Source organism: Rhizobium sp. BK376 (assembly GCF_004341625.1).
Taxonomy (GTDB): Bacteria; Pseudomonadota; Alphaproteobacteria; order Rhizobiales; family Rhizobiaceae; genus Rhizobium.
Map to the genome: position 1 here is coordinate 172316 of NZ_SLZG01000006.1, position 115343 is coordinate 287658.

Consider the following 115343-nt stretch of genomic DNA (forward strand, 5'->3'; position numbering starts at 1 on the left):
AGTCCACCTATTCGTCGAACGATCTTGAGGATCTCGTCGCAGCCGTCGATACCTACTCGGCGCTGAAGCGCTCCGAGGATCAGGTGTTCCTGCTTCTGGATGGGAATGGAAAGAAGCTTGCCGGCAATGTCCCTGCCATCAGTGTCACGCCGGGAATATCCACCCTCCCCTCTACCGCTTTCGGGCTAGAAGGAAACGATCCGATCCGGATCATGGCAGGGGGCGTCGGCGACAACAGGCTGATTGTCGGCCAGAGCTATAAGGAAACCGACCGTATCGAGCGCATAGCCTTGATGAGCTTCGCCTGGGCGTCGGTCATCATCGTCGCGACCGTCATCGTCGGAGGCGCCGTGCTCGCGCGCCGCACCCAGCATCGGCTCCGGTCGATCGAGCAGACGATGATCGAAGTATCGGCCGGCAATCTTTCGCGTCGCATTCCGACCCGCGGCAATGGAGACGACATCGACGTCGTCTCAAGTCATATGAACGACGCGCTCGTCCGCCTCTCGGGTCTCGTGGAAGGAATGAGGCAGGTCAGCACCGACATCGCTCACGATCTGAAGACGCCGCTGAATCGGCTGCGCCTGACGATCGAACAGGCGATTTCGCGACAGGAGCGGGCCGAGGATGTCGAAGACCTTCTGCTCGACGCGAGGGACGAAAGCGACCGCATCAACGGCACGTTCGAAGCACTGCTGCGGATTTCACAAATCGAGGCCGGTGCGAGGAAGACGCGGTTCAAGGCGGTCGACCTCTGGGACGTCATGGTGTCGGTCTGCGAGATCTATGCGGATGTGGCAGAAGACAGCCTGCAGAGCCTAAAACTGGAGCCGCAACCCTCGGATCCCTGTATGATCAACGGAGATCACGAACTTCTCATCCAGCTCTTCGTCAACTTGGTGGAGAACGCCATCACGCATTGTCCGCCACAGACTGTCATTACGATGTCGTTGCGTCCCACGGAGATCGGCTTTCGCGCTGCGGTCGACGATAACGGCCCGGGAATTCCCGCCGGAGAGCGCAACCTTGTCTTCAGGCGGCTCTACCGACTGGACAAAAGCAGGACTACCCCCGGAAGCGGTCTGGGCCTCAGCCTCGTCAAGGCGATAGCGGACCTCCATTCGGCAACCATCACCTTGGAGGACAACAAGCCGGGTCTGAAGGCGTGCCTGGATTTTCGAAAGCTCTAGCGGAGCGCAGGATGGCTTCCTCAACGAGGCTGGGAGCCGGACGTCATCTCGGCCGGCCTCCCCTGGACGCGTCAGGCTTCCGCCTTCTCAGGGAGCCGAGGACTTCTTGATCGGATGGACTTTCGACGCGAGCGCAATTCCGGACTTCTGAACGGTGTACTTGACGGCGACACGTTCACCGACCTTGAATGACTGGACCTCGATATGCTCGGGCAGATTGATTGTCGTTCCGGTCGACAACGTGATCTGGTCCGCCTTGGCGTCGATGTTAGTGATCGTACCGGTTTCGTCACGAGCAAGCGCCGCTCCCGCACTCAGTACGGCGACGGAGGCGACGGCGATCATAAGCGACTTCCTGGACATTGCTCACTCCTATTGCTGATTGAGTCTGCTTGCCCTTGTGGGCAGCCGGCGATGCCGCCAGCCCCCTCAATCTAGTCGCCGATCTTGCACGCAACTTTGCCGGAACCTTACAAATCCGAAATGAGGGCAGAGCGACGGGAACAGGCGTGCGCCTCGCCTTCGCTTCAACCGGACAGTTGACATCCACGCGACAACAGGTCCGCGGGTGCATGCGAGACCGCCACGACAAAATAGAGTTCGATCTGGCGTCCGCCTGCCTGGCGATGGACAGTCTCGACGGGCGACAGTGTCTGGAAGCATTTCCTGTACTTCAGAAAACGCTCCTCCTCATTTGCGGACACGACGAGCAAGCCGATCTTTTCCAGCATCGCCGGATCCGTATGTTCGAAGAAATAGCGTTGTCGGTCGACAATCTGCCGGACAGGAACCTCGTCCTTCGCTTGAAAGGCAAGTTCTCCTGTCAGCCCATAGTCGGTCGTCGCGATCCATTCGGCCCCGGTCCGCTGGCGAATTTCGTCAAGGCTCGAATACAGGCCTCGCCAGCCAAGAACATTGTCGGCGGGCGATCGCAGGGGCATCTCGCGGCCTAGCGGCGTAGCGAAGATCGCAAGGATCAGAGAGGACAGACCGATGCCAACAGGCGTTGCCCAACGACCAAGACGCAACATGCGGGCCGAGCCAAACTCGGACGAGGTCGCCACGGCCGCGAAGATGGCAAGCGCCGGATAAAGAGGCGCCATCCAGTTTGGGTGAACGCGGTCGTGGCTGGACTGCACCAGCATGTAGAGGAAAAGCGGCGCGTTGAGCAGGATCAGAAACGTCAGCGGGCTTTGCGCAGCATATTGCCGCCGCCGGAAGTAGGTCCAAACAGCAACCGAGGCAAGGACGGCGAGAACCGGGTTGATCAAACCAAACTGTCCGCCAAGAAACTCTGCCAAATGCGAGTTTCCCGCTCCCGCTTCTCCAATTCGACCGAACTGCTTTTGAAACGATATCCAGTTATGCGCCTGGTTCCACAAAAGTACCGGAAGGAAAGTGACAAATGCCACAATCCCCCCGACGATGACCCACGGGTCCAATCTCCATCGACGAGCAGCCGGATCAAGGGCCAACCAGGCCACGATCCCCAGACCGAGAAAGAGATTGGTATATTTGGAAACGCAGCCTGCGCCGGCAAGAAGGCCGACGATCACCCATATCCACGGGCGGTCTCGCTGTCGCAGATGTGCCAGAGCGAGGACCGTAAGCGCCCAGAACATTGTCGACGGCGCGTCCGGCGTTGCAAAGATATGTTCCAACCCAATCAGGAACATCGCGTTGACCCACATCGCCGCTCTCGCGGCGATGTGTCTGTCGTCGAAAAGCTCGCGCGCAGTCAGATAGGTCGCTGCCGAGGTAACCGCGATGGAAAGGACCGGCAGGAGCCGTATCGCAAAGACGCTGTTGCCGGCGATAGTTGTCGACAGCCAGATCCACCACGCGATCATCGGCGGGTGATCGTAATAGCCGGCCGAAGGAACCTTGGACCAGAGCCAGTAATAGGCCTCGTCGGGCACCAGGCTGATATGTGAGATTGCCAGCAATCGAAACAAGGTCAGCGCGGTAACCGCAACTGCAACCGAGACGCCTCCGTAGGTCCTTAACACGGAACGCGCCGCGTTACCGAGCATGGCGCCACGTGATCATCGAATTGGTGATGTAGTTCCACGCCGAGCCGATGATCGCGCCGGCAAGCCCCGCGACCCACCAGCGGGACCGATTGCCGTAGAATAACGAGGAAACGCCGACGCCCGCGAAGATGCCGACGCTGCAAAGCAGCGAAAAGAGCACGAGTCCGCTGACGAACCGCCAGCCCCGGCGGCGCCGATCCCTGTAGGTCAGTGCGTTGTTGAGCGTATAGTTCGATACCATCGCAACCAACATCGCGCCAAGCTGGGCGACCGAGAAAGTTGCACCCTGCAAAAGCAGCAGGCGCAGAACCGCAAGGTGCAGGACAACCCCGCTCGATCCGACCAGGCCGAAGAGCACCATGCGCGCAGAAATCAGGTCCCCGGACCATTTCGAGATCAGCAGGCCGAGATAATCCATCACGACCGAAGCATCCATCTTGCTCTCGCCGTGCATTCTTGGACGGAAGATGTAGGGAATTTCCGCGATCCTCAATGGAGAAGGCGAGGATGCAATGAGATCCAGAAGGATCTTGAAACCCTGATTTGAGAGTTTGGGCGCAGCTTGTTCGACGACAGAGCGCCGGGCCATGAAGAAACCGCTCATCGGATCGGTGGTCTTGACATTGAGCAGCCGCTGGGCCGCTCGGATCGCAACGCGACTCCCAGCCTGGCGAATGGCCGTCAGCGCGCCGTCGGACGACTGTTCTTCTCCATATCTGGTCGCAACGACGAGATCGCTCTCGCCCTGGCGAATGATTTCGAGCATGCCCGCAAGCTGCGTTTCGTCATGCTGAAGGTCGGCGTCCATGACAGCGACGATTGGCGCAGAACTCGACAAGATCCCTTCGACGCAAGCGCCGGCGAGACCACGCCGGTTGACGCGCCGAATGCTGCGGATACGCCGGTCTTGCGTCGAAAGATCACGGACGACATCGAGGGTTCTGTCTGCAGAATCGTCGTCGACGAATATCACCTCCCAGGCGATCCCCCGCAGGGCGGTTCGCAGCCGTTCGATCATCGGGACGACGTTGTCGCGCTCGTTGAACGTCGGAATGATGATCGAAAGCTCAGGACCGGGTGAGAGCCCCTCGATGACTGTCAGTTTCTCCGCTCTCTGGGCGAGCGAAGCGGAATTTCGTGAACTCATTTGCGTCCCAAGTTTACTTAATAAGGAAGGGCGAGTTTGCTCGACGAGTTCGTGAAAGATTTACGCCAATGGAATTGGCTCAGCGCCCGATAGACGGATAAACGTCCGCCGATTGCTTCCGATCTTTCAACGAATCCTGTCGCGTTCTGGCTCGCCATGACGCCTGGGCGACTATCGATTCTTTTACCGTTTCATGAAACCCTGACAGGATGCTGAACGCGCGACGAAGCTCACATTTGCTGTGGATGGCCATTATTCACTGTCGGGAGTGCCACAATCGCCGTCACTGGGGGAGCATGTCCGGAGATCGTAACCGACGCGGTAATAAAAGCTCCCAATTTCCCGGCCTCTTTTTTCCACGATCTGTTTACGGATGTCGGTCAACCGTGAAAACCGGCTAGCCAGATCGGGCCGCTCCAACTCTCCCTTGCCCAAAGATACCATGAGTGCTGTCTTTCCGCTTGAAAAACTCGGAGGGAACCAGATGTCATACATCAGACTGCCGGTTCCGATTGCGCCTCGACCGATAGAATTGGTAGATGGGATTCCATCGGGCCGGACGTAAAAGGCCATCTCGCTCGCCACAAAATATTGATCCATACCGATCAGCACGACCGGCTTGTCGCTTTGGCTTTCGACTGCCTGCTCAAGGCCCGCGACGGTGCCGCCAAACTCGCTCCAGGCGACTGGCAAGGTGCGGATGTTGTGCCGGTAGCCGACGCCGGGAAAGCCCAGCGCAATATAATGGAAAATAATCGCCAATACGGCGACCGTGATCCCGACTGTCGGAGGTCCCGCCGCTCTCAGCAGACCGACGATCCGTCTCTCCTTCTCCCTCTGGTACACGAACGCTGCGGCCACGCCCGGCAGGATGGAAAGCCACAGAGGACCCGTCCAGTTCGGCTTGGTTTCATGAAACAGGCTGAAACCGACGAACACGCAAAGCGGTACGAGCGTGAAGACGAGGGAAAACAGCCGCTTGCCATCGCGCGGATAGGCCCGGGAGAAAGCGGCGATGCCGTCGGAAGTTAGCACAACGAACGCAGCCAAGAGCCCCGTGGGCGTCAATAGGACCGCAGCGTAGCCTAAAAGCTCAGGCAGCGAGAAATGGCGCACCTCCTCCAAACGATGCGAGCTTTGGAACGCAAAGGACATCCAGTCGTGGGTGGCATTCCAATAAATCACCGGAGAAAACAGCACGAGTGCGATGACCGCGGCAGCATAGGGATCAGGACGAAGCAGCCATCGCCTTGATCTGGCGTCCAGCAGAATGAAGAGCAAGGCCGCCGGTCCAAGGAGCGCGATCGTGTATTTCGACAGCAGTCCAAGTCCGAAGCAGACGCCTGCCGCAGGCCATGCCCAACGCCTGTTTCCGATCAGCGCACGCTCCAGAAAATAGAGCGTTCCGGCCCATGCCGCCGTCAGCGGAGCGTCCGGCATCATCAGGAAGCCGGAAAGAAAATAGACCGGCATCGCGGCGATCAGCACGCCGCAAACGAACGCAGCCTGCCTTCCGAAGAGGTTGCGTGTGAGAAGGGAGGCGAAACCCGCAGTGACAAGCCAGCCGAGGAAGGCGCCGATCCGGACACCGAATTCGTTGACGCCGAAGAGCCACGTTCCCGCCCAGATCAGCCAGGCCACCATTGGCGGATGGTCGAGATACCCGATGTCGAGGTGCTGCGAATAATTCCAGTAATAAGCCTCTTCCGGCAGCAGGTCGATCAGGCCGAGGTAAAGGAGCCTGAGCACGAACAGGGCCAAGATCGTCGCAACGGCGATCGGAGCCAATCGCCCCGTGCCAAAGGACCGCCTCAGGAGCAGATGAGCTTGACCGAAATAGCTGATAGTTGCCCCGGCGAGGACCGCAGGGCCGATCGCAACCCGCGGCGAAAGCCCGAGCGCGGATAGCTCCACTCCGAGCATGCCTCCTCGGATTGCGAGCGCAACCACTTGCACAAGAACGAAACCGGACCACATCATATGACGCGGCATCGTGGAAACGGTAGCGTTAGCGACCGACAGCAGGGTTCCGCCAAAGCACGCAGCACTAAAAACCGCCGAGGCCGCAAAGCCGAAGAATTGGGCGGTCAACGGATCGACATTCTGGCCCCGCAACGCCGCAAAGACCAGAAGGTCAAGCGAGGCGGCAATCAGACTGACCGCCAACAGCCTCGGCAATGAATGCGTCGAATGCAGGCCGGCATCCTCGTCAATATGGGCATCACTTAGCAAATACTGATCCAATTTTCTCGTTATCGCGAGGCGCACTATCGGGTGACGCAATACTAGGGGTACGGCAGCGTCACGTCACCCGACCATCAGGGCGAGATCGAGCGTTTTGCCCCCACCCAATCGCCTACCCGATGAGAACCTCGACTGTCTATTCCTTCGGCTTTGGCCGAAATCAGCGAACAACGGCATAGGCCGGGAGGTCCGCTTGTGCTTGCGTCTTATCGCGGGATTCCATGTCTTCCCACGTCTGATCCATTGCATATGCCGCAGAAACGACCGGTATGCCAATATGACCATAGTAGAACGACAGCTGGCCCTCGGCCTGCCGCTCGTCCATTCCGGCAATCTTGCGCATGTACAGCGCAGAAACGAGCCCGCTTCGGTCAGCGCCTGCTTGGCAATGAATAAGGATCGGCTTGGGGGCAGCTTCCATCATCGCGACAAGTTGGTCGATTTTCTGTGCCGAGACGACCTTGGAGGCAAACAACCCGAAGTCCATATGCTTGACGCCCAGGCCGCCAGCCATCGCCACTTCGTCATCGTACCACGGGGTGCCCGGATGGGCTCCCCTAAGATTGATCACGGTCTTGATCCCATGAGCGCGCACATATGCAGCAAGCTCATCAGCCGTCGGCTGCGCGGAGCGATAGAGTTGACCATCGATGACCGGATGAAAATTGCCGCTGAGCTGCAGATATCCGGCATATGCGCCGCAGCCAGCGCCGACGGACCCGATGACGGCCGCAACAGCAATCGAAAACCGACGAAAACGAAACCGTGTCATGCCTTTTCCGAGATTCCCTGATGATGTCAGCATCACTTGCCCGATAAGGCTGACAGGCACCTGAAAGCTGGCGGCACACTGGGTCGTCCGAGGAGATTTTTGCGCGAAAATGGTGCGTTTATGCACGCCGCGCTTGCGGTGGCCGCGCCAGCAGCGCCTCCAGCCGGCGGACCACCGAGTCGAGATTGAAAGGCTTTACCAGATAGTCCGATGCACCCAGCCGCTCGCCCTCAAGGCGGTCGGACAACTGATCGAAAGCCGAAAGGACAAGCGTAGGGCACCTCGGCAACCCTTGACGCAGAATGTCGAAGCCGTCGCCATCCGGGAGCCGCCGATCAAGGCAAACGAGATCGAACGTCGACCGCTTCAAGATATCAACGGCCGCCTTGAACCCGGTTGCCCATGTGACGTCCCAGCCTGAAGAGACCAGATGCTCCCTCAAGGCGTCGCCAAACAGAACGTTGTCTTCCACGAGCAGTATTCGCAACTCAATTCTCCGTTGATGCGAACACCAATACTCCTATTTGCTGACAACCATCTGAAGCACGCCGATCGCCCCCGGCGGCAGGATGCTAGTCCTTGGGGCGGGGAAAGCCGACCTGGACCAGAAAGCCGCCTTCGGCGCGATTTTGCAGCCGCAGGGACAATCCTTGCCTGACGCATATGGCGTGGACGATCGCAAGCCCGAGACCCGTCCCCTCGCCGCCCGACGAGCCACGAAAGAAGCGCTCGGTCAATCGGGGCAATTCCCCGGCCGCGACGCCAGGACCGTTGTCGGCAACGATGAGCAACGGAGATGGGCCTCCTGTGACCGTCACGTCCACGGCGCCACCATTCGGCGTGTAGCGAACAGCATTGTCGACAAGGGTCTCGCACAATGTTTGCAAGTCGTCGAGATCGACACGCACTCGGGCGTTCTCGGCGAGGCCCGAAAAGCCCAGGTCGACTTGCTTCTCTTCGGCAGATACCAGAAGTCCGGACACCACGTCCTTCACGACTTCGGAAAGGTCCAGCCACGCCGGTGTCGAGACGGGATTCTGCCCTTCGTATCGGCTGATCTTCAAGAGCTTGTCGGTCAGTGCCGATACCCGTCGCGCGCCTGCGCGAAGATCTGTCAAGCGCTCTTCGAGATCGGCGCCGCGGTGCTGGGAGAGATTGCCGATCTGCAGGGTTAGCGCCGACAACGGCGTCCGCAGCTCGTGTGCCGCATCCGACAGAAACATTTGCTGGCGGCGCAAGGCGACCCCCAGGCGTGAGATGAGCTCGTTCATGGACCGCACGAACGGCCAGACCTCTCGTGGCATTGTGCTGAGATCGAGCGGCTCGACATCGGTCGTCGCCTTGCGCGAAATCTCGTCGCCGAGGCGTTCGAGGCTCCGGAAGATCCGACCCGCCACCAAGGCCACCAGCAGCCAAGAAAGAGGAATCGCGACAAGAAACGGAACGATCGCTCTTGCGGCAGCGTCTGCCGCAAGTTCCCGACGGACAACGACCTGCTGGGCGACCTGTACCGTCCGACCGGGTGTCACCAGGGAGAACACCCGCCATTGCCCGTTTCGGTCGGAGAATTCGGAAAACCCCGTAGTTGGCTGATCGGGAATGACGACCGATGGGTCTGAGGTCTTTGCCGGGCGTCCATCGGCGTAGGTCACCTCGATGACGTAGTCGTCCTCGCTGTCATGCGGCGGCAGCGCCGCCTCGCCTGGCGCAATGAAGGTGAGATCGCCGACATAACGGCCGATCTGGCGTTGCTGCAGGTCGAGGAAATCTCCGCTCTCTCGCATCGTCGACAGATAGGACGTCGCACCGACCACGACCGCAATCGCGGTAAAGAGGATCGCCAGCGAACTGGCGGTAGCGGTTCTGAGCGAGATCATGTCTTTGGAATCATCCAGCCGGCCCCGCGCACATTGCGGATGACCTGCTTGTCGAAGCGACGCCGGATATAAAAGATCAGGACCTCCACAGCGTTGCTTTCGACTTCCTCTCCCCAGCCATAGATCTTCCCTTCGAGCTGGGACCGGGACAGGATGATGCCAGGACGCTCAAGAAGAGCCCGCATCAACGCGAACTCCCGATGCGGAAGAACCTCGGTAACCCCGCCGTACGAAAGCTCATGGGACGCCAGATCGAGAGCGATGTTCGACGTTCCGATCTTGGAGGTCGCGTGACCGGAATGGCGCCGGATCACCGCCCGCAGTCGTGCGATAATCTCGGAGGGTTCGAAAGGCTTCAGCACGAAATCGTCGGCGCCGAGATCCAGGCCATTCAGGCGCGTATCGAGATCGTCCCGAGCCGTGATGATCACCACAGGCACGCTGGCTCCTCGGGAACGGGCCTCCCGAAGCAATGTCAATCCGTCGGGAGCAGGCAGAGACAGATCCAGCAGGACCGCGGCATAGCAGTCGCTCTTCATCGCCTCTTCGGCAAGTTTGCCATCGGCAATCCAGTCCACCGACATGCCGACGTCGGAGAGCGCCCGCTGCAGCCCGATCGCCAGCATCCTGTCATCTTCCACGACGAGAATTCTCATCTGCACCAAGCTCCAGCCCGTCCGTTATCAAGCATTTTGCATCGAAAATTTAGCGCGGAATTAGAAGGACGGTAAAAACTCTAAGTCTCACCTAAGAATACCGCGCCATTGTGCGACCTGTAAGCTGTTGTCCAAAACCGCTTTCGACCGCAACGGATGAGCCCTTTGGCCTTGCTGCCCGCCAGCGCATGACGCGCTGTCGGAGACAAGGTTTTTGGGGATCGCCACCAGGGACCAGCGAGGAGTTCGCGCGTCGCGCTGTCCCCATGAAACTCGACAGAGCGTTGGCCAACGCCATGTGGCTGCGCCCTGTCGGGCATGGCTTCAGATGAAGGCCGAACTTCACGGTAGGGACGAGCGCTATCGCGCCTAGGCAATCGACTGCGCGATATCACGAGACTCCGTGGCGTCCCCATTTGCAACGGCTCGCCGGCGTTGTTCGATGAAGAGGTGACAGGCGCAGGCGAAGGCTGAGCTGACCAGCGCGAGACTCTCTCCGATCGCAAGCCGATTGTTCGAGTTGCTCAACAGGGTAAGGGCGAAAAACACAAGAACCGTAAGGTAGGCGTAGAAGGCGCAAGGCGGGATGATGCCATCGCGACACGCCATCTGCACGCTTCTTATGAAGACCGCCAGCATAAACAGGAACACGAGCGCGCCCACGCCCCCGTAGCGCACCAGGATTTCGAGATAGCCATTGTGCATCAGATCATACTTGATCGATCCATATTTGGCGTGGTGCCATTGGTTCAGCCATTCGTTTCCCCAGCCTAGGATCGGCGATGACGCAATGAGTTCCGAGGCGTTCCACCACAGTTGAAGCCGTTCATCCATCGAGATTGGAGTTGAACTCGAGGCAATAGTCGCTGCGACGTCAGCCGCCGCGCCGCCGTCATGCCCGGCGCTCCACAGCATCGTTTCGGCTGCCTGCACCGTCGGGCCCGCAAATTGGTCCAGGTTGGCGCGAACGGCATAGGTGCCCAAAAGCAGTCCCGCCAGCGCGACAGCGAAAACCAGGGTGCCCTTGCCCATCTTCAATCGGCGAAGAACAAGGATCGCAAGCAGGGGCAGCGTTAGCCCGAGCGCCAGCCAGACGCCCTTAGACTTCGCGCCGTAGATGCAGAACAGAGAGAGGGCCATCACCGGGGGAGCCACCAGGAAAGAGATGGTCGCCATTGTCCGATCCGATCGCTTCTCGGTCACATAATGAAGCAGCCAGAAGCAGGATGTCACAAAGAGGATGCCACAGCAGACCGCGCCGTGGATCTGGTTGTTCTGGATCAGAGGACGAACGGTTTCCCCTGAGGCGACCTCGCGAAACCTCGTCGTCAGAAGAAGCATGAGAAGCGCGCCGATGTGAAATGCAGCGATGATGCGCTCCATCGACTTCCAATAGATCGAAAGAGCAAAACCGAGGACGGGAAAGAATAGCGGGAAGCAGTAAAGGAACTCGGATTCGCCGATCGGATGCCCCGGCCAGAAGGCGAACATCACCAGGAATATGGCGAACGCATAGGCCGCCCATCCCATGCACAACCACCCTACCCAGCTGATCGAGGGCCTATCGGTCATGCGCAAATAGAAATAGAGCCCGGTCAGAGCAAGAATTCCGCAGGCATAGCGATAGGTGTCGCTTTCAACGACCACCGCCGAACAGGCCGCAAGCCAAAGGACAGCGCCCACGATTGGAAGCCGCAAAATCTCATCCGCCGTCCCGGCGCCCAGCAATCGACGGCTCATCCAGAGACCGACACGATGACAAGAAACCAGGTGATGGCAAGGCCGATCGCCACGGCGATCAGGACCTCCAAAAGCGGCGCTATCCGGCTGGACCATTCGACCGCCCGCGGCGCGGACCTTCGCCCGCTTCGCTTGACGACATCATGTCCATGCGACCATTCAACCGCCATACCAAACTCCTCATGAGATTTTTGGACGGAGTATGGACCGCGAAACTTAGCTGCAACTTATGAAGTGGCGGGAACATGACATTGCGGAGACTGCCGCATCTAAGTCTGTTCTAATTCTCATGGTTCATCCTGCGTCTTTCGACTGCGACCTTGTAGACGCGACGAGGTCAATGCCGCAGTCGGGCGGCCCGGTGTCAGTCCGATGGGGCGCCGGGATGCCCGCGTCGGAATGAAAGCGATGCATCGATCGATTGAGAATGAACTCCCCTTCAGCAATTCAAACCCGCCAGACGACGAAGCTCTGGGACGACAGATTGTTCTCCAGCTCATGTCAGCCCCGTCACAATGTCTCTTCCTGCGCGGAAACACTCTCACAGGATCAGGTACGTTTGCGCTGATGCGCAAGCTGGTCGACGCACGCTGCGACGAACTCAGTCTGCCCGACACGGTTCGCTCCTCGGCACGGTCCTATTCGGCATCGCTTCTCAATGAGGCCTTGGACTCCCTCTTCAAGCAAAGGCAATAAAATGGATGTGATCATCACCGGTTGGATCAACAGCTGGGCAGGATCGAGCGGCATGCTCGACAAGGTGATAATCGCCATAACCCAGTTCGGCGTTCCGCTCCTAGTGCTGTTCGTGGGGTTGCAATGGTGGTCTGTGCGTGATCGCGCGCATGTCCGACATGCATGCATCGCTGCCGGTCTGTCCTTTCTTTTGGGTCTCGGCATGAACCAGATCGTCATCTTGTTCTTCCAACGCATCAGGCCCTGCGACGCGGGCGTCACGCATCTCATCATCGACCGCAGCGTCGACGCATCCTTTCCTTCCGACCACGCAACCGCCTGTTTCGCGATAGCAACGACCCTTCTGATTCAAGGCTTGAAAAGGCGAGGTGCAATCGCTGCCGCAGCAGCGCTGGTGATCAGCCTGTCTCGGGTCTATGTCGGAACGCACTATGTCACCGATATCATCGGAGGCGCTGCCATGGCCATGACAGCGACGACCCTGGTCAATGTCCTCTACCGCGAGGGAACCCGCGTCGACCGGCTCGTCACCGCAATCCTGTAGCCGCGCCATCGCGTACTAGATACGAGCTTAAAATGGGCTCGCTGCCTCGCGTTCGGCTTTATTGATCGGCATCGGCTTCAGCCGCCACACGCCCTTCTTAACGGCCGCATGCATCGGGAAGAGGGGTGAAACTGGAACGGCCCAATCGGCTCCGTTCCTGTAAGCTTCAATTGTTCGATCTGCCCCTGAGGCCAAAGCATCCGCAAAACTCCATCCCGCTCGGTCTACAGTTCCCGCACCTGTTGACGCATCTCCTGTCGTTGGGGCGGAAATGACCATCGAATTTTCGACGCCTTCTTGATGAAACGATACGGATCGTTTATATAAGATCCAACCTTAAGATCGACCCGATCGCGGAACTTGTTATGCGAGGGAGTCATCCGGGCCTGTCGACAATGCACAGAGCATCGCCGGCGTGGTCTCGGGCATGTCTCCCAGAGCGACGCGACGACAGTTTTGAACTGGAAGCAAAATGCCTCAGATGCAATCCAAAGAAGATCAAGCCAGCGAGCCGTCCACCTCTCCACGGCCTGCCCTTGTGTCCGCCCCTTCGCCAGAGAGGGAGCCTTCGGCCGCAGCCTCGCCCTCTCTCCCCAAAAGAACGAACTCGCTGCTGTCGCTTGCTGTGCCCGTTACTGCAATCGGCGTCGCGCTTGCCGCAGTGGCCGGCGCCAGCGCGAACTGGGACTCATGGGTCGCCAGTCGGACGGTTCAGTCAACGGACGATGCCGCGGTCTACGCAGACGTTTCCTCGGTCAGCACAAGGGTCGGTGGCACCGTCGAACTGGTCACCGTCCATGATTATCAGCACGTCAAAGCCGGCGACCTGTTGTTTTCGATAGATCGCGCTCCTTATGAAGTGGCTCTCCGGGCCTCCAGGGCGAAACTCGAGGCCGCAGAGGCTCAGCTTGCAAACAACGATAGCCAACGCGTTTTTCAGCTCGCTCAGATCGATGTCGCCGTCGCCCAGAAGCAGGCTTCAGAAGCTGACGAAGTCGAAACCGACAAGGAGCTGAAACGGCAGACGCGGCTTGGTCTCGAGAGCGGAGCTAGTTCTCTTCAAAACCTGGAGAAAGCTACCGCGGCTCACGAGCGAGCTCTTGCCAACGCAAAGATGACTGAAGCAACCGTATCGGCGCAGAGATCACAATTGGATGTTCTTGCCAAGCAGCGCGACGCCCTCAAGGCCAACGTCGACAGCGCTTCCGCCGAAGTTGCCGCAAACGAACTTGAGCTGAGCTACACGGACGTTCACGCACCGATCGACGGCGTCGTCGCGCGACGCAATGTCCAGCTCGGCAACTATGTCGGCGCGGGCACCAACCTGATCTCCATCGTCCCGCTTCCTCATATCTACATCCTTGCGAACTATAAGGAAAATCAGTTGGCATGGGTGCGGGAAGGACAGCCGGTCGAGATCTCGGTCGACATGCTTCCTGGCGCGACCCTGCAGGGGACGGTGTCTAAAGTTTCTCCCGCCAGCGGCTCGACCTTCGCGCTGCTTCCCCCGGACAATGCGACCGGCAACTTCACCAAGGTGGCGCAGCGGCTGACAGTCCGCATAGAACTGGATCCCAACCAGGCAAACTTCGACCGCCTACGGCCTGGCATGTCGGTCATTACGCGCATCACGACGCGCGAGGTCAAAGATCATGTCTAGCAGAGTTTCATCCAGTGATTTGCCTCGTCAGGGATTCGTTGCCATCGCTGTGGTGATGGCGTCGATACTGACCGCCTTCGACATCCGCGCAGCCAGCATCGGTCTGCCGGACCTGCGCGGAGCGTTCGGTCTGACGGTGGATGAAGGTTCCTGGCTTGCGACCTTCGCGACCGCGCCTCAAATTCTGGTGGCCCCCTCCGTCGGCTGGCTAATTGCGGCCTTCGGCGTGAAGCGAGTGATGATCGGGCCGGCGCTCCTTTATTCTGCCATCTCCTTCACCATCCCGCTTTGTGGCGGTTTTGAACTGCTGGTCGCCCTGCACGCGCTCAGGGCTGCGTTGCTCGGCCTGTTTGTTGGCGCGACGCTGATGACCGCGTTTCGAAATCTGGATCGCAGGTTCTGGATCTTTGCGCTTGCGTTCTATGTTCTGAGAATCCCGTTCGCACAGAATCTCGGCCTATATACCGCGGGCAGCTATTCTCAGACCATCGGCTGGCAATGGCTGTATTGGCAGGGCGCCATAGTTGCCCCGGTGATCGGTGTGCTCTTTTGGTTTGGCGGCAAACCGGTCGATGTCGATCGAAAGCTCCTTGGGAGTGCGGACTGGGGTGGGATGGCGATCTTCGGCAGCGCCTTGACGACGCTTTACTTGGCGCTCGACCAGGGTAATCGGCTCGATTGGTTCAGGTCCGGGCTGATCCTGTCGCTCCTTGCCGCGGCCGCCTTTCAGGCAATCGTCTTTGTCTGGCACGAATCCCGTGTCGAAGAGCCCTGGGCGCACGTCTCCATACTGTTTTCAAGAAACATCGCCCTCGGCTTTGCCGCTATCGGCTGCTTCATGACCGCCAGCCTTGGCAGTTCGCTGTTGGAGCCAAACTTTCTGGTCGCCGTGGCGCATCTGCGTCCCGAACAGATTGGAGATTTTTCGGCACCTTATGCGATGCTTCTCCTCGCGGCTGCGACCGGCACTGCCGTCGTGCTCGTTCAGACAGTCAAGCAGCGAACAACGCTGATGATAGGATTCATTTGTTTCGCCTTGTCTGCATGGCTGGGGACGGGATTGACCAACCTATGGTCACTTCCCGAGTTCAAGCTGATCGTCGTCCTCCAGACGTTCGGAGAAGAGATCGTGTTCCTTGCGGCAGTCGCCACGTTGTTCAGCAATGTGAACCCGTCGCGCGCCATCGCTCTCACCGCCTATGTCCAAGTCATGCGCCTGATCTGCTCCGAGACGGTTGCGACGACGATGGCGACGTTTGTCCGGCAACGGGAACAGCTGCATTCATACCTGATCGGACTGCATGTGACCGGCACGACGCCAGGCTGGAGTTCCCTGCTCCTGCAACTCGGCGCCGGATCGGCTTCGGGCGGCTCCCAGGCCGAAGCCATAAAGCGCGGGCTCGGTAACTTGGCGGGCATCGTCCAAAGGGAAGCGAATGTTCAGGCCTATATCGACGGGTTTTGGATCACGTTTCTGGCCGCGATTGTTGGATTGGTCGTCGTTTCCCTAATGGCGCCCTCTCCCGCGCATCCGCTGACCGCGTCCATGACTTCGCGAGGCTAGAGCGCAGATGGAAAAGAACCTGATCCTCAAGGCCCTGGCCAACCCTACGAGGCTTGAAATCCTGGCGCGCCTTAAGAACCCGGAACGCTATTTTTCTTCGCAACAGCATCCATTGAACATGGGCGTGTGTGCGGGTGAATTCGAGCGTTTGGGTCTATCTCAATCGACTATCTCAAGTCATCTTGGCGAGTTGCTGAAGGCCGGCCTGCTTACTTCGCGACGTATCGGGCAATGGGTTCTCTACCAACGCAACGAGCAGGCCATCCGCGAATTCCTCGTCTACCTCGACAAGGAGCTTTGACATGACATTTGCTCTGGCCACCACCCGATCAAACAATCGGTCGCACCGCGATCCAAGGTCGACACCAAGGTGCAATAGGCCCGACCGATCAGCGCGCCTAGAACAGGAAGTGGCCTGGAAAATCAACGCTGGGCCAGTCCATTTGTCGACGGCATCAGGCTCGTTGTTTTCTCTTATCCTGACTAAAGGAGACTATCCGTGGAATCCCCTGACACGCTTCGTTTGAAGAAAATTCCGCTGGTGCACGGCACCGGCTCGATGCCGGCCGTCGGATTCGGCACGCTCATTCCGGACCCGGTGGCAACCAAGCAGGCCGTCAAGGCTGCGTTGGCCGCAGGATTCCGACACTTCGATTGCGCGGAACGATATCGCAATGAAGAGGTGATCGGCGACGCCTTCCGGGAGGCGTTCTCCGACGGGACGGTTCGTCGTGAGGACGTGTTCATAACAACCAAGCTTTGGAACACCAATCATCGTCCCGAGCGCGTCAAGGCTGCGTTCGAGGCAAGTCGCCGACGCCTGCAGGTGGATTTCATCGACGCCTATTTGATCCACACCCCATTCGCGTTTCAGCCTGGAGACAATCAGGATCCCCGGGATGTCGAAGGCAACGTAATTTATGACAATGGCGTCAGGTTGATCGATACCTGGCGAGCCCTCGAGCAGCTCGTCGACGAGGGTCGTTGCGGCGCCATCGGCCTCTCGGATGTCTCTTTGGATACGTTGAAAGAAATCGTCTCTGAAGCTCGCATAAAGCCAGCGGTGATTCAGGTGGAATCCCACCCGTATCTCCCCGAATGGGAGCTTCTTGAGTACTGTCACCAGCAAGGGATCGTTCTGCTTGCCTTTGCGGCCTTGGGGCACGCAATGGAGCCAAGGGTCCTGGAAGATCCGGTGATTACCTCCATAGCCGAAAGCGTTCACAAGACGCCGGCCCAGGTCGCGTTGGCATGGGCCGTACAGCGCGGCACCGCGTTCTTGACGACATCCGTTACGCCAAGCCGCATTCAAGAGAATTTTGATATTTCTGCATTGCCTGAGGAGGCGATGCGGCGGATTCGAAACGAGATCAGTACGAACGTGCGATTCAACGGCGTGGTGAGCACTGGCGTGCCCGGCTTCATTCCAAGAGTCGAAAAGTAGGCCAAAAGTCGAAAAGCAGGAAGGGCCGGTCTCCAACGCTTGATCGCGATTGATTGGAAGCATCGATTTGAGCTACGCCTTCTCAATGGTCAGCAAATCACAATCGGCGCCAGCGAAAAGGCGTACGTCCATTGGCGCACGCAGAAATCCTGAAGCGGAGACCGCAGTCCTAGCCGCTGCGAAGGAACTCATTTGGGAAAAGGGATATGTCGGCTTTTCAGTCGAGGAAGTCGCCCGCCGAGCCGGCTCAGGCAAGACCACCATTTACAGATGGTACCCCACCAAGGCGGATCTGTTTATCGCAATCTACACTGCTGAGCGGTCTGCCTTCGTCTCGGTTCCCGACACGGGCAATCTGGTCGACGATCTGACCGGCTATACGACGAGCCTGTGGCGCTTCTGGGCGTCACATCCCGCGGGAACTGCACTGCGCGGACTGATTGCGGAGGCCCAGGGCACGCCGGAAGCACTCCACGCCTTGAGAGAAAAATTCCTGCCCGACCGGACGGCTGACGTTCGCGAAATGCTTCTTGCGGCCGCCGGCCGCGGCGAATTCGGACAAGATCACATCGATGCGAAATTGGCGCTCTGGGTCGGATTTAGCTGGCTTCGCCTCCTTATTGGCGAATTGGATCGGGAAGACACGATCCCGCCGGCAATGAGGCAAATCGCAGCCAGCGGCCATCTTTGCTGACAAGCAGGAGAAGGCCCGGATTCCAGGCAGTTCTGCCTCGAGCAAAAGCAACGCAGGGGACGCCCTAGAGGAGTTCGAACACGTTGTACACCAGCCCATCTTCGAAACGGTGGCCGGCACCAATGGCCAGTATGCGGTTCAGCCAGCCGTATTTCTGGGAAGCGGTTTCAAACATTGGATTGATGCGGAAATAGTAGCTCGCAGGATCGACCGTAAGCCCCTGTTCGATCCGCGCCATGACCTCGGGCGGGCCATGGCGCAGGCCGTGATAGGTCATGCAGATCAGGGCGCCGTCGTCGGTTTCAAGTGTCAGACGAGCGTCCAATAAGGTGCAGCCGTCGGAACGGATAGTCTGCCAATCGTCGCTTCCATCCAGAACCTTTCCGGAGAGTCGATCACCCTCAAAACGGCCGCCATCGATGACACGCACTTGCCTGAACGTCGACGGGGTAGAGCCGATGATCCGGGAAGGTCTGGCATCCAATCTCATCGTGAACAGTGATCTGGTGCGAATCTCTCCAATCACTTCTTCTGCGGTGTCGAGTTCTTTTGTCAGAATTGGCATTGCGAGCGTTCCTGAGGTTAAGACCGTTCAGTCGAAAGCATTCCAATCTGGTTGATCCGGCGTCCCGGCGGTCATTCGCGGAGAACGGGCGTCAATTGTCCAAGTCCCCTTCGGTCACCAGTTCGACCAGTGCTGAACGAGAGGGCGACGGCGAGAATGGATCGGCAAAGTATTGCGTCTCCCGGACAACCAGCGCGTCGCGAAATTCCATTATGCTCACAGTGTGGCTCGGCTTCCCATCATAGGAAAGCAGAAATTCGGTCACCCAGAGATCTCTGCTTCCGGTAATGCGCCTGACCGCGAACCTCTTGCTGTTCGGCTGTGCATAACGGCTCGCCTGAATGTTGGCTCGCCCTGAAATTCGCTCTCCCGATTGAGGATAGTACAACATCGACTTGTGATCATAGATTTCGTGTTCGACTTCAAAGTCGCCCTCGTCCGACGCCTTCCAATGTCGCATCAAGAGCTGTCGATAAGCGGCTTCTTCCATATCGATCTCCCAAGGAAAGCAACTGCTTTGGCATTTAAGCCAAGCTGCCGGAGTCCTATGCTCGACGAAAGAACGTGCATTGTCCATCACACGTTCGTATCGGCTTCTCAGCTTCTGCCGGTTGAATGATCGCGAGCTTCTTCCCGCGCCGTGGCGGCCGCCGCCAGGCACCTAGCAACACTCAGATCCCGTTAAAAGCCGCCTGCCGCGATCGCCGAACCGGTAACCGCGCTCGAGTCCTTCGAAATCAGGAATGCTATGAGCTTTGCGATCGACGTTGGAGGCACCCAGTCATTCACGTCTGCATTCGGCATGGACTGTCTATTCTGGGGAGTGTCGATGGTTCCGGGAAGGATGCAGTTCGCAGTGATCCGATTGCTTCTGTTTTCGGCAGCAATAGCCTCGGTTAGCCGAATAACCGCTGCCTTCGACGCCGCGTAGGCGGCCTGATGGCGTCCTGCCTTCAGGCCCGGGGAAGCAGCCACATGCACGATCCGACCGTATTTGCGTGGCTGCATGACAGTCAGGACAGCGGCGCTTATCGCATATGCCGTGAAGGCATTCATCGACATCATGTGGTTCCATCGATCCATTCCAGATGGATCGACCGGCCCCATCGAGAACCCGCCAACCGTGTTGACCAACGCGTCTATGCGCCCAAATCGGGCGACCGCCTTTTCGACAGCACCCTGACACGAAACTACGTCCGTGAGATCAATCCGGTCGAGTCCCAAGACCTCAACGCTGGAAGGTACGCGCGCGACCACATTCGCAAGAGTTTCCGTATTTCGCTCAAGGCAAATGAGGTTCACACCCCCCTCGGAAGACAGATGCTCGACGATCGCAGTTCCAAGGTTACCACCAGCGCCAGTAATCATGACGACTTGCTGTTCCATTTCAGCGTCTCCCATTGAGCTTTCCGAGCTGCGGCGTTCCTATTCATGTGCCCACGGCGGACAGCAACCGAGCTTGCAGTTGCGGACTTTCGTACATCGTTCCGTTTGAAGATTGCCGCCTGCGTCATCGTACCCTGCTTTTGCACTCCGCGCACCGGCATACCCACACGCTCTGCTTCCGACATCACAACCCGCCCCGCCCGACGAAGCCCGTAGCGACGCAGGGCCACTCAAAAAAAGAAAGCGGACAGATAAGAAAATGGATTGACCTGATGGCAGATGTCAGACCAATTTAGGGGCAATAAGAGAGGGGCAATGCTTACACCACTTCCGTCGATTGATCGGACGCAGCAGGTTATCGATGCGCTGTCCAATTTCATCGAGACATCGAAGCTCCAGTCGGGCGACCGGCTGCCGACTGAACGCGAACTGATGGTGGCCCTCTCGGTAGGGCGCTCGACGATCCGCGAGGTCATCACGCATTTCCAGGCCCTCGGCGTCATGGAAACCCGCAAGGGAAGCGGCACTTATCTGTTGAAACCGGTTTCCAAGGCGACCATCCACATGCCGCTGTCGATGGACACACCGCATCTCCGTGATGCGCTTCTGCAGACGCTGGAAGTTCGTCGCGGCATCGAATGCGAGGCCGGAATGGTCGCCGCAAAGAAGCGTACGACCGCTGATATCGCCATCATCGAGGAAAAGCTCGACGAGATGGAGCGTGTCCATATTGCCAAGGGCGCCTCCGGCCCGGAAGACCTCGCCTTCCATCTCGCTGTCTACGACGCGACCCATAATCCGTTGTTCAAGCAGCTTCTCGAGCAGATGCGCGGCACCTTCGAGCGCTTCTGGACCCATCCCTTCGACCGGCAGGACTTCGCTCGCCGGTCCTTTCCGTTTCACCGTACGCTTTTCAACGCGATTGTCGCCCAGGACCCCGAAGCGGCTCGCGCTGAGACATTGAAAATTCTCGACGTTGTCGAGGAAGACATCAAGGAAATGTCCAAATGACTGATGGGCTTGAGCCATTCGATCTCGCTTCTCTGATTACAGCCCATGACGACGGCAACTACGCCGAAGCCGTAGTGCCGCCGATTTTTCAGACATCGCTTTTCACCTTTTCCGATTATGACGACATGATCGCTTCCTATCGCGGCGAGAAAGTGCGGCCGATCTATACGCGCGGCCTCAATCCGACCGTGCGCATGTTCGAAGAGATGCTGGCAAAGCTTGAAGGTGGCGAAGATGCGCTTGGCTTTGCGAGCGGCATGGCGGCGATTTCTTCCGCTGTGTTGAGTTTCGTCGAGCCCGGCGACCGCATCGTAGCGGTCAAGCATGTCTATCCGGACGCCTTCCGCCTGTTCGGCACGATCCTGAAGCGCATGAAGGTCGAGGTGACCTATGTCGACGGCCGCGACGAAGAGGCGGTCGCCAAGGCGCTCCCCGGCGCCAAGGTCTTCTATATGGAGAGCCCGACCAGTTGGGTGATGGAAGCTCATGACGTCGGCGCGCTTGCCGCAATTGCCAAGCAGCACGGCGCCGTTTCGATGATCGACAACAGCTGGGCGAGCCCCTATTTCCAGCGGCCTCTGACGCTTGGCGTCGATCTCGTCATCCATTCCGCGTCCAAATATCTCGGCGGCCACAGCGATGTCGTCGCCGGCGTGGTCGCAGGATCGAAGGAGATGATCGCGCGGGTAAAATCCGAGGCCTATCCCTATCTCGGCGGCAAGCTCTCGCCCTTCGACGCCTGGCTTCTGATCCGCGGCCTGCGCACCCTGCCACTGCGCATGAGGGCGCATGAGGCGGCTGCGATGACGATCGCCAAGCGGCTGCAGAACCTCGATATTGTCGAGCAGGTCTGCCATCCGGGCCTTGCCAACCGCCTGCCGGCAGGCCTCAACGGCACGTCGGGCCTGTTTTCCTTCATCCTCCGCGAAGGCATCGACATCCGAACCTTCGCAGACCACCTCAAGCTCTTCAAACTGGGAGTGAGCTGGGGTGGACATGAAAGCCTGATCGTACCGGGCGAGGTCGTCCTTCAGCAGAAGGCACAGCCGAATTCCGCGCATACCTTTGGCATCAATGCGCGGTCCGTGCGTCTCCATGTCGGTCTCGAAGGAACCGAGGCGCTGTGGAGAGATATCGAGGAGGCGATTGCCGCCGCCTCCTGAAAACCAGAACCTTCAACCCAAACAAACACCTAAGAGGGGGAACGAAGCATGAAAAGACTGATCACCGCCGCACTCTTCGCCACGATGATGGCAGGAACGGCCTTTGCCGACACGACGCTCAAGCTCGTCGAAGTCATCACCAGCCCCGAGCGCACCGAGACACTGAAGTCGATCGTCTCCAAGTTCGAAGCCGCCAATCCGGGCACCAAGGTCGACATCATCTCGCTGCCCTGGAACGAAGCCTTCCAGAAGTTCGCGACCATGGTTTCGGCCGGCGATACGCCAGACGTGATGGAAATGCCCGACACCTGGGTTTCGCTCTATGGCAACAACGGCATGCTCGAAAGCCTCGAACCCTATCTCGCCAAGTGGGATCACACCAAGGAACTGACACCGCGCGCCCTCGAACTCGGCCGTTATGTCAACAACACCGCCTATATGCTGCCTTACGGCTTCTATCTGCGCGCGATGTTCTACAATAAGAAGCTCCTGCAGCAGGCCGGTGTGTCCGAGCCGCCGAAGACGATGGATGACTTCGTCAAGGCCTCCGAAGCCGTCTCCAAGATTCCCGGTAAGTCCGGCTACTGCATGCGCGGCGGCCCTGGCGGTCTGAATGGCTGGATGATCTTCGCCGCCTCCATGGCCGGCGACAACAAATATTTCAAGGATGACGGCACCTCGACCATGAACAGCGAAGGCTGGGCAAAGGGCATCGAGTGGATGGTCGATCTCTACAAGAAGGGCCTTGCGCCCAAGGACAGCGTCAACTGGGGCTTCAATGAAGTCGTCGCCGGCTTCTATTCCGGCACCTGCGCCTTCCTCGACCAGGATCCGGACGCGCTGATCGCCGTTGCCGAGCGCATGAACAAGGACGATTTCGGCGTCGCTCCGCTGCCGAAGGGGCCTGACGGCAAGTCCTTCCCGACGATCGGCTACGGCGGCTGGTCGATGTTCTCGACAAGCCAGAACAAGGACCTGTCCTGGAAACTGATCGCGACGCTGGAAGGCCCGGAAGGCAATCTCGAATGGAACAAGAAGATCGGCGCGCTGCCGGCCTATACGTCCGCCGAGAAGGATCCCTTCTACGCCGGCGACCAGTTCAAGGGTTGGTTCGAAGAACTGGCCGACAAGAACACGGTCCCAACAGTCATGCCGACCTACCTCGAAGAATTCGCCTTCTTCAAGGATTCGCTGGCGATCAAGACCTCGCAGCAGGCCATGCTTGGCGATATCTCCGCCAAGGATCTGGCCGATCAGTGGGCTGACTATCTGACCAAGGCGCAGCAGAAGTTCATGGCCAAGAAGTAACCGGATAGCGGGGCCGCCGGGATTGCGGCCCCTCATCCGCCTGCCGGCACCTCTCCCCGCTCGGGAGAAGAGACCTGCTGCAGCGTCGCCGCTCCCCTTCTCCCCTCGGGGAGAAGGTGGCCCGAAGGGTCGATGACGGGGCCGTATGGCACTCCGTCAAGGCCTGCCGCCCAAACCCTCGGTTGGGAAACGATTATGGAAACTGCAAATCGATGACCACTCCTGCAGCAACGCTCGACATGCGTCCCGACCGCAGGTCGTGGCAGAAGCGTCTGGCCGACGCCTCAGAGCCCTATCTCTATAGCGCGCCGGCACTCATCCTCATCGCCGCGGTCATGCTGGTGCCGCTGGTGGTGGGTATTTCCTATGCCTTCCGCGACATACAGCTGCTCAACCCATTTTCCGGCGGCTTCGTGGGCCTGGAGCATTTCCGCGATCTTGCCAAGGATGCCGCCTTCTACGGCGCGTTGAAGAACACGCTGTGGTGGACGGTCGCATCCGTCCTGCTGCAATTCATCTTTGGTCTCATCCTCGCATTGTTGCTCGACAAGCCCTTCGTCGGCAGGGGCATCGTCCAGGCTCTCGTGTTCCTGCCCTGGGCGGTACCGTCGTTCCTCGCCGGTCTTACCTGGGCATGGCTCTTCAATCCGGTCATCGGGCCGATCCCGCATTGGCTCTTCGGTCTGGGACTTATGAGCGAGCCCGCCAATATCCTGTCGGATCCGCAATATGCAATGTGGGGGCCGATCGTCGCTAATGTCTGGTGGGGTATTCCCTTCTTCGCGATCACCCTGCTTGCCGCGCTGCAGGCGATCCCGCGCGATCTCTATGAGGCCGCCTCCATCGATGGTGCAGGCTGGTTCGATCGCTTCCGTTCGATCACGCTGCCGTTCCTCGCGCCGACCATTGCAATCACCGTTCTGCTGCGCACCGTCTGGATCGCCAATTTCGCCGACCTGATCGTCGTCATGACCGGCGGCGGTCCGGCCGACCGCACCCAGATCGTGTCGAGCTATATCTTCACCCAGGCCTTCAAGCGGCTGGATTTCGGCTATGCGTCGGCGATCGCGCTGGTGCTGCTGATCCTGCTGCTCGCCTATTCGATGTTGATCATCGTGCTTCGGCAAACCCTGCTGAGCAAGGATTGAGCCCATGAAACGATCCATTCTTCCAACCATTGCGCATCGGCTGGCGATCCTCTGCTACATCGTCTTCGCTCTCTTCCCACTCTTCTGGCTGCTGAAGGTTTCGGTCACACCAAACGACCTGCTCTATACGGAGGGCGTGCGGCTATGGCCCTCGCGCACGACCTGGGAGCACTATTCCTTCGTCCTGCAGCACAGCAGCTTTCCGACCTTTTTCGAAAACAGCCTGATCGTCTCGGCATCGACGGCGATTGCGGTCACGCTTTGCGCATCGCTGTCCGGCTATGCACTGTCGCGCTTCAATTTCCGTGGCAAATACTGGATCGTGGGCCTGATGCTGCTGACGCAGATGTTTCCGCTTGTCATGCTCGTCGCGCCGATCTTCAAGATCCTGACGCCGCTGCACCTGACGAACAGCCTGACCGGCCTCGTCATCGTCTATACGGCCTTCAACGTTCCCTTCGCGACCTTCCTGATGCAGTCCTTTTTCGATGGCATTCCGAAGGATCTTGAAGAGGCGGCGATGATCGACGGCGCTACCCAGTTCACGGCCTTCCGGCAGATCATCCTGCCCCTGACCTTGCCCGGCATTGCCGCAACACTCGGCTTTGTCTTCACGGCGGCGTGGAGCGAGTTGCTCTTCGCCCTGATGCTGATCAACGGCAATCAGGCGGCGACCTTTCCGGTCGGGCTTCTCACCTTCGTTTCGAAATTCTCCGTGGATTTCGGGCAGATGATGGCGGCTGGCGTCATGGCGCTTATTCCGGCCGGCCTCTTCTTCCTGCTCATCCAGCGTTATCTCGTCCAGGGCCTGACGGCCGGCGCGGTCAAGGGTTAGTCAAATGGCATCGATCGATATCCAGAACATCAAGAAAGCCTATGGCCACGTGCAGGTGCTGCACGATGTCGACCTCAGGATCAAGGACGGCGAATTCATCGTGCTCGTTGGCCCCTCGGGCTGCGGCAAGTCCACGCTTCTGCGTATGATCGCCGGCCTTGAGGATGTCACCGGCGGCGAGATCCGCATCGCCGGAAACCGTGTCAACGAGCTGCATCCGAAGGATCGCGACATTGCCATGGTGTTCCAGTCCTATGCGCTCTACCCGCATATGAATGTCGCCGGCAACATGAGCTACAGCCTCAAGCTTCGAAAGGCCGCGAAGGAAAAGATTGCGAGCGCTGTCGCGGGCGCCGCGTCGAAACTCGGCCTCGATCCGCTCTTAGAGCGTCGCCCCAAGGCGCTTTCCGGCGGCCAGCGCCAGCGCGTCGCTATGGGACGCGCCATCGTGCGCCAGCCAAAAGCCTTCCTCTTCGACGAACCCCTTTCCAACCTCGATGCTCGCCTTCGCGAACAGATGCGCGCCGAGATCAAGAAGCTGCATGGCGACCTGAAGGCGACCTCGATCTATGTGACCCACGACCAGATCGAGGCGATGACGCTGGCGGACCGGATTGTTGCTATGCATGGCGGGGTGGTTCAACAGGTCGGCAGCCCGCTCGAGCTTTACGACCGCCCCGCCAATCTCTTCGTTGCCGGCTTTATCGGTTCGCCGGGCATGAACTTTCTTGAAGCCACATACGATGCAGGCGTGATGAAGCTGAAGGACGGGACCGCGGTTCCGATCGCGTCGACGCCGAACCTGCCTGCTGGCGCGAAGGTTACCCTTGGCATCCGGCCTGAACATGTTCAGTTGACATCGGATGGCTCGGGTATCAGCGCCAATGTCGAGCTGATCGAGCCCACCGGCTTCGGCATCATCCTTCACCTTTCGCTGCACGGGCTGCCGTTCAAGATTTTCACGCTCAACCGCGAAGCGCTGAGCGCCGGGCCGAAGGTTACGGTGTCGTTCCCGGCGCAGTATGTGCATGTGTTCGACGGCGAAGGGAAGAGAGCAACCTGAGTCAACTCATGGGCAAAGGCTTCGCCTTGTGGCGAAGACTTTGGCATCAATGATCAGTACCGCAGTTGAGAATATCGTGACTGCGATGCGCGCATCGGCGGGTCCTCCGACCATGGATCAATGTCCCATTTTCCGGCAGAATGGATTCTGAAGCCCCGGTCCCTCCGCTCAGCCGAGCCGGAAATTTTCCCGAGAGCATTCGTGTATTCGCTGGCTCGAAGGAGTGAACTGCTTGCAAATAATCGTCATCGGCGCAGGGGGTGCGGGCATATCGGCCGCACGGCATCTCCTATCAAGACGTCCAGATCTCAAGGTGACAATCCTCGAAGCAGCCAATCGCCCCGGCGGGCGGGCCTGGAGCGTAAAGCCGCCTGCGCTCAACGGTCAGGCCGTTGACCTTGGATGTGGGTGGTTCCACGGTTCGCGGGACAACAGGTGGTTCGCCCTGGCGCGCGAGTTGGAATATGCGATCGATGAAACACCGGCTCCGTGGAGCGATCCGACGCGTCGTCTGGCCCTTGATGCGAATGCAGAGAAAAAGGCTCAGCAGGCTCTGGGCGATTTCTTCGACCGGCTGCACGATTATGACGCCAGCCAAGGAGATAGCAGCTGGGCAGAAGCTGTGTCCCCTGGCGAACAGTGGCGGTCCCGTTTCGAAATGTCCTCCAACATGATGAACGGCGCGAGCCTCAAGCAGTCCTCGATCGTGGACTACCAGCACTATGCCCCCGGACGCGGCCCGGATCTGCGGACGTCGAACGGATATGGCTCGCTGATATCGGCTGCGGCTGCGCCCTTGTCGATTGAATATGGCACCGTCGTTCAGACGATCGACCACCGGGATCGCAACGAGATCCGGATCGTAACAAATCGAGGAATGATGACAGCCGCCGCGGTGATCGTAACGGTGTCGACGACCATACTTGCGACTGAGGGAATAAAATTCGTTCCAGCGCTTCCCGAGAAAACGGAAGCGGCAGCCAGCCTCCCGCTCGGAAAGGTCAACAAGCTCTTCCTCGCAGTCGACAATCCAGAGGACCTCCCGGTCGACGGGCTCTATCTCGGAACCCATGGCGAAGGTGGAAGCGTCACCTATCAACTCCGACCGTTCGGCTCCTCCGCCATCGAAGTCTATTTCGGTGGGCAGCTTGCAGAAGACATGGAGAAGGCGGGACCGGAAGGTGCCCAAAACTTCGCCTCGACCGATCTCGCCAAGCTATTCGGAAGCAGCTTTCCAAAGAGACTTTCGTTCGCTGCCATGTCCGGTTGGTGCAATGATGTCAATATTGGCGGGGGCTATTCCTATGCAAAGCCGGGCGAGGCGAACCAGCGACAGGTCCTGGCCGAATCCGTCGACGATCGCCTTTTCTTTGCCGGCGAAGCATGTTCACCGCGAAAATTCTCGACCGCGCATGGTGCATTTGAGACTGGCGTTGTGGCCGCAGAAGCCATAGTAAAGAAATGCCAGAGCTCTCCTGCGTAGGCGAATTCCATCAAACTTCTGGAAAGATACGACAGTGGATTCGAAATTCGGCGACAGGATCATGATCGCGGTGCTCGCCATCGGCTTTTTCATATGCACAGCCTATGAACTGACCAGCGATCACAGGAACAAAAACAATCCGCCTGAAGTCGCTCACAGCCAGACACAGCCATAGTGGGGCAACGTCCCGGAGCGTTATGTCCGTCATCTTGACCTGGAAGTAAGCTTCAACCGCTCCCAAGCTGACTAAATACAGCCGAGGCAACTATCAATCTTTCCTATAATACTTTCTAATCATCTTAAAATTATATAGATTAGCGCAGCGGCGGCCGGGATGTTCTCGGATTCCCCCGGGTTCCTTCCATTTCATATGCCAGATGCCCGCCAACTCGGCCGGCCTGATCTTTGCGATAGACTCGATAGATCCTTTGGGAGAGGGAAAATGTGGAAATTGACGTCTTCAATGACAGCTATCGTACACCGTGAACGAAGGGTTTCGTCGGGCAGCGTGCTGTTGCATGCGTTTTTCATAACGTCTGTCCTTGCCGGCGCGGCCATTGCCCAGCAGCCGACCGAGGAGCAGCGCAGTGCGATCCGTTCGGCCTGCCGCTCGGACTTCATTGCGCAATGTTCCAGCGTGAAGCCCGGTGGCATCGAGGCACTGAATTGCCTGAAAGAGCACGACGCATCGCTGTCGCCGGCCTGCAAGCAAGCCATCTCGGCCATAGGCGCCAAGAAGTCCAGCTCTGCGGCACCGACGACGACACAGCCAGCGACAGCCGCAACATCTGCTCCGGCTGCAGGAGCCATGTCTGCGCAGGCCCCGACGCAGGCGCAAAAGAGCGCCATCAAGTCGAATTGCCGGAACGATTTTATGGCGCAATGTTCGGGCGTAACGCCTGGCGGACAGGAAGCCCTATCCTGTCTGCAGGCGCACAGCACTTCACTGTCGCCGGCATGCAAGCAGTCGGTCGCCGCATTGGGTGGAGCGGGAACTGCGGCAGGTGGCGGCGCAGTGGCGACCGCACCGGCGCAAGCCGCCCCTCCTGCGATGCATAATTTCTCTCCACGGGAAGAGCTGATCGTCATGCGCCGGTCCTGTGGCCCAGATTTCAGGGCACTGTGCCGTGCGGTTCCGCTGGGTGGCGGCCGCGGCATCGCGTGCCTGAAGGAAAACTTTGCGCGCGTCTCGCCGGGATGCCAGAAAATTCTGACCTCGGGCCTATAGACCGCCTCAGCATCCTACCGAAATGATGATGGCAAACCGCCTAATTGACATTGGCGGCCTGCTCGACCTTTACGGTCCCGGACCGCCGCCTCCGGTATTCCTCAAGGCGTTGCAGCACCACATAGAACGAGGGGACGAACAGGACCGCAAGGCAGGTCGAGGCGATCATGCCGCTGAAGACCGAAATGCCGATGGATTTGCGGGCCGAGGCGCCAGCGCCGCTAGCGAGCACGAGCGGCAGCACGCCAAGAATGAAGGCAAAGGAAGTCATCAGGATCGGCCGGAAACGCAGGCGGGCCGCCTCGACCGCGGCATCCAGGATTTCCATCCCCTCCTCCCGTTTTTCGCGCGCATATTCCACGATCAGAATGGCGTTCTTCGACGCGAGCGCAATCAGGAGAATGAGGCCGATCTGGGTATAGAGATTGTTGGCGACACCCAGCGAGGTCAATGCGCCCACCGTTCCCAGAAGGGCAAGCGGCACGGCAAGCAGGACTGCCAGGGGCAGGATCCAGCTCTCATATTGACCCGCGAGCACGAAATAGACCAGCAGCATTGCAAGGGCGAAGATAAAATAGATCTGCCCGCCGACGATCTTTTCCTGATAGGACAGCGCCGTCCATTCATAGCCCGTGCCCGGCGGAAGCGTTCGGTCGGCGATCTGCTCCATGATATCGAGCGCCTGGCCGGAGCTGAAGCCTTGAGCCGCGCCGCCGACAATGGTGGCTGTTGGATAGAGATTGTAGAGGCTGATCAGGGACGGACCTTGCTCGATCGAGACATCGAGAACGGTTCCAAGCGGCACCATCGTGCCGTCGCCGGCCTTGACCTTGTAGTTGCGGATATCATCCGGCCTGACGCGAAAATCGGATGCCGCCTGAATGTAGACCTGGAAGGTGCGCCCGAACTTGTTGAATTGGGTTACATAACTGGAGCCGACATAGCTCGACAAAGCCGAGAAAACCTGGCCGACCGTGATGCCGAGCTTTTCCGCCTTGATACGATCGACGGCTACGGAGAGTTGCGGCACGGTCGCGCGGAAGGATGTGCTCAGCCGCTGCAGCGATGATTGGGCATTGCCGCTCTTGACGATCGTATCTGCCAGGGATTGCAGCAGCGGATAATCGAAATCGCCATTCTTGATCAGGACTTGCATCGTGAAGCCATTGGCGTTGCCGATGCCCTGGATCGGTGGAGGCACGACCACAAGGGTCTTGGCGCTCAAGACAACCTGCAGCGATTGATTGAGGTGTTCATATATCGACAACAGGTCCTGCCCTTTCACCTTGCCGCGCTCGCCCCAGTCTTTGAGAACCACGTAGGCAACGCCGGCATTCTGAAGGCTGGCGTTGTTGTCGAGGATGGAGATGCCGCTGATCGTCAGCACTTGGTCGACCCCCGGCGTCGCCTGCGCGATCTTGCCGACCTGCGACATGACGGCGTCGGTCCGCTCCTTCGAGGCGCCATCCGGCAATTGGGCGGCAATCAGGACATAGCCCTGATCCTCGACCGGCAGGAAGGCAGTCGGCAGGCGCGTAAGCCCCCAAACGGCAACGCCAATCAGGGCCAGCCCAACCAGGACGATGATGGCGCTGTGATGAACCATTCCGCTGATCAGCCCGGTATAGTGCCGTTCCGCCCAGGCATAGCCCCTGTTGAAACCACGATAGAAGACGTTGCGCCTCTCCGGCGGCACCGGCGGCCTTAGCCAGAGGGCGCATTGGGTGGGTTTCAGCGTCATCGCGTTGATCGCGCTGATCAGAGCAGTCGCCGCAATCACCAGGGCGAACTGCTTATAGAGCTGACCGGTCAAGCCAGGCAGAAACGCGGCTGGAAGGAACACCGCCATCAGGACGAGCGTAATGCCGATGACAGGCCCGAAAAGCTCGTCCATCGCCTTCTCGGCCGCCTCCCTGCCGGACATGCCTTCCTCGATGTGGCGAGCGACCCCTTCGACAATCACGATCGCGTCGTCGACGACGATGCCGATGGCAAGAACGATGGCAAAGAGCGTGGAGAGGTTGACCGTGAACCCCAGCGCCGCCATGGCTGCGAAAGCGCCGATGATCGTGACGGGCACCGTTGTGGCGGGGACGAGCATTGCGCGCCAATCCTGAAGGAAGATCAGGATGACGATGAGAACAAGAACGCCGGCTTCGATCAACGTCATATAGACCTCGTTGATCGAGGCTTTGACGAATTTTGTCGTATCGAAGGGGATTTCGTAGGTAAGTCCCTGCGGAAAGCCCTTGGCGAGTTCCGCCATTTTTGTTCTGACTTCCTGGGCTACCGTGATTGCATTTGCTTCCGGCAACTGTGAAACGCCAATGCCCGTCGCCGGATTGCCATTCTGCATGAAGGACTGGCTGTAGGTCTGGGCCCCCAGCTCGACACGGCCGATGTCGCGCACCCGGGTTACGCGGCCGCCCTGCTGCGGGTCGACCTTGAGGATGATGTTCTCATAATCCGGAGCGTCGTTCAGTCGCCCGTTGATGTTCAGCGTATACTGAAAATCCTGCCCCTTCGGCACCGGCGGAGTGCCGACCTGACCGGCGGCGACTTCCTGGCTCTGCTGCTGGACGACATTGATGACATCCTGTGGGGTCAGGCCTCGCGCCTGCAGCAGGTTCGGATCCATCCAGATCCGCATCGCATATTGACCGGCACCGAAGACGGTCACATTGCCGACGCCTGGAAGGCGCGCCAGCTCGTTCTGCAGATTGATGACCGCATAATTGGAGAGAAACAGGCTGTCGTAGCGGGCGTCAGGCGAGGTCAGGGTGACGAAACCGAGGATCGCGGTCGACTTCTTCTGGGTCGTGACGCCCTGAACCTGCACCGCATCCGGCAGCGACGACATCGCAATCGCCACCCGGTTCTGGACCAGAACCTGAGCCTGATCCGGATCCGTGCCGATCGCGAAAGTGACGATCAGGGAATATGTACCGTCGCTGGCGCTTGTCGACTGCATGTAGAGCATGTTCTGCACGCCATTGACCTGCTGCTCGATTGGCAGCGCGACGGTATTGATGAGCGTCTTGGCGCTGGCGCCCGGAAAACGCGTCGTGACCTGCACCGTGGGCGGAACAACATTCGGATATTGCGCGACGGGCAGCTGGAAGAGCGCAACCGCACCGATGAGCACGAAGACCAACGCCAGAACGTTGGCGAGCACCGGCCGTTCGATGAAGAAGCGCGAAATCATACTGTTGCCTCCGGTGTTCGGATGAAGACGGTAGCGAAATCACTATTGGGAGGCGGTCGTGGCGGTAGTGCCCGATGCGTCTGCGGTGACAGAATTCATGTCTGACTTTTCAGGCGCGACCTTGCTGCCGGGGATCGCCTGCTGAATGCCATGTGTCACGACCCACTCGTCGGCATCGAGACCGGATATAATCACCCGCAGAGCACCTTCCTTCTGCCCGGTCTTCACCTGTCTCTGCTCGACCACGTCGTCCTTGCCGAGCACCAGCAGGTAATTGCCCTGCTGGTTGGTGCCGAGTGCGTCGTCCCGCACCAGAAGCGCCTTGTCATCGTGGCCAACCGGCACGCGCACCCTGACGAACATCCCCGGAAGCATGGCACGGTTCTTGTTGTCGAAGAGTGCCCGGACCTGGAGCGTGCCGGTAGATGAATCGATCTGCGGCGAGACATAATCGAGATGCCCCTTGTGCGGATAGCCGTCCTCGTTTTGCAGCCCGATTTCTGCTGGTATCTTTGGAAGATCTAGCTGCGAGAGCGTGGAATGTTGCTTGGCGAGACTGGCTTTGATCGCAAGCACCTGCGTTTCGCTGACGCTGAAATAGGCATAGAGCGGATCCATCTGAACGATGGTCGCAAGCTGCGTCGGGCCGGAGACACCGACCAGCGCGCCGACATCGACAAGATGATTGGTCATCGTCCCGTCGAAAGGCGCCACGACCTGTGTGTACCCCAAATTGATCTCTGCCAATTCGACACTCGCCTGGGCGTTGGCGATGGTGGCATTTGCCTGATCGAGCGTCGCCTTGGCGCTATCAACCGCTGTCTGGGTCGTCACGTTCTGCCTCAGCAGGTTGACCTGCCGGTCATATTCCTGCTTGGCGCCGACCTGAGATGCCTGAGAGGAAGCAAGGGTCGCCTTCGCCTGGTCCAGCTGTGCCTGATATGTATTTCTCTGGATTCCGAAAAGCTGCGTGCCCTTCGTAACCGCTGTACCATCCTGATAGTCGATGGATTCGATAAAGCCCTGGACCCGCGCCTCGATATCGACAGAGTTGATGGCAGCGGTGTTGCCGGTCAGTTCGAAATATTGCGTCACGGGCTGTTGCAGCGGCTGCGCCACCATCACTTTGGGCGGCGGCGGCGGCGCATATGTGTTGCCGCTCCCCTCGCAGGCGACGAGAAATGCGACGCTGAACAGCGCGAGAAAAACCTGCGGGCATTGACGACACGTTCCACGCATTCTGCAGCCCCCTCGACATGCCTACGTGATCCAGTCCCATGCGCACCTTGCCTCGCCATACAGCTTTAAGATCAAGGTAGCGGCAATATGAAGCGCCATTGCCGAAAATTGCAATAACCCACCGAATGCAATTCGTATGAACAATCGACCTTTTTCGCCGGCAGATTCCATCAATCGTTCGACGAACAGGATGGTCGGCGTCTCAACTCTGAAAGATAAGCAGCAGATAAGAGACGAAAAGCACGAGATGGATCGCGCCCTGCATGAGGTGAGTGCGGCCGCTGGCAAAGGTGATGATGCTGACTGCAAGAGTGAGCAAAAGCATCACCAGATCGCTGTGTTCCAGCCCCAATGTCACGGGATGCCCATAGAGATGGCTGATGGCGAGCATGGCAGGCACGGTCAGTCCAATGGTCGAAAGCACGGAGCCTAGAAAGATATTGATCGAGCGCTGCAGATGATTGGCAATGGAGGCCCGCACTGCGCTGATCGCCTCCGGCGTCGCCACCAGCACGGCCATGACGACACCCCCGAATGCGGCGGGAGCGTGCAGGGTTTCGATGACATAGTCGATCGGCAGTGCCAATTGCTCGACCAAATAGACGACAGGCAACATATAGGCGAATAGCAGCACCGCGTGCAGCCATATCGGCTCGGGCGCCGGCATGCGTTCCGGCGCGTTATGATATTCTTCCGCTTCCGTGAAATAGTCGTGTTGACGACCTGTCTGAAGCACCAGGAACGTGCAGTAAAGGCCAACGGAAATAACACCCAGCACGAATTGCCTTGGAGCGGAGGGATGCTGCCCGCCTTCGGCATAGAGAAAGCTGGGCAGAACCAGAGTTAGGGTCGCGAGCGGCACGATAACGCCAAGATAAGCGTTGGCGCCTTGGAGATTATGGTGCTGCTCAGGCCGCCGCCAAGCGCCAAGCAGCAGGGATAGGCCAACCATGCCGTTGAGAATGATCATGACGACGGCGAAAAGCGTGTCCCGTGCTAGCGTCGGATTGTTGTCGCCGTGGAGCATCACCGCGGAAATGGCCATAACCTCGATCGAGGTGACAGCGAGCGTCAGGATCAAGGTGCCATAGGGCTCACCCAGCCGCTCGGCAAGATGATCCGCATGTCGCACGACGGAAAGTGCGGAACCAAGCACGGCGCTGAAAAGCCAAAGAAAGATAAACGCAAACCAGACCGGTTGGGACAAATGCTGAAACAGCCGCCCTTCAAAGGCAAAAAAGGCCAGGCTGGTGAGGACGCTGACGCCCAGGAACCATTCCTCGCGTACAAGACGACCGATATTACCAGGGTGTATGACAGCAGTATCAGCCATCGAACCAACATCCGCCCGCAACTGCCAAAAAAGCGATGATCACCGCACGTCCCCCATCAGATGGCTTGATCTGATCTGCCTGACGCGCATGTTGCCGGAAATCAACCTGAAATGTCTAGCCTGCTCTCATCAGGTCGCCTTTTTCCGCCTCAGAAATCGGGAACATCTGGATTGCGCGCCATCAACCACATGGCGATCGCTATTCTCTCATATTTCGCCTATCCAGCGCATTCCATTCGACATCTCTTATGAACGGATGTATGCTTTTTCCAGTTCATTTCGACTTGCTGACCACGGATGAACTGGCAGCAGGGCTCAAATGAAAGAAGAAGGTCGGGCTTGCCCGGCCTTTTTCAGTTTTGGCTTCCGGGCCTTATGCCACCGCTTCCGAAATTTTTGCTTTCGGCAGGGAGCGCGCAACAGCAGTCAGAATATCCGTCTGGGAAATGAGGCCGATCACGTGGCGCTCCGCATCGACGATGATGACTGCATGCGTTCGGCCGTCCGTCAGCACCGGTAGCAATCCGAGAGCCGGGTCGTTCGCGGAGGCACTGGCGGCCGGCGAAAGATGATCACTGACACGGCCGTGACCATCGGAAAGTTCTCTAAGGCCGACGGTTCCGAGTAGCCGGCCGGTGCTATCCTTGACCGGAAGCGTTCGAATATTGTGCTTCAACAGAAGCGAGCGCGCTTCATCGCTTGGCGTCTCCTGCCCGACCGATACGATATCGCGGGACATGATATCGCTGCAAAGAATATCCCCATGAGACCGGATTGCGGCCTGTAGCTCGACCTGATGCAGCACGCGGGAGAGATCGCCGCGGTCTATGTCGAACGTCTCGTCGAGCGCGGCGAGCGCCATATCAATATCTTCTTCCCGAAAACCCACCCTCTCGGCTGATGGGGGATCCTGAGTCCGATGCGTATTGACGGCTGCAGCCAGCGCGACATGCGGATATTGCCGCCTTGCGAGTTTGTGGAACAGCAGGCCGAGGGCAACCAGAATGCAGGAGTTGAGCCCCACCGGCACCAGAGGGAAAAGTATCCCCCAACTCGCTACCGCCGGCCCTCCAAGCACTGCCGTCAGGGCAGCCGCGCCGCCTGGAGGGTGCAGGGAACGTGTAAACGTCATAGCGCCGATTGCCAATGATACGCCAACGCCAATCGCCAGGATTGGTTCATGGATGAAATACGCTGCAATGACACCCATCAGCGCAGATATCGTGTTGCCGCCGATGATGGACCATGGTTGCGCCAGCGGACTAGCCGGCACTGCGAACAGCAACACCGCGGAAGCGCCAATAGGCGCCACGATCAGCGGGAGAGCCGGCCCCTGACCGAAAAGATAGCCACAGATCGTGCCCGTCAGGGCAATGCCGATGAGCGCGCCGAGACACGCAAGCAGGCGTTCGCGCAATGTTGCGCCGGCAAGCATCGGGTGAAACAGCCGAAGATGACGGCTCGGGGCGGAAGAGGGTTCTGTGGATTTCGACATCGGGACCAAAAGCGCGGCAACAGGCCGTATTGACGATTGAAGGCTTCAGTCGAAGCCGCCTCTCCAGAGTTAAAGGCGACAGCAGGAATCCCCGGTCTTCAGTGAAGACCGATCGCTGGCTGAAGCAGATGACAGGGCACGAGATATGCGACGCTCCAACCGATATGGCAAGAACGTCGCTACCCACTTATGGCCAATTCGGCGAAATCCGTTTCAATCTTCTCCTGATGTCAGGTCACCGAGGCTCGGTGATGAAGAGATCCTTGTATTGCCGCGGCTGGGAACGAAGATATTGATTGGGCGCATGAACCTGTCCGCCCAGTTCGGCAGCGGCGTGCCACGGCCAATGCGGATCGTAGAGGATCCCTCGGGCCAGCGCGATCAGATCTGCATCCCCGGTCGAGATGATTGCTTCTGCCTGCTCGAACTCGGTGATGAGCCCGACGGCAACGATCGGGATGCTGACGGCGGCCTTGACCGCACGAGCGAGCGGCACCTGATAGCTTGGCCCGATCGGGATCTGTTGAGCAGGATGCAGCCCTCCGCTCGAAACGTGGATCGCGTCGCAGCCATGGGCTTCCAGCCGGGTAGCAAACTCGATCGTCTGCTCCGCATCCCAACCGCCTTCGACCCAATCGGTGGCCGAGACGCGCATGGTCACCGCCTTATCAGCAGGGAAAGCGGCGCGAACCGCGTCAAACACTTCCAGCGGAAAACGCATGCGGTTCTCGAGGCTGCCGCCATATTCATCGTCGCGGCGGTTCGACAGCGGCGAAAGAAACTGGTGAAGGAGATAGCCATGTGCAGCGTGAAGCTGGATGAAGCCCAGCCCAAGCCGCGCGGCGCGGACTGCAGACGCTGCGAAAGCATCCCGAACGCGCCGGAGGCCATCCAGGTTCAAATCCATCGGTGCAAAATAGCCATCCGCAAAGGGAATTCCTGATGGCGCCTCGGTCTCCCAACCATGCGGATCTTCGGGAGAATACTGCCCGCTGCCCGTCCAGGGCACCAGCGTTGAGGCCTTGCGGCCGGCGTGGCTGAGCTGAATTCCGATCGGCATATCCGACCACCGCCGAATGCTCTCAAGAACCCGACCCATCGCAGCTTCGGTCTCGTCGTTCCACAGCCCGACATCCGCATAGGTGATGCGGCCTTCCGGAAGGACGGCGGTTGCTTCGATCGTCAGCAGCGCAGCGCCCGAGAGCGCGAGCTGGCCGAGATGGATCAGATGCCAGTCCGTCATGCATCCGTTTTCGGCCGAATATTGACACATGGGCGCAATCACGATGCGGTTCGGCAGGGTGAGATTGCGAACGTTAAATGGTTTGAACAAAGCGGGCTGTGCCATGGCGAACTATCCTTATGCAGTGCAGCGAAAAGAAGCGATCCGTAAATGTCTCACGCGGCCCGGCTCGAAAAGCCAGGCATGAAGCCAACGGCAGTTTAGGACCGTGACCTTGAGAATCTCAAGTATGTCTCTCATGGCCCGAAGCAGCCGCAAACGCCAGCCACGGCCGCAGCCATTCACGAAAGCTTGCGCGCTCAATCTCGCAAATTCCGCCTTCAGAGACTTCTGACGATCCTGACGGGCACTCCCTTATATGCTGGCGTTCCGGATTTCCGGTCATAGTGCCCGAGAGAGACCACGCTGTTCATCTCCGGATAGTACCCGGCAACCGCGCCTTGGGGAATATTGTAAGCCACCGCCGTGAAGCGACGCGCAGCCTTCCGGGGCCTGTCGACATCACTTTCATAATAGGCAGCTTCGACGTCGATGACGTCGCCATCGGCGAGACCTCGGGCTGCGAGATCGTCCCTGTTCATGAAGATGACATCGCGCCTTCCGAATACCCCGCGATAGCGATCGTCCAGTCCATAGACCGTCGTATTATACTGATCATGGCTGCGGATCGTCGTCATCACGAGAACATTTGGATCCTTGATCCTTGGATCTTCATCCAAGCCCGGCGCAAGCAGGAAATTCGCCTTCCCTGTCTCAGTATTCCACCTGCGGTCAGAGGCCGCCACATCGAGCCGGAACCCGCCATGCACCCGCACGCGTTTGTTGAAATCGTGGAAGTCGGGAAACACGACTTCGATCTTTTCCCGGATCCTGTCGTAGTTTGCGATCAGTCCGTCCCAGTCGATGCCATATCGATCACCGAGCGTAGCCTTGGCAATGCCGGCGATGATGGCGGGTTCGGATTTGAGCTGGTCGCTCGGGGGCTTAAGGAAGCCGCGCGATGCGTGAACCATCGACATGGAATCTTCAACCGTAATCGCCTGCGGTCCCGATGCCTGGGTATCGAGATCGGTGCGGCCGAGAACCGGCAGGATCAGGGACGTCTTGGCAGTCAGGAGGTGAGAACGATTCAGTTTCGTTGCGAGATGGACTGCAAGATCCAGTTTGCGCATCGCCGCAAAGGTCACATCGGGATCCGACATTGCCACTGCAAGATTGCCACCAAGACAGATAAGCGCTTTCGAACGTCCCTCGCTAATAGCTTCGATGGCTTCTATCGCATTGTGTCCCTTGGTCGCCGAAGGCCGAAATCCGAAGGCGCGCTCCATGCCGTCAATCAGCGCGTCGTTGGGAATCTCGGTAATGCCGACCGTCCGGTCTCCCTGAACGTTCGAATGGCCGCGGATCGGTGCGATGCCGGCACCCTGTCTGCCGATATTGCCGCGCAGCATCAGCAAGTTCGCGACCTGCTGGACGTTCGCCGTGCCGTTGCTGTGTTGGGTAAGCCCCATGCCATAGCAGACGATGACGTTCTTCGCATTGAGATAGACGTCGACGGCGCTTTCGATCGCATCGCGCGTCAGCCCCGAAACAGCCAATATTGCAGCCCAGTCGGTGGCTTCCACATCGGCTTTGAGCGCATCGATGCCGACCGTGTGTTCTGCGATGAAATCCCGGTCGAGAACCCCCTTCCCTCCGGCCGCGATGTCTGCGGCATCACGCTCGAAGATCGACTTCATCAGGCCTTTGAGCGCCGCGAGATCACCGCCGGCTCTGACCTGATGATAGGCCGAGGCAATCGGCGTCGAGGACAGCGTCACCATTTCCACCGGATTCTGCGGCGCGGCAAACCTTTCAAGCGCGCGCTCCTTCAGCGGATTGAACACGATGATCGGGACGCCTCGCCGGGACGCCTCATGCAGCGTCGTCATCATGCGGGGGTGATTTGTTCCGGGATTGTGGCCGAAGCTGAAGATCGCGTCCGCGTGGTCGAAATCCTCAAGCGTAACGGTGCCTTTGCCCACACCGATCGACAGTGGCAGCCCGACGCTCGTGGCCTCATGGCACATGTTGGAGCAATCGGGAAAATTGTTGGTGCCATAGGCCCGTACGAAGGTCTGAAAGAGGAAAGCGGCCTCGTTGGACGCCCTGCCCGATGTGTAAAACTCTGCCATATCAGGATCAGGCAGATTGCGGAGCTGCTCCCCGATGATCTCGAAGGCCGCGCTCCATTCAATCGCCTCGTAGCGGTCGGCTTTCGCATTATAGATCAGCGGATGCGTCAGACGGCCCTGATCTTCAAGCTTGTGGTCGATCCATTGCCAGAGTTCGCTCACGGTATGTGCTTCGAAGAAATCCAGGCCGACACGCTTGGCAGTTGATTCCCATGTAATGGCCTTGGCGCCGTTTTCGCAGAACTCGAAGGAAGAGGTGTGCTTCGGGTCGGGCCACGCGCAGCCCGGACAGTCGAAGCCTTCGGGCTGGTTGGCCTTGAGAAGCGTGGCGGTTCCCTGAGCGATCACCTGCTGGTGCGCCAGCGTCTTGGCGACGGCACGCAACGCACCCCAACCGCCGGCAGGCTCGTTATAGTCTTCAATACCTTCAGGTCTCTTCACGGTCATCGCAGCTACTCCAGTTGTTGGTGATCGCCTGGTATGTTGCCAAGAAATTTTGAAAGGGTAGATGTGCAAGACACGAGCTTACTCTAATGGTCACGCAGAGGCGAGACGCGATACGCCGATCGCGATCCTGTTGGAAAGCTGCGCTGAAACGTCAGCGGAGGGTGATTTCCGCGGCAAGGCCGCCTTCGCTGCGATTGTAGAGCCTCAGAGAGCCGCCGATCGCGATTGCCAATTGTTGTGCGATCGCCAAACCCAGCCCGGTTCCGCCGGTGCCGCGATTGCGGGACTGTTCGAGCCTGTAGAACGGCTGCATCGCCGCTTCGAGCTGATCGTCGGGGATGCCAGCGCCGCTATCCAGAACGGTGATGGTGACAAGTCCCTGGCCGTCTCGCGCGACATTGATCTCTGCATCGCCGGCAAATTTCAGGGCGTTGTCGATGAGGTTCGATAGAATACGCCGAAGCGCATGCGGCCTTGTCATCAGCGTGCCGCTAATCGTCTTGGCGATGGTCACGGCCTTTCCCATATCCTGGTAATCGTAGGCAAGGCTCTCGATGAATGAGGCGATATCGATTTTAGATGATTTTTCGACGTTGCCATGAGCGCTTCTGGCGTAGGCCACCCCTTCCTGAACAAGGCGTTCGATCTCGGCCAGATCCTGCACAAGCTTGTCCTTCTCCGGCGTATCGTCCGCCATCTCCGCCCGCAGGCGCATGCGGGTGATCGGCGTCTGCAGATCATGCGAGATTGACGCAAGGATCTGGACGCGCTCTTCGAGATATCTGGCAATGCGGTCGCGCATGGAATTGAAGGCCTTTGCCGCATGGGCGACCTCGGTCGGACCGCTTTCGTCCAGCCTCGGGTCCTTCTTGTTGGGGTCGAGCGCGTCCGCTGCCGCGGCAAGTGCCGCTAAGGGACGGATCGCCTGTCGAACGGCAAACCATGTGCAAAGGATCAGGAGGATGAGCTGGACGATCAGGACATAGGGCAGCCACTGGGCGAGCGGCATGATACCCGTCGGCGTGACATCGATCGTCAGGGGACTGCCGTCGCTCAATGTCAAATGCGCCTGCAGCCGCCGCCCGTCTCCCGGGATGGATTCGACCTTGAGAGGAAAGCGATGACCGACGGCTTCCTCGATTTTCGCGGCGATCTCGGCACCTCGACCGGATACGTCAGCCACGCCGGGCAATCCTGGTCCCATGACGAAGTGATAGTTTCCGCGGCTGAGCCGATCCAGCCAATTCGCGCGTTCGTTCGCCGGCAAACGATCGAGAACGGCGATCGAAGTCGCCACGTCGCTCTCCAGCGTGCCAAGCATGATCGCCTTGGCCGACAGGTAGCGCTCGGTGACAATCACGGCAAAAGACAGGCCGGAGGCGATCGTAAGACCGGCAAGCAGGATCAGAAACAGCCTTGCCCGCAACGTCCTTGGCCAAAGCTGCAAAGGATGGAATGCCTTCGCCGCAATCATTTGCGAAACTCTGAGATTTCGACCGGTACCGACAACACGTAGCCTTCGCTGCGAACCGTCTTAATGTAGGTCGGTTCACGGGCATCATCGCCCAGCCGCTGCCGAAGACGGCTGACCAGAAGATCGATGGAGCGATCGAACAAATCCGCCTCGCGACCTTGCGTCAGGTTCAACAGCTGATCGCGATTGAGAACGCGCTGCGGGTGATCGACAAAGACGCGGAGCAGCCGATATTCAGCACCGCTGAGCGCAATCTCGGTTCCCTCGCGGTCGAGCAAATGGCGGGCAACCGTATCGAGCTTCCAATCGCCGAAGGTCAGCAGCTGGCCGACCTCGGTCACCTGCAGATTGGGGGGCAGCATGCGGGTCCGGCGCAACACGGCCTTGATGCGGGCCAGCAGTTCGCGTGCGGCAAAAGGCTTGGCAAGATAGTCGTCCGCGCCCATCTCTAGCCCGATAATCCGGTCCATCTCGTCGGTGCGGGCCGTCAGCATCAGGATCGGCGTTGCCTTGTGCTTGCCTGCCCGCAATTCCCGGCACAGAACAAGGCCGTCATCGCCCGGCATCATGACATCGAGCACGATAAGGTCGACGGTATTGGATTCGAGAAAGCTGCGCATCTGCCGGCCATCGGCAGCGACAGTCGTCCGAAGGCCGTTCTTCGTCAGATAGCTCGACACCAGTTCACGGATTTCACGATCGTCATCGACGATGAGAATGTGATCGATGTGCTCCACTTGCGGCTCCTGAATCAATTGTCGACGAAGGCAGGCCCGTCATGATCGATATTCGATCTGATATGAAGACTCTTCGATCGATGTCCGAAAAGTTCCATATCTTCAAATGTTGATATGCCGAAGCGCAAGCGCAGCCTGCCGATCATTGCGGTTCCTGTTCGCGCGCATGGCGAATAGCGGGCAATTTTTCATCGTCATCATCCGAGATACCGGCCTTGAAGCTCCGGATGCCCTTTGCAACATCACCCATCAACTCGGGGATCTTGCCTCGACCGAAGATAAGAAGGACGATCGCGAGGACGATCAACCAATGCCAGATGCTGAGTGAACCCATAGTCGGATCCTTTCGTGTACTTGGTTTGTTGGGCTGCTACCCGGACACGAGGCCCGGATAGCCAGCCGGCGGAATAAGTGTGGTCTATTGCCATCTCGATTTTCGCGGCGACGAACGCTGTGCCCGCGCCCTTCTTATCGGCAATCAATATGCGTCGACGTCGATCACGGCCTGAGCGAAGGCCTGGGGCGCTTCCTGAGGCAGGTTGTGGCCGATGCCGCCGCCGATGGTGCGATGGCTATACTTGCCGGAAAATTTGTTGGCATAGGCGGCCGGTTCAGGGTGCGGCGCACCGTTGGCATCGCCTTCCATGGTAATCGTCGGCACCGATATAACCGGAAATGCAGCGAGCTTCTTTTCCAGTTCGTCATACTGCGGCTCGCCTTCAGCAAGGCCAAGACGCCAGCGGTAATTGTGGATCACAACTGCCACGTGATCGGGATTGTCGAAGGCCGCAGCCGACCTGTCATAGGTCGCATCGTCGAAGTTCCACTTCGGAGAGGCGAGCTGCCAGATGAGCTTGTTGAAATCATGCCGGTTGGCCTCGTAGCCAAGCCGTCCGCGTTCCGTGGCGAAGTAGAACTGGTACCACCACAAGAGCTCGGCCTTGGGCGGGAGTGGCTTCTTGTTAGCCTCCTGGCTGCCGATCAGGTAGCCACTGACAGAAACCAGGGCCTTGCAGCGCTCGGGCCAGAGTGCGGCGACAATGTCGGCTGTGCGAGCGCCCCAGTCGTAACCGGCGACGACTGCCTTCTCGATTTTCAGCGCATCCATCAGCGCGATGATGTCGACAGCCACAACCGCCTGTTGGCCGTTGCGGACTGTGTCGCTGGAGAGGAACCTTGTCGTGCCATAACCACGAAGATAGGGGATGATCACCCGGTAGCCGGCCGATGCAAGCAAGGGCGCGACGTCGACAAAGCTGTAGATATCGTAGGGCCAGCCATGCAGGAGGATGACGACGGGGCCGTTGGCCGGACCTGCCTCGGCATATCCGATATTGAGGAGGCCAGCATCAATCTGCTTCAGTGGCGCGAACGAGGTATTCGTGCCCGGCTTGATGGTGGGCAATTTTTTCGGGGTCTCATTGCCTGACTGCGCATTGGCGATGCCGATCGCTCCCAGCTGAGTTGCAGCGACCGCCATCGCGGCAATACCAAAAAATCGACGGCGTTGATGGTTGATTTCGTCAGACATGGTCTTCTCTCCAGTTGAATTCGTCGTGCCGCAAGAAAACGACTCTCATGTATCCCCGTTGTGTCGCGATCCATCCTGTTTTGAATACCCATGTAGCTTTCAGCGGCCAAGATACACTTTGATACAATTGCCCGTGGTCCCCGGCTTCGAATGCAAAAGAGCGCCCCTCGTCGAAGGGCGCTCCATTCAGTCGCTATAACGGCTTTTGAAGGCTTATGCCTTGAAGAAGGCCAGCAGATCCGCGTTGATCACATCGGCATGGGTCGTGGCCATGCCATGCGGGAAGCCCTTGTAAACCTTCAAAGTGCCGTTCTTCAGCAGCTTGGAGGACAGAAGGGCGGAATCTGCGATCGGCACGATCTGGTCGTCATCGCCATGCATGACGAGCACCGGCACGTCGATCGCCTTCAGGTCGTCGGTGAAGTCGGTTTCGGAGAAGGCCTTGATGCAATCATAATGGGCCTTGGCGCCGCCCATCATGCCCTGGCGCCACCAATTGTCGATGATGCCTTCCGACACCTTGGCATCCGGACGGTTGAAGCCGTAGAACGGCCCCGCTGGTATGTCGTGGAAGAACTGTGCGCGGTTTGCAGCCAGGGCAGTACGGAAGCCATCGAACACTTCAAGCGGAAGGCCGCCCGGGTTCTTGTCGGACTTGACCATGATCGGCGGCACAGCGCCAATCAGGACAGCCTTGGACACTCGGCCGTTACCGCCATGCTTTGCGACATAGCGGGCAACTTCGCCACCGCCTGTCGAATGGCCGACATGGATCGCACCCTTCAGGCCGAGATGATCGACCAGCTCGGCCACGTCGGCGGCGTAGGTGTCCATCTCGTTTCCGGTCGCCGTCTGGCTCGAACGGCCGTGGCCGCGGCGATCATGGGCGATAACGCGGAAGCCCTTGTCGAGGAAGAACAACATCTGGGCATCCCAGTCGTCGGCGCTCAACGGCCAACCGTGGTGGAACACGATCGGCTGACCCGTTCCCCAGTCCTTGTAGTAAATCTCAGTGCCGTCTTTGGTGGTGATCGTATTGCTGCTCATCGTGTTCTTCCCTTTCGAAGGCTGCTTGGTGGAGGCTTCTGCGGATTGTGCAAGGGGCAGGACCGCCGCTGCAGCGGCAATGCCCAGACCTGCTGTCATGACGCCGCGACGGGTAGCTTGAGTGTTCGACTGGCTCATCTCGATCTTCCTTTAAATCATTATCGCAATATCTATTATCGCGATAACTTGACCATAGCGGCACTTCTCGAGCCTGTCCATAGAAAAAATATTATCGCGATATTATTTTTCGTGGTAGAAAGAGACCTGACATTTGCAGGAGACCTTATATGCCTGTCCCGCTAGACAACCAGCTTTGTTTCTCGCTCTATGCCGCGAGCCTTGCGATCAATCGCACCTACAAGCCGATGCTGGATGCTATGGGTATCACCTACCCGCAGTATCTGGTTCTGAGCGCTTTGGGAGAGGAGGACGGCATGACGATCGGCGCAATTGCCGAGCGGCTGGCACTGGAGTCGAGTACGATCACGCCGCCGGTGAAACGGATGGAGCAGGCCGGCCTCGTCGAACGCCGGCGCAGCAAGGCAGACGAACGTCAGGTTCACGTCTGGCTCACCGATGCCGGTCACGCCTTGCTTGTCCAGAGCAACTGTCTTGGTGAGACCCTGGTGGAGCGCTCGGGCATGACACCGCAGCAAATGGAAGCGCTGAACCGGCAGGTGCGCGCACTGCGCGGTGCATTGGCCGAAGAAGAGATCTGACGCTCTTACCGCGCTCCTTGCCTCTTCGGGACGTCCGCCGGTATGAAAGAGACATGTCTTCGGTCGATGCAAAAAACCTGCAGCATGTCGGCTTCATCCTGATCCCGGGATTTGCCTTGATGTCTTACGCCTCGGCGACCGAGCCGCTGCGCGCTGCGAACCTTCTCGCCGGTCGGGAGATCTATCGCATCTCTAACTTCTCGCCGGAAGGAAAGCATGCACACTCCTCCAGCGGCGTGTTGGTTCCGGCCGAGCCGCTACCCAGCCGGCGATCGGAACTCGGGACTGTCTTTGTGTGCGCCGGCGGCTCGCCGCGGGAGTGGCAATATCCGGCCCTGCTTTCCTGCCTCCGACAATTGTCCCGCGACGGCGTGCGCATCGGCGGCATCTCCGGCGGCCCCTACCTGCTGGCGCAGGCCGGCCTGCTGGCGCAGCGTGATTTCACCATTCACTGGGAATATGCACCCGCGCTGCTGGAAGCCTTTCCCGATCTTGCTCCACGCCAGGCGCGCTTCGTCATCGACAGCAACCGCATAACCTGCGGCGGCGGCATCGCATCCCTCGACATGATGCACGCCCTGATCGCTGAACGGATGGGGCAGGACTTCGCCCGCAGGGTCAGCGACTGGTATCTGCACACCGAGGTCGGCGAGCCCGCCGCGCCGCAACGCGCATCGCTGGCAGAGCGTTACGGCGTCCATCATCCGGGGCTTCTCAGCGTCCTTGAGAAAATGGAGGAGACGATCGAGATGCCGCTTGATCGCTCCGCCATGGCGCGCATTGCCGGTGTCACACCGCGTCATCTGGATCGGCTTTTTGCCACCCATCTCAGCTCAGGTTTCCTTGATCAGTACCGCCAGATCCGATTGCAGCATGCCCGGCGCCTGCTGGAGCAAAGCCCGCTTTCGATTTCGCAGATCGCGGTCGCGACGGGATTTTCCAATGGGGCGCACTTCTCTCGCGTCTTTCGGCGCGCCTATGGCATGGCACCGAGCGACGTGCGTAAGTCCTGACTTTCTTCACGGTTGAGAAAATTTCACCCTGACGATAGGGTGCGCTGCAGAAGACCTGCCGCAAGGGACCGCCAATGAGCAGCAAGCATGATAAGGCAGCGAACCAGGAACCGCCGCATGGCTCCCGGCCCGCTTTTACGCAAGATCCGCATGCGGTTCGCGAACCCAAGGAAAACAATCTCGAAATGGCGATCGGCCACGAGGTGCGTGCCTATCGCAAGAAGCTCGGCATAACAGTGACGGACCTTGCCGCCGCAACCGGGATATCGCTCGGCATGCTCTCGAAGATCGAGAACGGTAACATCTCACCGTCGCTCACCACGCTCCAGGCCCTCTCCCGCGCCCTGGGCGTACCGCTGACGGCATTCTTTCGCCGTTACGAGCAGCCCCGCAATGCCGTTTTCGTCAAGGCGGGCGAAGGCGTCGAGCTTGAACGGCGAGGGACGCGCGCCGGCCATCAGTACAATCTTCTCGGTCACATCGACAACAACTCCAGCGGCGTCATCGTCGAGCCCTATCTCATCACCCTGACTGCCGATTCCGATGTCTTCCCGACCTTCCAGCACGAAGGGATGGAGTTTCTCTATATGCTTGAGGGCGAGGTGGTCTATCGCCACGGCGACCAGCTTTTCCCGATGCAGCCGGGCGACAGCCTGTTCTTCGACGCCGATGCGCCGCACGGACCGGAGCAATTGGTCAAGCTTCCAAGCAGATACCTGTCGATCATCAGCTATCCACAGCGCGACGGGTCCGGCTGACTTGCCTTAAAAGAAAAATTTATTCTTCCAAGTTGAAATCCAGAATTGGACCTGTTACTCATTTCGCATACGCGAATGGAGGGTCTGATCATGTGCGGAATTGTGGGGCTTTTCCTGAAGGATAAAAGCCTGGAGCCCGAACTTGGCTCGCTTCTATCGTCGATGCTTGTCACGATGACCGACCGCGGACCGGATAGCGCCGGTATTGCGATCTACGGCGCAAGCAGCGGTAGCGACACCAAGATCACGATCCAGTCGGCCAAGCCGAAGAAAGACTTCGCCGACCTCGGGGCCGACCTCAGAAAGGCACTGGACGCTCCCATCTCCATCGAGATCAAGAGCACCCATGCCGTCATCACTCTACCGAGAGACATGCTTGACGAGGGACGCGCCGCGATTGCCGAGCTTCGTCCTGATGTCCGCATCATGAGCAGTGGCGATGCAATCGAGATTTACAAGGAAACCGGCTTGCCGAAGGACGTGGTCTCGCGCTTTGCGGTCAACTCCATGTCGGGCACACATGGCATCGGCCATACGCGCATGGCGACGGAATCGGCCGTGACGACGCTTGGCGCCCACCCGTTCTCGACAGGCTCCGACCAGTGCCTGGTGCACAATGGCTCGCTCTCCAACCACAATAATCTGCGCCGTGAACTGAAACGCGAGGGCATGACCTTCGAGACGGAAAATGACACCGAAGTTGCTGCCGCCTATCTCACCGCCGAGATGGCCAAGGGCAAGAACCTCGGCCAGGCACTGGAAGGCGCGGTCAACGATCTCGACGGCTTCTTCACCTTTGTGGTCGGCACGAAATCCGGCTTCGGTGTCGTGCGCGACGCGATCGCCTGCAAGCCGGCAGTCATGGCCGAAACCGATCAATATGTCGCCTTCGGCTCGGAATATCGCGCGCTCGTCAACCTGCCGGGCATCGAGGATGCACGGGTCTGGGAGCCGGAACCGGCGACCGTCTATTTCTGGGAACGCTGAAGCCGGACTTCGACTTCAACCTATCGGCTCGATTTCATTTCAGGACGATTTCATGCCCACATTCGATCTTGCGGTAACTCCGCTTCGCGACCTCAACCAGACCCTGCATGACGTGGCAACGGGCGACAACGACATCAAGTTCGATGTCGTGAACCCTCGCGGGCACCATGCGGTTGCAGCCGGCGTACATGCGCCCGTCAGCATCGATATCCACGGCAGCGTCGGCTATTACTGCGGCGGCATGAATGAAGAGGCCAGCATCACCGTACACGGATCGGCCGGCCCCGGTGTCGGAGAGAACATGATGTCCGGCCGGATCACCATCAAGGGCGACGCCAGCCAGTATGCCGGCGCCACCGGCTGCGGCGGATTGCTTGTTATCGAGGGCAATGCTTCTTCGCGTTGCGGCATTTCGATGAAGGGCATCGACATCATCGTGCGCGGCAATATCGGCCACATGTCTGCCTTCATGGCGCAGGCAGGCAATCTGGTCGTGCTTGGCGATGCCGGCGAGGCGCTCGGCGATTCCCTTTATGAAGCCCGCATCTTCGTGCGCGGCAAGGTCCAGTCCCTTGGCGCCGATTGCGTGGCCAAGGAAATGCGCCCTGAACATATCAGGCTTCTCGGTAACCTTCTCGAAAAGGCCGGCATTACCGATGTCAGGCCGGAAGAGTTCAGCCGCTACGGCTCCTCCCGCAAGCTCTACAATTTCCACGTCGACAATGCCGACGCCTATTGAGCCCAATCGAGGTTTTTAAATGAGCTATCAGAATCCGCCCACCAAGCCTCGCCCCTCGGCAACCTTCGACGAATACACGATGTCGGAAATTCGCCGCGCAGCAGCGACCGGCATCTATGATATCCGCGGCGCCGGCGCCAAGCGCAAGCTGCCGCATTTCGACGATCTTCTCTTCCTCGGCGCCTCGATTTCCCGCTATCCGCTGGAAGGCTATCGCGAGAAGTGCGGCACCAATGTCGTGCTCGGCTCACGCCATGCAAAGAAGCCGATCGAGCTGAAAATCCCAATTACGATTGCCGGCATGAGCTTCGGTTCGCTCTCGGGGCCCGCCAAGGAGGCTCTCGGCCGCGGCGCGACCATCGCCGGAACCTCGACGACGACAGGTGACGGCGGCATGACCGAAGAGGAACGCGGCCATTCCGAGATTCTGGTCTATCAATATCTGCCGTCGCGCTACGGCATGAACCCGCGAGATCTGCGCCGCGCCGATGCGATCGAAATCGTCGTCGGCCAGGGTGCCAAACCTGGCGGCGGCGGCATGCTGCTCGGGCAGAAGATTTCCGACCGTGTTGCAGAGATGCGCACGTTGCCGAAGGGCATTGACCAGCGCTCTGCCAGCCGCCATCCTGACTGGACCGGACCGGACGATCTGGAGATCAAGATCCTCGAGCTGCGCGAAATTACCAATTGGGAAAAGCCGATCTACGTCAAGGTCGGCGGCGCCAGGCCCTATTACGATACCGCTCTTGCCGTGAAAGCCGGCGCTGACGTCGTCGTGCTCGATGGCATGCAGGGCGGCACGGCCGCCACGCAGGAAGTCTTCATCGAGAATGTCGGCATGCCGACGCTTGCCTGCATCCGCCCTGCGGTCCAGGCGCTGCAGGATCTTGGCATGCATCGCAAGGTGCAGCTGATTATCTCCGGCGGCGTCAGGAATGGCGCCGACGTCGCCAAGGCGTTGGCGCTCGGGGCCGACGCGGTATCGATCGGTACGGCGGCCCTCATCGCCATCGGCGAAAATGATCCGCGCTGGGCCGCCGACTATGAGGCGCTCCATACGACCGCCACCGCCTATGACGACTGGCATGAGGGCAAGGATCCGTCAGGCATCACCACGCAGGACCCTGAATTGATGAAGCGCGTCGACCCTGTTGCCGCCGGTCGCCGTCTGGCCAATTATCTCAAGGTCATGGCGCTGGAGGCACAGACGATCGCCCGTGCCTGCGGCAAGAACCATGTCCACAATCTGGAACCTGAAGATTTGTGCGCACTGACGATCGAAGCGTCGGCCATGGCGCAGGTACCGCTCGCGGGAACGAGCTGGATACCAGGCAAGGGAGGCTACTGATTTCTGCCGGCCGAGGCAAAAATGCCCGGCCGTCTCGCATGCATAACCAAAGTGTCTCTGAGAAATCCAAAGGGGAACGAGAATGACACTGGACCTTGCTGCCTTTGCAAAAGACAAGGGCATCAAATATTTCATGATCAGCTATACGGATCTCTTCTCCGGGCAGCGTGCCAAGCTTGTGCCAGCGCAGGCGATCAAGGGCATGCAGGAAGAAGGCGCGGGCTTTGCCGGTTTCGCCACCTGGCTCGACATGACGCCTGCCCATCCCGATCTTTTTGCGGTGCCGGACGCAGATTCCGTCATCCAACTGCCCTGGAAGAGGGAAGTCGCCTGGGTTGCTGCCGATTGCATGATGGAAGGCCAGCTGGTGGCGCAGGCGCCCCGCAATGTCCTGAAGAAATTGGTTGCCCAGGCGCAATCACAGGGCAAGCGCGTCAAGACCGGAGTCGAGGCGGAATTCTTCTTGATCACCGCCGATGGCTCGAAGATCTCGGATGAATTCGATACCGCTGAAAAGCCCTGCTACGACCAGCAGGCGGTCATGCGTCGCTACGACGTCATCGCCGAGATCTGCGACTATATGCTGGAGCTCGGCTGGGGCGCCTATCAGAACGACCATGAAGACGCGAACGGCCAGTTCGAGATGAACTGGGAATTCGATGACGCGCTGAAGACGGCCGACAAGCATTCCTTCTTCAAGTTCATGGTGAAGTCGATCGCCGAGAAACATGGGCTTCGCGCGACTTTCATGCCCAAACCCTTCAAGGGCCTGACGGGCAATGGCTGCCATTGCCACGTCTCCGTCTGGGACAATGACGGCAGGACCAACGTCTTTGCCGACAAGGAAGCCGAATTCGGGCTATCGGCGGAGGGCAAGCACTTCCTAGGCGGCATCATGAAACATGCCTCCTCGCTTGCCGCGATCACCAATCCGACGGTCAATTCCTACAAACGCATCAACGCGCCGAGAACGACTTCGGGCGCGACCTGGTCGCCGAACACGGTCACGTGGACCGGCAACAACCGCACCCACATGGTGCGCGTGCCGGGGCCTGGGCGCTTCGAGCTTCGCCTGCCCGACGGAGCGGTCAATCCATACCTACTACAAGCGGTGATCATCGCCGCCGGTCTGGGCGGCATCCGTACCAAGGCGGACCCCGGTCCGCATTGCGATATCGACATGTATGCGGAAGGCCATCTGGTCAAGGACGCGCCGCGCCTGCCGCTGAACCTGCTCGATGCCCTGCGTGCCTATGATGCTGACGAGGGTTTGAAGGAAGCGATCGGAACCGAATTCTCCTCCGCCTACCTCAAGCTCAAGCATCAGGAATGGAACGCCTACTGCTCGCATTTCACGCAGTGGGAACGCGACGCGACGCTCGATATCTGAGCCGGGCGCCGAGGTTTCGAAATTTATAGGGGCCATGGACCGGCGGCGACCGCCGGTTCTTAAGGATGCGATATACGCCGCAGCGGCGAGGAAAACGACATGAAGAGCTACGTTCTGACGGTATCGTGCAAGTCGACGCGCGGGATTGTTGCGGCGATATCGAACTATCTGGCCGACCAAGGCTGCAACATCGTCGACAGCTCGCAGTTCGACGATCTCGACACCGGCAAGTTCTTCATGCGCGTCAGCTTCATCTCTGAGGAAGGGGTCGGCGCCGAGGCGCTGGTCGAGGGCTTCAAGCCGGTCGCCGGGAAATTCGCCATGGATGCCGAGCTGCACGATGCCACCAAGCGCATGAAGGTGCTGCTGATGGTGTCGCGCTTCGGTCATTGCCTCAACGACCTGCTCTATCGCTGGAAGATCGGGGCGCTGCCGATCGACATCGTCGGCGTCGTCTCCAACCATTTCGACTACCAGAAGGTCGTCGTCAACCACGACATCCCCTTCCACCACATCCGCGTCACCAAGGAAAACAAGCCGCAGGCGGAAGCCCAGCTTCTGGACCTTGCCGAGCAGAGCGGCACCGAGCTGATCGTGCTTGCCCGCTACATGCAGGTCCTGTCGGACGCCATGTGCCGCAAGATGTCCGGCCGCATCATCAACATCCATCATTCCTTCCTGCCGAGCTTCAAGGGCGCCAATCCCTACAAGCAGGCCTATGAGCGCGGCGTGAAGCTGATCGGGGCGACGGCGCACTATGTCACCGCCGATCTCGACGAAGGCCCGATCATCGAGCAGGACACGGTGCGCGTCACGCATGCGCAGTCGGCCGAGGATTATGTCTCGATGGGCCGCGACGTCGAAAGCCAGGTGCTGGCCCGCGCCATCCACGCCCATATCCACCACCGCACCTTCATCAACGGCAACCGCACCGTCGTCTTCCCGGCAAGCCCGGGTAGCTATGCGTCGGAGAGGATGGGGTGAGCGGCAGCGCAGGGAGATCGGCTGTCATCGCTATGCCTGAAAAGCGCCCCGAGGTTTTGAAATTTAGAGCGAAACAAGCCGATAAAATCGTCTGGATCGGCTTGCCACAACGGGAAAGACGAATATAGTCAAGAAATAAATATTCCGTACAGGAAAAAGAGGGAACGAAATGGCTTTATCTTGGCGTTTCTCCGCCTTGGCGGATCGACATCGGGCTCTGGGTTCGAAACTCGAGGACTGGAGCGGAATGGGAACCGCCTGGACCTATGAGAAGGACATGTCGGAAGAGCATGTCGCCGTTCGCACCAAGGCGGGCATCATGGATGTCTCGGGCCTGAAGAAGGTGCACCTGGTCGGCCCGCACGCCATCGCCGTTCTCGACTACATCACCACGCGCGACATGACGAAGATCTATCCCGGTCGCTCAGTCTACGCCACGATGCTGAACGACCGCGGCCATTTCACCGACGACTGCATCGTCTATCGCACCGGTCCGAATTCCTGGATGCTGGTGCACGGCTCCGGCTCCGGCCATGAGGAACTCGTCAAGCAGGCGGCGGGCCGCAACTGCGCCGTGCTCTTCGACGACGATCTGCACGATCTGTCGCTGCAGGGGCCGCTTGCAGTCGACTATCTGGCCAAATATGTGCCCGGCATCCGCGATCTCAAATATTTCCATCACATGCAGACGACTCTCTTCGGTGCGCCCGTGATGATCTCGCGTACCGGCTACACCGGCGAGCGCGGCTACGAAATCTTCGTTCGCTGCCAGGATGCCGGGATGGTCTGGGACCGGATCGTCGCGGAAGGCAAGGAAATGGGCATCATTCCCTGCTGCTTCTCCGTTCTCGATATGCTGCGGGTCGAAAGCTACCTGCTCTTCTATCCCTATGACAATTCGCAGATGTATCCCTTCGCTGACGAGCAGCCGGGCGACAGCCTGTGGGAACTCGGGCTCGACTTCACCGTCAGCCCCGGCAAGACCGGCTTCCGCGGCGCCGAGGAACATGCGCGGCTCAAAGGCAAGGAACGCTTCAAGATTTTCGGCATGCTGATCGATGCCGACGGGCCGGCCGATCTTGGCGACGAAGTTTACGCAGACGGCAAAAAGGTCGGTGTCATCACCTGCCCCAGCTACTCGTCGCTCACGAAAAAATCCATGGCGATCGCCCGCCTCGACGTCGACAAAGCGGTGCAAGGCACGAAGCTCGAAGTGCGCGGCAAGACCGTGAAGGCGAGCGCGATTGCACATATGCTGCCCTTCGATGATCCGGAAAAGAAGAAGAGGACAGCCATAGGTTAAGGAGTGCCCATGCTCGTTGCAGGCATCAAGAGCCGGCCGGTCTATAGCGGTCTTGCCATCAAGCCATACGCAAGGCGACATCTCTTCGCACTCGAGGGAGAGGGAGCAAAGGCGCTGCTGGAGCAACGGTCGACGCTCGACGAAACCGCCCTCTCCCGCAGCGAAATCCTCTATGTCGCCCGCGGCTCTCAAGGCGCGGGACATGACGAGGCGCTGCGCAAGCTCGGCGCCGATATGTTCTACGTGGCGCCGACGATCTCGACGCTGCTCTTCCGGCTGAAGGGATCGCTGTCAAGCGCGCGTATGGGTACCCGCCTCTATATCTCGGGCACCGAGGGCTTCATCGGCCAGGTGATGATGGTCGCGCTGGAATATGGCATGGACCACGCCGCCGTCATCACGGAGCATCGCGGCTCGCTGGCGCGAAGGGTGCAATGCGTGCACTGCAAGGGCATCACCGACGATGTGACCCACAGCCCCTTCACCTGCAGCCATTGCGGCCTGCCGCTTTTGGTGCGCGACCACTATTCTCGCCGGCTCGGTGCCTTCCAGGGCGTCAATATCGATGCGGAAGAGCCGGGCAGCGCCCCTGATCCGGAGGAATTGTTCCTGTGAGCGGTGGTACTGAAATTCCGGTTCGTGTGACCAAGGTGACGCCTGTTGCCGACCGCATCAAGCGCTTCCGGTTCGAGCGGCTGGATGGGCAGCCGATGCCCTATTTCTCGGGCGGTGCCCACGTCATCGTAACGATGAACGATGGGGGCCATGTCAGGCGCAACGCCTATTCGCTGATGTCGGCGCCGCATGATTGCTCTGCTTACGAGATCAGCGTGCTGCATGTCGAGGAGTCGCGCGGCGGCTCGACTTTCATGCATGAAAGGGTCCGCGAAGGCGACGAGATCAAGGTCAGCTACCCCGTCAATCTCTTCCAGCCGGACTGGCGCGGCCGCAAGCATCTTTTGATCGCCGGCGGCATCGGCACTACGCCCTTCATCGCCATGATGGAGCAGTTTTCCCGCGAGGGCGCCAATTTCGAGCTGCATTATGCCGTGCGCACCCGCGATCGAGCCGCCTATGCCGAAGAGCTGGTCGCGCGCTACGGCTCGCAACGAATCAAGTTCTACTGCGACGCCGAGGGCGGCGTCCTGCCGCTGGGGCGCCTTCTCGACAGCCAGCCGCTCGGCACGCATCTCTACGTCTGCGGCCCGTCAGGCATGATCGACGGTGTGCTCAAGGCCGGGATCGAGGCCGGCTGGCCGGAACAGAACCTGCATTCGGAACGCTTCCTCTCTTCGCAACCCGGCAAGCCATTCACGGTCGAGCTCGTTCGCTCCGGCAAGAGCGTCCATGTCGGTCATCACGAAAGCATGCTGGAGGCAATCGAGACTGCCGGCGTCGATGCGCCCTTCCTCTGTCGCGGCGGAGCCTGCGGACAGTGCGAGACTGCAGTCGTCGCCTGCGAAGGCAAGCTTCTGCATCAGGACATCTATTTGACGGACGAAGAAAAAGCAGCCGGCGGCAAGGTGATGATTTGCGTCTCCCGCTTCGAGGGAAAGACGTTGCATCTCGATCTCTAGCCAAGACGACAAACGCGGAACAGGGAGAATGACCATGGCCATCGCCTTCAAACAGGAAACCTTCCGCGACGACTTCAGCTATCGCAACAGCCCGGAAAACATTCGCCGCTTTCCCTTTCCCTTCGAGCGGGACGAATACATGTATTCCGTCAACATGGAACCGCATGAGAAGGGACGTACGGGAACCGTCTTCGAAAACTTGATCGATGTCGACGAACATTATGTTGCGGAGATGCGCGATCGCGCGCTCGTCCTGAAGGAGGACCCGCTACGCTATCAGGCCCTGCCCCACATGATGTCGGCACAGTGGGACACGCTTGAATTGCTGATGGAAGAACAGGCCGCCGGCTACCCCGAGCATTTCACGCTGATCAGGAACGGCGACAGGTGGAGATGGATCAACCGGCCGCTCGGCATCGACGATACCTTCACCTTCGGCGATCCATCCACCCTGCCGTATGAACCGTTCGAATACATCACACGGCAGGCGCAGGGAGACTTCTGCATCGTTGACCAGCGCGACGGCAATCTCTGGATGGATGCCGGCATGGTGACGACCCAGGCCGACTGGTCGCTCGATTTCGACATCGGCATGAACTTCATGGAATGGCACGGACCAGTGCCGTTGGCGCATCAGATGGGCGTTTTCGACCGCGCCTTGAAGTTCCTGCTCAATCTGCAGCAGGGCAAGCCGACGCGTCGCTTCAACTGGACGATGACGATCAATCCACGGCTCGACACCAGCCCGGAGAACTATCCGAAATGGGGCCCGGATCGCACGACGGTCACCCCGCAGAATGTCGGCGAAAAGGTGCACCTGCGTGTCGAACTCCAGAGCCTCTGGCGGCTGCCGCGTTCCAACGGCATCCTATTCGTCATCCGCTGCTACCTGATGAACATGCAGGAACTGGTGACCGTGCCGAAATGGGCGCGTCGCTTTCCGCGGGTGTTGAAGACACTGCCACCCGAACTCATCGACTACAAGGGACTGACCCGCTTTCGCCAGGACACGATCGACTGGCTTTCGGCCTATGACGACGGGGCGCCGACCAGCCCCGGTATCTATCCGGATTGACGCAAAAGGAATGCGTTTGAAGACAGCCTACCAATAAAAGGGGAATGATACATGACTAGAGTAGCCGTCATCGGCGCCGGCCCATCCGGCCTTGCCCAATTGCGCGCCTTCCAATCGGCTGCCCAGAAGGGTGCCGAAATCCCGGAAATCGTCTGCTTCGAAAAACAGTCGGATTGGGGCGGGCTTTGGAACTACACCTGGCGCACGGGGCTCGATGAATATGGCGAGCCCGTCCACGGCAGCATGTACCGTTACCTCTGGTCGAACGGCCCGAAGGAATGCCTGGAGTTCGCCGACTATTCCTTCGAGGAACATTTCGGCAAGCCGATCGCCTCCTATCCGCCGCGCGCCGTGCTCTGGGACTACATCAAGGGCCGTGTCGAGAAGGCGAATGTCCGTCATTGGGTGCGGTTCAGCACGCCGGTGCGCATGGTGAGCTTCGACGAGGAGACCAAGAAGTTCACGGTGACCGCGCATAACCGGATCGAAGACCGGATGTATGACGAAGAATTCGACTATGTGGTCGTCGCAACCGGCCATTTCTCGACGCCGAACGTGCCTTATTTCGAGGGCGTGAAGACCTTCAACGGCCGTGTGCTCCATGCCCACGATTTCCGCGACGCGGTGGAATTCAAGGGCAAGGACATCCTGATCGTCGGACGCAGCTATTCGGCCGAAGACATCGGATCGCAGTGCTGGAAATATGGCGCGAAATCCGTGACAACAAGCTATCGCTCCAAGCCGATGGGCTTCAATTGGCCGGACAATTTCGAGGAGCGGCCACTTCTGACCAAGCTTGAGAACCGGACGGCGCATTTCCTCGACGGCTCGACCAAGGAGGTCGACGCCCTCATCTTGTGCACCGGCTACCAGCATCACTTCCCGTTCTTGCCCGACGACTTGCGCCTGAAGACGGCCAACCGGCTCTGGGCCGACCACCTCTACAAGGGCGTGATCTTCGACAAGAATCCGCAGCTCTTTTATATCGGCATGCAGGACCAGTTCTACACGTTCAACATGTTCGACGTGCAGGCCTGGTGGGCGCGTGACGTCATGATGGGCCGCATCAAGCTGCCGCCCGAAAAAGAGCTGCAGGCGAATTTCGACATGTGGCGCGCCCGCGAGGAGACGCTCGAAGATGCCGAGCAGATGATCTGGTATCAGGGTGACTATGTGAAGGAGCTACTCGCAGAGACCGACTATCCGAGCTTTGACATCGAAGGCACCAACAAGACGTTCATGGAGTGGGAACATCACAAGGCCCACAACATCATGGGCTTCCGCGACCATGCCTATCGCTCGCTGATGACCGGCAACATGTCGCCGACGCATCACACGCGTTGGGTCGAGGCCCTTGATGACTCGATGGAGGAATATCTGCGCAATTGACGTCCCCCCAAAGACGTTCGTTCCCGCGACCGGAGCGCTTCGGCGTTCCTGTCGCGGGTTTTTAGTTGCCGCCCGTTCTTTTATGGCCGTCGGAAGGCGGCTGGGATCGTCTCGGGCTTGACCTGATTGCCGGCGGTCATGACCTGCCAGTAGGCTTCGTCGACGGCATGTATGATGCAGTTTTCGATGCTGCGTGCGACCATATTGCCTTCCGCCGAATGCGCGGCCGCGACGTGTGCGACCTCTTCCGGCAGACCGACGGTCAGGCAGATGTAGACGCCGTAGGCTGGGTGCCTCAATGCCGGCCTTCCGGTATGGGGCGAAGACGCCCACCGTTCCCGGTTTACCGGGTCGAATTCCCACGGTTTGCCGATGTCATGGCAGAGCGCGCCGGCGACAACCAGATCGCGGTCTATGTCGAGCTGCGGGAAATTCCGGATGAAGTCTTCCGCTACCAGAATGGCCTGGCGCGTGACGGTACGAAAATGATCCGTCTGATTGCCGCTTATCGCTTCGAATATGCCGGGCACACCGCAGGCCGGCATCTCTACCAGCGAATTATAGCTGCTTCCTGCCAATGCGAAGGCCCAGGCCTCGACAACTTTTGCGCGGAGATCGTCATTCCTGATCTCCGCGATCTCAGGCAGATCCCTGCGGACGATATCGCGTATCTCATCGGTAATGGGACGCCCCTGCTTTGCCAGGGGCGGGGTCGCGGTGGTGGTCTTAGTCTGCTCCATCGAGTGAACCTCATTTCTTGTTGACTTGGGAGATCTGTCGGATCGGTCACGAAGCAGTTGCGTTGGCCATTTCGATCAACTTGGGAGGGAAAAGGTCGGGATTGCCTGTCAGAACCGATGCGGTCTTGGTTCGGAACGACTCGCGATCGACGTCGGTCGAAACTTTGAGGCCGTTGGATGCAAAGAAGGTGTAGGCCTCGGTCTCCTGCTGCACCGTCAGCATCCGGACATGGTCGTCGGCTGCCTTCGAAGCCTTGTTGAAAGCGTCCTGTTCGGTCTCGGAAAGTTTGCTGTAGGCGTCCGGATTGATCACGATATAGGCCGTCGTCAGCACGTGGTCGGTCTTCGACACGAATTTTTGGACTTCATAGAGCTTGGTCGATTTCACAACCGGAGCCGGCGTGTCCTGGCCATCAGCGACGCCCTGCCGGAGGGCCAGATAAAGCTCGCTCAGATCGACTGCGACAGTCGAGGCGCCCAGAGACTGTATGAGGGCGATATAGGCGCGGGAATTGGGGACGCGCATTTTCAGGCCCTGCATGTCGTCCGCCTTGAGCACAGGCTTGACGTTGTTGGTCATGCAGCGGAAGCCCAGATCGGTCCAGCCGCAGAGCTTGAATCCCTTATCGAGCGAAAGCTTGCGCAGATCGTCGCCGAATTCGCCGGCGAATGCGTTGTAGGCCTGCTGGCGCGTCTTCCAAAGGAAGGGAGCGTCCGTGATGGACATTTCCGGCACCCATCCCGAAAGACCGACGCCGATGCCACCCATCTCGACGGAGCCGCGACGAACCGCCTGCGCAATATCGCGCTCTCCTCCCAACTGGGCATTCGGGAAAATCTGCACGGTCACGCCGCCATCTGTCAGCTTCTCTATCTGCGCCTTGAATTCCAGTGCCCAGAGATGCCAGCCGTGCTCGGTGGGGGCCGGATGGGCGAGCCGAAGCTTCTTCGCTGCCGCAGCCCTCACAATGCCGGCTGGGAGAATGGAGGCGGCTCCCACCGCGCCGCCGAGTTTCAACAGCTGTCGGCGCGATACGCCGTTGGAGCTTGCTCCGTTTAGAAAATCAAATGCGGACATAGTAACACTCCTCTCGTTTCCCCTCGCTGCCCATCAACCCTTGATGTTGAACAGGGTGGGCAGAATTGTTGTGATTGAAGGCACGGCGACCAGTATGAGCAGGCCGATCACCAGAACGCTCAAATACCAAAGCAGTATGCGGCTGGTGGCCTCCACCCTGGCGCCCGTGATCTTGCAGGCGACGTAAAGCGCGATGCCGACCGGCGGAAGAACGACACCAATACCGAATGCCTCAGCCATCACGATACCGTAGTGCAGCGGATCGATATGAAGCGACACCGCAACGGGCATAAGCAACGGCGCCAGGATGATGATCGTGACGAAACTCTCGAGAACAGCCCCGACCAGCACGAAAATGACGATCACCGCCAGAAGAAATCCCGTCGGTCCGAAACCGCCGACGAAATCGGCGAGCGAGCTGGTAACGCCCTCTAGTGTCAGCGCCCAGGAAAAGACCGTCGCCATGCTGACCGTGAAGAAGACCATGCCGTTCAGCATCGAGGCGTTGGTCAGCGTCTGCCACAGGGTGGCCGGCGTGAACTTGCGGTAGAGGAAGCCCAGAAACAGCCCGTATATGACGGCAAAAGTCGAGACTTCCGTGGGTGTGCCGAAACCACCAATGATGCCGCCGATGAGGATGACCGGCAGGAGCAGCGGAAGAATGGCGCTGCGGCCGGTCGAGACGACCCGGCTGAAAGGCGCACGCGGCCTGGGCTTCCAGCCGAACATCGAGGCGCGGATGCGGATGAGCACCATCTGGCAAAAGGCAAGTGTCGCCGCCGGAAGCACACCGGCAACGAACAGTGCACCTGTCGATATGCCAGTTGCAGATCCAATCAGGATCAGGGCGATACTCGGGGGCACGGATTCGGACATCGCAGCCGCCGCCGCAAGCACCGCGGCCCGCTCTGGCGCCGGATACCCTTCCTCCTCGAGCTGCTTGGACATCGGAATGCCGATCATGGCCATATCGGCGGCCTTAGAGCCGGAAATGCACGAGCCTAGATAGCAGCCCACCACCATGACTTGCAGCAATCCACCACGAACATGGCCGATCAACGCAACGATCAGGTTCACGATCTTCGAGCCGATGTCGGCCTGGTCCATGATGAAGCCGGCGAAGATGAAGAATGGCAGGGCAAGCAGAATGAACCCATCCGATCCGCGCTGTGCATTCGTGACAACCGCGACCATGTCCGAGGATTCCGAGCCCAAGACACACACAATACCTGTTGTGGCAAGGACAAAGCCGATCGGGATCCCGAGGATCAGTTGCACCAGGAACATGCCGGCAAGCACGGCATATAGGGCCGGAAGATTCGCGCTGAGCGCATCCTGGCTGACAAGGAACAACGCGACCGCGATCGCCGGAATGAAGAACATGGAAATTGCGGCGGCAATGGGAAGCCGGAACAGACGGACCGCGGCATGTACGACGAAGAGCACGCATCCGATCGTGATCGGCACTGTCAGCCACGCGTAACCGATGCCGAGAACGATCGTCGTCTCTTCCAGATTGGAAAACAGCAGGGGCACGGAATAATAAGCAGTGAGCGCGGTGACCAGAATAACGGTCCACTCGACCAGAGCCGCGAGGAACGGCTTCACATGCGCCGGCATCCGATCCGACAGGAAGGTGATGGCGACGAAATTTCCGCGGCTGTAGGAAACGGCACCTCCGAGGAAGGAGATGGTCACCAGGAAAGGATGAGCCGTTTCGGCTACGCCGACCACAAGCGGGGAATTGGTATAGCTTCGCAGAATGGTGCTCGCGAAAATGAGCAGAACTTGCCCTACCAATGAGATATTCAGGACTGCGATCGCAGCCTCGTCGATCCATTGAAGCCAGCGCGGAACAGGATGCAGATCCTCAACCCCGTCAACCTCGGCCCTATAGGCCGGAGCCACCTCAACTGTCATGCATTCCTCCCTGGTGCACGCACCATTGCGAACGGGGTTTTTCGACCTGCCGTCGCCTGGTCTCCGTGTCTGGGCCTCCCGCCCGTCGAGATCATTAATGTAATGGATTACATTTCTTTGCAGGATGCGTCAAACGGAATCTATGGAACCGCAGCTGAAAAGAGGACCTCAGATTGTCCGGATATCTCATATAAACTCCCTAGATAATGCCGATTTTGGGGCTGAATGCCGGATTCATTGCTCGGCAAAGTTTTGCGGATATCTTGTCAAGGCGTCAGAGGACGACTATTAAGATCAATCATGGCGACAGAAAAAAGAAAACGATTACAGAAAAATCAAGGTGAAGCTGTCCGGGTCAGCGACGTGGCGCGACTGGCGGGATGCTCGACGGCAACAGTGTCACGAGTCCAGAATACGCCGGATCTCGTATCGGCCGAAACACGCGAGCGAGTACAGGCCGCGATCCGTGCGCTCAGCTACATGCCGAACAGTGCCGCCAGGGCCCTCCGCTCCAATCGTTCGCGCATGATCGGCATCGTCATTCCGACTCTCAACCATGCGATCTATGCCAGCCTGGTCGACGCCGCGCAGCAGCGCTTTGCCAGCGAAGGATATTCTCTTCTTGTCGCGACCTTCGACTACGACCTGGACAGGGAAAAGGAACAGACCGCTGTCCTGATAGAACGGGGCGCCGAAGGCCTTGTTCTGGTTGGAGAATGTCATCATCCTGAATTCTATCCGATGCTGGCGGCTGCCGACATTCCCTACATCAACACCTATGTGTTCAGGCCGGATGGGGCGCATCCCTGCGTCGGCATTGACAACCGACAAGCTTCCTTCGACATAGCCGAATTCCTGTACGGGCTTGGGCACCGCACATTCGGTGTCATCTGTGCATTGATGGAGGGCAACGACCGTGCGGCCACGCGCGTGGCGGGCGTCAGGGAAGCGCTTGCCCGTCACGGAATCGAACTCGATCCGTCCGCTATTATCGAGCGCCCCTACAGCATTCCAAGCGGTCGGGAAGCCTTGCGCGTGCTGCAGGCGCTGATCCCGCGGCCGACGGCGATCATCTGCGGCAACGACATTCTTGCTTTCGGTGCGCTTATCGAATGTCATGAGATGGGCCTTGCAGTGCCGAATGACATCTCGATCGTTGGTTTTGACAATCTCGACTTCACCGCCCACATCAGCCCCCCCCTGACGACCATGGACGTGCCGGCCAAGGAAATGGGAGACGGCGCCGCGCGGTTCCTGCTCGATACGCTCAAGGGTCGCACGACGATGCGCAAGATACGACTGGAACCCCAGTTGATCGCAAGGCGAACGACCGCTCCCGTTCCCGGACTTATTTTCCCGGTCGATTTGCGCAAAGCCGTGGACTGACATCTTCCGACCCTAACCTTTGTCACGCATCACGAAGCATTCCTCCCCGGTGCCCATTGCCTCAGTGGCAGCAATCGGAGGACTGCAACGAGCGTTCGATTGCATTCATCCAGATCGCGACAGCTGTGGCCCCACCATCGGGAAATCCGAGCGCGCGTTCGCCGAGATAGCTCGCGCGACCGACCCGGGGAGTGAGATTTGCACTCTGCTCCGCGCCTTTGGTGGAAGCCGACGCCGCGGCGGCAAATGCCGCTACCGGCGAGTGCGGGGCAGATGCGGCGTTAGCCCAAGCATCCAGTGCCGGATAGAGGGCATCCAACATAGTTCGATCGCCGCGTTTTGCTCCTCCGAGATCCGAAATGGCCTGGATCGCAGCCGCAAAGGCTTTCAGCCAATCGATCTCTTCTGGATCATCTATCCCCTGCAGATGGGTTGCGGCACGCACCAGGCCTGTCGCGTAGAACGGACCGGAACTGCCGGCGATGGCGCGGCGCACCGACGTTCCAAGATCGGCCAAGAAGCGCGACGGCGTCGCATAGCTTGCGTCGGCAAGCTCCCTGATGGCCGCCGCGCCGCGAACCATGCTTGCGCCGAGATCACCATCGCCGGCCTTTCCGTCGAGATCGCTGAGCTCGGCTTCTGCCTGCTCCAGTGCATCGGCGATGGACCGGGCGGCCGTGCGCAATTTGTCGGATAGCGGACCATCCTGCGCATCGATTTGCGAGACAGCTTCCACGGCCTCGCCTTCAGCCACTGCAAAGGGATAGCGGATCAGGCCATTTCCGGCCCAGCCGGCAGCATCCACTTGGGCGTCGAGCAACTCAAGCCGTTCCTTGTCCACCGGCAACAACGAAAGGGAGAAACCCGGCATTTCCAAAGCGGTCATAAAATTGCCGCACCAGGCTCGCTCGACCTTCAATCCCCGCTGCGTCAGATTGAAAAGGCTGTGGCGCAGGGCAATTGCAAGCTCCATCTGCGGCGTCGCGCCAAGGCCGTTGACGAGGACCGCAACATTGGACGGCGAGGCCTCGCCGAAATCCGACAGGATAGTGCTGAGCACGTCGTCGACAATCTCATCGGCCGGTTTCATTGCCATTCGCTCGACACCCTTTTCTCCATGGATGCCCAGTCCGTATTCGATTTCGTTTTCCCCGAGGCTGAAACCGGCATGACCGACAGCAGGAACGATGCAGGTGCCAAGCCCGACGCCCATCGAGCGAACCTCGGAAGCTGCCTGTCGTGCAATGCGCGCTACATCCGAAAGAGGCAGTCGCGCGTCGGCTGCCGCGCCGGCCAGTTTATGGACGAACACCGTACCGGCAATACCGCGGCGCCTCTCTACTGAAACGGTGTTGCGCAGCGATACGTCGTCGGCAACCAGAACCATCTCGGTCGGGATGCCCTCCGACGTGGCGATCTCGGCCGCAAGCCCGAAATTGAGCCGATCGCCGGTATAGTTCTTCACGATAAGCAGAGCGCCAGCACGGCCTGAAACAGCGCGGATGGCCGCAAGCACCGCATCGACGCTCGGAGAAGTGAATACGTCGCCGACCACAGCCGCCGTCAGCATCCCAGCACCCACATAGCCTGCGTGTGCAGGCTCATGCCCGGCACCACCGCCAGAAATGACGGCGACCTTCCTGTTGAGCTTGCCCGGAAGATCGTTGCGGATGACAACATTCTCGTCACACAAGATGGCAAGCCCCTGCGACATCGCAACCACGCCTTCGAGCATTTCCCGAACGACAAATTTGGGATCGTTTATAAGTTTCTTCATCGTCAATTTCCCGAACTGTTTGGAAATGATTCCTGTGAATGGGCTCACGCAGCGGCTTTGAGAATCCGCCGGACATCCTCTGCATTCAGGTTTTGTCTCTCGCCGAGAGGCAACTGATGCGCCTTTTCCAGATGTTCGATGATGTGCTCCACATCAAAGGCAATATTCGGCAATTCGCTCAGACGTACAGGGCAGCCCATGCGGCTGAAGAATTGCTCCGTGAAAGCGATCGCTTCCATGGCAACTGCACGGTCGTCACTCCCTTCGAGCTTCCACACGTTCCGGCCGAAGCGGGCTAGCATTGCGAGCTTGAGCTCCAGCTGGTCGCGCAACAGATGCGACATGACGAGCGACAGCGTCCGCGCATGATCGATGCCGTAGAGCGCCGTGAGTGAGTGGCCGATCATATGGGTCGACCAATCCTGTTGTGCGCCAGCGCCGATAAGCCCGTTCAACGCCTGATTGGCCGCCCACATGACCGTGTCGCGCACTTCATCCGTCGGCTCATCGATGAGTTTCGGCCCGGCCTCGAACAGGACAGTCAGCAGGGTTTCACTGAAGCCATATTGGATCGGGAGATTGGCCGGCTGCGTCAGATATTGCTCAAGCACATGGGTCACCGCGTCGACGACGCCATTCTCCAACTGCCGCCGGGACAGGGATTTCATTGTCGAGGGATCGAGGACGGCAAATTTCGGACGGGCCTTTTCAATCGCAAAAGGCAGTTTCAGGCCGCGGGTCCGACGCGACATGACGGACACGGGATTGCTTTCGGAGCCGGTTGCCGGCAGCGTCAGAACAGCGCCGTTCGGCAGCGGATCCGGCAAGGCGGCACCTGATACGAGCAGATCCCATGCGTCCCCGGACTTGACGGGAATTATGGCGGCCAGAAACTTCGCAGCGTCGATAACGGAGCCGCCGCCGACGCCGAGAACGAACGTCGCTTTTTCATGCTGCGCGAGCCTCGCGGCCTCAAGGATGGTATCGTACTCAGGGTTGGGCTCGATGCCGCCAAACGGAATGACGTGCCGGTCTCCCAGTGCGCGCATGACCTGATCATAGACTCCGTTTGACTTGATGCTTCCTCCACCGAAAAGGAGCAGGACCCTTTCGTTTCGGCTCAGCAGATGATCGAGATCGGCAATCTTACCCTGGCCGAACACGATCCTCGTGGTGTTTTGCAGGTCAAAGTTTAAGGGCATGGCATCCTCCCGTCGAAGCGTCGGAAACCGTCTGGCGTTTCAGCGGCAGCCGGCTTCCTTCGCTCGCAGCTTTAGACATTCATCCTGTTGCCTGGCGTCACACCGTGAAGGTGATCTCAAGCGGGCCGTAGCCTTCGAAGGCTACGGAAACGGTGTCGCCGGGTTTGGCGAATTTCAATCCAGTATAGGTGCCTGTCGTGATGATCGTTCCCTGAGGCACATAATCAGGACGGTGCTTCGACCGGAAAAACGCCAAAGCCGGCAGTCGGGAGTCGACCGCGGAATGGCCGCCCACGGTCTCCGACAAGACCTCTCCCGAACTGGAAAGCTTGATCGGAAGTTTGGTGAAATCGGTTGCTTTGCTATTGGGCCACGGGTCGCCGTAAACGAGCGCGCCGTTGGACATGAAATCCGCGTTGCGATCCATGGGCGGTGCGTCCGTGTAGCTGACGAACCGCGTATCCACCACTTCTATCGTCGGCACGACGGTCGTCATCTCATCGAACTGCTCGAGCGTCAGCGTTCGGTGAGAGGGCTCCAAGTCGACGTTCAAGCGGTAGGCAATCTCCCCTTCCACGCCCAGCAGCGGAACAGCCGAGGCAGGCAGCTTCGCAGGGTGCGCGAGTAAGCGGGACGCCAGGATTCCGCCCCACATCACGGTCTCAGGATCGGTGCCGGCAACCTTATAGGCGACAATCTTCTCGCCCAGGATCTTTGCCGTTTCATTCTGGATGGCGGCCGCATCGGCAAAGGTGGTTGGCCTCGCATCCGCCGGCAACTCCTTCAGGGATAGGCCTTGAAGACGCGCCTTCGCCAGAAGGTTCGCCGCGTTATGAATGTATTTCTCTTGCATGATATTCCTCCTCAGTAGGCTTTCGTCGATTGCTGTACGAGCAATTTGCGAGCACCCGCAAGAAGAACCTGATTGATCCATGCGAGATTCATGAAGTCTTCGCGGACAGGCTTTCCTGCCTGACGGATGCGCTGGGTCGTCTCCTCAACGATGCGCTTCACCTCGGGATGATTTGGCTCGCCGGGATATCCAAGCGATTGGGCGAGATCGTTGAGACCGAAACTGAAATAATCGACGCCAGGTAGCGCCGCAATGGCTTCTGCTGCTTCGAGCCCTTCGGTGCTCTCGATCATGATGCCGACCGAGACATTTTCATTGCAGGCGGCAAGATGGCCGGGCAGATCGTCGATCTCGGTAAAGAACGGCCGGCCACCACCGAACGAGCGGCTGCCCTGCGGCGAAAAATAGACCGCGTCAAGCGCTTCCTTGGCATCGGCCACCGAGTCTACATGCGGAATAATGATGCCGCGTACGCCTCGATCGAGGAACCGCGTGATGGTTGCCGCAGACCGATCTGGAACGCGGGCAATTGGAACCATGTCATATCGTTCGGCTGCGATGCACGCCGTCTCAAGGTCCCTCGTATCGAAGGAGCCATGTTCGCCGTCCAGATAGACGAAATCGAGATCCAGCAAGGAGAGAACCTCGATGATGGTCGGTGCAGGGAAGGTAAGATGAATGCCCCGAATATTTTCCCGCGTTGCGGCCGCCTGTTTGACGATATTGCGGCTTTGCTTCGTTGCGATCTTATCCATTGCGGTGCCCTTTGATTGAAGGAATTTCCATATTATTTCGTAGCGGTCAGGAGGCGGATCGGCGCTCCGTCCAGAAAGGCGAGAACATTTTCGATCGACTGCTTGTAGAAGACGTCGAAATTTTCGCGCACGCAGTAGCCGAGATGCGGCGACAGAACGGTGTTCTTGGAGCTGCGCAAAGGATGATCGGCCGCCAGGGGCTCCTGGTTGTAGACATCAAGAGCGGCAACGACCTTGTCTGCCGCAAGCGCGGCCAGTAGCGACGGCTCGTCGATGAGGGGGCCACGCGATGTGTTGACCACCACGACGCCTGGTTTCATCAGCGAGAACTCACGCGCTCCGATGATGCCGATCGTCTGCGGCGCAAGGACCATATGGATGCTGATGAAGTCGGCGCGCGCGACAAGCTCGTCCTTTGTCGCATAAGCCACTCCGGCGGCTTCAGCGCGCTCTGCCGTCAGGTTCGGGCTCCAGGCCAGCACGTTCATCCCGAGCGCTTTCGCATAGGATGCAACGAGGGCTCCAAGCCGTCCAAGCCCGATCAGGCCAAGCGTTTTTCCACGCAGAACAAAGCCCGGAGCCACGCCGCTCTGGAAGCCTCCCGCCCGGATCGCCGCGTCACCTGCCGGTACGCGACGCGCAGCCGAAAGCATCAAGCAAAGCGCCAGCTCCGCCGTTGCCTCACCGCCCTCGCCTGCTTCGGTGCGCGTCACGGTGATGCCCCGCTCGGCCATGGCATTCAAATCCACCGAGAGGTTGCGCATGCCCGTCACGCTCAGCATCCGAAGCTTCGGCAATCTCGCGATCAGGCTTGCCGGAAAGGGTGTCCGCTCGCGCATCGTCATCACGATGTCGAAATCCTGCAAACGCCTGACGACGGCATCCTCCCCTGAGAGGGAATCTTCGAAGAAGCTCACATCCGCGCGGGCAGACAAGGGCTTCCAATCCGCACTGGTACGGGCGACGCCCTGCCAGTCATCGATCACTGCGACTTTCGTCATTCCATTTCTCCTGCTGAAACCCTTTGCATCAGCCCAGTTCCTTGACAGCCAGATCGATAATATCCTTGCCGATGGAAGCCTCGAACTGCTGGTAGACAGGCTGGGTCGCCTTTACGAACAGCGCGCGATTTTCCGGGGTGATATCGTTGATCTGCATGAGGGTTTTGAGTTTCTCGGCGGCCGCGGCTGTTGTCTGCGGCTGAGCCTGCCATTCCCAATCCATCGACTTCTTCATCGCGGCCTGCAGAATGCCCTGCTCTTCTTTCCCGAAGCCGTCCCACAGTCCCTTGTTCATCGATACGACGAAGAAATCGGTGACATGGCTTGTGAGGGAGACGTATTTGCTCACCTCGTAGAGCTTGACATCGATCAGGTCAGGAATGGGATATTCCAGTCCATCAACGACCTTCTGCTGCATGGCAAGGTAGATTTCAGCGGAATCGAGCGCGACGGGATTGGCACCCATGGCGCGGAAGGCCTGGAGGTACACCTGGCTTGAGATAACCCGAAACTTCAGGCCGGCAACATCGGCGGGCGTATTGATCGGGTGCACGTTGTTGACCATATGGCGCGCGCCCATCAGCCACGAGCCAAGGATCTTGAACCCGGCCGCTTCCGACAGTTCCTCCATCTTCGCGCCGAAGGCGCCGTCGAACGATGATCTCAATTTGTCCGGGGAGGAGATAAGGAACGGCAAGGTGAACACATCCATCTGCCGGATGAAATTGGAATACCAGGCGGGCGTGGCATTGCTCATCGACAGGGTGCCGAGCTGCACGGCCGTCAGCATTTCCTTGATGCTACCCAGCTGAGAGTTCGGGAATGTCTCTATCTTGATCTTGTTCGATGAAAGCGTCGCGACCTCCTCCGCGAACATCATCATCGCCTTGTGGTAGTTCGAACTGGTGGGCTGCGGATTGCCGAAGCGCAGGGTGCGAGCCCGCTGCGCAAGGGCAGGCGTCGCCAGGCCCGTGACCGCGACAGTGGCCGCAGCACCGGCCGCCGCCGAAAGCTTGAGGAATTCACGACGGCTGCGGGTTGCTGTGCCGAGGTCGATGCTGGATTTTTTCATTATACCCTCCCGGTATGATTAAGCTTAGGCGTTTCAATGAGATGCTGCATTTCAGTGCATGCCGAATACCGTCGGCAGCCATGTGGTGATCTGCGGAAAGAGGATGACGACCACGACGCCCAGGATGAGGAAGGCGTTGTAGTACATGCTCGAACGCATCGTCGCATTGATGGGGGCTTCACCGACCGTGCAGGCGATGTAGAAGCCGATACCGATCGGCGGCATCATTACGCCGATGCCCGTGGCCATGATGATGAGGATTCCAAACTGAAGCGGATCAATGCCCAGCTTGACGGCAAGCGGCAGAAGGATCGGCGCCGATATCAGAATGGCCGGAAAACCTTCAAGCACGAAGCCGATCACGATGAGAGCCGCGACGCTGACGAAGAGAAAGACCGTTGGGCTTACCGTCTGACTGAACACGCTGACCATCGTCGCGCCGAGACCATCCACCACGATTGCTTGGACCATCAAATTGGCCATGCCCACCATCAGCAGCACCATACCCGCGACAAGCGCTCCTTCCCGCAGCGCACGCCAGCAAGAAGCGAGCCCTACGCTCCGGTAGAAGAAGAGTGCTGCGACAAAGCCATATACGACAGCGAAGGAAGAGGACTCCGTCGGCGACGCGATACCACCGACAAGGCCACCAATGACGATAACGGGCACACCCAGTGCAGGCAGAGCCGGTGGCAGGCTGAACAACGCCCTTTTCAAATTGAACGGAGCACCCTTGGGCCATTCTCTTTTCCGGCCGCGAAGGACTATCGCGAGAATCAAGGCGATTGCCAGGATCGCCGCCGGCAGAAAGCCCGCAACGAAAAGTGCGCCGACCGAAAGACTGGTCACCGAGCCCAGTATCAGCATTGCAACGGACGGTGGGATGGTTTCAGCCATGGCAGCAGACGCGGCAAGCACAGCCACGAATTCCGTCGATGGATAGTTGCGCTCCCGCATCGGGGCCCTCATGACCGATCCAACGGTAGCGATATCGGCGGCCTTGGAGCCGCTGACGCCCGAAAAGACATATGTTGCGAGAACTTCGGCGATCAGCAGGCCACCCTTCCAATGCCCCACCCATTCCTGGACCATATCGATCAGCTTGCGGGCCATGCCCGTTACATCCATGAGCGCCCCGGCGGCCATGAAGAACGGGATTGCCAAAAGGACGAAGCTGCTGATGCCATACTGATAGGCGGCCGGAATCCCGACCAGCGGCGCATCGCCTGTCATGACGAAGTACAATGCACCACCGGAGGCCAGGATAAACGGGATCGGCGTGCCAGTGACGAAGGCGAAGGCCAGGAAGCCGAGGATGGGCAGGAACGGATCCAGCTCCAGCGCCCCCGAATAATAGCCGCTGCGAAGAAGCATCACCAAAGCGCCGAGCACAGCCATGATGGCAAACGCGATGGCCAGCCCAGTCCACGAAACGTCCGACAGCTTCTCGATCGTATAGATGATCGTCAGCACGAGGCCGACGCCTAGCCATATGGCGACAACCCCGAGCGACATTTGCAGAACCGGCAGAACCTGCTTGACCTGCGCGGCAAAGAAGTCGGGGAAGACGGACAGGGAAAGAAGGCAAAGCGCAATGACGATCAGAAAGCCGCAACTTCTCAGGATGTCGCGCCGAAGCCCGGTCGCCTGATCAATGATGGCCATATAGGCCATTCCGGATGCCCGCCGCATAAAGGCCGGCGCTCCGAGAAAGGTGATGATGGAAAGGAGAAGCGTGGACACATCGGCAGCCCAGGGCAAATCCTGACCGAGAATGTACCGAAGCATCGTATTGGAGAAGGTCACGACGATATTGATGATCAGCGCGACGACGACGAAAACTTCGACCGAAAGCGCCAGAGCATCGAACTGGCGGCGGAAGGAGTGCTGAGGTACGTCTAGTCCCGAGGTTTCAAGGACGGGTTCGATGACGCTGTCTTCATCGTGAGCGGCAAATCCGTTCATCGTCATGACGACACCTCCGGAGTATGCTCAAGAAGGAAATCACGGGCGCGTTCGATGGCGGCATCCCGGTATTTCGGCCCTTTCCACGGCGCCAGCACCTCCGCTTTCGTGAGACGGGCGATATCGGCTGAGACGGATACCGGGTGCATCGTGTCGTCGCCGGGCATGAGCAGCGTGGGCACGGTGGAGGTTGCTGCATATTCCCGGGTCACGCTGAAGATGAAATCGGTGGCGAACATGCGTTCACCCGCCGCCTTCAAGAGCGCTGGATCGACATCGGACCGACCTGCAACCGTCGACTCCCAGTGGGCGACCTCGCCGTCGACGGCAGCACGGTTGGTGTCGCTGAGCCCGATCGGGTTTTGCAGAATCTGAGCCGAGACTGTCCCCGGTGCCGCCTGCTCCAGAGCCAGCGCAAAGGAGACGCCGATGCAGCCTCCCATCACATGGCATCGCGTAATGCCGAGATGCTTGAGCAGTGCAAGATGATCCGCGGTGTAGGAGGACCAGCTGTAGTCCGGACCGATGCTGGCGCGAGAACTCCCGGCATTGCGGACATCGAAGCTAATAACGCGGAAATGCGGCGTGAAGACCGGAATGGGATCGCGCCAGTCCTGATCGACGCCGGGACGCGAAGGATTGGTGCGCCAGCGCTCTATCCGCGATCCCAGGAAACCCGGCGCGAACAGAAGCACCGGATATCCTTCACCGCTTTCCTCATAGAAAATCTCGCCGTCGTTTACCGAAAGTACCGGCATCGCTATCCTCCCAGATATGACAGTCATTAAGACGTCGTAAACCTGCATAGCAGCATGGGAGCAAAGAGAAAAATCGATTGTTTTTAGCCATTCCGATTGATAAAACTTATCATGGCTATCACACTCGCTCAGATACGCGCTTTCGAGCGCATCGCTCGCCTCGGCAGTTTTCATGCGGCCGCGCAGCATGTCGGCATTACGCAGCCGAGCATTTCACATCGCATCCAGGATCTCGAAGCAGTCCTCGGCACGGAGCTTTTCACCCGCAATGGCCCGAAGGTCACGCTGACGGCTGATGGCCATGCGTTGCTCGAGTATGCGGACCGGATGCTGGAGACGGCAGACGAGGCGGTGGTCCGCTTCAAGAAACGAAACCCATTGCTTGGCCTCCTGAGACTGGGCGTAAATGAAAGCTTCGCCCATGTTTGCCTCACCGATCTGATGGGTCGGTTGGAGCAGCAATATCCCAAGCTGAAGACATCGGTCACAGTTGGCGACACCGGCATGATAAGCGCGCTGCTGAACGACCATCAGCTCGATATCGCTGTCATCTCCGAACCCGGCGTGGCAAGCCATATTCAGCGGGTGCCGATCGGACGAAACGAGCTGGCGTGGATTGCGAGCAGCAAGCTCAAATTGCCGCCGGGTATTTTGACGCCCGCCGATCTGGCGCAGAACCACCTCATCGTCAGCCCGCAGACGGCACGCCTGCACACCACGATGACAAACTGGTTTTCGCTTGGCGGCAGTGCCCCTAGCCGCGTCAGCACCTGCAATAGCCTCTCGGTGACGCTTCTCATGATCAAGAGCGGCTTTGCGATTGGTCTTGTTCCTGCGCGCCTGGTCGCGGAGGAGCTTGCGCGAGGGGAATTGATAACAGTCCCGGTGAGCGTTCCCGTCGAGGCGCACCGCGTTTTTCTTTGCTATCAGATCGTGGAATTCGGGCCTGACCTGGAAGCGATCGTAAGTTTGACCAAGGAACTGATCTCCCATCATCAGTTGTTCAAATGACCGAAGGGAAATTGGCGCCACGCGCCCAAGGAGCGCGTGGCGCTTTCAGCCGATAGGCAGGGGCTTACAGGTAGGCTTGGCGCGAGCCTGTCGATGACGCCGTTTCGATCGACTCGATCATCTTGTGTCGGACAAGGGCATCGGAGAACCTCGGTACATGGGACGTTCCGTTGACGATATCCTTGTGCATTAGCGTATAGGCATGGGCGAGCGTATAGAACATATCGGTCGGAGCACAGGTATGAACCAGTTTATAGGCCTCCGGCACCACCATGTCAGCCAGTTTGCCTCCCTTGCCAGGACCGTGCTGAATTCGGAAGTCACTATATTGCAATCGGCCCTGGTTGCTGGTGATCACCAGATCTCCCTCTGTGCCATTGATCTCCCAGAGAAAATTGGCGACGGAAGATGATCCGGAGCGATAGTGAACCGAGGCGACGGCTCCATTCTGCAAAATGCCGCTGACCGCGATCTGATCGTCGATCGTTTTCGGCACCATTTCGCCCGTATCCGTTCGCTTCACCATCGGGAAACGCGTTGCCAGGGTGGCGGATATTTCGGAAAATTCCCCCAGGCACCAGCATAGACCATCAATGGTGTGACCGAACTGAACCGTCAGCATCGACACCCCGTTTTTACGATCGAGACCATAGACGAGGCGTGGATCGATCGTAGCCCCCCAGGCGCCAGCCGACCCCACCAGTGTGGTCGAAACCACGTCGCCGATGTGACCTGCTTTCACAAGATCGCGGATATAGCGTAGTGCCGGAGAAGCGCGGCCTTGCAGCCCGACGAAGCCGGTGACGTCAGCGTCCCGCGACAACGCAGCCATGGCTTCGGCATCCTGCCTGCCATTGCCGAGTGGCCATTCACAATAAACGGGCTTCCCCGCATCGAGGGCGGCCGTAACCAAATCCCGGTGATGCGGAACCTTCACCGCAACGACCACGACATCCACATCGGGATGCTTCGCCAGTTGCACCGGATTGTCGAAAAAGGCCGGTACATCAAATGTCTTTGCAGCCTTCGCAGCCGAGTCGATATTCGACGTGGAGAGCGCCGCAATCTCGTAACCGGTTATAGCCTTCAGTGCCGGAACATGCGCTCTCGCAGCCCAGGATTCAGCGGAGCTCAAACCGATAATGCCGAGCCGGATTGTTCTATCTACCATTTTTCCCTCTTCACACGCAGTTGCTGCTCAGTCGAGGCGGGGTCACCATTCCCCGATGTGCTCGTCGGATTGGGACGGTGGCTTCGATAGGAGGCTGAGCTGGATAGCCGCATTCGCGCGTATAAAATTCTGCCTATAGGCCAGACTGTATCGAAGACTTGGGCCGCAGAAAAATCGATTATTTTGCCCCATTGCGATAGATAAATCTCATCATTCTGCAACGATTGAGATGGCTCCCGGCAGCAAAACTGCAGCTTTGCTCACTGTGACAGTAACAGATGTCAGTGCCGCGATCACCTCTTTACAACTAACATGTTAGCGTGTTACGCCTTCAGTGAACCGCGGGGAGGATTTTAATTGACGAAGAAATTTGGGCTCTCAGTCGCTCTTGCGACGCCATTTGATTCGACTGGCGCGATCGCAGTCGACGCGATGATCGAACAGGCAAAGCGTAGCCTCTCGGCAGGCTGCGCCAGCGTAACGCTTTTCGGAACGACCGGTGAAGGTTCTTCTATCGGAACGCATGAGCGTGAGCTTGTCCTGTCGGCATTTCTAGATGCCGGAATCGCGGCCAACCAGATCGTAGTCGGCGTTCTGGTCGATGCTGCAGAGGATGCGGCCGCGCAGGCGGGATATGCGCTTGCCAAGGGTGTTCGTAATATCCTGCTTGCGCCCCCTTCCTATTTCAAGAATGTCAGCGACAACGGCCTTTTCGATTGGTTCGGCGCGGTATTTTCGAAGCTCGGCGACACCGCCCGCGATGTCATCGTCTACAACATTCCGTCGGTGACGATGGTGGCGCTCTCGGTCCCGCTGATCGGCCGGCTTCGCAAGGCTTTTCCGGCTGTGGTCGGCGTCAAGGATTCCTCGGGCGACTGGCCGTACACCGAATCTCTGCTGAAAGCGCATGGGGATCTGATCATCCTGATCGGTGACGAGCGGCATCTGGCCAAGGGCGTGCAGCTCGGGGGCCAGGGCGCGATCTCGGGCATGGCAAATTTCCTGCCGCGCGAAGTCAAGGCCATGGCCGAGCACGGATATGAGGATAGCCGCATTGCGGACTTCGTGGTCGAACTCCTGAAGCATCCGGTCACACCGGCGGTAAAAGTCATGGTGGCAAGATCGACCGGCGATCAGATGTGGCTTGCGGTTCGTCCTCCGCTCGTTTCAATATCCGGCGAAGGGCAAAAGCAGCTGGCCGACGCTTTCGAGTCGCTATTCCGGTCGAAGGCGGCGTGAGATTTGGCTGTGCGCGAAGGAGACGCAATGGAGGAAACCGGGGAACAGACGACGCTGAGGGAGAAGGCTTACGAGAGCTTTACCCGCCACCTGCTGGCGCGCGATGTCCGTCCCGGTCAATTCATTTCACAGCGCCGCCTTGTCGAATTGACGGGGCTGACGCTCGGCGCGATCCGTGAGCTCATCCCCCGCCTTGAGGCTGAGGGGCTGATCAAAACGGTCCCGCAACGCGGGCTTCAAATCGCGCATATCGATCTCAACCTCATTCGTGAGGCCTTCCAGTTCCGCGTCGTCCTGGAAAAGGAAGCGGTCGCCGTTTTCACCCGGAAGGCGTCCGACGACGACATCGCGCGGCTCATGAAGCAGCATCGCGATATTGTCGACGCCATCGACAATGGAGACGGCTCCCACGAGCTTGAACTCCACGCACAGTCGGTCGATTGGGGCATGCATGACGCCTTTATCGATGCGCTCGGCAATACGATCATTTCGAATGCCTATCGCGTCAATTCGATCAAGATGCGCCTGATCAGCCAGGAACGCTTTCGTATCGACGGACGCGTCGGGCCGGTCATGGGAGAACATTTGAAGGTTCTGCAGGCGATCGAACGGCGATCTGCGGAGGACGCCGTCAACAATCTGGTGGCCCATATCCATCACGCAAGGGATCGGGCGCTAGCGATATAGAAGACAACAGCTCGGAGTAAGGAGAATTCCGAGCGCCAAGGAGGAAAAATAACATGCCGACATCATTCATGAATCCGACACGCCGCGGCTTTCTCGCCGGCACGGCCGCCGTCGGCGCTGCAGGTCTTCTGGGCGTTCGCCCGGCATCGGCTGCGGTGGATTGGAAGCGCTTTTCCGGCACGACGCTGGAAGTGAACCTGATCAAGAGCCCGCGCAGCGAGACCATTCTCAAATATCTGAGCGAATTCGAGGCGCTGACTGGCATCAAGGTCAATGCCGAGGCAACGCCGGAGCAGCAGCAGCGCCAGAAGACGACGATCGAGCTCAGCTCCGGAAAGCCGAGCTTCGACGTCGTTCACCTGAGCTACCACGTCCAGAAGCGTCAGTTCGAAAAGGGCGGTTGGCTTGCCGACATCAGCGGCTTCATGAAGGATCCGTCGCTGACCGATCCGTCACTGACGGAAAGCGATTTCGCCGAAGCCGGCCTGAAATTCGCCAAGGATTCCAATGGCGTCATGCGGTCCTTCCCCTTCTCGGTGGACTACTGGATCATCTACTGGAACAAGAACCTCTTCGAGAAGAAGGGCCTGAAATATCCGGAAACCTTCGACGATATGGTCAAGGCCGCCGAAGCCCTGACCGACAAGTCCACCAACACCTACGGCTTCGTCGCCCGCGGCCTGAAGAACGCCAACACGCCCGTGTGGACCACCTTCATGCTCGGCTACGGCGCAACCCCGCTCGGAGCCGACGGCAAGCTGCAGACGACCTCGCAGGGCGCGCTCGACGCCGCCAATCTCTACCAGCGCCTGATGACGAAGTCGGCGCCTCCCGGCGTTTCCGGCTTCAACTGGGCTGAATCGCAATCGGCTTTCCTGCAGGGCAAGATCGGCATGTGGCTGGATGGCGTCGGCTTTGCACCGCCGATCGAAGACCCGGAAAAGTCCCGCGTCGTCGGACAGGTCGGCTACGGCATCATGCCGAAGGGACCGAACGCGCAGGCGGCAGCCACGACCGGCGACGGCATTGGCGTAACGGCCGCCAGCCAGAAGAAGGAAGCTGCCTATCTCTTCTGCCAGTGGGTGATTTCGCACGACATGGGCGCACGCCTGCTGCAGGCTGGCGCCGGCGTTCCGTTCCGCCAGTCCGTGCTTGAGGATCAGGCCGTCCGCAAGGGCGTCAAGATGCCGAGCGCTTGGGTGGATGCCGTTGTCGGCTCCGGCAAGGTCTCGCAGCTCGCCCTGCCCGTCATCATCCCGGTCACCGAGTTCCGCGACATCTACGGCGTGGCGCTAACCAACATGATCGGCGGCAGCGATCCCGCAAGCGAACTCAAGACCGCCACGGCGCAATTCGAGCCCGTTCTTGCACGAAGCGAGCAGGGTTGATGGCCTCCGTGAGCATCGAAAATACGGCAGCCGAGAAGGCGACGGGCAACAGGAGCAAGCCGAACAGGCTTGCTCCGAACTACTGGCCGTTCGTCATCCCGGCACTGATCGTCATTGCCGCCGTCATCGTCTTTCCCTGGGCGTTCACGCTCTGGATGAGCGTCAACCGCTGGACGCTCGGTCAATCGCAAAGCTTTGTCGGCTTTGACAATTACCTTCGTCTGGCGACGGATACCCGTTTCTGGGAAGCGCTTTGGCACACGGTGACCTACACCTTCCTGTCGGTGGTGGCGCCGCTCTTCTTCGGCACATTGGCAGCCCTGATTTTCGATGCGAACTTTCCGCTGCGGGGTTTTCTTCGCGGCGTCTTCGTCATGCCGATGATGGCAACGCCTGTTGCGGTCGCGCTGGTCTGGACCATGATGTTCCACCCGCAGCTCGGCGTGCTCAACTATCTTCTGTCGCTAGTCGGTATCGGTCCTCAAGAGTGGATCTACAACCAGTTCAGCGTCATTCCCTCGCTGGTGCTGGTCGAGACGTGGCAGTGGACGCCGCTGATCATGCTGATCGTTCTCGGCGGGCTCGCCTCCGTACCGCGGGAACCCTATGAAAGTGCCGAGATCGACGGCGCCAACGCCTGGCAGAAATTTCGCTATCTGACCTTGCCGATGATCGCCCCCTTCCTGATGATTGCCGTCATCATCCGCAGCATCGATGCCATCAAGAGCTTCGACATCATCTACGCCATGACCCAGGGTGGGCCGGGAACGGCCTCGGAAACGATCAACATCTATCTCTATAACACCGCCTTCTCCTATTACGACATCGGCTACGGCTCGGCCATGGCGGTGGTGTTCTTCATCGTCGTCGTCGCGCTGTCCTTCGTGCTTCTCATGGTGCGGCAACGCACCCGATGGACGGATGTGGAGGGGAAATGATCATGAAACAGAAGACACTCAATCGCATCGGCCTGTTCTTCGTGGCACTGGTCATGGTTTCGCCGGTCATCCTCTTCTTCCTCTGGATGATCTCGCTGTCGCTGAAATATGAGATCGACAATGGCGCCTATCCGCCGATCTTCATTCCGGATCGCTTCGCCTGGACGAACTATGTGAAGGTGTTCGAGGAGAACAATTTCTTCCTCTATTTCTGGAATTCCATTCTTGTCACGGGTGCCGCTACCCTGCTTGCTCTCGTCATCGGCGTGCCTGCCGGCTATGGCATTGCGCGGCTGAAGGCTGAGCGATCGGCTATCGTCATCATGATCGCGCGCATGACGCCCGGCCTTTCTTTCCTCATCCCGCTGTTCCTGCTGTTCCAATGGCTGAACCTGCTCGGCACGCTCTGGCCGCAGATCATCATCCATCTCGTGGTGACGGTTCCGATCGTCGTCTGGATCATGATCGGCTATTTCGAGACGACGCCGATGGAATTGGAGGAAGCCGCCAGCATTGACGGCGCCACACCCTGGCAAGTGTTTCGTCTCGTCGCCCTGCCGATCGCAAGGCCCGGCATCGTCGTCGCCTTCATTCTCTCGGTGATCTTCTCCTGGAACAACTTCGTCTTCGGCATCGTGCTCGCCAGCCGTGAGACCAGAACCCTGCCGGTCGCGGTCTACAACATGCTCTCCTTCGAGCAGGTGAGCTGGGGGCCGCTTGCGGCCGCAGCGTTGATCGTGACGCTGCCTGTTCTTGTGCTGACGATGTTCGCACAGAAGCAGATCGTTGCCGGACTGACCGCAGGCGCCGTCAAGGGCGGATGACCGCCTTCTCTTTCAAGATTTCAGACAGGAAGCAACAATGGCACCCGTCAACATTCAAAACGTCCAGAAGCGCTTCGGCGCAGTCAAGGTCATCCACGATATCAGCGTCGACATCGGCGACGGCGAATTCGTCGTTCTCGTCGGCCCCTCCGGCTGCGGCAAGTCCACTCTGCTGCGCATGATCGCGGGTCTCGAAGAGGTCAGCGACGGCCAGATCCGCATCGGCAGCCGTGAAGTCAGCAACCTGCCGGCCCGCGACCGCGACATCGCCATGGTCTTCCAGAACTATGGGCTCTATCCGCATATGACTGTTGCCGACAACATGGGCTTTGCCCTGAAGCTGAGAAAGGCCGATGCCAGCGAGACTGCCGGCCGCGTCCAAAAGGCTGCCGCCATTCTCGGCCTTGAAAAGCTGCTCGACCGCTATCCGCGCCAGCTATCGGGCGGTCAGCGTCAGCGCGTGGCGATGGGCCGCGCGCTGGTGCGCGATCCCAAGGTCTTTCTTTTCGACGAACCGCTGTCGAACCTCGATGCGAAACTCCGCGTGCAGATGCGCGGCGAAATCAAGGCCATGCATCAGCGCGTCGGCACCACAACGATCTATGTCACCCACGACCAGGTCGAGGCCATGACCATGGCGGACAAAATCGTCGTGCTGCATGACGGCTTGATCGAACAGGTGGGCGCTCCGCTCGATCTCTACGACCGGCCGGCCAATCTCTTCGTGGCCGGCTTTATCGGCTCGCCTTCGATGAACTTCATCGATGGCAGGATCGAGGAAGGCTCGTTCCGCAGCGACAAGGGCCTTATCCTGCCGTTGCCGCAGGGCTTGGATCTCCAGCATCTGGGCGGCAAGCCAATCGTCTACGGCATCCGTCCGGAGCACATCCGCGCGGCGGAGGGCGGCATAGAGGGTAAAGCCGCGATGGTCGAGGGCACCGGATCGGAAATCTTCGTGAAGATCGATTGCGGCGGCGAGCAGATCTCCTGCCTTTTCCGCGAGCGGCTCCAGATCCGCTTCGGTGACATGCTCGGATTTGCGATCGATCCAGCCTCCGTGCATCTCTTCGACAAAGCGACGGGCAGGCGTCTTTGAACTCCGGCGCTGGTTTCGACTTGAAGGTGCCTCCACGTCACGTCCTCTGCGTAGGCGCCGCCGTCCTCGATACGCTGTTTCGTGTGCGCTCGATGCCTTCAGGCCAGGGCAAGGTTTTGCCCTACGACATGTTGCAGGTCGCCGAGGGCATGGCATCGAGCGCTGCCTATGCAGTTGCCCGTCTCGGCGGCAGGGCCAGCCTATGGGGCGCCGTCGGCGACGACGAAACCGGTGCACGAATTATCGCCGAACTCAGCCGCGATGGGATCGACACGACAGGCGTGGTGAAGGTCGAGGGCGCCAGATCGGCGGTTTCGACCATTCTGATCGACGATCTCGGCGAGCGACTGATCGTGCCGTTCTACGATCCGCTCCTGCATCAGACGACAAGGGCGATCGGCGCAGAAGACGTCGCGGCGTTCGACGCCGTGCTGGTCGATGTCCGCTGGCCGAAGCTTGCACTGGCAACGCTGGTTGCTGCGAGAGAGGCTGGAAAGCCTGCCATTCTCGATGGCGACGTCGCAGCCGATGGCGTCATCGAAATGCTGGCCCCGGCGGCGACCCATATCGTGTTTTCACAGCCGGCTGCCGAACGTCTGGCCGGAACCACCGATCTCATAGCAACCGTTTCCCGCCTGAAGCAGAAATTTGAACAGGCCTTCGTCTGCGTCACTGCCGGAGAACAGGGCTGCTACTGGCTCGATGAAATCGACCGGTCCGTGAAATCCATGCCGGCGATCAAAATCGAGGCTGTCGATACGCTCGCAGCAGGCGATATCTTCCACGGCGCCTTTGCGCTGGCCATAGCGGAGGGACAGCCGACAGCGGATGCGATCCGTTTCTCCTCGGTTGCAGCCGCGCTGAAATGCCAGAGCTTTGGCGGAAGGATGGGCGCGCCGACCGCCGCGGAAGTCCAGGGCGCGCTCCGTCTCAACGCCGAGGTACTGGTCAACCGGACCGCAGGCTAATCTGGCGGCCTAACCAGACCAACCGTCTGAGCGCCATTGCTCGGCCCGCTCATCGATGTCGATGCTTCCCTTCTCGCTCAGAATCCTGATCGCGGCGTCATGCAGGGGCTGAGTGGCAGCCTGCACCGTCAGAAGGAAGCCTCCGCGCCGAAGTCCTTCGGCATAGAGATTGCGTTGCTCCCTTGTGAAGAAGAAGTTCGCGATCGCGTCCATGAAGCCGACATGATCGATGGGCTCTTCTTCCTGCCGCTGGCCCGGCGTCAGGATCACGGCATCCTTTGGAATTCCCGCAGCGATCAATTCGTCGACGGCCTGCTCCGCATCGCCTTCGCTGTCAAACATCGCGCTGATCGTTTGACCTACATCGCCAAATGTTCCGACCATCTCTTGGTCCTCCATACTTGTTCAATTTTGAACAACCATCGAAGAAGCTCACAGTTCCAAGTCAGGCCTCGTCGTCGCGCTGGCGGATATCTTGGATGCGCATCTGTATCTTTCCGGCGAGTGTTGCGGACACCACTGGGATTTTCTTGAGATCACCTGCCCGACTATTCGAAATCTACTACGGCCGTTCAAAGCCGCTTTTCAAAGAAAGTGTCCGGATAAGGATCATCGTTGAAGCGGTCGATTTCCGTCCATCCGGTGCTGCGGTAGAGCCGCTGCGCTTCCGGCAACGCCTTGTTCGTATCGAGGCGAAGAACCTTGATCGAAAGTTTGCGGGCGATATCCTCGACCGTGTTCATGAGCCGTCGTGAAAGCCCAAGGCCCCTAGCAGACGGCGCGACCCATAGCCGCTTGATTTCGGCAACATCGTCCCCCGTACCCTTCAAGCCGACACAGCCGATCGGCAAGCCCTCGGATATTGCGACCAGGAAGGCGCCGCGCGGGCGGATCATATCCTCTGCCTCGGGATCGCGAGAAAGCGATACGTCGAAACCTTTTTCGAAACGGCGTCCAAGTTCCGCATAATATTCACCGAGGCAATATTTTGCAGCATCCTGCCTGGGATCCATCTCATCGATCACGATATGACTGCGCCCGAGTGCGGAGGCGACGAGATCCATGGCGCGCAAAAGTTCTTCCGGATGAGAATGGCGAGCCAGAAATGTCTCCGCCTGAGCATCTGAGAGCGCTTCGTAAGCCTCGAATTCGGAACGGCCGGTTTCGGTCAGCCTTGAAACGCGCCGGCGGGCGTCATCGGGATTCGGCACTGTTTCGATAAGGCCTTCATCTTCGAGGCTGCGCAGCAAACGGCTCATCAGCCCCGAGTCCAGCCCGAGATGATCCCGGATTGCCGCAACATCCGACTGGCCGTGCCCAATCGCGTTAAGCACCCGCGCCGCACCCAGCGGGCGTCCGCGACCGAGAAAGGATGTGTCGAGTGCGCCAACCTCTGAGGTGACGACACGATTGAAGCGACGAACGCGTGCAATAGGATTATATGACATAATATCTGACTTAAGTCAGACAAATTGTCGTGTCAAGATATCTCGGCTTGCCGGGAGACTCTCGTAGAAAGTATCAAACGCTGTTTCTGTGCAAATGAACAAGGTAAATACCGCTCGTGGATATCGACCCGCTAACCGACACCGAAAAGCAGACGCACGAACTTGCGGAGATTCTTGCGCCTCATCTTTCGGTGGTTTTCTGCGGATTGAATCCGGCCCTTACTGCGGCTCTGGACGGCCACAACTTCTCCAACCCAAACAATCGCTTTTGGCGCGTGTTGCATCTGGCCGGATTTACGCCCCGCCTGTTGCGCGCAGAGGAAGAATGGGAACTCCTGAAATATGGCTGTGGCATCACAGCTGCGGTCTCTCGTCCGACGAAGAGTGCCGGCGAGCTTAACAAGCGCGATTACCTGAACGCAGCGCCTGCACTCGAAGAGAAGATCAGAAAATACATGCCGACGAATTTCGCCTTTCTGGGGAAAGCGGCATATGCGGCTATCAGCCGCCGGACGCATATCGAGTGGGGCAGGCAACCGGAAGATTTCGGCGGCGCTTCAATCTGGGTGGTTCCGAATCCGAGCGGGCTCAACAGGGCCTTCACCCTCGCCAGCCTGACCGAATACTATCGCGAGCTGAAACTCGCGATCCACCCATTGGATACCCCCTAATCTTCGAGTGGAGGTCTGCCCGCCGGAGCTCCAACAACGGATTAAACAGATCGCTTTTTAGTTGGGCGAAGCATCATGTCCGCCCGGCGCTTTGTGACCCAGGCGGGCGACCACTTCGGTGCGGTTTTGCACCTGCAGTTTGCGCATGATGTGCTGCAGATGCATCTTCACAGTGTGCCCCGACAAATTGAGTTTGCCTGCAATCACCTTATTTGAGCAACCGGACTGCAATTCCGCCAAAACATCCGCTTCCCGAGGCGTAAAATCCGCGAACGCCAAGTAATGTGTTCGATCATCCAAGCTTTTCTCAGGTTCACTTCGCGGCTGAGCATGTTCGCTTGAGCCGTTCGTAACAGCGCCCAATAGCTGCGGACAGAATGTTCCTCCCGCAAGAACGAGGCGAAGGCCGGCAAGGGCAATATCGATGGGAAGAGAGGGCGAGAATAAACCCCGAATGCCCATCTTCAGCGCCTGACGTGCGATGATCACATCATCCGTTCCTGAGAGCAACGTGATAGGTGCCTCAGGAAAACGTGCACTAATAGCCGCAAGATCATCGCGCAGACTAGTGCTCTCTACACTTCTACCGGCCAGATCCAATGCAATTAAACGCACCTCGCATCCGAGAGCTCTATCGAGACTCTCAGTCGAGATCATATCGATAAAATTCCAGCCGGCGAGTTCGCGCTCTAGGAGCTTCACGACGGTAGTGCGCGCCAGTGTAGAATGCTCGATAACGATCACAGTTGGTGCATTGCGCCCTATCCGGCGCTTCGTTCCAGAACTGATGGACACTTGCGTGCTCCCCAGAGTATTTGCAACCCAACGGCTATACATACTATTCCTGTTCTCGCTTCATGTCATGATAAAAAATGAGTGTATTCTCAATATCAATATTGGGAGATCATGCGATAATTCTTATAGTCTATAAGAACTCGGCGAGAGATAGCTGGAGCCTAGACAGCACATTCGGACGCTTACTACGTGCAGTCCCGGAATCGACTTACCACTGCAGGCGTCCCAATCCTGGCCGAGTTCCCATACGGCAAGCACCTCAACAAAGCTTCCAAAGGCGCTGAAAAGTAACCCGATCTGTGACCAAGCGATTGGAGTGAGAACCGCCGGTTACGGCGTGCTGTCGACAGGGTCGGCGTCGTCTCCATGTCCTCGTCCGAGGCAATCGGAGGGCCAGACGGCAAAGACGGCTGACTCGAAAGCCAATAAAGCCACAAAATCCCTCATTACCCGTTATGATTACACACAAACTAAGATCCAGCGGCGGGTGAGATCAGCCGGGATTTTTTCTAAGTCGTGCGGCGCTGTGCACATCACGAGATACCGGCCAAGCGCGGTGTCTCTGGTAATCGAAACGTTGTGATTTGTGGAATTGCTTGAGGCCCCGACAGCGTGTCCGGTCTGCACACCTTGCCGGCGCACGGAGGCCACCGCCCGATGATCTATCGATCCGACATGCGGCTTGGAAAACCGCCACTGAGAATGGCTTCGCTTTGCTGGCCCCTACAGCGGTGCAAATGGGAGCCAATCCGCTAGGTGTGTATGAAGTTGAGGATATCGTCTACGAGAGCCGAATGGGCGTCCGTGATGTTGCCCTCTCCGCCGTGGCCGCCGATACCGGCCAGCTGAAGCGCATGCTGATCGTAGAGAACATGGTCGATCTGTTGGGCGTCGGCCGTCCCGCCGGCAGGAACGGCAATGTTGATCGGATGGAAATACGCGAGATTGACATCCACCATGCTTCCGGTCGCCGATCCCGATCCTCCACCGCCACCCGCATGGTTGCCGGTAAAGATCGTGCCGGATGACATGTTGAAGCCGCCGCCGTCACCGCCAACACCTGCGATCTGTACGGTGCCCTGATCGAAGATTGCATTATTTGTCTGGTGAGCCTCAGCCGAACCGCCTGCGGCGCCCACGGCGATATTGATCGGTGAGAAGATAGCCACACTCACGTCGATCATGCTGCCAATGAAATCTCCATCGCCCCCATGGCCCGCATAATTGTCACCCGTGAATGTGAGCGCTGTACCCGGGTTTGCCGACGCACCATGGGCCGCGACATTATGGTCCCCGCCCGAGCCGCCGACACCGCCAATCTGGGTTGCCCCTTGCAGGAATAGCGCATTGTTCGATTGCTCCGCGTGCGCAGTCGAGCCAGGGCCTGCAGCGACCGCCGTATTCACGGGCGCAAACAGCGCGACTTCCGAACTCACGAGTCCGCCATAAAAAAGGCCATTACCGCCAGTCCCGGCGTGGTTGGCATATTCGTCGCCGCCGATGGCGGTGTTTCCACTTCCGCCGTTCCCGCCTATCCCGGCCATTTCGGTGGGATGCTGATTGATCAGCGCGTCGTTGCCCTGGAAAGCATCCGCACCGGAGTGAGGTCCCGCAATAGCGGCATTGGACGGCATGAAGACGGCCGATGCATTGCTGCTGATCAGGCCGTCGCTTATTCCATCACCACCGCTGCCGGCTGAATTATAGGCGGGACTGGAAGCCACATCCAGGGGAAGCCAGGTCGGAACCAGTGCCAAGTGCCCCGCGGCCGAATTGGAGGCAAGGTTTTGATCGGCGCCCACTTTGGGCAGGTCTTCCAGTAGCGAACGAATTTCCGTCATTGTCGTCTCCATCCCGCGTCCGCGCTCGACCGCGCTTCCACCGAACGCACGGCGGAATGCAGCCCAATTCATTCGGCATTGTGTAACCGAACGCGGAAAAAACGGAGCCTGCAATTCGTCTATAGCTGTTTGGCTAGCTCGATAGCCATTTGGCTGTCACGGCAGCAATCTCACATTGTTCGAGACCAACCGGCGCGCAGTAATCTACCTTGGCGATGCGCGATAACCCTATCGAGATCAACTCTGGCGCGTACAGCACTCGACAAAACGAAGAGACCGAGAACCGCTGGGATCCGCCTCTGGATCGGCGCGCCCTTGCATCTTGCGCGACCGTTCTTGCGAGGGAACAGCGGGAGTTTTCAGCCCCCAACGACATCTTCCTCGACACATGCTGGCGATGGAAAATCCCCATCACAGCGAGGTTAAAAGCCCGGCGATCTGCTTCGGAAAATGGCGGGAGTTCCGGAAGGTGCCAGGCACGATCGCGGCCATGTCATCCCCTGGCAAACCACTAAGGACTAAGCATAAATAACGCTCCATCGCCTTGAAGTATACGTCCAAAGGAACGTCTCCAAATATCTAGATAGTTCGCAGTTGAAAACACGAGCAATATTCACACGCGGTTGTCTTGGCTGGCGGTGACATGCTGGATACCTACGCCGTAGAAGGAAACGCGGACGAAACGAAGTAGAAGGAGTGACATCAATGCCTATCCCACAAGTATCTGACACAATTCATCTCAACCACTCGGATGCGGGTGACGGAAACGCCGGTAACGGCGGCGATGGCTACAACCACGGGGATATTTCTTACAACCCGATTGCGTTTGTCGCCAACACACAAACAGTCGAAGGGGCATATACCGATCTGCACAACGGCGATCACGTTTGGCAGGCGGCAGGCTGGGGCTCTGGCGATGGCGGTGCTGGTGGCGCAAGTCAAGCGCAGAACAATGGCTTCTTCGCAGCCGTTACAAGCGGCGCCGGTGGAGCAGGGGGAGACTCTCACTCCGATGGTGATCAGGGAAGCTTGAGCGGCGGCGACACGGCTGCAGTGGCTGCGGCTACAACCGCGACACAGAACACGCAGTTGATGGCCGATCAGCACGCCACAATTCTCGCCGGCGTCGGCGGCAACGGCGGCAACGGCAACCTGGCCCAGGGCGGCGATATTTCGGCAGCAGTGGTTCACTCAGATCCCGAAACGACGACGGTGAACAACGCTCTCGATCATTTCGTAAACGCCTTCGGCGATATCGATCTCAGCCATCTTGGCTCCTGAATTCGGGCCATGAGGGTCGCTGGTTCCGGCCGACGACCCTCATGTTTTGATGAACTGGTCGGACGCCCCTCCTTGTCAGTATCAAATGCAGCGAGATCTGATAATGACAACGATTTCCATAAAGCCGCCGAATCCACAGACGCAGCTGGTTGTTGCGCTCCGAGCCTGTGCCGGGGCCTTCGGGCTGGTCTTCGTCTATAGCTGCGGGTACAATCTCTTTCTTCTCGCGCCATCCATCTACCTCCTGCAGATCTATGACCGGGTCCTGTCGAGCCGAAGTGCCGACACGCTGTTGATGCTGACGATGATCATCGCCGTCGCTGTGGTGGTCGGGTCGACGCTGGATATCGTGCGCAGGGCCGCTCTTTCGCGCATCGGCAGCTGGCTGGACCACAGGTTGCGGCCCATGGTGCTCACCGCATCGTTCGAATATGCGGCTCGCGCCGATACGGCGGTCGCCACGGACTGCTATAGGGACCTGGCCACGTTGCGTCAGTTTCTGGATTCGCCGGCGAGTTCGTTGCTTTTCGACGTCCCCTGGGCACTGGTATTCCTGTCCCTGCTCTTTCTCGTGCACCCCCTGCTTGGGACGATCGGTCTTGTCAGCGCACTCGCCCTTCTGTTCTTTGCAATCCTGACAGAACTGACGACGCGACGGCCGCTTGCCCACGCCAATATTGCCCTTTCGAAGAGCTATCTGCGATTTGCGACTGCGCTCAAAAACATCCATGTGATCCGTGCGATGGGCATGCAGGATGGCGCAGCACAGATCGTCTATCGCGATGCCGAAGTGGCAAGGCAGGCGCAGGACAGCGCGATGCATCGCACGGAGATCATTCTGGGCTTCTCCAAATCGATCCGCACGCTGACGCAGATCCTCATGATGGGGGCCGCTACATGGCTGGTACTAGCCTATAACAGCAGTCCTGGGATCATTTTCGTCGCGAGCCTACTGCTTGGGCGCGGGCTTGCACCTATCGAAGGCGCAATAGGTGCATGGCGCTCTTTTGCCTTTGCGCGCAACGCCTTCAATCGTCTGAACAGAATGCTGATCGCCGTTTCATCCGAGGACGATGCCCGGATGGTGCAGGTACCGGAGCCCAACGGTCTCGTTCTCGACAATGTCAGCTACACGCTGCCATCCGCTGGTCGCCAGATATTGAGGGGCGTCACCCTGCGGCTTGCCCCCGGTGAATGTGTGGCCGTCATCGGCCCGTCGGGATCTGGAAAATCGACATTGGGTCGCATCATAGCAGGCGTCGCGCAGGCAACGAGCGGATGCGCCCTTCTCGGTGGTGTGGATATCTCTGCTCTTCGCCTTTGCGGGGGGACCAGCCACGTCGGATACCTACCGCAAGACATCGAACTCTTCGGCGGAGCAATCAAGGATGTCATCGGCCGGCTGGACGGAGGAGATCCCAGCAAGGCCATCGACGCCGCAAAGCTCGTCGGATTGCACGAGGCGATCATGCGGCTGCCTCGGGGCTACGACACTGATATCGGAGAGGGTGGAAGCCTGCTCCTTCGCGCCCAGCGCCAACAGCTGGGGCTGGCACGGGCGGCCTATGGAAATCCGTCCCTCGTCGTTCTCGACGATCCGAATTCGAGCCTGGATTATGACGGCGAGCGCATGCTGTTCAACGCAATTGAGCGGATGAAATCCCGACGGATGACCGTCGTTGTCATAACGCACCGGATGGGCATCCTTCCGATCACCAACAAGATTGCCATCATGCGGAACGGAACGGTGGCCGCGTTCGGCGACAGCGAGCGGATCTATGACACCTATCTGCAACCACAATCGCAATCAGGAACGTAGGGAGAGATGCTGCCATGACCCTCGTTCAACTGGACGCAATACAGGCAAGAGTTTCAAATTCGCCGAAGACGGGCAAATGGTTCGGCCGACGGTCGAAGCCCGCAGTCAGGCAGTTGCGCCCGTATGCGCCGACGATCGTGCCTGAGCAGACCGGGCTTGCGCCGCCTTCGCCCATGCCGAGGCTTCGAGGTGTTGCCTGGACCGGCAACCTTATAATCTGCTTCTTCATAATCGGCCTCGGAACTTGGTCGGTTCTGGCGCCGCTGAAGAGCGCGGCGATCGCATCCGGCATCATCGAGCCGGAGTCCAGCCGCAAGACCATCCAGCATCTCGAGGGCGGAATCGTACGGCGGATACTCGTCAAGAACGGCGATACGGTCAAAGCCGGACAGGTCGTGATACAACTCGACGATACCAAGTCCCGCTCGGAGCGCGACAGCGTCCAAGGGCAGCTTTGGGATGCGGAAGGAAGCCGCGCTCGCTTGCTTGCCGAACAGACCGGCAGTGACTATGTCGCCTATCCGCCGGACCTCAGGACGGCAATGGACAGATTCCCTTCGGTCAGCGCGATCCTGACCGGGCAACAGAAAATCTTCGAGGCCCGTCGCCGGGTCATGCAGTCGGAAATAGCGATCACCAATGAAAAGATAGCGCAGGTGCGGCAGGAGATCGTCGGGCTTGGCGCGCAGAAAGCGTCTCTGGCGAATAGAGCCGCAATCTCGCAGGAAGAGCTGGATCAGGTTGTTGCCCTCAGCGCCAAGGGGTTGGAGCGAAAGAGCAGACTGCTCAATCTCCAACGGGAACGAGCGGACCTTGATGGCCAGCAAGGTGAAGTGGAGGCACAAATCTCCCGCGCCTCCCAGGTGATCAGCGAGTCGCAGGCCGATCTTGCAAAGCTGGAGAGCGACCGGTTGAGCGAAGTCGCCCAAGGCATGCGCGATACGGAAAGCCAGATCATGCAGCTGCGCGAGCGCTTGCGGGCGATCGACGATCAACTGTCGAGAACCGATATCCGCGCGCCCGCCGATGGCGTCATCATGAACTTGCGCATTCACACGGCTGGCGGCGTTATCGGCGCGGGCGAACCGCTGGTCGACCTTATGCCGGGCGCCGATCGGCTTATCGTGTCTGCGCATGTCAGGCCGGAAGATATCAATCTCGTCCATGCGGGCCTGGAGGCGCAGGTTCACCTGCTTCCCTACAATCAGCGGCGCGTGCCGCTCCTGAAGGGGCGGGTCGAATATGTTTCAGCGGACCGTCTTACCGATGCGCAGACCGGCCAGCCCTACTTTGCCGCGACAATCCGCGTAACGGACGAGCGATTGGCGAAAATGAGTGATGTCGAACTGATCCCAGGCATGCCTGCACAGACATTGATCGAAACGGGCAAGAGCAGCGTAGCGTTCTATGCTGTCAGGCCTCTCCTCGACAGTTTCAACAGGGCATTTCGTGAGGACTGACGCGGTGATGGGCATGGGCAAGAGAAAATTCGACGACGAACAGATCACGGACATTCTGAGGGAGCACCAGGCCGGGGTGACGGTCGCGGATGTCTGCCATAGGCACGGCATCAGCGAGCCGACCTTCTATCGGTGGCAATCCCTGCAGTTCGGAAATGTCGGTCTCGATGCCAAAAGGGTCAGAGCACTGGAGGAAGAGAACCAGAAGCTTAAGAAGCTGTTGGCCGAAGCCATGCTCTCCGCAGCGACGCTAAGCGAGATGCTTGCAAAGACCACGAGGGGACGGAACTAGCTCAGCGCCAGATCGAAAACGTGGTGGTGGATATGGCCATCGAACATTTCGAGCAGCCCCTTGGTCACGTCCCGACTTTCATACCGGACGGCTGAATCGAGCGCCGCAGCCAGCGCCTCCCGGCTTTCATACATGGTCGACAGCACGAAGGAATAGGCCGGCGCACCCTCGTCCCGTTCGATATTGTAAAGCACGCGGACTTCCCTCACACCCGGAAAGGCGAGCCACAGCGGCATCAGCTTTTCGGCGATATAGGCTTTGAATGCTTCTTCCTGGCCGGCATGGATCGTGCCTTCGAAAAAGGCCTGGCGGATGATCATCGGATATTTTCCCAGTCAGTTGACGGTGGTCGGCGGCTTTTCGCCGGCGAAATGAGCGGCGATGTTGGCAAGCACCAATTCGCCCATGGCGATGCGGGTTTCGACCGTGGCGCTGCCCTGATGCGGCATCAGCACGGTGTTCGGTGCGCTACGAAAGGCTTCGCGGATCGTCGGTTCATTGACGAAAACATCGAGCCCCGCGGCGGCGATCGTGCCGTCGTTCAGCGCGGCCAACAGTGCGTCTTCATCGACAACGCTGCCACGGGCGACGTTGATGAGGATACCGCCGCTCCCCAACGCCCTCAGCACGTTGGCATCGACAATGTTTTGGGTTGCTGCACTGGCCGCGATGCAGACAACGAGCACATCGCTGTCTTCGGCAAGCTCCAAGGGGGAAGAGCAGGATTTCCAATTGGTGTCGGTCACCGGAGATCGGTTCCAGTAGCGCACAGCCATGCCGAAGGCTTCGGCGCGTTTGCCGAAAGCCTTGCCGATCTGGCCGAGGCCGAGAATGCCGACACGCTTGCCCTTCGGGCTGTGGCCGAGCGGAAAACCGTCCGCTCCCCACTTGCCCTGCCGCACGAAGGCGTCGCCCTTGGCAACATGGCGCAGAACGCCAAGCATCAAAGCGATGCCGATATCGGCAACATCGTCGGTCAGCACACCTGGTGTGGTGGTGACGTCGATATTGCGGCTACGGGCGAATTTCAGGTCGATCTTGTCAGTACCGACGCCGTTGATGGCGATTACGCCCAGCGACGGCATCTTCTCGATCCATTCGTTGGAAAGGCCCGTGCCGCCGCCTGTCGCCACCGCACGGATGCCGGGCAGCGCCGCGTCAATCGCCGCCTTGTGAGCCGGCTCATAGAGACGATGGACGGTGTAGGCTTCGTCTAAGCGCTCCTCGATGATTTGCATCATCGGCTCAACGAGCAATATCCCTGGTTTCATGTCCGAAATTCCATATTTCAAAATTGTCCGCGGTCAGGAGATCTGACCGAGGAAGACTTTCAGCCGCTCGTTCTTCGGATTGCCGAAGAATTCGTCCGGTGCGCCGACTTCGAGAATCTCGCCGCGATCCATGAAGATCACCCGGTCGGCGACCTGCCGCGCAAATCCCATTTCGTGGGTCACACAGAGCATGGTCATTCCCTCCCTGGCGAGATCGATCATCGTGTCCAGAACTTCCTTGACCATTTCCGGATCGAGCGCCGAGGTCGGCTCGTCGAACAGCATGATCTTCGGGTTCATGCACAGGGCGCGGGCGATCGCCACACGCTGCTGCTGGCCGCCTGAAAGCTGGGCGGGGTATTTCGCGGCCTGTTCGGGAATGCGCACCCGCTCCAGGTAATTGCGGGCGGTCTTTTCCGCCTCGGCTTTCGAAATGCCGCGGACCTTCATCGGGGCCAGCGTGCAGTTTTCCAGAACCGTCATGTGCGGAAAGAGATTGAACTGCTGGAAGACCATGCCGGTCTCCTGCCGCACGATATCGACATTCTTGCCGCCCGCCGTCAGATCGTGGCCGTCGACCACGATCCTGCCCTTCTGGATGATTTCAAGCTGGTTGATGCAGCGGATCAGCGTCGACTTGCCGGAGCCGGACGGGCCGCAGATGACGATCCGCTCCCCCCGGTTGACGGAAAGTTCGATATCCTTCAGAGCATGGAAGCTGCCATACCATTTGTTGACGCCTCCCATGCTTACGGCCAGATCGGAAGCTCCCCGCACGTCCGCGGTCGCTGCGTTTGCGTTACCCTCAGTCATACGAGGAACTCCCTTTCAGTCTTTACTTCTTTGCATTGGCCACGAAATCAGGCAGCGGCGCGCCGAGCCATTTTTCGTGGATCTTGTTGAGCTCGCCATCAGCCTTGGCCTTGTCGATGAAGGCGTTGACGGCGGCCAGCAGCTCCGAAGAGCCCTTGCGGACGGCGATACCCTGGACCTGCTGGCTGAGCTGTAGCTTCTGGGAGAAGCGACCCGGTGCAGCCTTCTCGATCTGGGCGGCAACGACGTTAGAGACGCCGATTAGTTCAACCTGGCCGGACAGCAGAGCCTGGACGGCGCTGGCATCGTCATCGAAGCGCTGGATCTTGGCGTCCTTCGGCGCGATCTTGGTAACGCCGGTGTCCTGCGTCGAAGCGCGGGCGACGCCGATCGTCTTGCCCGAAAGGTCCTCCGGCTTCGAGACTGCACTGTCTTTGGCGCCGAAGACGCCGATCGAGATGCCGGCATAGGGCTGCGAGAAATCGACGCTCTTTGCGCGTTCCTCGGTGATGCCGAGCGAAGCGACGAGCAGGTCGACCTGGTTGCTCTGGAGATACGGAATGCGGTTCGGACCGGTGACAGGAACGATCTGCACCTTCACGCCCCATTCCTTGCCGAGCAGCTTGGCGACGTCGGCGTCATAGCCGTCAGGCTCGTTAGAAGCGTTCATGATGCCGAAGGGCGGGAAGTCGACCAGCATGCCGATCTTGACCGTGCCTGCGGACTTGATGCTGTCGACGGTTTGCGCCGAGGTCGTCGAAGCCATTGCGCCAACCAGGAGACCCGCGCCGATCGCGGCCATAACCATACGTCTCGAAATATTCATTTCCTACCCTTTCTGTTACGCCGGCTTCCTCCCGCCGGCTCGGGTCCCGTCAACGTGCCGTTGCGCGGGAAAATCTCAATTCCATGCGCCGTGCGAGCACGGAAAGCGGCCAGCACAGCACGAAATAAACAGCCGCCACCGTTCCGAAGACGAGAAACGGGCTGAAGGTTGCATTGTTGATGATCTGCCCCTGGCGGGTGAGCTCGGTGAAACCGATGATTGCCGCCAGCGACGTGCCCTTGATGAGCTGCACCAGGAAACCGACCGTGGGCGCCACCGCAATCCTGCTTGCCTGTGGCAGGATGATGTAGCGCATGCGATTGTAGTATCTGAGCCCGAGAGCCGTCGCCGCTTCCCTTTGGCCGGACGGAACGGCTTCAATGCAGCCGCGCCAGATTTCACCCAGAAACGCACTCGCATGCAGCGTAAGGGCAACCGCCGCGGCAAGCCAAGGATTGATGGCGAAACCGAGAATGTTCATGCCGAAGAAAACCAGAAAGAGCTGCATCAGAAGAGGCGTTCCCTGGAAGACGCGGATGAACCAGGTGGCGAGGAGACGCGGCCACCTGAGATCGGAAACCCGCAGCAATGCGATCAGCAGCCCACCTATACCACCGCCGACAAACGCGATCGCCGAAAGCGCGATCGTCCATCGTGCAGCAATCACGATGATCCAGAATTCATTGATGCCGAAAGGCCTGATGAGAGGCATGACCAGGCTCCTATCGGCTCAAGGGGTATTTGAAAGCGGCCTTTTCGATGACCGAGAAGATCGCCGAAAAACCGACCGACATGACAAGGTACATGATGGTGATGACGATATAGACCTCGAAGCTCGCAAAGGTCTGCGATTGCAGATTGTTGCCGGCCGCCGCAAGGTCGTCCGCAGAGATGGCGGATACGACGCTCGATGTCAGCATCAGGTAGATGAACTGGCTGGTCAGCGACGGATAAACCGTGCGGAGCGCCGGCTTCATGATGATGTAGCGGAAGATCTGCAGCTTCGAGAGCCCGAGCGCGGTGCCAGCCTCGACCTGCCCCTTCTGGATGGATTCGATGCCTGCGCGGATAATCTCGGTCCCATAAGCGCCGAAATTGATCACCAGCGCCAGCAGTGCGGCGCTGTTCGGCGTCAGGCGCAAACCCAACGACGGAAGGCCGAAGAAGATGAAAAAGATCTGCACGAGGAAGGGCGTGTTGCGGATGACTTCGATATAGGCGTCGATCAGCCAGCGAAGAGGCGCCACACCGGATGTTTTACCGGCGGCGCAGGCGATCGAGACGATCAGGCCGAGGATCATCGCTAAGACGGAAAGCTGAATCGTCAGCCAGGCGCCCAAGAGAAGCTGGTCGAAACCCGCAAACACGGGCTCGAAGTTCAATTTATACAACTTGGGACCTCCCCAATAGCAGTCGGCTGGACGCAGCTCCTTCGGCGCCTCACCGTTTAGATCGATCTAAAAGCTTTTCCATCGAGCGTCAACAGCTATTAACGCGCAGTTAAGAAACAGGTGCCGCAACAGGCCCGCAGGACTGGCGAATGTGAAGCTGCGGCTCCTTCACCACCCGCCGAGGCTGGCATGAGGGGTCCGTCAACCGGTCAAGCAGAAGCCGGGCAGCATTTTCGCCGATCGCGACAGGCGCTGTAAAAACTGACGTCAGCCGCGGACGCATGGCCTCCGCGTCGGTCACGTCGTCGAAACCGACCAGCGAGAAATTCTCTCCGACCCTCAGTCCCCGGTCGTAAAGCCCGGCGGCAAGGCCGAGTGCGATGACGTCGTTGAAGCAGACCACCGCCGTCGGCTGTTTTGCCCCATCGAAGAGAAGATGCGCAGCGGCAGCAATCTCGCGGATCTGGTTCGGCAGCCGGACGATCATGTCGGGGTTCAATCCGCACGATCGCATGGCATCGCGAAATCCCTCGACGCGCTCCCTATAGGCCGAATGAACGGGTCCGTGGACGGCAAAGGCGATTGCCCGGTGACCAAGCGAGGCGAGATGGTCGACGGCCTGGCGCATGCCGCCGGCATAATCGACGCCGGCATAGTCGATATCGTCGGAGATATGGCGGAGCACCTGAACCAATGGCAGGCTGTGTTCGGTGAGCTGATGCAGGAATCCCGGTCCGGTGCCGGCGGCCGCGCACAGGATAACGCCGTCGACGCCATGTTCGCGCATGCGGCGCATCAACCTGTCCTGCCGCTCCACGGAGTCGCCACTGTTTGCCACGATCACCACCATACCAGCGGAATCGACCACTGCCTCGATGCCCGACAGGAGTTCGGCGAAGAACGGGTTGGTAAGGTTCGGTACGATCACGCCGACCGTATGGCTGCGCTCGGCCCGAAGACGAGCTGCGCCCATATTATAGACATAGCCAAGTTCACGCATGGCCTCCTCGACACGCGTCCTGGTCTCCGCGCCGACAAGTGGGCTCTTGCGGATGACGAGGGAGGCGGTGGCGCGGGAAACACCGGCGTGTCGTGCCACATCAAGAAGCGTTACCCGGTTTTTCTTTCTATCTTCGGATGGCATCGATATCGCTTAGCAGAAATTCAAATGGGCCGAACAGCCCCTTCCCTACATTGGCCTCCGCGCGGCCGCGGTCAATCCTTCTGCGTATTGACCAACTCATCATCGCATTCAGGTCAGAGGCTACCTGCGCGATTGGGTCGCGCGTCATTCCGGAAAACCGGCCTTGCGATAGCCATCGATGAAATGCTCGAGCATTGCCGCGTCCCTGAACGGCTCGGTCATCGCCCAGTGGCCGATTGTAAAACGCGGATTGCCGACGAGGAACAATTCAGCCTCGACGCGCGCCTCGTCGAGACGGCCCAGCTGCGCAAGACTAGCCGCCAGGAACCGGCGTGAACTGGTCCGATAGGTCTCGTCCCTTCGCAATGTCTCCACAGCGGCTGCGTATTCGCCGGCCGCATATTGCGCCTGGCCGCGCACAAGATAATACCAGCCCGGCGGAAACGGGTTCAGCCGGAACGCCTTGGCGATATGCTCAAGCCCTTCCCCCACCCGCCCGGCCAGGACCGCGATGTCGGATAATGCCGCAAAGGTGTCAGCCTCGTTCGGGTCCAGCTCGATCGCCTTGGCGAATTCCGCATCCGCCTCGGCAAAACTGCGCTCATAGGAAAGCAGGTAAGCGAGAATCCAGCGGCAGCCGGCATCGTTGGGATCAAGCGCGACAGCCCTGCGCGCCAGATCTAAAGCGATACCACGGGCAGGCTCCGTTGGTCCGCCGGAATGCACCCATCCCATCCAGTGGTTCATGGCCAGCCAGCGATAGGCCTCGGCATAATCAGGGTCGAGCGCAATCGCGCGCGTGAGCATCAAATGCGCCTCCTGCGCCGTCTGCGGTGAATCGTCCATCAGCTTGCGCGCCCGCACGCAGAGATCATAAGCCTCAAGACTCTTGGGGCGATTGCGCGGTGGCGGTGCGCGCAGCCGGCCGAGCAGCGCCTCCACAATCTTGCCGGTGACCTCGTCCTGAACGGCAAAGATATCGTCCAGGCTGCGATCGAAGCGTTCCGCCCAGAGATGATCGCCATTTACAGCATCGACCAACTGCGCGTTGATGCGCACGCGTCCCGCGATGCGTCTTGCGCTACCCTCCAGCAGATAGCGCACGCCAAGCTCCTCGGCGATCGCGCGCGCATTCATCGCCTTTCCCTTGTAGGCAAAGGCGGAGTTGCGCGCGATGACGAAGAGGCCTCTTGTCCTAGACAGGTCGGTGATCAGGTCTTCGGTCAGGCCATCCGCAAAGGATTCCTGCGCGGGATCATCACCAATATTGACGAAAGGCAACACGGCGATCGATGGCTTGTCCGGCAAGGGCAAAGATTTCGGCATCGCGCCGCTAAGCTGTTCGATAACCCCGATAAAGCGATAACCGACACGCGGAACCGTGACGATCCAGTCATCGCCATCGGCGGTAACACCAAGAAGTTTGCGCAGCTGCGAAATCTGGACGGTGAGATTGCCTTCCTCAACCGCCATGCCAGGCCACGCGGCATCCATCAGCTCGGCTTTGCCAAGAATTTCGCCGGGCCGCTCGACGAGCGCTGCAAGCAGCTGCAGTCCGCGGTGACTGACGGCAACGGTATCACCGTTCCGCAGGAGCGTTCCCGCACCCGGATCAAGCACGAACGGACCAAAAGCAAAGCGCAATCCCCGCATGCGGCATATCCTAGGGCCATTCGGGCCGGGGTCTAGACCTGCCTGACGATGGCGCCGATCGCGTTGACAAGAAGACGCGCCGCGGTCAGCGCCGACAGAGCCTCGATGTCGGCGGGAGGATAGAGCTCGACAAGGTCGAATCCTGCGATCCAGGCCCGCCTGCCGAGGCCCGCGATCAGATCGATCACCTGGGTGTAGGTAAGGCCGCCGGGGGTACGCGCGGCCACGCCCGGCATAATGGCCGGATCGAGCCCGTCGCAGTCGAGCGTGACAACGACCCGAGCTCCTTCCGGAATATGCCGGAGAGCGGCTTCGACGCCATCGGCATGAACCTCGCGCGCGGTCACGAAAAGGCTGCCATAGTGCCTTGCCGCCTCGATCTCGGTAACGCGTGCGCTGCCAACGCCGCGGATGCCGACCTGCACCATGCCGGCAACATGCGCCATCTCGCTCGCCCGGCGCATCGGGTTCGAATAGCCGTAGCGTTCGCCATGCAGCTCGTCGCGCCAGTCGATATGGGCGTCGATCTGCAGGATCCAGACCGGCCCGTGATCGGCAAAGCCGGCAAAAAAGGGAATTGGCACGGAATCATCGCCTCCGAGCAGGATCGGCACGGCAGACAGTGCCAGGATCTCGCGGGTCTTCGCCTCAATCCGTGCCCGGTTTCCGACATTGTCGTGCATCGATGTCTCGACGTTACCGACATCGATGCACGAGATCGGCTTGCCATCGAATAGCGGGCCGCCGAGATCGAAATCCCAGTGTTCGACGAGCGCGGCATCGTCTTGGCTCGCAGCCCTGATGGCGTCGGCAGCAAGGACATAGCCGCTGCTGTCCTTGCCGGGATATGTGCTGCCGTGACCGGCTCCAAAGATCACCGCACGGGGCACGCGTCCATCGGCGAGGCGATCGGGAAAACCGAGAAAGCGAGGTGAAGCGGTCATGTCCTGATGGTCCTGATGGTCCTGATGGTCCTGATGGTCCTGATGGTCCTGATGATCCTGATGATGTTCCGGCTGAAGGCTAAGCCTGCAAGGTCGCAAGATTAGACGGTTCGGAAGTTTTTGGAATTATTTGGGGAAGCTTAATTACAACATCCGTCCGATCCCGCAGAAGTCATCCTCTTTCAGGTTGAGCCCCAAAATCTCGAACCATATGGAGGATTGCCATGAACGATACTCCCCCAGCGAGGCCGGCGGAAGTGTCCGACCGGCACGACAGCCCCGTAACCCTGAGAAACATCAACGCTACCGACAACACGACATTACCGCGAGAGGATCGGATTCCGTGGGCCGCGATGGCGGGTATCATCGCAACGGTCACGGTATTTGCCGTGGCTCAGGGACTGACCTATCCACTGCTCAGCTTCATCCTGGAACGGGAGGGGACGACGTCGAGCCTGATCGGCCTGTCGGCGGCCATGACACCGCTGGGTTTCATCGCATCCGCGCCCTTCATCCCGGCGCTGGCGCGACGTATGGGCGGAGCACGGCTTGCGATCCTGTGTTCGATCCTGGCTGCGATCATCCTGATTGCAATTGCCTGGATGCCGCTGCGCTTCCTGCTAGGCTTCTTTGCCAATCCGCTTTACGTGATCAGTGAAACCTGGCTGATCACGATCACCCCCGCCTCGCGCCGGGGTCGCATCATGGGCCTCTATTCATCGATCGTTTCGGGCGGCTTCGCCATCGGCCCGCTGTCGCTTGGCCTGGTCGGCACGCAGGGTTGGCCGCCCTTCATGATCGGCATCGCGGCCTTCCTCCTCTGCGGCGTGATCGTCCTTGCGGTGGTGCCGCACCTGCCTAACATGCCGCATGAAGAAGGCAGGTCAACATCGGTCGGCGGCTTCCTCACACTGGCGCCCCTCCTGTTGTTTGCGGTTTTCACGGCTGCCGCCTTCGAACAGATCCTGCTTTCCCTATTCGCGGTCTATGGCGCCGCACTCGGCAGCGCGGAGGAGCGTGTTGCTTCGATTATCACCTGCTTCATCGCAGGCAATGCCGTGCTGCAGATTTTGCTCGGGCGCCTAGCCGAACAATTTGACTCGAGGCGGACCTTGTTATTCTGTGTCCTGGCCTGCATAGCCGGCTGTCTGCTGGTGTCGCCGGCCTTCAACTCATGGCTCATCTGGCCGCTCGTTTTCGTCTGGGGCGGGGTCTCGTTCGGGATATACACCATGTCCTTGATCCAGCTCGGCGAGCGTTTCACCGGTCCAGCCTTGATCACCGGTAACGCGGCGTTCGCGTCAGCATGGGGTATCGGCGGCATTTTGGGCTCGCCGGCGACAGGACTGGCAATGCAAGCGGCGGGACATCAGGGGCTGCCGCTGTCCCTCGGTCTGCTGTCCGGCCTATTGGCTGTCTTTCTTATGGTGGAGAGACGGAGGGATTGATGGAGGCCTTTCCCTCGCGACCTTACTCCGCACTCGCGGTGTCGACGACAAGGCCCGAAGCCCGCAGTCCCTTGAAGAATCTCTCCTGATCCTCCGGCCGCTGCAGGCGAATGGAAACTTCCCGACGAATATTCCTCATCAGTTCGGGAGCGTTGGCATTCAGCCAGATCTCTTCCTGCTTCGCATCGGCCATCTTCCCCGCTGTACCAAGGATCGACAGCAGCACGAGATGGTGCATGGGGTTGTATTGCAGATCGGACATGCGGGACCACAGTTCGGCAGCCTGAAGATCGTCCCTCATAAGGGCACACAGGGCCATGCCCACCTCATAATATCCCTTCGGGCCGGCGTTCTTGTTCACGGTATTGGAGATCAATTCGCAGCCCGATTGCCATTTTCCGGACATTGCCAGTCGGAGGCCGTATTCTCCGGCGACTTCGGTATCGTTCGGGTTGGCAGCATAAGCTGCAGCGCCCGCCTGCAAGGCCTTTGCGATGTCGTCCTTGAAAAAGCTGACCAACATGACGGACTGGAGAGCACGTGCGTCGTTTGGCGCCAGCGTGACTGCCCGATCCGCGGCACTGGCGGCAAGGTCAAGCGGTTTTGCCGCAGAGACGGTGCCTAACTTGTAGCGAAATCTCATTTCGTCCAGATAGGTCAGGGAGAGGAGCGCCCATGACGTGGCGCTCTCGGGAAATCGCTCGGTCACTCTTTTCAGGCAACCGAGTGCCGTATTGTGGCTCTGGCTATTCATCGACCGGCGATAGCTGTAATAGGCCAGTGTGCAGGCGTAGACGTCACTGCCGCCGGTCTGAGACTGTCGCGCGATCGTATCTGCGTCGGTCTGAAACATGGCGCCATATGGCTGGGCGACAGCGCCTGCGATCTGCGCGGCGACATCTGCCTGGATATCGAGTTTATTGCGGACACGAAGATCGGCATCGTAGTTGTTTGCCCAGATCACTACGCCGTCGGACTGGCGCACGAGCCGGGCAACAGAGCGTATCCTGTCGCCATCAAACTGAACGTTGCCTTGCAAGGCATAACCGACGGGGTTTTGCTGGTTGGATTTCGACGGATCGGCGATAACGAGAATGTCGGCGAACTTCGTGAGTTGACCGATGACTTCGCTCCTCAAGCCATGTGCGAAGTCCGACGCTGCATCTGCAGAGCCGCCATCTTCGAAAGATTCAATTACAACTCGCGGCTGAGACGTTTCTCCTGCCGACATTTCCGGAAGAGGAGCCTGCGAAACGGGAAGTGGCTGCGCGTGAAAAGCGTAGAAAGATGCAGCACCGATCGCCAGTACAGTTCCGAGTGCCAGGAAAGCGCGCAGTTGCATCTGGCCAGGCCGTGGTGTCGGCTTTGGCTGATCGGGGCTGACGGGCTGAATATTCTCCGGCACCTCAGGCTCCGGCGCGGGCAGTACCAGCGTTTGCGGGCACCGAGAGTATTCGAAATGCGGCACATACCTGCCCTTTGGTATCGTGATGGTTACCTCGTCGTCCTGTCCTGAGATGAGGTAATATCGTTCCAGCGCTCTTCGAATGCGGCCCGCCTCGATCCTGACGACAGGATCATTCTGGGCATCGAATGAAACCTCCCGGCCGAAGACCTGGTTTGCGATCGTGAACGCCTTCAGGAATTCGGACCGCCCTGCCAAGGTCTCGTCGACGATAAATTGCAGAAACCTTCGCCCGCGATCGGGAGAAAGAAATTCCTCGCTTGCGAGGATCCGTTCCAGTTGGCGACAGACTTCTTCTGCCGTAGGTCCTGGACTGCCGACAGCGTCGATTTTTGCGGTGTCCATGATCGCCCTCACCCAACATCGCGCTATGACATGAGTAATTACTAATTTATCATATCCATAGCTACGAGTGGCTGCAACAGCGTATTCATTACATCTCGAAATAGCTAAATAAACTGGCCATCACATTTGGTGACTGAGGATCGCGATCGGTTCAATGGAGCGTTGGTCGACGGCCCTCGTCTCCGGCCGGGGTTGGGCGCTTCCGCTATGTCACGGGCCGCTCAGGGGATGGCGACGTTTGCTGCGCAACATCCTTCAACGTGGCCTGCGCTACGCTCGATGTCCCTGACGGCCAAGCCCAGGCGCGCAGCAGCTCATAAAAGACGCTGAGAATAACCGGCCCCAGGAACAGACCCAGCAGACCATAGGAAAGGGTGCCGCCGATCACGCCAATCACGATGATCGCCATCGGTGTCGTGAGGCCCCTGGCCATCAGGATCGGCTTCAATATGTTGTCCACGATCAGGATGGGAATCGAAATGACGGTAAAGACGAGTGCCGTCGTAGCCGGCCAGGAGTACCAACCCCAAATGATCAGGGGAACCAGCACCAATGCAGGCCCGATTTGCATCAGACAGAGCACGAGTACCACAAAGGTCAATGCACCACGGGCCGGGACGTCAAAGAAGGCAAAGCATAAGGCGCACAGCAGCGTCTGAAGGAAGGCAACGCCGATGACGCCCCGCGAGACATTTCGTACCGTCGTTCCGGCCAAACGCGCAAAGCCAACGCCCTTGTCGCCGGCAATCCGCCTTGCCAGCACGTGGATCGTTTCGGCCAGCCGGTCCGACATGGTGAGAAAGACGCCGGAAAGAATGATCGAGGCGACAAAGCCCAATACGCCGCCGGCGATCGAGGCAAGCTTTCCGATAACGACGCCCAGGGCACGGCGGAGCGGCTCCTCGAACCTGATGATGGCGGCAGCGAGATCGCTTGCGATCTGATTCCATGACGCATAAATCCGCTCGCCGACGATAGGCCATCCGCGAATGGCTTCCGGCGCTGCCGCCAACGTCAAATTCTCGTTCCTCAATTTTTCGATAAGCACCTCCGCCGCGTCGATGAAGTTGACGGCAACAAGTGCCAATGGCGTGATGATCAGCACAAGGCAAGCCACCACGATGGTGGTCGCGGCAATGATGGGCCGACCTCCGAGCAATCGCGACAACCCCTGGAACAGTGGAAAGAGCGCAACGGCAAGGATCGCCGACCAGACGATGATCAGCGCGAAAGGCGCTATCAGACGCAGGGTCCAATAGGTGAAAAGCGCGATGATACCCAATCTGACAAGGTCGCTTACCCTTGCCTCTATGGAAATCTGCCCCGTGTCGGTTTTCTGCGGTGTCGTATCGCTGGTTTGCTCCATCGCCCCATCCCGTCCTCCCTATCCCCGTCCGAAATCGCGCTTCACGGCGTGGTGTCGGGCACGACGTGCCTAACGGTGTGATCCTCCATGAAGCCCGACGGGCGCTTCTGGCGTTTTCCGAGATCGGGAGCATCAAACTTCACGCGCTCGTAGGGGATGGATTGCAGAATGTGCGAGATGCAGTTGATCCGGGCACGCTTCTTGTCATCCGATGGCACGATCCACCATGGCGCATGGTTGCTGTCGGTCATTCGCAGCATTTCGTCATAGGCGCGCGTATAGTCCCACCAGCGTTGATATGACTCCACGTCCATGGGGCTGAGTTTCCACTGTCTCACGGGATCGTCGATCCGGCGCTTGAACCGGCGTTCCTGCTCTTCCTCGCTGACCGTCAGGAAGTATTTCAGCAGAATGACGCCGCTTTCGACGATTGCGGCCTCGAAGCGCGGCGCCAGTTCAAGAAAGCGCTGAGCCTTCTTGTCGCTGCAGAAGCCCATGACGCGATCGACGCCTGCGCGATTGTACCAGCTGCGGTCGAAGATCACGATTTCCCCGGCAGCCGGCAGATAGGCGATGTAACGCTGCATGTAGATCTGGGACTTCTCGCGTTCGGTGGGCGCGGGCAACGCGATCACGCGAAAGACGCGTGGGCTCACCTTCTCCGTTATGCGCTTGATCATTCCGCCCTTGCCGGCGGCATCACGCCCCTCGAAGACGATGACCACTCTCGCGCCGGATTTTTTTACCCATGCCTGGAGATGAGCCAGTTCCACCTGCAGGCGCGCGATTTCCTTGTCGTAGTCCCATGACTTCTTCTTTTTTTTCTCCTTGCCGTTTGTTTTTGCCTCTTCGTCCAGACGTTTCGCCTCATATATCTCGTCCATGGTTCTCCCTCCTTCGTTCTCTAGAGTCCGGTGCTTTCAGAGAATGCATTGCCTGTTCGATCGATCCTGCCGTTCAGTGCCGTCACGGCTTCTTCCCTGTCATTGAAAAGGTTGTGAACGCCGATTGCACTCAAAACGCCGGCGCGATCGAGAATGCCCCTGCTCTCCTCGCCGAGATCTGCAATCGCGAAAGTGATATTTCGCTCCGCCAGGGTTCCGACGACAGAATCCAGTGCTGCGGCGCCCGTGCTATCGATATGCGTGATGGCGCTGCCATCGAGAAGAAGGCATCTGGTTCCGGCGGGGAGTTCCTTTGCGACCGTCGTCAATCGCATGCGGATATAGTCTGCGTTGAAAAACAGGATACTGCCGTGAACCGTGAAGACGGCGATGCCGTCGATCGGGTGCGCTTCGGGAAAGCGGGCAAGATCGAAGAGACCGTCACGCCCTTCCAGGCGACCAAGAAAACCGTCGCGCGGAAACATGATCTTGCGGATCAGGTAGGCAAGGTTTGCTGCGACGGCGACAATCACGCCATTGAGAACACCGAAACTGATGGCCCCCGCCATGGCGATCAGCGCAAAGACGAATTCCATACGGCTGATCCGCCAGATCTTACGGAGCTCCTGGACATCGATAAGGCTGATTGCAGCGCTCGCCAGAATTGCTGCGAGCGCCGGAAGCGGCAGGATTCGCAAAGCGCTGTGCAGGAAGACAAGCGCGGCGATCAGCGTGGCCGCCGAGACCAGACCTGCCGCTTGCGAGACGCCGCCTGCCGAGAGGTTGATCGCAGTTCGGGAGTCCGACATGCTGATGGGGAAGGAGCCGAACAAGCCCGGCGCAATGTTTGCAGCGCCAAGGCCGATCAGTTCCTGATTTGCGTCGACCTCCTCGCCGGTCCGCGACCCAAAACTTCGCGCGGTTACGATGCCGGCACCGAAACTCACCAGAAAGATAGCGGCAGAGCCGAGCACGATCTGGTCCCAAGGCATCTCGTAGAGTGCCGGCAATGAAAACTTTGGCAGCCCGGTGGGAACGTCACCGACGGCGGCGATGCCATGTCCTTTGAAATCGAAGACAGCGGAGAGAATGACTGATATCACGACCACCAACACGGGGCCGGGGATATTGAAGGGCAATGCCCGCACGCCCCAGAGCAACGCGAACATCAGCAGGCCGAAGAGCAGTGACGGCCAGTGGATCGAGGCGCTCTTTGCCAGAATTTCGACGAGGGGAGGGATCAATCCATCGGATTCGATCTTCACTCCCGTGAAACGGCTAATCTGTCCAATGAGGATGGAGAGCGACACGCCAGCGAAAAAGCCAACCAGGATGGGACGAGAGAGAAAGCTTGCCAACACACCGAGCCTGAGCAGGTTCGCAACAATGCAAAAGATACCGACGCCGACAGCAAGCGCTGACGCGATTGTAACCCGATCGATGTTGGCGGTAGCGGGTTCAGCCGCAATGATGATGCCCATCGCAGCAGCAAGCACGGTCATGGTAGCAGCGTCGGGGCCGACGACCAGCAGCCGGGAGGGACCGAAGATCGCGTAGGCAATCGGCCCAACTATGCTCGCATAGATGCCGGTTTCCGGCGGCAAGCCGGCAATTGCCGGATAGGCGATGGCGCTCGGCAAGCCCACCGCGGCGATCGACAGCCCGGCCGGTATATCCTTGCGAAGCCAGTCTCGATTGAAACCGGCTAAGCCCCGCAACATCGGAAGACTGCCTATCACCGCGGGTCCCTACCAATTTATCATTGCTCTCCTGCAACAACATCGCCAGGCCGTCGGAACTTGCCGTTGTTTTCGAGCAGTTGATCGACCTTCGATAATAGACCCGCTTTGGCCCAAAGGCCCGTAGCATCGCGTAACCTCTATCGAGATCTTGGAAGCGGAGGCCCTCGGCAAGGCGACCCAAAATCGCCAACGCCATCAATCGCTTGGAGAAGGCGACCTTTCTCCGGCTTAGGATCTGTCAGGTTCCAAATCGAAATGCCGACTAACCGTAGGATCGCGTAAGTTACGCCTCCCGTCACTGCAGGCATTTTATAATGGCATCGTCTGCTTAACGCGTTTCGATGGCGGTGGGGGATGAACTCGGGAGGCAATTCGACACATCTGTCCGTTCTAGAGACGGTCGAGGCGCACTTCCCCGACCAGAAGAGGCTGGTGCAGCGGCTTTTTTATGTGAACGAGGCCTTCCACAGCATGTGCGAAGACCTCGCGGCCGCAATTGACGCCCTGGCCCATGTCGAACGCTTACCGGACAACCTGCGAGAGATGCGGCGGCAAGAATATGCCGCCCTGGTCGACGCCCTGTTGAAGGAAATGAGAGAGGCGCTCGCCCAGTCGAAAATCGTGATGCTCAAGCCACCGGACGCACGACCAAAGTCACCATGAGGCAAGCATCAAAGCAATTGGTTCTGATCCAGAGGAGGTCAATGCGCAATGAAAGCAATTTCTCGCAGGCTGCTCGCCGGACTGTCAGCCTTTACAATCATATCATTACAGCCGGCGCTCGCCGTGCGCGCCCAGGAGCCGGCGGCGGCTGCAGCTGCCGCAACGGCGAATGCGGACCAGACCGATACAACGATACTTTCCGACGACGATCTCGAGATTCTGGTCGCGCGGATCGCGCTTTACCCTGACGATCTGGTTGCGGCGATCTCGGCTGCTTCCCTTTTTCCGCTGCAGATCGTCGAGGCCCAGCGTTATCTCGAGGCGAAGAAGAAGGACAGCAAGCTCAAGCCGAAAAGTGACTGGGACGGCAGCGTCATCTCGCTTCTGAACTATCCGGATGTCGTCAAGATGATGAGTGAGGATCTCGATTGGACGCAGTCGCTTGCCGACGCACTCACCAATCAGCAAAAGGACGTACTTATCGCCATTCAGCAACTCCGAGACGAGGCGGTGGCGAAAAACATCATCAAGACGGACGACAAGGTGACTGTTGTCAACGAGAACGACAATATTATCATTCGTCCGACCAATCCCGAAAAGATCTACATCCCGCAATATGCGCCTGAGATGCTCTACGAGCCGAACTATGCGCCTGCTCCGATCTCCTACTATCCCGATTCCTACGACAATTATTACTATCCAGGGGCCGGGTTCTTCGCTGCGGCCGTCACGGGCGTTGCCTGGGCGGCAGCCGTCAACTGGAACAATTGGGGCGTATGGGGCGGCAATTGGCGCGGAGACGTTGATGTCGACTGCAACAATTGCTTCAACAATCGCAACTTCAACGGCAAGGTCAAGTGGAACGACATCGACTGGAAGAACGTCGATCGGAGCAAGCTTTCGATCGGTCGCGATCAACTCGCCAACATTGACCGCTCGGCAATCAGAAACGGGCTACAGGGCGATAATCGTAATCAGCTGAGTAACAGAGCGAACGACCTGCGGGCGAACCGCGGCACGGGAGCGGGGAACGTCCGGGGCCGTGCTGACGATATCAGGCGGAATACATCCCAGGGGCTGAGAGCGAATGCGGCAAACAGGCCGGGAGATGGCATCAATCGAGCGAATGCGTCGCGACCTGAGGCCCGCGGCAACAGGTCTGGTAACCGCGCCGCTGCGAGACCGGCCAACCGCGCGGGAAATGTCGCCGCAGCGAGAGGGAACAAATCCAGGATGGCGGCGCGCCCCGACAACCGGGGCCGGACGAGTGCGCTTGGAAACTTCCAATCCGGCGGCCGCCGCGAAGCTATAGCCTCGAGGCGGGGTGGGCAAAGCATGGGTGGCGGATTCCGCGGTGGCGGTCGCTCCATGTCGCGTCCGGCTCATCGTCCTCAGATGAGTCGTGGTGGCGGAGGTCGCGGCGGTGGTGGCTTCCGCGGTGGTGGAGGTCGTGGCGGCGGCGGTCGTCGGCGGTAAGTGTTTTCCCTTCCAGATTATCGGAGTTACATCATGAGACTTCAATCTACGGTGCTCCCACTCATGCTCGCCACCGCACTCTGCGTGGCTTCCGCGACCCCGTCGTTCTCCCAGGGCAAGACCGATCTTGCTGAATTCGTGGGAACAAGCCCGCCGCCGTCGTTCGACACGCCCGAGCAGGCGGTCGATCGGCTGAAGTCGGTGCTCTCCTCGGACGACATCGGCGGACTTGCAAATCTTCTCGGCTTGAAGGCCGACAAACTACAGGCGAGCGATGATGCGATGATCGCCTATCACCTGATCCGCGAGGGAGCCACACGGCAGGTCGTCCTGCAGGATTTGGGGGACCGGAAAGTCGTTGCGATCGGAGATAAGCTCTGGCCCCTGCCTTTCCCGCTTGCCAAGAGCAAGGACGGAAAATGGTCATTCGACACACGCGATGGCCTGCAGGAAATCGTCAACCGTCGGATCGGGGAGAACGAACTCGCAACCATTCAGACCATGCGAGACTATGTCGTGGCCCAACACCAGTATGCCTCCGAGGATCCTGACGGCGATGGCATCTATGAGTATGCCCAGAAGCTGATCAGCACGCCCGGCAAGCGGGACGGCTTGTACTGGGAACCCGGCCCCGACGGCGACGACAGCCCGGCGAGCGCCCTGATCGAGACGGCGGCCTTCGGCACGGCCAAGCGAGGCGGCGGATATTACGGATACCGCTATCGCATCCTGACGGGACAGGGAGCCAATGTGCTTGGTGGCAAGCAGAGTTATATCGTCAATGGACATATGACGGCCGGCTTTGCCCTGATTGCCTGGCCGGTCACATATCGGGTGACCGGTGTGCAGACCTTTATCGTCAACGGCGTGAGCCCCATCTACCAACGCGATCTTGGGCCGCAGACCACAGAGCGAGCAGCAGCGATAAAGGAGTTCAATCCCGACTCCAACTGGACCATTGTTCAGGACTAGCATGGACCGCCGATGTCGTGCCTCAGGAACGTCATCGGCGGGACCGTCGTACTTTGCCAAGGCAGTGCGGGATTCGATCGTCAGCTATATAAATCGTCCGCCGGCTAGGGCGGACGCGTGACATCTTGATTGTGTTTGAATGATCACTCGACGGGTGGTTCCCACGTCAGGAAAAACCCGACATCTCCCGGCATGCCTTCCGGGAAATTGATGATCGTGGCTTTCAGTCCGTAGCCCTGAGGTTTGGCCACCTCTTCAAAAAGTTCAAACAGTTCCTTTGCCTTTCCCTGGAGCGTGTCCGGCCAACCGGGAATGCTATTGTTGATGGCGCGGCCGCTATCAGTGCAGAAGCTCGAAGGGAAGCTGTAGATCATAGCCTCGTACTTTCCGTCGGCAGCGGCCTTCATGACCAGCCGCTTGATAACGGCGCGCTCGGCGTCACCGATATTTTTGCGGAAAAAGTCCTCAACGAATTCCGCGTGCTTCTTTGCCTCGCGCTCCTTGATTCTGTCATTGCGCTCCATCTCGGCAAGTTGAAGCTCAAGGGCACGTTTGCGCAAATCTTCCGCGCTGTTCATTGTCTGGGGTGTGGACGTCTCGGTTGATGTCATCGCCATGGCCTCCAAAATTTAAAACCATGATAGGTCCGATGAGAGGACGGAGGCAGTAAGATACGCCTCCGTAGAGGTAAAATACGGTATATTACTGAAGCTGGCCAATTCTAGTTGGTTGCTTTCGAAGCCTCCGCGATACGCCAGAACGGCCGCTTGACCTCCACCAGCGGTCGCCGCGGATCTCCTGCCTTAAGACGATCACGCAACAGGGCCACCAGATCTTCACGCACTGCCGGATCGGAATTGAAGTAGGCATGTCCGAAAAATCCGGCCTGTCCCTTGTATTCGATGAAGTCGGCAATGCCAGCGATCTGCGAATTCTCCCAGAGTGCATTCGAGCCGTTGATATCAGTCGTCATGTTGGTGCTGGTCAGCCGCCCGAGCCTGACGACGCTGCCAAAGAGAAAGCTCGATAGCGCGATCGCTTTGTCGTTCGGCGAGGAATACACGGTCAGATGTAGAGAACCTGTCGGCGGAAAGGCGCCGGAAGGTTTCGGCCGCGATCCAAAGGGAATATCCGGATCGGAGACGACACCGAACAGTTTGGTCACGGCCACATCCAGGTCGATATCGGGCGCGAAAAGAACGACATTGGCGATCTTGTAGCGCTGCGCCGGCGAGGAGCGGGCGACATAGGCTTCAATACCAAGCTGCTGGATGGCCGAGAGAAGGACATCGGTTCCACGACTGTGGGCGAGAAGATGAACATGCTCCACGCCTGGCGTTTCAGAAATGATGCGGATGGCTTTTTTGATATCCGCTACCGCGAATTCTCCGGACTCCCGGTCGATGTTGTATCCCTGGAAAACGCCACCCGAGCCGCCGGCAGGCCATGTCATGGCAACGCAGACGAAATCCATCGAAAGCGTCTCGCATATCTTGCCGGTCGATTCCGCCGCATCGTTGAAGGTGTTGTTGTAGCCGTGGATGAAAATGACGACTTCCTTGCGTTTCGCCAGGGACAGCCGTCTGCTGATCTCTCCTTTGAGCGCAGCGGCCGCTCTTTCGTGCGCTTTGACAGTCGCCGGCAATCGCTCCGGACCCTTGGCCGTCGCCTGGATGGCGTAGGGCGTCTGCGGGAACGCGCCGATCCTGGTCGTCGCGACAATCTTCAGCGGCGCGTCACTGGTGTCCGCCGGCCGACCTGAGGCCGTTGGGGGAAAGGCAAGCGAGACTGAACCGAAGCTTAGCGCCCGATCTCTGCCTGGACCATAGGAAAGCGCTCGGGTGCTGGAGACAACAGGCGCCCGATCTGTCACGTAGAGGACATCGAAATTTCTGGCTTTCGCTGTTGTCGTGGAGGCGATGGCGGTCTTTGCGCCTGATCCCGCATCCGCCATGCCAGCCGATTTGCCGTTGGCACAGGCCGAGAGAACGACGAGGAAAAGCAGCGTCAGGCAGGCCGTCGCATGTTCGCAAAGGCGTCGCACCCCGTTCCCGGGCCGCGCCGATATCATCGATGAACAAGCGATCTCGATATCCCCTCGCCAAAGGTTCCGTCCCCTCCGCTGTGATCGCGGAGGCTGCAGTTACCCAAACTGCGGCGATCAACCATAGCGCAGAATGGAGCTCATGGCTTCATATATTTCGAATCGCTTTATTACCTTGAGTTGTGCAGATGCGAAATGCCCGCACGTAAGGCCAATATCCAGGAGAAGCTTTCGGACCTAGTGCACTTCCTTCTGTTTCGCGGATGACCCGATGCGCTTCACTTTTTCGCGGAGCCACTGGAAGATCACGTAAAGGATGGGGATCAGGAAGATGCCGACCAACGACGCCCCGACCATGCCGCCGAACACGGCCGTACCGACGCCACGGCGGCTGAGCATGCCCGCGCCTTCGGCAATCACCAGCGGTATGAGTCCCGCGATGAAGGCGAAGCTCGTCATCATCACAGCGCGGAACCGCTCCCTTGCTCCCTCGACCGCGGCCTCGGAAATACTCAGACCGTGCTCGCGACGCATCATGGCGAACTCGACGATCAAGATGCCGTTCTTTGCGGCAAGTGCAATCAGGACCACGAGACCGATCTGGGCATAGATGTTGTTGTCAAGGCCCGCGAGCTTCAACGCCAGCATGGCGCCTGCAATACCCGCCGAAACCGAGAGCAGCACTGCTACCGGGATCGTCCAGCTTTCATAGAGCCCCACCAGGAAGAGATAGGCGAATAGGACTGCAAGGCCGAGGATGATCGCCGTTTTGCCGCTCGCTTCGATTTCCTGAAGTGCCGTGCCCGTCCATTCGTAGCTGTAGCCCGGCGGAAGCGTCTTGGCGGAGACCTGCTCCATTGCGGCAATCGCCTCGCCGGAGCTGCGGCCAGGCGCCGGGCCGCCGTTGATCGTGGCGCTGGCGTAGTTGTTGTAGCGCACGATGAGCTGTGGCCCAAGGATCAGACGAGCGTTGGCAAAGGCCTTTATGGGCACCATATCACCGTTGCTGTTACGGACGTTGATACGGTAGATGTCGTCTATTCGCGCCCGGTTGCTGGCCTCGCCCTGAACGGTGACCTGCCATGTACGGCCGAACAGGTTGAAGTCGTTGACATAGATACTGCCGAGGATCGCCTGGAGCGCGTTGAAGACGTCGGAAACCTGAATGCCCAACGTCTGCACCTTTTCGCGGTCGATATCGAGGTAGAGCTGCGGCGTGTTGGCGCTGAAGGTCGTGTAGACACGGTTGAGAACCGGGTTCTGGTTGGCCGCGAAAACGAGGCCGCGCGCAGCTTGTGCAACCTCAGCCGGATTGCTGCCAGTAAGGCTCAAAAGCTGGTATTCGAAGCCGCTTCCGGTTCCGAGCCCGATAATCGGCGGCAAATTGTAGACGATGACGTTGGCTTCGGAGAGAGATCGAAACTCGTCGCCAAGCTTGGAGATCAGGCCATCCACTGAGAGCTCGGGTTTGGTTCGATCGGCGAAGGGCTTGAGCGTCAGCACCATCATGGCGGCATTCGACTTTACCTGTGCATCGAGCAGACTGTAGCCGACGACCGACATGACGCCCTGAACACCTTCTGTCTTGCGCACGATGTCCTCGACCTTCTTGGTGACGGCATCCGTGCGGTTGACCGACGCACCTTCCGGCAGAATGATTTCGCCAAAGATGGCGCCCTGATCCTCGGATGGAAGGAAGCCAGTCGGGGTTGTCTTGAACAACCAACCGGTAGCAAAGACAATTACGGCCAACAGGACCAGACCAAAGACGGCAATTCGCACCAGCCTGTGGACAATCGAGGCATAGCCATCGCGTGCGAGGTCGATGCCTTTCAACACATAGCGGATCGGGCCGCGCTTCGGGCCGTGGTGCGCCTTGAGCAACACGGCGCAAAGGGCGGGCGATAGGCTGAGGGCGTTGATCGCGGAAATGACCATCGACACCGAGACTGCAACGGCAAACTGGCGGAAGAGCTCGCCGGAGATGCCGGGAATGAAGGCGACCGGGACGAACACGGAGAGCAGAACGAGCGTGATCGCGATAATCGGAGCCGTGATCTCGGTCATGGCGCGTCGCGCCGCTTCTGCCGGCGTGATGGTCGGATCCTTCTCGAGATGAGCCTCGACCGCCTCAACCACGACGATGGCGTCGTCGACCACGATCCCGATGGCGAGCACGAGGGCGAGCAGCGAGACGGTATTGGCTGAAAAGCCCAATCCCATCATGACGGCGAACGTACCGATCAGCGATACCGGCACGGCGATCAGCGGAATGAGCGTCGCCCGGACACTGCCGAGGAAGAGATAGACGACGATCACGACGAGGACGAAGGCCTCGATCAGGGTCTTGACCACCTCATGGATGCTTTCCTCGACGAACTTCGTCGTGTCGTAAGTGATCGCGTAGCTGACCCCGTCGGGGAACGATGGCTTCAGCCTCTCAAGGAGCTGGCGGATCGCCTCGGCCGTCGCAATGGCGTTGCCGCCAGGCGCCTGGTAGATGCCGATGACGGCTGCCGAAGCGCCGTCCTGTCGACCGATCTGATCTGCGGCCTTCGGCCCGAGTTCGACGCGCGCCACGTCTCTTACCCGCACGAACGAGCCATCCGGCTGCGCCCTGATCACGACCGCGCCGAATTCCTCGGCGGACGTCAGGCGGCCCTTGGTCTGGATCGTGAGCTGGAATTGCTGGTCCGGCAGAGCCGGCTGCGCACCGATGCGGCCGATCGCCGCCTGGATGTTCTGGCTCTTCAGCGCGGCCACGACGTCATTCGGCGTCATGCCGAAATTCGCAAGGCGTTC

General features: G+C 59.1%; 102 protein-coding genes and 1 pseudogene (2 of these 103 running past the window's edge). 47 read left to right on the top strand and 56 right to left on the bottom strand.

Translation table 11 applies throughout. The annotated features are described in order from the left end of the window. Nucleotides 1-1190, top strand: the 3' portion of a protein-coding gene (locus EV561_RS17190) for a HAMP domain-containing sensor histidine kinase (RefSeq protein WP_132523514.1). 169 nt of this gene lie to the left of the window's left edge; the window shows 1190 of its 1359 coding nt (coding positions 170-1359); its start codon lies off the left edge, out of view; its stop codon occupies nucleotides 1188-1190. A gap of 87 nt (nucleotides 1191-1277) precedes the next feature. Here EV561_RS17190 and EV561_RS17195 read toward each other — a convergent pair whose 3' ends face one another. From EV561_RS17195 to EV561_RS37215, 10 genes are all read right to left on the bottom strand, one after another. After that, on the bottom strand, nucleotides 1278-1553 hold the full coding sequence (locus EV561_RS17195) for a DUF1344 domain-containing protein (RefSeq protein ID WP_132523515.1): 276 nt from the start codon (nucleotides 1551-1553) through the stop codon (nucleotides 1278-1280). A 164-nt stretch (nucleotides 1554-1717) separates the two neighbouring features. After that, the gene (locus tag EV561_RS17200) at nucleotides 1718-3199 is read right to left on the bottom strand and encodes a glycosyltransferase family 39 protein (protein WP_165927831.1); all 1482 of its coding nucleotides are present in this window, start codon (nucleotides 3197-3199) and stop codon (nucleotides 1718-1720) included. 13 nt (nucleotides 3200-3212) lie between these two features. Further along, nucleotides 3213-4370, bottom strand: a complete 1158-nt coding sequence (locus tag EV561_RS17205) for a glycosyltransferase family 2 protein (protein WP_132523517.1) — start codon at nucleotides 4368-4370, stop codon at nucleotides 3213-3215. Nucleotides 4371-4622: 252 nt separating this feature from the next. Further along, entirely contained in the window at nucleotides 4623-6602 is a 1980-nt protein-coding gene (locus EV561_RS17210) for a glycosyltransferase family 39 protein (protein WP_132523518.1), read from the bottom strand. Nucleotides 6603-6774: 172 nt separating this feature from the next. Beyond that, complete coding sequence (locus EV561_RS17215) at nucleotides 6775-7386, bottom strand: dual specificity protein phosphatase family protein (protein ID WP_132523519.1); 612 nt, start codon at nucleotides 7384-7386, stop codon at nucleotides 6775-6777. Between the two features lie 118 nt (nucleotides 7387-7504). Further along, nucleotides 7505-7873 (bottom strand): response regulator, encoded by a 369-nt coding sequence (locus EV561_RS17220; protein WP_165927832.1) that lies wholly within the window; start codon nucleotides 7871-7873, stop codon nucleotides 7505-7507. Nucleotides 7874-7958: 85 nt separating this feature from the next. Continuing rightward, nucleotides 7959-9263: an ATP-binding protein gene (locus EV561_RS17225; RefSeq protein ID WP_132523521.1), complete on the bottom strand. Its 1305-nt coding sequence runs from the start codon at nucleotides 9261-9263 to the stop codon at nucleotides 7959-7961. Beyond that, nucleotides 9260-9919, bottom strand: coding sequence for a response regulator transcription factor (locus EV561_RS17230; protein ID WP_132523522.1), 660 nt, complete (start codon nucleotides 9917-9919; stop codon nucleotides 9260-9262). Before EV561_RS17230 ends, EV561_RS17225 begins: the two co-directional genes overlap by 4 nt. Before the next feature lie 369 nt (nucleotides 9920-10288). Beyond that, nucleotides 10289-11602, bottom strand: a complete 1314-nt coding sequence (locus tag EV561_RS17235; protein WP_245512702.1) for an O-antigen ligase family protein — start codon at nucleotides 11600-11602, stop codon at nucleotides 10289-10291. A 53-nt stretch (nucleotides 11603-11655) separates the two neighbouring features. Next, on the bottom strand, nucleotides 11656-11829 hold the full coding sequence (locus tag EV561_RS37215) for a hypothetical protein (RefSeq protein ID WP_165927833.1): 174 nt from the start codon (nucleotides 11827-11829) through the stop codon (nucleotides 11656-11658). 527 nt (nucleotides 11830-12356) lie between these two features. Here EV561_RS37215 and EV561_RS17240 point away from each other — a divergent pair. The 6 genes from EV561_RS17240 to EV561_RS17265 all read left to right on the top strand — a co-directional run bounded on the left by EV561_RS17240 (nucleotide 12357) and on the right by EV561_RS17265 (nucleotide 18261). Then, nucleotides 12357-12899 carry a phosphatase PAP2 family protein gene (locus EV561_RS17240; RefSeq protein WP_132523524.1) on the top strand — a complete coding sequence of 181 codons (543 nt, stop codon included), beginning with the start codon at nucleotides 12357-12359 and terminating at the stop codon, nucleotides 12897-12899. A 481-nt stretch (nucleotides 12900-13380) separates the two neighbouring features. Further along, nucleotides 13381-14559, top strand: coding sequence for an HlyD family secretion protein (locus tag EV561_RS17245; RefSeq protein WP_245512703.1), 1179 nt, complete (start codon nucleotides 13381-13383; stop codon nucleotides 14557-14559). Continuing rightward, nucleotides 14552-16123, top strand: coding sequence for an MFS transporter (locus EV561_RS17250; protein ID WP_132523526.1), 1572 nt, complete (start codon nucleotides 14552-14554; stop codon nucleotides 16121-16123). The genes EV561_RS17245 and EV561_RS17250 overlap by 8 nt, the downstream gene beginning before the upstream one ends. A gap of 7 nt (nucleotides 16124-16130) precedes the next feature. Further along, nucleotides 16131-16424: a metalloregulator ArsR/SmtB family transcription factor gene (locus EV561_RS17255; protein WP_132523527.1), complete on the top strand. Its 294-nt coding sequence runs from the start codon at nucleotides 16131-16133 to the stop codon at nucleotides 16422-16424. A gap of 198 nt (nucleotides 16425-16622) precedes the next feature. Continuing rightward, a complete protein-coding gene (locus tag EV561_RS17260) occupies nucleotides 16623-17567 on the top strand; it encodes an aldo/keto reductase (protein WP_207910551.1) in 945 nt (314 codons plus the stop codon). 67 nt (nucleotides 17568-17634) lie between these two features. Then, nucleotides 17635-18261, top strand: coding sequence for a TetR/AcrR family transcriptional regulator (locus EV561_RS17265; RefSeq protein ID WP_245512704.1), 627 nt, complete (start codon nucleotides 17635-17637; stop codon nucleotides 18259-18261). 64 nt (nucleotides 18262-18325) lie between these two features. On the opposite strand, the gene EV561_RS17270 is transcribed toward EV561_RS17265, so the two are convergent. The 3 genes from EV561_RS17270 to EV561_RS17280 form a co-directional block, all read right to left on the bottom strand. Beyond that, complete coding sequence (locus EV561_RS17270; protein ID WP_207910552.1) at nucleotides 18326-18826, bottom strand: DUF3237 domain-containing protein; 501 nt, start codon at nucleotides 18824-18826, stop codon at nucleotides 18326-18328. Nucleotides 18827-18917: 91 nt separating this feature from the next. Continuing rightward, on the bottom strand, nucleotides 18918-19316 hold the full coding sequence (locus EV561_RS17275) for a nuclear transport factor 2 family protein (RefSeq protein ID WP_132523528.1): 399 nt from the start codon (nucleotides 19314-19316) through the stop codon (nucleotides 18918-18920). A gap of 191 nt (nucleotides 19317-19507) precedes the next feature. Then, a complete protein-coding gene (locus EV561_RS17280; RefSeq protein WP_245512705.1) occupies nucleotides 19508-20212 on the bottom strand; it encodes an SDR family NAD(P)-dependent oxidoreductase in 705 nt (234 codons plus the stop codon). 315 nt (nucleotides 20213-20527) lie between these two features. Between EV561_RS17280 and EV561_RS17285 the strand changes: the two genes are divergently transcribed. The 9 genes from EV561_RS17285 (at nucleotide 20528) to EV561_RS17320 (ending at nucleotide 29451) form a co-directional block, all read left to right on the top strand. Then, entirely contained in the window at nucleotides 20528-21223 is a 696-nt protein-coding gene (locus tag EV561_RS17285; RefSeq protein WP_132523529.1) for a FadR/GntR family transcriptional regulator, read from the top strand. Then, nucleotides 21220-22386: a PLP-dependent transferase gene (locus tag EV561_RS17290; RefSeq protein ID WP_132523530.1), complete on the top strand. Its 1167-nt coding sequence runs from the start codon at nucleotides 21220-21222 to the stop codon at nucleotides 22384-22386. The genes EV561_RS17285 and EV561_RS17290 overlap by 4 nt, the downstream gene beginning before the upstream one ends. A 48-nt stretch (nucleotides 22387-22434) precedes the next feature. Next, on the top strand, nucleotides 22435-23694 hold the full coding sequence (locus EV561_RS17295) for a sugar ABC transporter substrate-binding protein (protein ID WP_132523531.1): 1260 nt from the start codon (nucleotides 22435-22437) through the stop codon (nucleotides 23692-23694). A 212-nt stretch (nucleotides 23695-23906) separates the two neighbouring features. After that, complete coding sequence (locus EV561_RS17300) at nucleotides 23907-24842, top strand: sugar ABC transporter permease (RefSeq protein WP_132523532.1); 936 nt, start codon at nucleotides 23907-23909, stop codon at nucleotides 24840-24842. Nucleotides 24843-24846: 4 nt separating this feature from the next. Next, nucleotides 24847-25677: a carbohydrate ABC transporter permease gene (locus EV561_RS17305; RefSeq protein WP_132523533.1), complete on the top strand. Its 831-nt coding sequence runs from the start codon at nucleotides 24847-24849 to the stop codon at nucleotides 25675-25677. A 4-nt stretch (nucleotides 25678-25681) separates the two neighbouring features. Beyond that, nucleotides 25682-26740: a sn-glycerol-3-phosphate ABC transporter ATP-binding protein UgpC gene (gene ugpC / locus EV561_RS17310; protein ID WP_132523534.1), complete on the top strand. Its 1059-nt coding sequence runs from the start codon at nucleotides 25682-25684 to the stop codon at nucleotides 26738-26740. A gap of 232 nt (nucleotides 26741-26972) precedes the next feature. Beyond that, on the top strand, nucleotides 26973-28223 hold the full coding sequence (locus EV561_RS17315) for an NAD(P)/FAD-dependent oxidoreductase (protein WP_245512706.1): 1251 nt from the start codon (nucleotides 26973-26975) through the stop codon (nucleotides 28221-28223). A 34-nt stretch (nucleotides 28224-28257) separates the two neighbouring features. After that, nucleotides 28258-28398 carry a hypothetical protein gene (locus EV561_RS37220; protein ID WP_165927834.1) on the top strand — a complete coding sequence of 47 codons (141 nt, stop codon included), beginning with the start codon at nucleotides 28258-28260 and terminating at the stop codon, nucleotides 28396-28398. A 288-nt stretch (nucleotides 28399-28686) separates the two neighbouring features. Then, entirely contained in the window at nucleotides 28687-29451 is a 765-nt protein-coding gene (locus tag EV561_RS17320) for a cysteine rich repeat-containing protein (protein WP_245512707.1), read from the top strand. Nucleotides 29452-29491: 40 nt separating this feature from the next. Here the strand turns inward: EV561_RS17320 and EV561_RS17325 are convergent, their stop codons facing one another. The 11 genes from EV561_RS17325 to EV561_RS17375 all read right to left on the bottom strand — a co-directional run bounded on the left by EV561_RS17325 (nucleotide 29492) and on the right by EV561_RS17375 (nucleotide 45376). Then, entirely contained in the window at nucleotides 29492-32656 is a 3165-nt protein-coding gene (locus EV561_RS17325) for a multidrug efflux RND transporter permease subunit (protein WP_132523537.1), read from the bottom strand. A gap of 42 nt (nucleotides 32657-32698) precedes the next feature. Continuing rightward, complete coding sequence (locus EV561_RS17330; protein ID WP_132523538.1) at nucleotides 32699-33895, bottom strand: efflux RND transporter periplasmic adaptor subunit; 1197 nt, start codon at nucleotides 33893-33895, stop codon at nucleotides 32699-32701. Between the two features lie 202 nt (nucleotides 33896-34097). Then, nucleotides 34098-35228 carry a calcium:proton antiporter gene (locus EV561_RS17335; protein ID WP_132523539.1) on the bottom strand — a complete coding sequence of 377 codons (1131 nt, stop codon included), beginning with the start codon at nucleotides 35226-35228 and terminating at the stop codon, nucleotides 34098-34100. Nucleotides 35229-35601: 373 nt separating this feature from the next. Next, nucleotides 35602-36723: an HPP family protein gene (locus tag EV561_RS17340; RefSeq protein WP_132523540.1), complete on the bottom strand. Its 1122-nt coding sequence runs from the start codon at nucleotides 36721-36723 to the stop codon at nucleotides 35602-35604. 235 nt (nucleotides 36724-36958) lie between these two features. Further along, nucleotides 36959-38071, bottom strand: a complete 1113-nt coding sequence (locus tag EV561_RS17345; protein ID WP_132523541.1) for an NADH:flavin oxidoreductase/NADH oxidase — start codon at nucleotides 38069-38071, stop codon at nucleotides 36959-36961. 215 nt (nucleotides 38072-38286) lie between these two features. Then, a complete protein-coding gene (locus tag EV561_RS17350) occupies nucleotides 38287-40587 on the bottom strand; it encodes an FdhF/YdeP family oxidoreductase (RefSeq protein WP_132523542.1) in 2301 nt (766 codons plus the stop codon). A gap of 151 nt (nucleotides 40588-40738) precedes the next feature. Further along, nucleotides 40739-42061 (bottom strand): HAMP domain-containing sensor histidine kinase, encoded by a 1323-nt coding sequence (locus EV561_RS17355; RefSeq protein ID WP_132523543.1) that lies wholly within the window; start codon nucleotides 42059-42061, stop codon nucleotides 40739-40741. Next, entirely contained in the window at nucleotides 42058-42798 is a 741-nt protein-coding gene (locus tag EV561_RS17360) for a response regulator (RefSeq protein WP_132523544.1), read from the bottom strand. Before EV561_RS17360 ends, EV561_RS17355 begins: the two co-directional genes overlap by 4 nt. A 142-nt stretch (nucleotides 42799-42940) precedes the next feature. Continuing rightward, nucleotides 42941-43132 carry a twin-arginine translocase TatA/TatE family subunit gene (locus EV561_RS17365; RefSeq protein WP_132523545.1) on the bottom strand — a complete coding sequence of 64 codons (192 nt, stop codon included), beginning with the start codon at nucleotides 43130-43132 and terminating at the stop codon, nucleotides 42941-42943. A 144-nt stretch (nucleotides 43133-43276) separates the two neighbouring features. Then, entirely contained in the window at nucleotides 43277-44329 is a 1053-nt protein-coding gene (locus EV561_RS17370) for an alpha/beta hydrolase (RefSeq protein WP_132523546.1), read from the bottom strand. Between the two features lie 213 nt (nucleotides 44330-44542). Next, nucleotides 44543-45376 (bottom strand): alpha/beta hydrolase, encoded by an 834-nt coding sequence (locus EV561_RS17375; RefSeq protein WP_245512715.1) that lies wholly within the window; start codon nucleotides 45374-45376, stop codon nucleotides 44543-44545. 287 nt (nucleotides 45377-45663) lie between these two features. On the opposite strand from EV561_RS17375, the gene EV561_RS17380 reads away from it, so the two are divergent. From EV561_RS17380 to EV561_RS17440, 13 genes are all read left to right on the top strand, one after another. Then, a complete protein-coding gene (locus EV561_RS17380) occupies nucleotides 45664-46095 on the top strand; it encodes a MarR family transcriptional regulator (RefSeq protein WP_132523548.1) in 432 nt (143 codons plus the stop codon). Nucleotides 46096-46148: 53 nt separating this feature from the next. Continuing rightward, entirely contained in the window at nucleotides 46149-47108 is a 960-nt protein-coding gene (locus tag EV561_RS17385; protein ID WP_132523549.1) for a GlxA family transcriptional regulator, read from the top strand. A 74-nt stretch (nucleotides 47109-47182) separates the two neighbouring features. Beyond that, the gene (locus EV561_RS17390; protein ID WP_132523550.1) at nucleotides 47183-47866 is read left to right on the top strand and encodes a helix-turn-helix domain-containing protein; all 684 of its coding nucleotides are present in this window, start codon (nucleotides 47183-47185) and stop codon (nucleotides 47864-47866) included. A 90-nt stretch (nucleotides 47867-47956) separates the two neighbouring features. Continuing rightward, on the top strand, nucleotides 47957-48853 hold the full coding sequence (locus EV561_RS17395; RefSeq protein WP_132523551.1) for a glutamine amidotransferase family protein: 897 nt from the start codon (nucleotides 47957-47959) through the stop codon (nucleotides 48851-48853). A 52-nt stretch (nucleotides 48854-48905) separates the two neighbouring features. Next, the gene (locus EV561_RS17400) at nucleotides 48906-49592 is read left to right on the top strand and encodes a GXGXG domain-containing protein (RefSeq protein WP_132523552.1); all 687 of its coding nucleotides are present in this window, start codon (nucleotides 48906-48908) and stop codon (nucleotides 49590-49592) included. A gap of 19 nt (nucleotides 49593-49611) precedes the next feature. Next, on the top strand, nucleotides 49612-50940 hold the full coding sequence (locus EV561_RS17405; protein ID WP_132523553.1) for an FMN-binding glutamate synthase family protein: 1329 nt from the start codon (nucleotides 49612-49614) through the stop codon (nucleotides 50938-50940). Between the two features lie 82 nt (nucleotides 50941-51022). Next, nucleotides 51023-52330, top strand: a complete 1308-nt coding sequence (gene glnT, locus EV561_RS17410) for a type III glutamate--ammonia ligase (RefSeq protein ID WP_132523554.1) — start codon at nucleotides 51023-51025, stop codon at nucleotides 52328-52330. A 99-nt stretch (nucleotides 52331-52429) separates the two neighbouring features. Further along, nucleotides 52430-53314 carry a formyltetrahydrofolate deformylase gene (gene purU, locus EV561_RS17415; RefSeq protein ID WP_132523555.1) on the top strand — a complete coding sequence of 295 codons (885 nt, stop codon included), beginning with the start codon at nucleotides 52430-52432 and terminating at the stop codon, nucleotides 53312-53314. Between the two features lie 169 nt (nucleotides 53315-53483). After that, nucleotides 53484-54617, top strand: a complete 1134-nt coding sequence (locus EV561_RS17420) for an aminomethyltransferase family protein (protein ID WP_132523556.1) — start codon at nucleotides 53484-53486, stop codon at nucleotides 54615-54617. 9 nt (nucleotides 54618-54626) lie between these two features. Further along, on the top strand, nucleotides 54627-55232 hold the full coding sequence (locus EV561_RS17425) for a dimethylamine monooxygenase subunit DmmA family protein (RefSeq protein WP_132523557.1): 606 nt from the start codon (nucleotides 54627-54629) through the stop codon (nucleotides 55230-55232). Beyond that, on the top strand, nucleotides 55229-56194 hold the full coding sequence (locus EV561_RS17430) for a PDR/VanB family oxidoreductase (protein WP_132523558.1): 966 nt from the start codon (nucleotides 55229-55231) through the stop codon (nucleotides 56192-56194). Before EV561_RS17425 ends, EV561_RS17430 begins: the two co-directional genes overlap by 4 nt. Nucleotides 56195-56228: 34 nt before the next feature. Next, entirely contained in the window at nucleotides 56229-57269 is a 1041-nt protein-coding gene (locus EV561_RS17435; protein WP_132523559.1) for a DUF3445 domain-containing protein, read from the top strand. Between the two features lie 51 nt (nucleotides 57270-57320). Beyond that, a complete protein-coding gene (locus tag EV561_RS17440) occupies nucleotides 57321-58658 on the top strand; it encodes an NAD(P)/FAD-dependent oxidoreductase (protein WP_132523560.1) in 1338 nt (445 codons plus the stop codon). 80 nt (nucleotides 58659-58738) lie between these two features. Here the strand turns inward: EV561_RS17440 and EV561_RS17445 are convergent, their stop codons facing one another. From EV561_RS17445 to EV561_RS17455, 3 genes are read right to left on the bottom strand one after another with little or no spacing between them, the layout of a single operon-like run. Continuing rightward, on the bottom strand, nucleotides 58739-59398 hold the full coding sequence (locus EV561_RS17445) for an HD domain-containing protein (protein WP_132523561.1): 660 nt from the start codon (nucleotides 59396-59398) through the stop codon (nucleotides 58739-58741). Nucleotides 59399-59444: 46 nt separating this feature from the next. Then, nucleotides 59445-60476 (bottom strand): TRAP transporter substrate-binding protein DctP, encoded by a 1032-nt coding sequence (dctP, locus tag EV561_RS17450; protein ID WP_132523562.1) that lies wholly within the window; start codon nucleotides 60474-60476, stop codon nucleotides 59445-59447. Between the two features lie 33 nt (nucleotides 60477-60509). Further along, nucleotides 60510-62396: a TRAP transporter large permease subunit gene (locus EV561_RS17455; RefSeq protein ID WP_132523563.1), complete on the bottom strand. Its 1887-nt coding sequence runs from the start codon at nucleotides 62394-62396 to the stop codon at nucleotides 60510-60512. A gap of 300 nt (nucleotides 62397-62696) precedes the next feature. Here EV561_RS17455 and EV561_RS17460 point away from each other — a divergent pair, with 300 nt between their 5' ends. Then, complete coding sequence (locus tag EV561_RS17460) at nucleotides 62697-63782, top strand: LacI family DNA-binding transcriptional regulator (RefSeq protein WP_281025734.1); 1086 nt, start codon at nucleotides 62697-62699, stop codon at nucleotides 63780-63782. A 61-nt stretch (nucleotides 63783-63843) separates the two neighbouring features. On the opposite strand, the gene EV561_RS17465 is transcribed toward EV561_RS17460, so the two are convergent. The 8 genes from EV561_RS17465 to EV561_RS17500 all read right to left on the bottom strand — a co-directional run bounded on the left by EV561_RS17465 (nucleotide 63844) and on the right by EV561_RS17500 (nucleotide 73165). Next, nucleotides 63844-65559 carry a dihydroxyacetone kinase family protein gene (locus tag EV561_RS17465; protein ID WP_132523565.1) on the bottom strand — a complete coding sequence of 572 codons (1716 nt, stop codon included), beginning with the start codon at nucleotides 65557-65559 and terminating at the stop codon, nucleotides 63844-63846. Nucleotides 65560-65603: 44 nt separating this feature from the next. Further along, the gene (locus tag EV561_RS17470) at nucleotides 65604-66761 is read right to left on the bottom strand and encodes an iron-containing alcohol dehydrogenase (protein ID WP_132523566.1); all 1158 of its coding nucleotides are present in this window, start codon (nucleotides 66759-66761) and stop codon (nucleotides 65604-65606) included. A 97-nt stretch (nucleotides 66762-66858) separates the two neighbouring features. Then, nucleotides 66859-67614: a fumarylacetoacetate hydrolase family protein gene (locus tag EV561_RS17475; RefSeq protein WP_132523567.1), complete on the bottom strand. Its 756-nt coding sequence runs from the start codon at nucleotides 67612-67614 to the stop codon at nucleotides 66859-66861. Between the two features lie 11 nt (nucleotides 67615-67625). Further along, nucleotides 67626-68369, bottom strand: coding sequence for an aldolase/citrate lyase family protein (locus EV561_RS17480; protein WP_132523568.1), 744 nt, complete (start codon nucleotides 68367-68369; stop codon nucleotides 67626-67628). Between the two features lie 32 nt (nucleotides 68370-68401). Then, nucleotides 68402-69370: a D-2-hydroxyacid dehydrogenase family protein gene (locus tag EV561_RS17485; protein ID WP_132523569.1), complete on the bottom strand. Its 969-nt coding sequence runs from the start codon at nucleotides 69368-69370 to the stop codon at nucleotides 68402-68404. A 28-nt stretch (nucleotides 69371-69398) separates the two neighbouring features. Continuing rightward, the gene (locus EV561_RS17490; RefSeq protein ID WP_132523570.1) at nucleotides 69399-70442 is read right to left on the bottom strand and encodes a TRAP transporter substrate-binding protein; all 1044 of its coding nucleotides are present in this window, start codon (nucleotides 70440-70442) and stop codon (nucleotides 69399-69401) included. A gap of 51 nt (nucleotides 70443-70493) precedes the next feature. Continuing rightward, nucleotides 70494-72413, bottom strand: a complete 1920-nt coding sequence (locus EV561_RS17495) for a TRAP transporter large permease subunit (protein ID WP_132523571.1) — start codon at nucleotides 72411-72413, stop codon at nucleotides 70494-70496. Continuing rightward, a complete protein-coding gene (locus EV561_RS17500) occupies nucleotides 72410-73165 on the bottom strand; it encodes an alpha/beta hydrolase (protein WP_165927836.1) in 756 nt (251 codons plus the stop codon). The genes EV561_RS17495 and EV561_RS17500 overlap by 4 nt, the downstream gene beginning before the upstream one ends. Before the next feature lie 111 nt (nucleotides 73166-73276). Here EV561_RS17500 and EV561_RS17505 point away from each other — a divergent pair, with 111 nt between their 5' ends. Next, nucleotides 73277-74176 (top strand): LysR family transcriptional regulator, encoded by a 900-nt coding sequence (locus tag EV561_RS17505; protein ID WP_132523573.1) that lies wholly within the window; start codon nucleotides 73277-73279, stop codon nucleotides 74174-74176. 64 nt (nucleotides 74177-74240) lie between these two features. Here the strand turns inward: EV561_RS17505 and EV561_RS17510 are convergent, their stop codons facing one another. Next, complete coding sequence (locus EV561_RS17510) at nucleotides 74241-75347, bottom strand: Gfo/Idh/MocA family oxidoreductase (protein ID WP_207910553.1); 1107 nt, start codon at nucleotides 75345-75347, stop codon at nucleotides 74241-74243. Nucleotides 75348-75704: 357 nt separating this feature from the next. On the opposite strand from EV561_RS17510, the gene EV561_RS17515 reads away from it, so the two are divergent. Genes EV561_RS17515 through EV561_RS17545 form a run of 7 tightly spaced genes read left to right on the top strand, consistent with a single transcriptional unit; the run spans nucleotide 75705 to nucleotide 82487 of the window. Next, nucleotides 75705-76586, top strand: a complete 882-nt coding sequence (locus EV561_RS17515) for a dihydrodipicolinate synthase family protein (protein ID WP_132523574.1) — start codon at nucleotides 75705-75707, stop codon at nucleotides 76584-76586. 27 nt (nucleotides 76587-76613) lie between these two features. Further along, nucleotides 76614-77273 (top strand): GntR family transcriptional regulator, encoded by a 660-nt coding sequence (locus EV561_RS17520; RefSeq protein WP_132523575.1) that lies wholly within the window; start codon nucleotides 76614-76616, stop codon nucleotides 77271-77273. Nucleotides 77274-77326: 53 nt separating this feature from the next. Further along, complete coding sequence (locus EV561_RS17525) at nucleotides 77327-78661, top strand: sugar ABC transporter substrate-binding protein (RefSeq protein WP_132523576.1); 1335 nt, start codon at nucleotides 77327-77329, stop codon at nucleotides 78659-78661. After that, nucleotides 78661-79599, top strand: coding sequence for a sugar ABC transporter permease (locus tag EV561_RS17530; RefSeq protein ID WP_132523577.1), 939 nt, complete (start codon nucleotides 78661-78663; stop codon nucleotides 79597-79599). Before EV561_RS17525 ends, EV561_RS17530 begins: the two co-directional genes overlap by 1 nt. A gap of 2 nt (nucleotides 79600-79601) precedes the next feature. After that, nucleotides 79602-80423: a carbohydrate ABC transporter permease gene (locus EV561_RS17535; RefSeq protein WP_165927837.1), complete on the top strand. Its 822-nt coding sequence runs from the start codon at nucleotides 79602-79604 to the stop codon at nucleotides 80421-80423. A 37-nt stretch (nucleotides 80424-80460) separates the two neighbouring features. Continuing rightward, entirely contained in the window at nucleotides 80461-81519 is a 1059-nt protein-coding gene (ugpC, locus tag EV561_RS17540; protein WP_132523579.1) for a sn-glycerol-3-phosphate ABC transporter ATP-binding protein UgpC, read from the top strand. Beyond that, entirely contained in the window at nucleotides 81516-82487 is a 972-nt protein-coding gene (locus EV561_RS17545; protein WP_132523580.1) for a sugar kinase, read from the top strand. Before ugpC (EV561_RS17540) ends, EV561_RS17545 begins: the two co-directional genes overlap by 4 nt. Before the next feature lie 9 nt (nucleotides 82488-82496). On the opposite strand, the gene EV561_RS17550 is transcribed toward EV561_RS17545, so the two are convergent. Together EV561_RS17550 and EV561_RS17555 are read right to left on the bottom strand one after the other, a co-directional pair. After that, nucleotides 82497-82871 carry a hypothetical protein gene (locus EV561_RS17550; RefSeq protein WP_132523581.1) on the bottom strand — a complete coding sequence of 125 codons (375 nt, stop codon included), beginning with the start codon at nucleotides 82869-82871 and terminating at the stop codon, nucleotides 82497-82499. Nucleotides 82872-83059: 188 nt separating this feature from the next. Further along, on the bottom strand, nucleotides 83060-83935 hold the full coding sequence (locus tag EV561_RS17555) for a helix-turn-helix domain-containing GNAT family N-acetyltransferase (protein WP_132523582.1): 876 nt from the start codon (nucleotides 83933-83935) through the stop codon (nucleotides 83060-83062). Nucleotides 83936-84051: 116 nt separating this feature from the next. Here EV561_RS17555 and mug point away from each other — a divergent pair, with 116 nt between their 5' ends. Continuing rightward, on the top strand, nucleotides 84052-84606 hold the full coding sequence (gene mug, locus EV561_RS17560; RefSeq protein WP_245512708.1) for a G/U mismatch-specific DNA glycosylase: 555 nt from the start codon (nucleotides 84052-84054) through the stop codon (nucleotides 84604-84606). Nucleotides 84607-84663: 57 nt separating this feature from the next. On the opposite strand, the gene EV561_RS17565 is transcribed toward mug, so the two are convergent. Then, the gene (locus tag EV561_RS17565) at nucleotides 84664-85443 is read right to left on the bottom strand and encodes a response regulator transcription factor (protein WP_132523583.1); all 780 of its coding nucleotides are present in this window, start codon (nucleotides 85441-85443) and stop codon (nucleotides 84664-84666) included. Between the two features lie 710 nt (nucleotides 85444-86153). Next, entirely contained in the window at nucleotides 86154-87242 is a 1089-nt protein-coding gene (locus EV561_RS17570) for a hypothetical protein (protein ID WP_132523584.1), read from the bottom strand. Nucleotides 87243-87947: 705 nt separating this feature from the next. Between EV561_RS17570 and EV561_RS17575 the strand changes: the two genes are divergently transcribed. From EV561_RS17575 to EV561_RS17590, 4 genes and pseudogenes are all read left to right on the top strand, one after another. Then, the gene (locus EV561_RS17575; protein WP_132523585.1) at nucleotides 87948-88523 is read left to right on the top strand and encodes a PE-PGRS family protein; all 576 of its coding nucleotides are present in this window, start codon (nucleotides 87948-87950) and stop codon (nucleotides 88521-88523) included. Nucleotides 88524-88626: 103 nt separating this feature from the next. Continuing rightward, nucleotides 88627-90342 carry a type I secretion system permease/ATPase gene (locus EV561_RS17580; protein WP_132523586.1) on the top strand — a complete coding sequence of 572 codons (1716 nt, stop codon included), beginning with the start codon at nucleotides 88627-88629 and terminating at the stop codon, nucleotides 90340-90342. Between the two features lie 14 nt (nucleotides 90343-90356). Then, nucleotides 90357-91802: an HlyD family type I secretion periplasmic adaptor subunit gene (locus EV561_RS17585; RefSeq protein WP_132523587.1), complete on the top strand. Its 1446-nt coding sequence runs from the start codon at nucleotides 90357-90359 to the stop codon at nucleotides 91800-91802. A gap of 13 nt (nucleotides 91803-91815) precedes the next feature. Then, nucleotides 91816-92073: pseudogene (locus tag EV561_RS17590) on the top strand (transposase); the annotation flags it as partial. A 17-nt stretch (nucleotides 92074-92090) separates the two neighbouring features. On the opposite strand, the gene EV561_RS17595 reads toward EV561_RS17590, so the two are convergent. The 9 genes from EV561_RS17595 to EV561_RS17635 all read right to left on the bottom strand — a co-directional run bounded on the left by EV561_RS17595 (nucleotide 92091) and on the right by EV561_RS17635 (nucleotide 100136). Beyond that, nucleotides 92091-92414 (bottom strand): antibiotic biosynthesis monooxygenase, encoded by a 324-nt coding sequence (locus tag EV561_RS17595; RefSeq protein WP_132523589.1) that lies wholly within the window; start codon nucleotides 92412-92414, stop codon nucleotides 92091-92093. Nucleotides 92415-92429: 15 nt separating this feature from the next. Continuing rightward, entirely contained in the window at nucleotides 92430-93365 is a 936-nt protein-coding gene (locus EV561_RS17600) for a 2-hydroxyacid dehydrogenase (RefSeq protein WP_132523590.1), read from the bottom strand. Nucleotides 93366-93398: 33 nt separating this feature from the next. After that, nucleotides 93399-94178: an amino acid ABC transporter ATP-binding protein gene (locus tag EV561_RS17605; RefSeq protein ID WP_132523591.1), complete on the bottom strand. Its 780-nt coding sequence runs from the start codon at nucleotides 94176-94178 to the stop codon at nucleotides 93399-93401. A gap of 22 nt (nucleotides 94179-94200) precedes the next feature. Beyond that, nucleotides 94201-95004 carry a transporter substrate-binding domain-containing protein gene (locus tag EV561_RS17610; protein ID WP_132523592.1) on the bottom strand — a complete coding sequence of 268 codons (804 nt, stop codon included), beginning with the start codon at nucleotides 95002-95004 and terminating at the stop codon, nucleotides 94201-94203. Nucleotides 95005-95053: 49 nt separating this feature from the next. Beyond that, the gene (locus EV561_RS17615; RefSeq protein ID WP_132523593.1) at nucleotides 95054-95716 is read right to left on the bottom strand and encodes an amino acid ABC transporter permease; all 663 of its coding nucleotides are present in this window, start codon (nucleotides 95714-95716) and stop codon (nucleotides 95054-95056) included. A gap of 10 nt (nucleotides 95717-95726) precedes the next feature. After that, the gene (locus EV561_RS17620; RefSeq protein ID WP_132523594.1) at nucleotides 95727-96395 is read right to left on the bottom strand and encodes an amino acid ABC transporter permease; all 669 of its coding nucleotides are present in this window, start codon (nucleotides 96393-96395) and stop codon (nucleotides 95727-95729) included. 109 nt (nucleotides 96396-96504) lie between these two features. Continuing rightward, nucleotides 96505-97539: a LacI family DNA-binding transcriptional regulator gene (locus tag EV561_RS17625; protein ID WP_132523595.1), complete on the bottom strand. Its 1035-nt coding sequence runs from the start codon at nucleotides 97537-97539 to the stop codon at nucleotides 96505-96507. A gap of 144 nt (nucleotides 97540-97683) precedes the next feature. Further along, complete coding sequence (locus EV561_RS17630; protein WP_132523596.1) at nucleotides 97684-99192, bottom strand: winged helix-turn-helix domain-containing tetratricopeptide repeat protein; 1509 nt, start codon at nucleotides 99190-99192, stop codon at nucleotides 97684-97686. A 32-nt stretch (nucleotides 99193-99224) separates the two neighbouring features. Next, nucleotides 99225-100136: an agmatinase gene (locus EV561_RS17635; RefSeq protein ID WP_132523597.1), complete on the bottom strand. Its 912-nt coding sequence runs from the start codon at nucleotides 100134-100136 to the stop codon at nucleotides 99225-99227. A 224-nt stretch (nucleotides 100137-100360) separates the two neighbouring features. On the opposite strand from EV561_RS17635, the gene EV561_RS17640 reads away from it, so the two are divergent. Next, the gene (locus tag EV561_RS17640; protein WP_132523598.1) at nucleotides 100361-101584 is read left to right on the top strand and encodes an MFS transporter; all 1224 of its coding nucleotides are present in this window, start codon (nucleotides 100361-100363) and stop codon (nucleotides 101582-101584) included. Between the two features lie 22 nt (nucleotides 101585-101606). Here EV561_RS17640 and EV561_RS17645 read toward each other — a convergent pair whose 3' ends face one another. The 4 genes from EV561_RS17645 to EV561_RS17660 form a co-directional block, all read right to left on the bottom strand. Beyond that, on the bottom strand, nucleotides 101607-103394 hold the full coding sequence (locus EV561_RS17645) for a hypothetical protein (protein WP_132523599.1): 1788 nt from the start codon (nucleotides 103392-103394) through the stop codon (nucleotides 101607-101609). Nucleotides 103395-103599: 205 nt separating this feature from the next. Further along, on the bottom strand, nucleotides 103600-104760 hold the full coding sequence (locus EV561_RS17650; RefSeq protein WP_132523600.1) for an AI-2E family transporter: 1161 nt from the start codon (nucleotides 104758-104760) through the stop codon (nucleotides 103600-103602). Nucleotides 104761-104801: 41 nt separating this feature from the next. Beyond that, nucleotides 104802-105644, bottom strand: coding sequence for a polyphosphate kinase 2 (ppk2, locus tag EV561_RS17655; RefSeq protein ID WP_132523601.1), 843 nt, complete (start codon nucleotides 105642-105644; stop codon nucleotides 104802-104804). 20 nt (nucleotides 105645-105664) lie between these two features. Continuing rightward, nucleotides 105665-107383, bottom strand: coding sequence for a SulP family inorganic anion transporter (locus tag EV561_RS17660; RefSeq protein WP_132523602.1), 1719 nt, complete (start codon nucleotides 107381-107383; stop codon nucleotides 105665-105667). Between the two features lie 357 nt (nucleotides 107384-107740). Here EV561_RS17660 and EV561_RS17665 point away from each other — a divergent pair, with 357 nt between their 5' ends. From EV561_RS17665 to EV561_RS17675, 3 genes are read left to right on the top strand one after another with little or no spacing between them, the layout of a single operon-like run. After that, complete coding sequence (locus EV561_RS17665; protein ID WP_132523603.1) at nucleotides 107741-108049, top strand: hypothetical protein; 309 nt, start codon at nucleotides 107741-107743, stop codon at nucleotides 108047-108049. A 48-nt stretch (nucleotides 108050-108097) separates the two neighbouring features. Next, complete coding sequence (locus EV561_RS17670) at nucleotides 108098-109525, top strand: DUF3300 domain-containing protein (protein ID WP_132523604.1); 1428 nt, start codon at nucleotides 108098-108100, stop codon at nucleotides 109523-109525. A 33-nt stretch (nucleotides 109526-109558) separates the two neighbouring features. Beyond that, nucleotides 109559-110497 (top strand): DUF2950 family protein, encoded by a 939-nt coding sequence (locus EV561_RS17675; RefSeq protein WP_132523605.1) that lies wholly within the window; start codon nucleotides 109559-109561, stop codon nucleotides 110495-110497. A 143-nt stretch (nucleotides 110498-110640) separates the two neighbouring features. Here EV561_RS17675 and EV561_RS17680 read toward each other — a convergent pair whose 3' ends face one another. The 3 genes from EV561_RS17680 to EV561_RS17690 all read right to left on the bottom strand — a co-directional run. Then, nucleotides 110641-111075 carry a hypothetical protein gene (locus EV561_RS17680; protein ID WP_188080004.1) on the bottom strand — a complete coding sequence of 145 codons (435 nt, stop codon included), beginning with the start codon at nucleotides 111073-111075 and terminating at the stop codon, nucleotides 110641-110643. A gap of 143 nt (nucleotides 111076-111218) precedes the next feature. Continuing rightward, the gene (locus EV561_RS17685; RefSeq protein ID WP_245512709.1) at nucleotides 111219-112541 is read right to left on the bottom strand and encodes an alpha/beta hydrolase; all 1323 of its coding nucleotides are present in this window, start codon (nucleotides 112539-112541) and stop codon (nucleotides 111219-111221) included. A gap of 237 nt (nucleotides 112542-112778) precedes the next feature. After that, nucleotides 112779-115343, bottom strand: the 3' portion of a protein-coding gene (locus EV561_RS17690; RefSeq protein ID WP_132523607.1) for a multidrug efflux RND transporter permease subunit. It continues 576 nt past the right edge of the window; only the last 2565 of its 3141 coding nucleotides appear in the window; its start codon lies off the right edge, out of view — the gene reads right to left on this strand; the stop codon is at nucleotides 112779-112781.

Coding starts and splice junctions, on each gene's coding strand:
- EV561_RS17195 (WP_132523515.1), bottom strand. CDS start 1,553: ATGTCCAGGAAGTCGCTTATGATCGCCGTCGCCTCCGTCGCCGTACTG.
- EV561_RS17205 (WP_132523517.1), bottom strand. CDS start 4,370: ATGAGTTCACGAAATTCCGCTTCGCTCGCCCAGAGAGCGGAGAAACTG.
- EV561_RS17215 (WP_132523519.1), bottom strand. CDS start 7,386: ATGACACGGTTTCGTTTTCGTCGGTTTTCGATTGCTGTTGCGGCCGTC.
- EV561_RS17225 (WP_132523521.1), bottom strand. CDS start 9,263: ATGATCTCGCTCAGAACCGCTACCGCCAGTTCGCTGGCGATCCTCTTT.
- EV561_RS17230 (WP_132523522.1), bottom strand. CDS start 9,919: ATGAGAATTCTCGTCGTGGAAGATGACAGGATGCTGGCGATCGGGCTG.
- EV561_RS37215 (WP_165927833.1), bottom strand. CDS start 11,829: ATGGCGGTTGAATGGTCGCATGGACATGATGTCGTCAAGCGAAGCGGG.
- EV561_RS17240 (WP_132523524.1), top strand. CDS start 12,357: ATGGATGTGATCATCACCGGTTGGATCAACAGCTGGGCAGGATCGAGC.
- EV561_RS17245 (WP_245512703.1), top strand. CDS start 13,381: ATGCAATCCAAAGAAGATCAAGCCAGCGAGCCGTCCACCTCTCCACGG.
- EV561_RS17250 (WP_132523526.1), top strand. CDS start 14,552: ATGTCTAGCAGAGTTTCATCCAGTGATTTGCCTCGTCAGGGATTCGTT.
- EV561_RS17255 (WP_132523527.1), top strand. CDS start 16,131: ATGGAAAAGAACCTGATCCTCAAGGCCCTGGCCAACCCTACGAGGCTT.
- EV561_RS17270 (WP_207910552.1), bottom strand. CDS start 18,826: ATGCCAATTCTGACAAAAGAACTCGACACCGCAGAAGAAGTGATTGGA.
- EV561_RS17275 (WP_132523528.1), bottom strand. CDS start 19,316: ATGGAAGAAGCCGCTTATCGACAGCTCTTGATGCGACATTGGAAGGCG.
- EV561_RS17280 (WP_245512705.1), bottom strand. CDS start 20,212: ATGGAACAGCAAGTCGTCATGATTACTGGCGCTGGTGGTAACCTTGGA.
- EV561_RS17285 (WP_132523529.1), top strand. CDS start 20,528: ATGCTTACACCACTTCCGTCGATTGATCGGACGCAGCAGGTTATCGAT.
- EV561_RS17290 (WP_132523530.1), top strand. CDS start 21,220: ATGACTGATGGGCTTGAGCCATTCGATCTCGCTTCTCTGATTACAGCC.
- EV561_RS17295 (WP_132523531.1), top strand. CDS start 22,435: ATGAAAAGACTGATCACCGCCGCACTCTTCGCCACGATGATGGCAGGA.
- EV561_RS17300 (WP_132523532.1), top strand. CDS start 23,907: ATGACCACTCCTGCAGCAACGCTCGACATGCGTCCCGACCGCAGGTCG.
- EV561_RS17305 (WP_132523533.1), top strand. CDS start 24,847: ATGAAACGATCCATTCTTCCAACCATTGCGCATCGGCTGGCGATCCTC.
- ugpC (WP_132523534.1), top strand. CDS start 25,682: ATGGCATCGATCGATATCCAGAACATCAAGAAAGCCTATGGCCACGTG.
- EV561_RS17320 (WP_245512707.1), top strand. CDS start 28,687: ATGACAGCTATCGTACACCGTGAACGAAGGGTTTCGTCGGGCAGCGTG.
- EV561_RS17325 (WP_132523537.1), bottom strand. CDS start 32,656: ATGATTTCGCGCTTCTTCATCGAACGGCCGGTGCTCGCCAACGTTCTG.
- EV561_RS17330 (WP_132523538.1), bottom strand. CDS start 33,895: ATGCGTGGAACGTGTCGTCAATGCCCGCAGGTTTTTCTCGCGCTGTTC.
- EV561_RS17335 (WP_132523539.1), bottom strand. CDS start 35,228: ATGGCTGATACTGCTGTCATACACCCTGGTAATATCGGTCGTCTTGTA.
- EV561_RS17340 (WP_132523540.1), bottom strand. CDS start 36,723: ATGTCGAAATCCACAGAACCCTCTTCCGCCCCGAGCCGTCATCTTCGG.
- EV561_RS17345 (WP_132523541.1), bottom strand. CDS start 38,071: ATGGCACAGCCCGCTTTGTTCAAACCATTTAACGTTCGCAATCTCACC.
- EV561_RS17350 (WP_132523542.1), bottom strand. CDS start 40,587: ATGACCGTGAAGAGACCTGAAGGTATTGAAGACTATAACGAGCCTGCC.
- EV561_RS17355 (WP_132523543.1), bottom strand. CDS start 42,061: ATGATTGCGGCGAAGGCATTCCATCCTTTGCAGCTTTGGCCAAGGACG.
- EV561_RS17365 (WP_132523545.1), bottom strand. CDS start 43,132: ATGGGTTCACTCAGCATCTGGCATTGGTTGATCGTCCTCGCGATCGTC.
- EV561_RS17370 (WP_132523546.1), bottom strand. CDS start 44,329: ATGTCTGACGAAATCAACCATCAACGCCGTCGATTTTTTGGTATTGCC.
- EV561_RS17375 (WP_245512715.1), bottom strand. CDS start 45,376: ATGAGCAGCAATACGATCACCACCAAAGACGGCACTGAGATTTACTAC.
- EV561_RS17380 (WP_132523548.1), top strand. CDS start 45,664: ATGCCTGTCCCGCTAGACAACCAGCTTTGTTTCTCGCTCTATGCCGCG.
- EV561_RS17385 (WP_132523549.1), top strand. CDS start 46,149: ATGTCTTCGGTCGATGCAAAAAACCTGCAGCATGTCGGCTTCATCCTG.
- EV561_RS17390 (WP_132523550.1), top strand. CDS start 47,183: ATGAGCAGCAAGCATGATAAGGCAGCGAACCAGGAACCGCCGCATGGC.
- EV561_RS17395 (WP_132523551.1), top strand. CDS start 47,957: ATGTGCGGAATTGTGGGGCTTTTCCTGAAGGATAAAAGCCTGGAGCCC.
- EV561_RS17400 (WP_132523552.1), top strand. CDS start 48,906: ATGCCCACATTCGATCTTGCGGTAACTCCGCTTCGCGACCTCAACCAG.
- EV561_RS17405 (WP_132523553.1), top strand. CDS start 49,612: ATGAGCTATCAGAATCCGCCCACCAAGCCTCGCCCCTCGGCAACCTTC.
- glnT (WP_132523554.1), top strand. CDS start 51,023: ATGACACTGGACCTTGCTGCCTTTGCAAAAGACAAGGGCATCAAATAT.
- purU (WP_132523555.1), top strand. CDS start 52,430: ATGAAGAGCTACGTTCTGACGGTATCGTGCAAGTCGACGCGCGGGATT.
- EV561_RS17420 (WP_132523556.1), top strand. CDS start 53,484: ATGGCTTTATCTTGGCGTTTCTCCGCCTTGGCGGATCGACATCGGGCT.
- EV561_RS17425 (WP_132523557.1), top strand. CDS start 54,627: ATGCTCGTTGCAGGCATCAAGAGCCGGCCGGTCTATAGCGGTCTTGCC.
- EV561_RS17435 (WP_132523559.1), top strand. CDS start 56,229: ATGGCCATCGCCTTCAAACAGGAAACCTTCCGCGACGACTTCAGCTAT.
- EV561_RS17440 (WP_132523560.1), top strand. CDS start 57,321: ATGACTAGAGTAGCCGTCATCGGCGCCGGCCCATCCGGCCTTGCCCAA.
- EV561_RS17445 (WP_132523561.1), bottom strand. CDS start 59,398: ATGGAGCAGACTAAGACCACCACCGCGACCCCGCCCCTGGCAAAGCAG.
- dctP (WP_132523562.1), bottom strand. CDS start 60,476: ATGTCCGCATTTGATTTTCTAAACGGAGCAAGCTCCAACGGCGTATCG.
- EV561_RS17455 (WP_132523563.1), bottom strand. CDS start 62,396: ATGACAGTTGAGGTGGCTCCGGCCTATAGGGCCGAGGTTGACGGGGTT.
- EV561_RS17460 (WP_281025734.1), top strand. CDS start 62,697: ATGGCGACAGAAAAAAGAAAACGATTACAGAAAAATCAAGGTGAAGCT.
- EV561_RS17465 (WP_132523565.1), bottom strand. CDS start 65,559: ATGAAGAAACTTATAAACGATCCCAAATTTGTCGTTCGGGAAATGCTC.
- EV561_RS17470 (WP_132523566.1), bottom strand. CDS start 66,761: ATGCCCTTAAACTTTGACCTGCAAAACACCACGAGGATCGTGTTCGGC.
- EV561_RS17475 (WP_132523567.1), bottom strand. CDS start 67,614: ATGCAAGAGAAATACATTCATAACGCGGCGAACCTTCTGGCGAAGGCG.
- EV561_RS17480 (WP_132523568.1), bottom strand. CDS start 68,369: ATGGATAAGATCGCAACGAAGCAAAGCCGCAATATCGTCAAACAGGCG.
- EV561_RS17485 (WP_132523569.1), bottom strand. CDS start 69,370: ATGACGAAAGTCGCAGTGATCGATGACTGGCAGGGCGTCGCCCGTACC.
- EV561_RS17490 (WP_132523570.1), bottom strand. CDS start 70,442: ATGAAAAAATCCAGCATCGACCTCGGCACAGCAACCCGCAGCCGTCGT.
- EV561_RS17495 (WP_132523571.1), bottom strand. CDS start 72,413: ATGACGATGAACGGATTTGCCGCTCACGATGAAGACAGCGTCATCGAA.
- EV561_RS17500 (WP_165927836.1), bottom strand. CDS start 73,165: ATGCCGGTACTTTCGGTAAACGACGGCGAGATTTTCTATGAGGAAAGC.
- EV561_RS17505 (WP_132523573.1), top strand. CDS start 73,277: ATGGCTATCACACTCGCTCAGATACGCGCTTTCGAGCGCATCGCTCGC.
- EV561_RS17510 (WP_207910553.1), bottom strand. CDS start 75,347: ATGGTAGATAGAACAATCCGGCTCGGCATTATCGGTTTGAGCTCCGCT.
- EV561_RS17520 (WP_132523575.1), top strand. CDS start 76,614: ATGGAGGAAACCGGGGAACAGACGACGCTGAGGGAGAAGGCTTACGAG.
- EV561_RS17525 (WP_132523576.1), top strand. CDS start 77,327: ATGCCGACATCATTCATGAATCCGACACGCCGCGGCTTTCTCGCCGGC.
- EV561_RS17530 (WP_132523577.1), top strand. CDS start 78,661: ATGGCCTCCGTGAGCATCGAAAATACGGCAGCCGAGAAGGCGACGGGC.
- EV561_RS17535 (WP_165927837.1), top strand. CDS start 79,602: ATGAAACAGAAGACACTCAATCGCATCGGCCTGTTCTTCGTGGCACTG.
- ugpC (WP_132523579.1), top strand. CDS start 80,461: ATGGCACCCGTCAACATTCAAAACGTCCAGAAGCGCTTCGGCGCAGTC.
- EV561_RS17550 (WP_132523581.1), bottom strand. CDS start 82,871: ATGGTCGGAACATTTGGCGATGTAGGTCAAACGATCAGCGCGATGTTT.
- EV561_RS17555 (WP_132523582.1), bottom strand. CDS start 83,935: ATGTCATATAATCCTATTGCACGCGTTCGTCGCTTCAATCGTGTCGTC.
- EV561_RS17565 (WP_132523583.1), bottom strand. CDS start 85,443: ATGTATAGCCGTTGGGTTGCAAATACTCTGGGGAGCACGCAAGTGTCC.
- EV561_RS17570 (WP_132523584.1), bottom strand. CDS start 87,242: ATGACGGAAATTCGTTCGCTACTGGAAGACCTGCCCAAAGTGGGCGCC.
- EV561_RS17575 (WP_132523585.1), top strand. CDS start 87,948: ATGCCTATCCCACAAGTATCTGACACAATTCATCTCAACCACTCGGAT.
- EV561_RS17580 (WP_132523586.1), top strand. CDS start 88,627: ATGACAACGATTTCCATAAAGCCGCCGAATCCACAGACGCAGCTGGTT.
- EV561_RS17585 (WP_132523587.1), top strand. CDS start 90,357: ATGACCCTCGTTCAACTGGACGCAATACAGGCAAGAGTTTCAAATTCG.
- EV561_RS17595 (WP_132523589.1), bottom strand. CDS start 92,414: ATGATCATCCGCCAGGCCTTTTTCGAAGGCACGATCCATGCCGGCCAG.
- EV561_RS17600 (WP_132523590.1), bottom strand. CDS start 93,365: ATGAAACCAGGGATATTGCTCGTTGAGCCGATGATGCAAATCATCGAG.
- EV561_RS17605 (WP_132523591.1), bottom strand. CDS start 94,178: ATGACTGAGGGTAACGCAAACGCAGCGACCGCGGACGTGCGGGGAGCT.
- EV561_RS17610 (WP_132523592.1), bottom strand. CDS start 95,004: ATGAATATTTCGAGACGTATGGTTATGGCCGCGATCGGCGCGGGTCTC.
- EV561_RS17615 (WP_132523593.1), bottom strand. CDS start 95,716: ATGCCTCTCATCAGGCCTTTCGGCATCAATGAATTCTGGATCATCGTG.
- EV561_RS17625 (WP_132523595.1), bottom strand. CDS start 97,539: ATGCCATCCGAAGATAGAAAGAAAAACCGGGTAACGCTTCTTGATGTG.
- EV561_RS17630 (WP_132523596.1), bottom strand. CDS start 99,192: ATGCGGGGATTGCGCTTTGCTTTTGGTCCGTTCGTGCTTGATCCGGGT.
- EV561_RS17635 (WP_132523597.1), bottom strand. CDS start 100,136: ATGACCGCTTCACCTCGCTTTCTCGGTTTTCCCGATCGCCTCGCCGAT.
- EV561_RS17640 (WP_132523598.1), top strand. CDS start 100,361: ATGAACGATACTCCCCCAGCGAGGCCGGCGGAAGTGTCCGACCGGCAC.
- EV561_RS17645 (WP_132523599.1), bottom strand. CDS start 103,394: ATGGACACCGCAAAAATCGACGCTGTCGGCAGTCCAGGACCTACGGCA.
- EV561_RS17650 (WP_132523600.1), bottom strand. CDS start 104,760: ATGGAGCAAACCAGCGATACGACACCGCAGAAAACCGACACGGGGCAG.
- ppk2 (WP_132523601.1), bottom strand. CDS start 105,644: ATGGACGAGATATATGAGGCGAAACGTCTGGACGAAGAGGCAAAAACA.
- EV561_RS17665 (WP_132523603.1), top strand. CDS start 107,741: ATGAACTCGGGAGGCAATTCGACACATCTGTCCGTTCTAGAGACGGTC.
- EV561_RS17670 (WP_132523604.1), top strand. CDS start 108,098: ATGAAAGCAATTTCTCGCAGGCTGCTCGCCGGACTGTCAGCCTTTACA.
- EV561_RS17675 (WP_132523605.1), top strand. CDS start 109,559: ATGAGACTTCAATCTACGGTGCTCCCACTCATGCTCGCCACCGCACTC.
- EV561_RS17680 (WP_188080004.1), bottom strand. CDS start 111,075: ATGAACAGCGCGGAAGATTTGCGCAAACGTGCCCTTGAGCTTCAACTT.